Origin of the sequence: Streptomyces sp. NPDC018610 (assembly GCF_044391765.1) — a bacterium.
GTDB lineage: Bacteria > Actinomycetota > Actinomycetes > Streptomycetales > Streptomycetaceae > Streptomyces.
Genome location: NZ_JBISAL010000019.1, coordinates 1 through 89,946, shown reverse-complemented (window position 1 = coordinate 89,946; position 89,946 = coordinate 1). Strand labels below are relative to the sequence as shown.

Genomic DNA, 89,946 nt, shown 5'->3' with positions numbered 1-89,946 from the left:
ACCGGGATCCCGCCACCCGAGCCGGCCACCGGAGCGTCGGACGCGACGGTCGCCACCGCGGCGAGCCGCTGCGTGCCCTCCGGACCCGCCTCGGCCGGGGTGAACGTGTCGGACGCGGTCTCGACGACCACGGCCTGGGTCTGCGCCTCGGCGACCGCCGGAGCCGCGGCCGGGTCCACCGGGGCGGCCTCGGACTCGGCGCCCTGCGCCAGCGCGCCCTTGGTGCGCAGCGGCACCTCCTTGATGAACAGCGTGATCAGGAAGGCGATCGCCGCCATGGCGCCCGCGATCAGGAAGATGTCGGCGATGCCGTGCCCGTAGGCGCTCTCCATGACCGTGCGCAGCGGTGCGGGCAGCGCGTCCATGTCCGGGATGCTGCTGGTGCCGGAGCCGGAACCGCCGGCGAGCTGCGCGTACTTCGGGCCGAGGTCGGCGAGGCCGTCCTTGACGTAGTCGGTGATCCGGCTGGCCATCACCGCGCCCAGCGCGGAGACGCCGACCGCACCGCCCAGGGAGCGGAAGAAGGTGACCGTGGAGCTGGCGGAGCCGAGGTCGCTCGGGTCGACCTGGTTCTGCGTGCACAGCACCAGGTTCTGCATCATCATGCCGATGCCGAGACCCAGCAGGGCCATGAAGACGGCCATCTTCCAGTAGTCCGTGTCGTACCGGATGGTGCCGAGCAGGCCCAGGCCGGCCGTCACCAGGACGCCGCCGCTGACCAGCCAGGCCTTCCAGCGGCCGGTGCGGGTGATGAACTGTCCGGAGACGGTGGAGGAGACGAACAGACCGCCGATCATCGGGATGGTCAGCACGCCCGACATCGTCGGGGACTTGTCGCGGGCCAGCTGGAAGTACTGGCTGAAGAAGACGGTGCCGGTGAACATCGCGATGCCCACGAAGAGCGAGGCGAGCGACGCCAGCGTGATGGTGCGATTGCGGAACAGCCTGAGCGGGATGATCGGCTCGGAGGCCTTGGCCTCGGCCAGCACGAACAGCGCGCCGAGGGCGACGGAACCGGCGACCATCACGGCGGTCTGCCACGACATCCAGTCGTACTTGTCACCGGCGAAGGTGACCCAGATCAACAGCAGCGAGACGGCCGCCGAGATCAGGAACGCGCCGAGCCAGTCGACCTTCACCTGACGCTTCACGACGGGCAGGTGCAGGGTCTTCTGGAGCACGATCAGGGCGATCACCGCGAACGGGACGCCGACGTAGAAGCACCAGCGCCAGCCCAGCCAGGAGGTGTCGGTGATGACACCGCCGAGCAGCGGGCCGCCGACGGTGGCGACGGCGAACGTGGCGCCCAGGTAGCCGGAGTAGCGGCCGCGCTCACGCGGGGAGATCATCGCGGCCATGACGATCTGCGCCAGCGCGGACAGACCGCCGGTGCCGACGCCCTGGATCACGCGGCAGACGATCAGCATGCCGGGGTTCTGCGAGAGCCCGGCCGCCATCGACGCCACGACGTAGATGATCAGGGCTATCTGGACGAGCGCCTTCTTGCTGTACAGGTCGGCGAGCTTGCCCCACAGGGGAGTTGCCGCGGTCATCGACAGCAGGGCCGCCGTGACCACCCAGGTGTAGGCGGACTGGCCGCCACCGAGGTCGCCGATGATCTTCGGCAGGGCGTTGGAGACGATCGTGGACGACAGGATCGCCACGAACATGCCGAGCAGCAGCCCGGAGAGCGCCTCCATGATCTGCCGGTGCGACATCGGAGCGTTGCCCGGGGAGTCTCCCCCACGCTTGGCGTGAGCCCGCACACCGGCTGGTGTGGTCGTTGCCATGGGCTTCCTTTACTTACGTGCTTGCGGGTGTACGGGTGGTCTCTTGGACTACGGGCGCCGCGGTCGCGGGCTGCTCGGCCAGGGGGGCGGGGAGCCGGACCGGGGTGGACCGGCAGTCGCCGAAGCTGTCGCGCAGCCGGCCCATCAGCCGGATGAGCTGGCCGACCTCGTCGTCGGTCCAGTCGCTCAGCCGCTCCGCGAACAGGTGCGTGGTGCGCCGGGACAGTTCGTCGATCTGGTCCAGCCCGGCGGGCGTCAGGCGCAGGATGCGCGAGCGCTTGTCCGCGGGGTCCGGCAGCCGCTCGATCCAGCCGCGCGCGGCGACGTGCGCGACATGCCGGCTGGTGACCGACATGTCCACGGCGAGGAGCTCGCCGAGCTTGCTCATGCGCATGTCGCCGTGGCGGCCGAGCAGGGTCAGCACGGCGGCGGAGCCGGCCGGGCAGTCGGGCGGCAGGATCCGCCCCATGTCCCGTTTCACGGCGCCGACGGCACTGAGCTGACGCGCCAGTTCTTCGTACTGCGCCCGCTCGGCCATCACACCTCCCGTAATCGTTGCTTGGGGCAACCATACGATCGGTTGGTTGCTGCAGGCAAACAAATCGGGGATGACTGACGCAAAAACCTGGCAAAGACAAGTATTGCGAGTGTAAACCCGCAGGTGAAGGGAGGTGGGTCGTGATCACCGGCGCACCGTCGTCCGGAGCCGGCTTCACCCGGGGTGCCCACGGCCGGCCCGTCCGGCGTTCGAGGACCAGGCCGTTCAGGACGAAAGCGGTGCCGAGGGGCGCGGACCTCGGGGACGTCCGCCCCAACTCGGGTGGGAATCAAGCGAGGAGACGCACCCCCACTTGGGCAGCGGCCGTCGTCTTCGCTAGGGTCTCGGGCCATGGCTAACACCCAGGGCCCCCAGGGCAACTACGACCCCGCCGGCAGCACCCAGATGTTCCGCGCGTTCGTCGACGAGGCCGCTCCCCAGGGCGGCCCGCAGCCGCAGGCCGCCTCCTCCGGCCCGCGTATCGGCCTGATCGTCGGCGTCGTCGTCGCCGTGGTGATCGTCGCGGCCGTCGCCTGGCTGGCGCTCAAGTAGTTCGGGGCGGTCAGAACCCCCGTACAGACGTACGACGGCCGCCGACGTGCCCTGTCACGGGTGCGTCGGCGGCCATGAGTCGTGCGCGCCCGCGGTGCGTGCCGCGGGACCGGCCCGGCTCCGTTCGAAGCGGGGCCTCAGTCGGAGATGAGCCCTTCGCGCAGCTGCGCCAGGGTGCGGGTCAGCAGCCGGGAGACGTGCATCTGGGAGATGCCGACCTCCTCGCCGATCTGCGACTGGGTCATGTTGGCGAAGAAGCGCAGCATGATGATCCGCCGCTCGCGGGGCGGCAGCTTGGCGAGCAGCGGCTTGAGGGACTCGCGGTACTCCACGCCCTCCAGCGCCGTGTCCTCGTAGCCGAGGCGGTCCGCGAGCGAGCCCTCGCCGCCGTCGTCCTCGGGGGCCGGGGAGTCGAGGGACGAGGCGGTGTACGCGTTGCCGACCGCGAGGCCGTCGACGACGTCCTCCTCCGACACGCCCAGCACGGCGGCCAGTTCGGCGACGGTGGGCGAGCGGTCCAGCTTCTGCGACAGCTCGTCGCTGGCCTTGGTGAGGGCGAGCCGCAGCTCCTGCAGGCGCCTGGGCACCCGCACCGACCACGAGGTGTCGCGGAAGAAGCGCTTGATCTCGCCGACGACGGTCGGCATCGCGAACGTCGGGAACTCCACGCCGCGTTCGCAGTCGAAGCGGTCGATCGCCTTGATCAGGCCGATGGTGCCGACCTGGACGATGTCCTCCATCGGCTCGTTGCGCGAGCGGAAGCGGGCGGCGGCGTAGCGGACCAGGGGGAGGTTGAGCTCGATGAGGGTGTCCCGGACGTAGGCGCGCTCCGGGCTGTCCTCGTCGAGGGCGGCGAGCCGCAGGAACAGGGAGCGGGACAGGGTGCGGGTGTCGATGGCCTCCGGGGCGTCGAGCACCGGGGCCGGGTCCGGTGCGGCCTCGAGAGCCGCCACGTCGTCGAGGGCGTCGATCGGCTCGAGCGCCGGGGAAGGAGCCTCGCTCTTGGTGAGCGTCAGCACCTCGGAGCTGCCCTGTTCTGCGGACATGCCACCCCCTCTGGGTCGCGGGACGGTCGCGGCCGGGCTCTCTGACGAGGAGAACTCAGCCCTCACCTGAATACCGGAGCCGAAGCCACGGCAAACGCGCTTCCCGCAGAATGTCACATGTCGGCAACGCGCTGTAGTGACATGTCGACATCCGAAAGGCGAATCCGCCCTGGCAGAACGGGCTCTGACGGTGTTTCGGGCCCTGACTGTCGGGATCCGCCCTGGTGAGCGAATCGCCCGTGAAGGTTACGCCTCGATCCTGTTTGCGGATCGCAGTCGCTGGAAGCTACGCGCGAGTAGCCGGGATACGTGCATCTGCGAGACGCCGAGTTCCGCGCTGATCTGCGACTGGGTGAGATTGCTGTAATAGCGCAGCAGCAGGATCCGCTGTTCGCGTTCGGGGAGTTGGACCAGGAGATGGCGGACCAGGTCCCGGTGCTCGACGCCGTCGAGGGCGGGGTCCTCGTAGCCGAGCCGGTCCAGCAGCCCGGGCAGCCCGTCGCCCTCCTGCGCGGCCTCCAGCGAGGTCGCGTGGTACGACCGCCCCGCCTCGATGCAGGAGAGCACCTCCTCCTCGGTGATGCGCAGCCGCTCGGCGATCTCGGCGGTCGTGGGGGAGCGGCCGAAGGCGGTCGTCAGGTCCTCGGTGGCGCTGTTGACCTGCACCCACAGCTCGTGCAGCCGGCGCGGCACGTGGACGGTGCGGACGTTGTCGCGGAAGTACCGCTTGATCTCGCCGACGACGGTGGGCATCGCGAAGGTCGGGAACTGCACGCCCCGGTCGGGGTCGAAGCGGTCGATGGCGTTGATCAGCCCGATGGTGCCGACCTGGACGACGTCCTCCATCGGCTCGTTGCGGGAGCGGAAGCGGCCGGCCGCGTAGCGCACCAGGGGCAGGTTGGCCTCGATGAGCGCCCCGCGTACGCGGGTGTGCTCGGAGGTGCCCGGTTCGAGCTCCTTGAGCTGGGTGAAGAGCACCTGGGTGAGGGCCCGGGTGTCGGCGCCGCGCCGCTTCTCCGGCGCGGGGGCGGCCGCCGGCGTCCCGGCGGGCCCCTGGGCGGCGGCCGTGGCCGCGTCCGGGGCCGCGGCGGCTGTAGCGGCTGTGGTGGCTGGAGCGGAAGTGGAGGCCGGCACCGGGGCCGGCCCCGGGGGTGCGGCCTCGGCGGGAGCCTCTTCCTGGGGCGGCGCAGTACTGGCCGACACGGTCAACGCCACCTCTTCGTCGATCAACTCATCCGTCAAAAGCGGTCATAGCATCACAAGACAGGTGCAGAGTGTTCAAGCACCGCATATGCACGTGTTGAGGGAGGAAAAAGGTGTGAGACGTGGCGAAGCCCCGCACCGGGCGGGGACGCCTGGGGCGTCCTCCATGGTGCGGGGCCGGCCGTACGGTCCGGGGAAGCCGTACGGCTCAGAACTCGTAGTCCGCGATCACCCAGGTGGCGAACTCGCGCCACAGGGCCACCCCGGCCTGGTGCGCCGGGTGCTCCAGGTACCGCTTCAGCGCGTCGGCGTCCTCGACGGCCGAGTTGATCGCGAAGTCGTGGGCGATGGGCCGGTCGCTGATGTTCCAGCCGCATTCCCAGAAGCGCAGGTCGTCGATCTGGCCGCCGAGGGCCCGGAAGGCCTCGGCGCCGGCCACGACGCGCGGGTCGTCGCGCTCGACACCCTCGTTGAGCTTGAAGAGGACCAGATGGCGGATCATCACTTACCTCCGTTGGCGGCCCAGGTCATGAAGTCGCCGATGGCCCTGGCCGCGTCCGATATGCCCTCGAACCCTATCTGGACGTAGTCGGCGGCCTTGGCCGGGTCCGTGATGATCACGTAGAGCGCGAAGACCACGAGTGCGTAGACGACGATCTTCTTGGCGTTCACCGCCATCGCGGCCTCCCCCTGTCGCTGGTTGCCCTGTCGTCGGCCGCCCCGTCGTCATCGGCAGCGTGCCGCGCGCTGTCGATGATCGCAGATGATCGCAAGAAGGGCCCTGTCCGATCAGACAGGGCCCTTCTACAGCGGTAGCGGAGGGATTTGAACCCTCGGTGACGTGCGCCACACTCGCTTTCTAGGTCTGTTCGAGGCAATCGGGGCACGATCGGGCCCGTCCATCCCCGTTCATTCCCGGTACTCGCGCCCTCCCTGCGAACCGTCGTGAACGGGGCCGGGCGGCAGTGAACGAGACGGAGACTGAGACGGAGTGCGACGGAGCGGCCGTCACTGACCTGCGGCTGTCACCACTGGCAGAAGGCAACGGAAGCGTCATCGCCCGACTTGTGGCGTGACCACCGTCGGCCCGTCGGATCCGTGGCCTCCACCTTGCGGACGGTGTCGATCAGTTCGCGCGGCCCGCCTGTCCGGAGCGTTGGGGAGGACTTCGGCCCACGTCGCCATGGCGTACTCGGTGACGAGACGCCAAGCACCGTCGGACAATTTCGCCTGCACGTAGGCCTGTCGCGGACGCATCAGACCAAGCGGGGGCCGAACGCGCGGCGGCCCGCGCCGACTGGACGGACGAAGGGTGGCTGTTCGCTACGCCGGCCGGGCGGGGCACATCCCCCCGGCCGGATCACGACGACTGGAAGGAACTGCTTGACGAGGCCGAGGTCTGAGACGGCCGGTACACGACGCCCGGCACGCCGCGGCGGCTGTCCTGTCGATCCTCGGAGTCTCGCAGGCGCGCCGTCATGGGGCTCATGGGCTGGTCCACGACCGCCATGGCCGCGGTACCAGCACATGGTGGACTCCGTGCGCAGCGACGTCGCCCGACAGGTCGACGGGCTGATCCGGAGCGGCGGACGAGGGCGCATACCGGCGCGTGACACACCAGTGAGCTGCCCCTTCACAACCGTTCCTCGCGGTGACTAGGAGTAGCCGAAGGGTAGCCATGTGTTGCCCATCCGGCCCAAGTGATCAATTGAGGAGAGGCGCATGAGCGAACAGGAAGTCACCTTCTACGCCAGGCCCAGCTACACGGGGGACGGCCACACCTACACGGTGGGAGCCAACGAGAACCTGCACCCGGGCGAACTCAACGACAGGTTCAATTCCGTCAGGGTCGGCCGGAAGGCCAAGGTCCTGGCATGGCAGCACGCCAACCAGACCGGCAAGTACCGGGAGTGGGAGGTCGACCAGCCGGACATCTCCGACATCGGCGGGCTGACCCGGTTCAAGGTCGTCGAGAGCACCACGCTGCCCATCGCGGTCCGGCTCCAGGACCTCACCGGAGCTCAGCCCGGGCGGTACAGCCTGAAGGTCGCTTCCTACGACGTCGGGGACACCGTCGTCCGCTCCGGCGACCCGGAGTACGGACTCGTCGGCGTCATGCCCGAGGACGGCCCGCCGGTCACCAGTGCCATCTACGTCCGCAACGAGCTGTCCGGCGAATACGTTGCCCTCGGGGCCATCTACTTCGCCTGGAACTCGGGGACCAAGTCGATCGACGTCGCCGAAGCCTCGAACGTCCCCGAGAACCTGGACTACTCGCGGGACGGTCGCAACCAGTTCACCTTCAAGCTCACCGAGGTGTAGGGCCCGGAGCGTCCCCGGACCGGCCGGGCGTCGGCGTCTCGCACCGAACACGGCAACCGCGACGATCCACCTCGTCGTGTGGCCGCCACTCGGCTGAATGAGAGGGAAACGGAGACGGAAGACCACGAAGGGCCCGGTCCATCGGACCGGGCCCTTCGTCTACCTGCGGTAGCGGAGGGATTTGAACCCTCGGTGACTTGCGCCACACTCGCTTTCGAGGCGAGCTCCTTCGGCCGCTCGGACACGCTACCGAGGGAGACCTTACAGCACAGTGGGCCGTGGTCAGAAATCGATTCCCCGGCCGGGCCGCGGCGGGCGGAGCGGTGCATGGGGCGGTGGGCCGGACGGCGGGCGGGGGCCGCCGGAAGGGACGGAAGCGCGCTGGTGGACGGGGCGCGGGGCCGTGAGACTCAGCGGGCGCGGAAGAAGTCGGTGAGCAGGCCGGCGCAGTCCTCGGCGAGCACGCCCCCGATCACTTCGGGCCGGTGGTTGAGCCGCCGGTCCCGTACGACGTCCCAGAGCGAGCCCGCGGCGCCCGCCTTGTCGTCGCGGGCGCCGTAGACCACCCGGTCCACCCGGGACAGGACGATCGCCCCCGCGCACATCGTGCAGGGCTCCAGGGTGACGACCAGTGTGCAGCCGGACAGCCGCCACTCGCCGACCTCCGCGGCGGCCCGCCGGATGGCGAGGACCTCGGCGTGGGCGGTCGGGTCACCGGTCGCCTCGCGCTCGTTGTGCCCGGTCCCGAGCACCGTCCTGCCGTCGGCGGACAGCACCACGGCGCCGACGGGCACGTCCCCGCCCCCGACGGCCCGCCCGGCCTCGGCCAGGGCGAGCCGCATGGCGTCCCGCCAGGGGTCCCGGACGGGGTCCGGAGCGACGGGCGGGACCGGGGCGGAGGCGTGAGCGGGCGCGTCGGTCGTGTCGGGTTCGGCCCGGCCGGACGCGGTCGTTCCCGGAACGCCCGTTCCCCGCTCCGGCAACCAGGGGCCGGACGTCCGGTGGGCGGGCGTTCTCGGGGTCTTCGGACCGTCCGGGACGCCCGCCGTGTCGGGCGTGTCCGGGATGTCGGGCGTGTCCGGGGTCTCCTTCGGGGTCAGCGGACGGTCTCCAGGACCTCCGAGGCGCCCAGGGACTCGGCGATCGCGCTCAGCGCGTCCTCCGCGTCCAGGGTGCGCAGCTCCTTCTCGGTGACGCCGAGGTCGTCGAGGATCCGGCCGTCGCCCAGGGGGTTGTGCGTGATGGCCTCGGACGGACCGTTCTCCTCCTCGTCGTCCTCGGTGGACGCGGGCTCGCCGTCCTCCGTGCCGTCGAGGTCGAGGGCGTCCAGGTCGGGGCCGTCGTCACCGGGCTCCCGGCCGAGCAGTTCGTCGGTGAGCAGGATCTCGCCGTAGGAACTGCGGGCAGCGGCGGCGGCGTCCGACACGTAGATACGAGGGTCGTCCTCGCCGTCCACGCGTACGACGCCGAACCACGCGTCCTCCTGCTCGATGAGCACGAGCACGGTGTCGTCCTCGGACGAGGCCTCCCGGGCCAGGTCTGCCAGGTCGGACAGCGTCTCCACATCGTCGAGCTCTGTGTCGCTCGCTTCCCACCCGTCTTCGGTGCGCGCGAGCAGTGCGGCGAAGTACACCGTGACTCTCCCACTGGTCATAGGCGTGCCGGTTGGGGGTCCCCCCGGCGGAGGTTGTGGGCGAGAGGAGCTGGCTCCGAGCCCCGCCCACTCGGAATCGTGGCAGAAACAAGGCCTTCAGGGGACGTCTTCGGCACCCTGTGTCCGGCTGTTTTGCCGTGCGCCGGTAAAGGACTCACCAGCGCACTCGTTGCCGCCACCTGCGGATCGTACGCGGGTTTGCCCGGCCGTCACGCACGGCTGCCGCGTAACGTCCTTGCGGGTGTCGGCATTTCCCCGCGCGGCCTCGCGAAGGCGTCGGGGGCGTGCGTCGCCGGCGGAGCGGTCGGCCTACCAGCGGAACGTGCGCATCCGCATCGCGTGGCGCAGTCGGGCGGCCTTGGCGCGGCGGGGCTGGACGCGGTTGCGCAGCTCACGCGCCTCGGCGAGGTCGCGCAGGAACTGGGCGCGGCGCCGGCGGCGCTGGACGTCGGTCTCCTCGGCCTCCCCGGCCTCGGCCGGGCGCGGGGGCTCCGTCTCCGCGGGATGCGCGGGCTCCGCCGACCGCGTGACGTCCGGCTTCGTGGGGCGCGTCCTCGCGACGTCCGGCCTCGGGGGGTGCGCTTGTGCGACGTCCGGCTTCGGGGGGTGCGTCTGTGCGACGTCCGTCTGTGCGATGTCCGCTTGTGCGACGTCGGTCCGCGTGGGCTCCGTGCGGGTGAGGCCCGTCGGCCGTGCGCGGTTCGGCCGTGCGCGGTTCGTGCGCGCGGGGTCCGTGGTCCGCGCCCGGGCCGCCGACTTCGTCGTGTCCGCCGTCCCGGGCCGGTCGCGCGGCGACGGATCCTTGCGGGATTGCCGGTCAGGCATTGGCTCACCACCCCAGTCCGTCCCTCCCGCCTTCCCTCGGACAGCGGGTTTGATGCCAGGGAGCTGCGGGCCGGAAGGGATGGACGGAGCGCGAGGGGAGCGGGGCGACCGGAGGCGATGCGGCGTGGCGGGGGCGGCGTGGCGTGGCGTTCCGGGCGGGACGGTGGGCCGCGATGGCGGGCGGCGGGGGCGCTCGGGGCCCGGTTACTGTTGGAACATGCGTCTCCACGTCGTCGACCACCCCCTGGTCGCTCACAAGCTCACCACGCTGCGCGACCGCCGCACCGACTCCGCGACCTTCCGCAGGCTCGCCGACGAACTGGTCACCCTGCTCGCCTACGAGGCGACGCGGGACGTGCGGACCGAGCAGGTCGACATCTCCACCCCGGTCGCGCAGACCACCGGCGTCAAGCTCTCCCACCCGCGTCCGCTGGTGGTGCCGATCCTGCGGGCCGGGCTCGGCATGCTGGACGGCATGGTGCGGCTGCTGCCGACCGCCGAGGTGGGCTTCCTCGGCATGATCCGCAACGAGGAGACGCTGCAGGCCTCGACGTACGCCACGCGCATGCCGGAGGACCTCTCCGGCCGCCAGGTGTACGTCCTCGACCCGATGCTCGCCACCGGCGGCACGCTGGTCGCGGCGATCCAGGAGCTGATCAAGCGCGGCGCGGACGACGTGACCGCCGTGGTGCTGCTGGCCGCTCCCGAGGGCGTCGAGGTGATGGAACGCGACCTCGCGGGCACCCCGGTCACGGTCGTGACGGCGTCCGTCGACGAACGCCTGAACGAGCACGGCTACATCATCCCGGGCCTCGGCGACGCGGGCGACCGGATGTACGGCTCCGCCGAATAGCCGACCGGGCCGAACGGCCGTACCGGGCTGAACGGCCGGCCCTGCCGGGCCGAACGGCCGCACCGGCCCGAGCCCGACAACCGTGACCGGCGGCCTCGACACGGCCGCCGGAACGGGCGGCCGTGCGGCCGCTGCCGAAGTGTCGGCCCCGACCCGGGGCGTGGCCGGAGGCCGGTGGCCGCCGGTTCAGCAGCCCTTCTTCGGCGTGACCGGGGCCGGCGCGCTCAGCGCGGCCAGCGCCTTGTCGGCGGCCGGCTTCTGCGCCAGCTGCTGAAAGCCCGTGCCGATGATCAGATCGACGTCGGTCCCCTTGCGGGTGTCCGTACGGCTCTCCGCGCCCGGCAGCTGCGTCGCGAGCACCGGCAGCGAGGTGTTCAGGGCGGAGGCCGGTCCGAGCAGGACCCCCGCGCCCTTGACCTTCTTGTCGAACTCCTTGGGCGCGTTGCCCACCTGGCCGATCCTGAAGCCGCGCTTCTTGAGCTCGTCCGCGGTCTGCTTGGCCAGCCCGCCGCGGGGTGTCGCGTTGAGGACGTTGACGGTGATCGTGCCCGGCTTGGGCGGCACCCGCGGCGTACTCGCCCCGGAGGGGGCCGACTTGACCGACGCGTCGGTCGCGCAGTGCGCCTTGCCGCCGGCCGCCGAGGCCTTCTCACCGCCGGTGAAGACGTCGATGAGCTGCAGTGTGCCCCAGCCGATCACGCCGAGCACGACGACGGAGGCGGCGGCCAGGAACGCGAGCCTGCCGTGTCGTCGGGGCCTGCGCATCCGCGGGTACTTGTCACCCGTGATCCGGTACTTCCCGCCCATGCCGGGGGGAGTGAGCATGCTCATGGGCGCAGCGTAGTGCGCCCGGGCAGTGTTTCCTACTGGATGATCATCGGATACCGCTCAGCAGAACCCGAAAGGTCCAAACGGTCGCCCGACCGCCGGGTCCGGCGGACCCCTCAGTCCAGTTCGAGCACGCGTGCGTGCAGCACCTGTCGCTGCTGGAGCGCCGCCCGCACCGCTCGGTGGAGGCCGTCCTCCAGGTACAGGTCGCCCTGCCACTTCACCACGTGGGCGAAGAGGTCGCCGTAGAAGGTCGAGTCCTCCGCGAGCAGGGTCTCGAGGTCGAGCTGCTGCTTGGTGGTCACGAGCTGATCGAGGCGGACCGGGCGCGGCGCGACGTCCGCCCACTGCCGGGTGCTTTCCCGGCCGTGGTCGGGGTACGGCCGGCCGTTTCCGATGCGCTTGAAGATCACACGGAAAGCCTACCGGTCAAGAGCTTCCGGGCGCAGCCCAGGCGGCGCAGTGCGACGCTGGAAATGCCACGGCAAAACCGGGCGAACCCGTCCCCGCCCCTGGGCTCCCCGCCCTCCGCGAACGTTGTGCACAGGCTGTGGACCGAGAATCCGCGCACGGGAAGCCGATGCCGGCAGGGACCGCGCGGGCAGCACGGGGCGCCCAGAGCGCGGGGGCCGAGCGGGCCGCGCGGACGGCGGACGAGGACGCGCGGGAGACGGCGCCCCTGAGCCGCGCACACCGGACGCCGGCCCGCCCCCTCACTTCCCGGCGGACTTCGCGGCCTTGGCGGCGGCCTTCATCTCCTGCTTGTGCGCCCGCACCTTCGCCAGCGAGTCGGGGCCGGTGATGTCGGCGACGGACCGGAAGGACCCCGGCTCGCCGTACGCTCCGGCGGCCTCCCGCCACCCCTCGGGGCGCACGCCGAGCTGCTTGCCGAGCAACGCGAGGAAGATCTGCGCCTTCTGGCGGCCGAACCCGGGCAGCTCCTCCAGTCGGCGCAGCAGTTCCGGACCGCTGTCCACACCCCGCCACACGGCCTCGGGATCGCCGTCGTAGTGCTCGACGAGGTACTGGCACAACTGCCGGATCCGAGTAGCCATCGACCCCGGATACCGGTGCACGGCCGGTTTGTCCGACAGCAGCCGGGTGAAGGTGTCCGGATCGAACGCCGTGATCTCGTGGGCGTCCAGGTCGTCGGTGCCCATCCGCCGGGCGATCGTCGCCGGTCCCTTGAACGCCCACTCCATCGGAACCTGCTGGTCCAGCAGCATCCCGACCAGCGCGGCGAGCGGACTGCGGCCGAGCAGCGCGTCCGCGTCGGGGTCCTGGGCGAGGTGCAGGGTGACGTCCATGCCCCGATGATCGCCCGCCCGGCCCCGGAGCGCAGCCGGACCCGGCGCGGACGGCACCGCCTCGCGCCCCGACGGAGCGGGCCCCGCCAGGCGAAAGGGGTCCGGCGCCGATCTTGTCGCCGGCGCGGTGAGCACTACGCCGTCCGGGCCCGTACGTATCCGTGAACCGGCAAGTCCCCGGACGGAGAGGTGATGTGACCCGACGGCGGTGCGAAGGGCGCGGACAGCGCACGGGACGGGCGGGAGGCGGTGGCGCGCGCCGGCGGCTTCCGCGCCTGGCGCTGCTCTGCGCGGCGCTGGTGCTGCTCCTCCTCGGCGGCGCTGGCCCCGCGTCGGCCCATGCCGCCCTGCGGTCCGTCGACCCGGTCGACGGGAGCGTCCTGCGGCCGGCCCCCCGCGCGGTCACCCTGACCTTCAGTGAGTCCGTCGGCCTGCTCGACGACTCCTTCCGGCTGTTCGGCCCCGACGGGCGGCGCGTGCACACGGGTGAGCCCCGGCACGCGCCCGGCCGCTCCGACACGGCCCAGGTGGCCTTCCCTCCGGGGCTCGGCCAGGGCACGTTCACCGTGGCCTGGCGGGTGGTGTCGGCGGACAGCCACCCGGTCTCCGGCGCCTTCACCTTCTCCGTGGGCACGCCGTCCCCCGCGACCGCCGCGATCGACACCGGCCCGACCGAGGACCCGCTGACCGGCGGTCTTCACGACCTCGCCCGCTACGCCGCGTACGGCGCCGCCGCCCTGCTCATCGGCACCGCGGCCTTCGTACTGCTGTGCCGCCCGCCGGACGCGACCCCGCTGCGCCGGCCGTTGCTGGCCGGATGGTGGGCGCTGCTGGCGGCCACGCTCGCCCTGCTGGTCCTGCGGGCGCCCTACGAGACGGGAGCAGGCCCTGCCGCGGCCCTCGACCCCTCGGCCCTGTCCCGCACCCTCACCGGCCGCCCGGGCGTGGTCCTGCTGAGCCGCCTGGTCCTGCTCGCGCCGACGGCCCTGTTCCTCGTACGACTACGGCTTCTCCGGCGCGGATCGCAGACGGAGGCGCCGGGGGAGGGGCGGCCGGGGACCGCCTCGCTCGCGGTGGGCGCCGTGCTCGCCGTCGCCCTCGCCCTGACCTGGGCCGCCTCGGAACACGCCTCGGCCGGCATCCAGGTCCCCGTGGCGACGGTCTCCTCGGTACTGCACCTGCTGGCGATGGCGGTGTGGCTCGGCGGCCTGACGGCACTGCTCACCACACTGCAACGCGCGCCACTGCAAGGCGCGACAGCGGTCTCCGCCGACGGCAGGGCTACGTCGGCAAATCCGGCCGACCCGGTCAACGCCGGTTACTCGACCGACCCGGCAGTCTCGGCAGGCCCCACGGCCTCAACTGTCCCGACCACCTCGACTGGCCGGGCAGACCCGACTGCCTCAACTGACCCGGCAGTCCTGGCTGCTGTCACGTCTGACCCGGCGGGCTCGGCCGCCTCGACCCACCCGACGGACCCGTCGGCTCCGGCGGCCTCGGCGGAGTGGGCGGCGGCGGTCGCCCGCTTCTCCCGCATCGCCTTCCTGGCCGTCACCGTCCTCGTCGTCACCGGGATCTACCAGTCCTGGCGCGGCCTGGGCGCCTGGGCCGCGCTGACCGGCACGCCGTACGGCAGGCTGCTGCTGGTCAAGCTGACCGCCGTCGTCCTGCTGCTGGCCGCGGCGAGCCGCTCGCGGCGCTGGACGGCACGGCCGGCGACGACGGCCGCCACCTTGCGCGCGCTGCGCCGCTCGGTCCTCGCCGAGGTTGCCGTGGCGATCGCCGTGCTGGTGGTCTCCACGGTGCTGGCCGGCACGCTGCCGGGCCGCGCCGCGGCGGAAGCGGCCGAGACCGCGCCCACGGCCGGGGTGCCCGGAGCCTCCGTGACGGAGATCCCCTTCGACACCGGCTCCCCCGGCGGTCGCGGCACCGTCCAGATCACCCTGGAACCGGGCCGGGTCGGCCAGAACGCCGTGGAAGCCGTGGTGTTCGGCCCCGACGGCGGCCTGTCCGCCGTTCCCGAACTCCGTCTCGCCCTGTCCCTGCCCGGCCGCGACATCGGTCCCGTCGACGCCCGGCTCACCGACCGGGGCGGCTACTGGGGCACCGACTCCCTGAACCTGCCGTTCCCCGGAGCCTGGAGTGCGAAGGCGACGGTTCGGGTGTCGGAGCTGGACCAGGCGAGCGCGGAGCGAACGGTGCGGATCACGGGGTAGCGCGCCGAAGCGGGGCGGGATCACGGCCCTGAGGGAGCGGGAGGTCAAGGGAGTTCAGGGGAGTGGTGGCTCAGGAATCCGGAGCGTCCCGGCCGTCGAGCAGGGCGCGCATCCGTTCGGCGGCACGGACGGCTGCGTCGCCGCAGCAGTTGTTGAACAGCGCGTGCACCCGCTCCACCCGCCCGGCGAGCGAACGCAGCCGTGGCGCCCACTGCGCCAACTCCTCGTCGGCGTAGTCGTGGCGGAACCGGTCCTCCTTGCTCCCGGTGCCCCACGCGGCACTGCGCCCGTGGAAGCGGACGACGGACAGCCGGGGCGAGGTCACCGGGGTGACGGGCGGGATCGAGGAGGGCAGGTTCCGCGCCATGTCGACGGCGACGGCGGCGAATCCGTACCGGCGCAGCAGGGCGGCGGTGACGTCGGCCTGCTCCTCCCGCCACCACGCGGGATGGCGGAACTCCACGGACACGGGCCACTTGGCGGTCCGCTCGGCGCATCCGTCGAGGAACGCCTCCGCCCGCCGGCCCGGGCGGAACCACGGCGGGAACTGGAACAGCACACTGCCCAGCCGACCGGCGCGGCGCAACGGCGCGATCCCCTCGGCGAACCGTTCCCACACCGCGTCCAGCAGCGCCGGGTCCCGGGAGTCCCACGGATCGAACCGGGTCCCGGGGCCTCCGCGCAGGTCCGCCGGCAAGGCCTCGCGCCGGGTCGGGTGGCCGGTGAGCAGGGAGAACGCCTTCACGTCGAAGACGAAACCGTCCGGGGTCCGCTCGGTCCACAGACGGCTGTTGCGCTCGCCGGGAAGGGCGTAGTAGGCCGAGTCGACCTCGACGACCGGCAGCCGGGCCGCGTAGTGCCGCAGCCGCCCCTCGGCGCTCCGTGAGCCCACCGGGTACCAACCGCTGCGCACCAGCTGCGGGTCCGTCCACGAACACGCGCCGACCAGGATCTCGCCCATGGACGAGCGGTTACCCCGCACGGCGGCGAGCACGTCGGGCCGCGCCGCGGAGGCGGGGGGCGCGAGGGCCGTGGAAGCAGGGGCGCGAGGGCCGTGGAAGCAGGGGCGCGAGGGCCCTGGATGGGAGGGGGCGTGGACGTGAGGGGCCGTGGAGGGGAGAGGGGGACGGAAGATGCGATGGAACGCTCATCGGAACGTTGGCCCGACCGGGGGCCTTGCCGTGGAGTTCCGTTCCCGTTCCGTGACCTCACATATTCCGTTGCGTTATGTCTGTGACGGCGGCCATTTCGTCGGCTGGACGGATGAGACATCCGATCGCATATATAGGTCTAATCGGGGAATTCCTTCACCCGTTTGCCGCGCATCCGTGAAAGTCGGGTGGCGTTAGTTCGGATATGACTAAGGCAACCGGGGATGGGTACTGGGGACCGTTCGTGGGTCGGGGACGACGGGACCCGGGTGCCGGAGCGACCGAGCCGCTGCTGCGGGACTTCCTGCACGCGATGAGCGCGCTCGGGGCCGATCTCGCCCGGCGCTGGCCCCTCCCCGGAGGCCGGTCCCCGTTCTCGCGTCCCGAATAGCCGGGCCGCGTCATGTATGACGAACGTATCGACGGGCGTCCCGGGTATTCCACCGATTATCCTTACGCGTACACCTATCCGAATCCGTACGCGGACGGATTCGACGAGCAGGCCGCCACCGGAACCGGACGGCACCGGGCTCCGACCCAGTTCTTCTCCGGCCCGCTGATCCCGCCGGACTCGGCCTGGGACCCGGCCGAGGAGCTGGCGTTCATGCTCCAGGACGCCCTGACGCACCAGCAGTGGCCGAACATGCCCGACCCCCGGGACGAGGACCTCCGCGATCCGGCCGGGTACGCGAACGGCGAACCGAACCCGCAAGAGGCCTTCCAGAGCCCCCAAGGCTTCCACAGTCCGCAGGCGCGAGACCTCTACAGCCCGCAGGCGCAAGACCTCTACACCGCGCAGAGCCTCTACAGCCCGCAGAGCCTCTACAGCCCGCAGGGTCACCAGAGCCCGCATACCGGGCAGACCGCGCAGGAGGCGTACGACGCGCGGGAGACGCGGGACGCGCACGAGGCGTACGGCACGCACGGCACGTACGACCCGCAGGGCGCCCCGGACGCGGCGGACTTCACCCCCGACGAGGCCGAACACCCGGCCGTGCCGCCCGCGCCGGACGCGCCGGCCGCGACCGTCGAGGCGCCGCCCGCGACGGGCGCACCAGGCCCCCCGGACGTCGCGGTGACGCCCGAGGTCCCGGAGCGGCCGGCCGCGTCCGAGGCCCCGGCCGCCCCGAACTCGCCCCTGCGGAACCTCCAGGCGATCACCGAGGAACTGGCGTCGCTCAAGGACGTGTCCCGCGGCCACCGGAAGGTGCGCCGACGCACGCGCCCGGACGGCATCCGCACCGCCAGCCGGATCCTCGCCGCGATGGCCGCGGTGACCGCCTCGTCGGTGAGCTTCTTCAGCGGGATGGTCGCCTACGAGCCGCTGCGCGTCGTGGCGGTCGCCCGCATGGACGACGGCATCGCGTCCTGGTGGCCGCTGCTGGTGTACGGCCCCTGGCTGGCGGCGTCGCTGTCCGTCCTGCGCGCCGCACTGCACCGGCGCCGGGCCCTGCACTCCTGGTGCGTGGTGCTGCTGTTCTCGTCCATCGCCACGCTCCTGTGCGTGATCCAGGCGCCCAGGACGATCGTCGACATGGCGGCGGCCACGCTGCCGGGCCTGGCCTCCCTGGCCTGCTTCCAGCAGCTCGTCCGCCAGGTCACCCTGACCCGTCCGCCCCGCCGCCGGGCGCCCCGCCACCGCGTGCGCCGTGCCCCGCAGCCGGAGACGGCCGCGGTGCGTCGCTCCTCTCCGGCGCGCGCGTCCGGCGTCAAGACCCCTCGATCGGCCTGAGCCGAGGGGAACCCGGAGCGCCCCCGCCCACCGCGGGCCGGTGAGGGGACGGAACGACGAGACGAGGGGCGGAGCGGGCGGGAGCACCGGTGGTGAAGGCCCGGCGGGCAGCCGGCCCGGCCGCACTGGTCCCGCCCCGCCCCGCCCTAGGACCGCCGGCCCTTCGACCGCCCGCCTTTCGGCTGTCCGCCCTCCGGCCGCCGGCCTTTCGACCGTCCGCCTTCTGGCCACCAGCCTTCGGCCGCCGGCCCTTCGACCGTCCGCTCCTTGAACGCGGCCCGGCACGCCCCAGCGGGCCTACGACGCAACTTCGGGAACTTCCTGCCCGATCCCCGTGAGCCCGGGCCGGGCGGGTGTGAACCACGCCTGTGAGCGGTCGAGGGCGTGCCTGATGCGGAGCAGGCTGCGCTCCTCCAGCGCCGGCAGCTCGTCGGCGGCGAACCAGGCGACGTCGATCGACTCGTCGTCGTTGACGCGCGCCTGCCCGGACAGCGGCCGGCAGCGGAAGCAGATCTCCAGGTACTGGGCCCTGTCCCCGTTGGCGTGGGTGACCGGCGGGGAGACGGTGACGCTGGTGACGGCCTCCGGGAGCACATGGACCCCCGTCTCCTCCAGGACTTCGCGGACCACGCCGGCCGCCGGCTCCTCGCCCGGGTCGAGGATGCCGCTCAGCACCGACCAGGCACGGTCCTCGCTGCGGCGGTGCAGGAGCACCCGGTCGCTCTCGTCGACGACGACGGCGTTCACCCCCGGGATCCACAGCAGGGTCTCCGGGCCGACGAGCCGCCGTAGCTGTCGGATGTGGTCGGGAATGGCCATGTGTTCGCCTCGGTCTCGATACGTGCTGGGCGCGTGCGTTGCCGTCGGACGAGCGCGGACCGCCCGGTCCGCGTCTCGTTCGCCGGGTTCATCGTCCCGCGGCCACCAGGCCCCCCGTCTGGCGCCTCATGAGGGCCCGCCTTCCGTGGTACGAGGCGGACAGCCCGTCGGTGAGGTCGCGCCGGGGGCTGTGCCCGAGGGTGGCGTGGAACAGGCTCATGTCGGCGATGAACGAGAGGATCTCGTTGGGGCGGGAGGCGACGTACTCGATGCTGCCCCCGCCCGCGACGCCGATGATGTGCTCGGCGATCTCCCGCACCGAAGTCGCCTGGCCCGAACCGAGGTTGACGACCTCGGGAAGTTCCTCGGCGGCGAGCACGAGGGTGAGCATGGAGACCATGTCGTCGATGTGGGTCATGTCGCGGGCCTGGGCGCCGTCCCCTTCGACGCGGCAGAGCCCGGCGGTGTCGACCGCGTCGATGAAGGCGGGCACCACCGCGTCGGCGCCCTCGTCCGGTCCGTAGGTGTTGAAGAAGCGGGCCACGCCGATCTGCTTGCCGGGGGCGAGGCTGCGGTAGACGTGGGCCAGCATCTCGGAGGCGGCCTTGCCGACGGCGTACGGGGAACGTGGTCGGAGTGTGTCGGTCTCGCGGTTGTACCCGAGCCGCTCCCCGTAGACCTCGCACGTGCCGGCCATGAGGAGCCGGCGCGCGTCGGACCGGGCGAACGTCGCCAGGATGTGATGGTCGACGCCCAGGTTGTGCGTCAGGTTCGCGGGATCGTGGAAGGACCCGGGGACGCTCTTGAGCGCGGCCAGGTGCACGACGGTGTCGACGCCGGCGAGGTCGTCGGCGGTGAGTTCCCGGACGTCCCTGGTCTCCACCGGCACGGGGAGCGGGCCGGTGGGCGGGACGCGGAAGTTGTCGACGCAGCGTACGCGGTGGCCGTCGGCGGTGAGACGGGCGGCCAGGTTGCGGCCGATGAATCCGGCGGCGCCGGTGATCAGGACAGCGGTCATCTGCTCTTCTCCTGGAACGTGGAGCGTGGCTCTGGCATGGAGGCGTGACATGGCGTGATGTGACGTGGCGTGACCTGGGGGAGCGAACGGGGAGCGAGGCGTCGGTGCGCGGCGGCGGCACCCGTGCCGGTGCGCGGCGACGCCGTGCCGATCCCCCCGGCCGGGCGTCAGTTCCGGAGAGCGGCGTTCATGATCTCCTCGCGGCTCTCCCGCATGGGCGGTCGTTCGTGCATGAGGTGGACGAGCAGCCCCGGCGCCCGCTCGACCCGCGCGTGCCGTTCGAGCCGGTCGACGACGTCCCGGTCCTCGCCGCCCCACCCCTTGAACCGGGGGTCGAACCCCCCGACGCGGTCGAACGCGTCGCGCGTGACGGCGAGGCAGCCGCCCGGCGGCCGGCGGATGAGGTAGCCGGACCAGGGACCAGGGGCCCGCTCGGCCTCGGCGTCCATGAGACCGGTGAGGCGCTCGGAGGCCATGAGGACGGCGAGGCGCTCGGAGGAGTGGCCGTCCAGGCAGAAGGCGTCCTGGTACGGGAGGAGGGCGCCGTCCGCCGGGGTCGCCCGCGCGATCCTGGCGATGAAGCGGGCGTCCACGGCGATGTCGGCGTCGAGGACGCAGACGACGTCGTCGGGCCCGCCGTCGGCCGTGGCGGCGACGCCGGTGTTGACGGCCCGGGCCTTGTTGAACGGCCCGCCGTCCTCCTGGAAGACGTAGCGGTCCACGCGGCCCTCGACGGCGAGCCGGTGGCGCGGGACGGCGTCGCTCTCCACGACGGTGACCGTGAGATCGGCCCGGGGGCCGGTCTGCCGGGCCAGGCCGGCGAGGCAGGTCCGCAGATTGCGCGGTCGCAGCGAGTCCTCGGCGGTGCTCCGGAACGGGATGACCACGTGGACGCGCCGCCGGCCGCCCCCGCGCTCCGGCGCCCGCGGTCGGAGGAGCGCGGCGTCGGTGGCGTGGTAGAGCAGGCGTATGCCGTCGGCGATGTGCCGTCCCCGCTCGACGGCTGTCTCCCGCGGTCCTGTTCGCAGGGCGTGGAGGGCCGCGACGAGCGGGTGGAACATCTCGCGCGGGGCGGGACTTCGGGCGAGGTGGGCCGCTACGGAGCGGACGCCGGTGTCGGCCCGTGCCAGCGTCTCCAGCGTCTCGCGTGCCTGCTGGTACATCGGGCGGCTCGAGGACCAACAGGGCGCGTTGTACGAGCGTGCCTGTCGGTCGAAGGCCGCGACGGCCGCACCGGCGAGGCAGTGCAGCGGACTCGGTTCCATGTCGCATCTCCAGGAACGGCACCGGGGACGGTGCGCTGGACCCATCGGGCTGGCCGGCTGGCAAGGCGGCGGAGATGCGCGGCCCGCGTCGATCACGCGGGCCGGAAAGCAGCGCACCGATCATGAGCGGGCGGAAATCGTCGTGTCAATACCGACCGCCGGATCTTTCCTTTCTCTTACCCCGGTGGGTGAACCGCGGGGAGGGCGGTCGATTTTCCGCCGCCTGCTTCTCCGCTCCGGGTCCGCTTTGGCCGGGCATAGGGCAAGGGTCACCATGTGCCCGTCAATGCCGCCCAAGATTTCTGTGATCGGGGCCACAAATGCCCAGGTCGCCCCCGAGTCGGTTGCCGACCGTCATGGTCTAGACCTATAAGTGATCACGGCAAGGACAGCGGAATGCAAGGCAGAGTTCACTCTCCGTTCACCTGAGACGTGACGATCGTCGCGCTCATGCACGAATCGGCAGGAGCGTGGGGACACGACATGACGGCCAGAACGCCGCCGCGCCGGCAGGGCAGGCTCTTCCTGTCCGTGGGCATCGACACCGTGGGCGCCGGCGTCTTCATGCCTCTTTCACTTCTCTTCTTCGTCACCGTCCAGAATTTTTCGACGGCCGCCGCGGGTATCGCCATCACGGTGGGGTCGGTCGCGTCTTTCGCCGTCGTCCCCGTCTGCGGACGCTTAATCCAGAGCTTCGGTCCGAAATCCTGTCTGGTCGCCAGCAATGTGCTCACGGCATGCGGATACGCGCTCTATTTCGTGGCGGACAAGCAGTTCCTCGTGGTGGTGGCCTCTTTTGTCGTCATGGCCTCCGACCGCCTCTACGGTGCGGCCTGGCCGACGCTGGCCGCGCGGATCGTCGAACCGGAGGAGCTCACGCGGTGGTTCGCGTCGGTCAACGCCTTGAAGACGACCTGCCTCGGCGCCGGGACCCTCGGCGCGACCGGGCTGATGGCCGTTCTCGGGAACCCCGGCCTGGAGCTGGCCCTGGCGCTGAACAGCGTGAGCTCGCTGTCGGCCGCGGCGCTCCTGCTCGGGGTGGTCCTGCCGCAGAGCGGACGGCGTGACCCCCGCCGGGCGCGGGCGAGCATGCGCGGGGCCGTCGGCGACCGGCCGTTCCTGTCGCTGGTCGCCTCGCAGACGCTCCTGTCGGCCGCGTGGCTGATCCCGACGGTCGCGTTCCCTGTCTTCCTCGTGCAGACCCTGCACCAGCCCGCCTACTGGCCCACCGCGGTGGTCACCGCCCGCTACGTCACCATCGCGGCCCTTCAGATGCGCGTCAGCCGCGGTCTGGCCGGCTGGACCCGGTCACGGATCCTCCGGCTGTCGATCGGCGTGGCCGCCCTGGCCATCGCCCTCAGCGCGACCGTCTCGAGCGTCCCGCACGCCCTCCAGGGGCCCCTCGCGGTCCTGGTCGCCGTGGTGCTGTCCACGGCCGAACTGGCATCGAAGCCGACCGCCTCGGCGGCGGCGGTGGCGATGGCCCCCACCGGCGACGAGGGGCCGTACATGTCGTTGTTCCAGCTGTCGTGGACCGTGGCCTACGCGGTCGGGCCGGCCGCCATCGGGCTCGGCCTGAGCGATCCGCCCGAGCTGTGGGCGGGGATGGGGATCTGCGTGGCGGGCAGTGCGCTGGCCCACCGGCTGAGACATCCCCTGCGACAGCACAGTCCGGCCGCCACCTGAGTCCCAAGATCTGCGGAAGGAAGCCCATGTCCCTTGACTGGCACCATGTCCTCGCGGGAGCGGCCGTGGCCGGGACCGACCCCTCGGCCCGCTCGTACAGCCCCCCGTGCTGGAAGGCCAGCCGCCCGCGCTACGCGGAGACCCGCAAGCTCCTGGGCGCCGCGGCCGAGGAGAGCAAGCGCCTGCGCTACCTGATGAGCTGGCTCGACGACAGCCCGGACCGCGCGCTCGTCTACGGCCGACTCTGCCAGGCCCTCGCCGAGTTCGAGCAGCGTCATCCGGCGGCCGCGGCCAGGCTGCGCTCGGCGGGACTCGCCGTCGGCAAGCGCATCCGGCTGCTCTACCACGCGGCCGCCACCGGTCAGGAGACGGCCGCGCGGACGGCGCCGGACGACCAGGACTCCGACACCTTCGTCCACGTGGTCATCCCCTTCCGCGCCCGGGAGGCGGGCTCCCTGCGCGAACGGAACCTGCACGCCTGCATCAACGCGCTGGCGCGGCAGACGCTGCCGCGGGAGCGGTTCACCGTCACGCTGGTCGAGAGCGACGCCGTTCCCCGCCACCGCGCCGCCTACGCGAGCCGCGTGGACAACTACGTGTTCCACCGCGACGCCGGGGACTTCAACAAGGCCGCCGCGGTCAACCTGGGCACCACCCAGGAGGTCGACCGCAACCCCCTGCTGTGCCTGCTGGACGCCGACATCGTCCTGGACCGCGGCTTCCTGGCCCGCGCCGTCGCCTCGGCCGGCGCCTCCTGGGCGGCACTCCCCTACGAGGACGCGTTCTGCCTGGACTCCGCGTCGTCCGCGGCGGTCGCCGACCACCATCGCGCGGCCCGCCCCGAGCGCGCCCCGCAGCGGCTCGCCGGTTACCTCATCCGGCGCCCGCCGGGCGGCTGCGTCCTCGTGACCCACGACCGCTTCACCTCGGTCGGCGGTTTCGACGAACGGTTCGTCGGCTGGGGCGGCGAGGACCGCGACCTGATCAACCGCCTGGAACGGGCCGGCGGCGTCGAGCGGCAGCCCGGGAAACTCCTGCACCTGATGCACGAGCGGCCGCCCATGCGGGAGGACCACGAGACCATCATGCGGACCGGACTGATCCGTACGGCGGTGCCGGCATGAGCGGCGCACCACCGTCCGACCGGCTCCCGCCGACCGGCGCGGTCCCCCGCGCCCGTCCGCTCCCGCCGACCGGCGCGGTCCCCCGCGCTCGTCCGCTCCCGCCCACCGGAGCGGTCCTCCACGCCCACCCGCTCCCGCCGGGCCCCGGGCGCGGCGCCGGCCGCCCCCTGGTGGCGCTGCACGGCGTACGGGGCCACGGCCGGCGGTGGCCCTTCCTGGCCGGCCGAAGCGGCTACGGCCTCGACCTCCGGGGCCATGGGCGGTCGACGTACGAACCGCCCTGGACGCTGGAGCAGCACGCCGCGGACGTGATCGCGACCGTCGCGGACCTCGGCCTCACCGGCTTCGACCTCGTCGGCATCTCCTTCGGCGGGGCGGTCGCGCTCCACGTCGCCTCGGCCGCGCCCGAACTGGTCCACCGGCTCGTCCTGCTGGACCCGGTGGTGGCCGTCGACCCGGCGCTCGCGCTGGAACGCGCCCGTGCGGCCACCCCGGCCCCCGCCTTCGCCGACCGGGCGGAGGCCCGCGCCGTCCGCGCGCTGATCTGGGACGGAGCCGCCTCACAGGTCGTCGACGACGAGGTCGCCGCACATCTGGCCCGGTCACCGGACGGACTGTGGCGCTGGCGCTACGAGCCCGGCGCCGTGGTGGCCGCCTTCTCCGAGGCGGCACGACCGCTGCCCGACCCCCTGCCCCGCACACCGACGCTGGTCGTCGAAGCCGCCCACGGCAGCGTGCTCGGCCCGCCGGCGATCCGGGCGCTGCGGGACCACGGCTGCCGGACACAGGTGATCGACGCCGGGCACGGCATGGACATCGAAGCCCCGGACGCCGTCGCCGACCTGGTGACGCGCTTCCTCGAAGAGCGGACCGAAAGGCCCACCCCATGACACGCATGCTGATCGTCCTGGCAGTCGGCGAGGGCACCGGAACGCACCCCGAGCTGCCGAAGGCGCTGCAACCCCTGCTCGGCCTGCCCCTCCTGGACCACGTCCTGCACGCCGCCGAACCCCTCGCCGCCTCCCCGGTCCAGGTGGTCACCGATCACCGGCACCGCCTCGTCGAGACGTTCCTCGCCGAGCACGCCCCCCACGCCACGCCCGTCCGCCAGGACGACCGTCCCGGGACCGGCCGTGCCGTGCGCGCCGCCCTCGACGCGGCCGGGGAACGCACCGGCACCGTGGTCGTCCTTCCCGGCGACGCCCCGCTGCTGCGCACCGGGACCCTGTCGGCGCTGGTGGCCGCGCACGAGCGCGAGGGCTCCGCCGCGACCGTGCTCACCGCGGCGGTCACCGACCCCGCGGGACGGCGACGCGTCGTCCGCGGCGAGGACGGACGCGTGGAACTCGCCGAGGACGGGCTCATGGAGGGCGTCCAGGACGGCGACGCGGCCCCGCCCCGGCCGGACCTCACGGAGATCGACGGTGGCGTCTACGTGTTCGACGCGGACGCCCTGCGCATGGCCCTGGGCAAGCTCGCGGGCGACGACGACACGCGTGAGGCGCACCTGACGGACGTGCTCGGCGTCCTCCGCGGGGAGGAACTGCCCGTCCGCGCCCATCGGACCCCTGACGCGGCCGAGGTGATCGGATGCGGTGACCTCGCCCGGCTCGCCGACGCGCGGGCGGTCCTCCGGGACCGCATCAACCGGTTGTGGCTCGAACGCGGCGTCGCCATCACCGAGCCCGCCACCACCTGGATCGACGCCACCGTGGAACTCGCCGCCGGGACGGTCGTCGAACCGGGAGTGCATCTGCGCGGCACGACCAGGGTGGGGCCGGGCGCCACCGTCGGGCCGGACACGACCCTGGTGAACACGGAGGTCGGGGCCGACGCGCACGTCCTGCGCGCACACGCCGTGGACGCGCGCATCGGCGCCGAGGCGACCGTGGGCCCCTACGCCTACCTGCGCCCCGGCTCCGAGCTCGGCCCCCGGACCAAGGTGGGCACCTTCGTCGAGGTGAAGCAGTCCGTCCTCGGCGAGGGCACGCAGGTCGCCCACCTCGCCTACGTCGGCAACGCCACGCTCGGCGCCGACGTCAACATCGGCGCCGGCACGACGTTCTCCCTCTACGACGGCGTGGACAAGCACCCCACCCGGGTCGGGGACGCGGCCTTCATCGGCTGCAACACCAGCCTCGTCGCTCCCGTGGACGTCGGGGCAGGGGCCTTCGTGGCCGCCGGCAGCGTCATCACGGAGCGCGTGCCCGGCGGGAGCCTGGCGATCGCCAGGGCCCGCCAGAACAACGTCGCGGGCTGGGTCGAAAGACGCCGCCCCGGCACCGTCTGGGCCGCCGCCGCCCGCTCCACCGACGAATAGCCCGGAACCCGTCCCCGCCGACCCGGTTCGGAGGTTCGCGCGCGGCGGACGAGTCCTTCCGCTGCGCCGCGCGGCTCGAGGCGCTCCCGGCAGAAGTCAGCCGGGTACCGGCTCGCTCGGGTGCCGAGCGGCCGTCGCGTCGGGCCGACGGGGCTACCCGGGGAGGGGCGGCGACATCCTCTCCGCCCACCGCCTGCCCTCCGGGCCGACGGGACTACCCGGGGAGGGGACTGGGATCGACGCCGGTCAGAGCACGGCTCGCGTCCCACAGCCGCGCCGCGACGGAGGCATCGGCGAGGTGGTCCCACACCGGTTCGCATCGGGGTTCGCCGCGCAGGCCGAAGACGCGCGGTCCCCACAACTGGCCCCCGAGCACGGCCGGATCGAGCACCGCCCGGACCGCGGGCCACGCGCCGGCATGCTTGCCCTGGAGGAGGAGGGCTGCCGGGGCCGCGCCCAGCCGGGCGCCGGTCGTCCGTTCATGGACCGGTGGCCGCGAGGGGGTGAGGGAGTCCAGCGCTCCGCCGGGATGGACCACCACGCTCGCCACCGTACTGTCGACGGCGCGCAGGCGGCGGTCGAGTTCGAAGCCGAAGTGCATCTGCGCCAGCTTGGAGCGTCCGTAGCTGCGTTTGGGCCGGTAGTCCTCCCGGGACTGCAGGTCGTCCAGGTCGAGCCGCTCGGACTTCGCCGCGAAGCTGCCCATCGTCACGACGCGGGCCGCGGGAGCGGCCGACAGCAGCGGCATCAGCCACCGGGTCAGCGCGAAGTGCCCGAGGTGGTTCGTGCCGAACATCAGCTCGTGGCCGTCCGCGGTCTCCTCGCGCGGCGGTTCGTCGAGCGCCACGCCGGCGTTGTGGACCACCGCGTCGAGGTGATCCACCCCCAGTGATTCCGCAGCCGTTCGCAGCGACGTGAGGTCGGCGAGGTCGAGCTGTACGGCCCGCACCCGCGCACCGGGAACACGCGCCCGTATCGAGGCGACGGCGTCCTCGGCCTTCGCGGGATTGCGGCTGCCGAGCACGACGGTCGCTCCGGTCGCCGACAACTGCTCCGCGACGAAGTAGCCGATGCCGGCGTTGCCGCCGGTGACCAGGAAGAAGCTGCCATCGGCACGCGGTGGCCGTTGGACATTCCAGGGTGGGGCGGAGGACGCGGAGGACATGGCGCCGGGACTCCCTTGCCGGTGACGAAGGCCGCGGCTGCTTGCCGGGCCTCTCGACCCCTACGGTTACAGCGGTCACCGACATATCGCCGACAGGCCACCGGAAGCGCTGTCGGGCGGCCGACATCTCACCGGTACGGGGCAGGGGCGAGGGGCACCATGTCCACCTGGATACGGTGATCCGCCCCGGGAGAGGTGACTGGGACCACGCAACGTCGAAGGGCCCCCTGTTTCCAGGGGGCCCTTCGACATCGTGCCCGGTGAGGCACTGGCGGAGGATACGAGATTCGAACTCGTGAGGGGTTGCCCCCAACACGCTTTCCAAGCGTGCGCCCTAGGCCTCTAGGCGAATCCTCCGCTGGGAACATTACATGACCGAGAGGAGTGCTCGCGAACTCGTTCCGCGCCCCCGGCATCGGGTAGGCTTCTCGCAGCCCCTCACGCGGCGCTATCTGACTGAACTCCCCCAGGGCCGGAAGGCAGCAAGGGTAGGTCGGCTCTGGCGGGTGCGTGGGGGGCGCTTTCGTTCCGGGTGCATCCCGGGGGCGTGTCCCGGGACGGGTTCCGTAGGCGTCCGCGGCGGCGGTGCCCGTCCTCGTGGGGTGTCGGGTCCGGGGGCGCCGGTCTTCGCGGGGCGCTCGCGTCCGGGGGCGCCGGTTTTTGTGGGACTGCTCGCGTTCGCGGGCCGGGCCGGTTGTCAGTGGCCGCCTATAACCTCGTATGCGTGTCGTCTCTCGCGTTGTACCGCCGCTACCGCCCGGAGTCCTTCGCCGAGGTCATCGGGCAGGAGCATGTCACCGACCCGCTGCAGCAGGCGCTGCGGAACAACCGGGTCAATCACGCGTACCTGTTCAGCGGCCCGCGCGGATGCGGCAAGACGACCAGCGCGCGCATTCTCGCCCGCTGCCTGAACTGCGAGGAAGGCCCGACGCCCACCCCGTGCGGCGTGTGCGAGTCCTGCCGGGACCTCGCCCGCAACGGGCCGGGTTCCATCGACGTCATCGAGATCGACGCCGCTTCGCACGGTGGCGTGGACGACGCCCGTGACCTGCGGGAGAAGGCCTTCTTCGGGCCCGCCCGCAGCCGGTACAAGATCTACATCATCGACGAGGCCCACATGGTCACGTCGGCCGGTTTCAACGCGCTGCTCAAGGTCGTCGAGGAGCCCCCGGAGCACCTGAAGTTCATCTTCGCGACCACCGAGCCCGAGAAGGTCATCGGGACGATCCGGTCGCGCACCCACCACTACCCCTTCCGGCTGGTCCCACCGGGCACCCTGCGGGACTACCTCGGCGAGGTGTGCCAGAAGGAGGACATCCCCGTCGAGGAGGGCGTGCTCCCCCTGGTGGTGCGGGCCGGCGCGGGTTCCGTGCGTGACTCCATGTCCGTCATGGACCAGCTGCTCGCCGGAGCGGCGGCGGACGGTGTGACGTACACCATGGCCACCTCGCTCCTCGGCTACACCGACGGTTCGCTGCTCGACTCCGTCGTCGAGTCCTTCGCCTCCGGGGACGGCTCCGGCGCCTTCGAGATCGTCGACCGGGTCATCGAGGGGGGCAACGACCCCCGCCGCTTCGTGGCCGACCTGCTGGAGCGGCTGCGGGACCTGGTGATCCTCGCCGCCGTGCCCGACGCGGCCGAGAAGGGCCTCATCGACGCGCCCGCCGACGTGATCGAGCGCATGCAGGCCCAGGCCCGGTCCTTCGGCGCCGCCGAGCTGAGCCGCGCCGCGGACATCGTCAACGAGGGCCTGACCGAGATGCGCGGCGCGACCTCGCCCCGTCTCCAGCTCGAACTGATCTGCGCCCGCGTGCTGCTGCCCGCCGCCTACGGCGACGAGCGCTCCGTGATGGCCCGCCTCGACCGCCTGGAGCGGGGTGTGAGCTTCACCACGGGCGCGGGGGCGCCCGCGATGGGCTACGTGCCCGGGGCCGACGTCCACGGGGGAGGCGCCGGAGCCGGCGCTCCGGCGCCGTCCCTCGCGCCCGGGGCCGGCGTCGCGGCGGCACGGGCGGCGGTACGGGGCTCGGGCGCGCCCGCGGGGGCCTTCGAGGGCGGAGCGGGCGGTCAGGGGAGCCACGGGGCCCAGGGCGGCCCGAGCGCCCCTGCGCACGTGCCTGCCGCGCCCGCCGCCGGCGACCGCTTCCAGGAAGCGCCCGCGCCGGCTCCTCCGCCCGCGCCGGCTCCTCCCGCCGCGGTGGCCGCACCGGTCGCTCAGGCGGCGCCCGCCGCGTCCCCCGCTCCCGCGCCGACCGCCGCCGCTCCCGGAGCCTGGCCGACCGCGGCCGCCGCGGGCAGCGGTCGGCGCCCCGGTGGGTGGCCCACGGCGGCGGCCCCGGGCGGAGGGCAGCCCACCGCCGCACCCGCCGCCTCGCCCGCCTCCGCGGCTCCTCAGGCCGCGCCCGCCGGTGCGGCCGCAGGCGCCGGGTACGCCGCTCCCGCCGCCCCGGCGGCCGGCGGGCTCGACCCGCGCACGCTGTGGCCCGACATCCTCGAGGCGGTGAAGAACCGCCGCCGCTTCACCTGGATCCTGCTCAGCCAGAACGCCCAGGTCGGCAGCTTCGACGGCACCACCCTGCAGATCGCCTTCGTCAACTCCGGCGCCCGCGACAACTTCGCCGGCAGCGGCAGCGAGGACGTGCTGCGGCAGGCTCTGTCGGAGCAGTTCAACGTCCAGTGGAAGATCGAGGCGATCGTCGACCCGACCGGGGGCGGCTCCGCGCCCCCGCCCGTCGGCGGGTACGCGGGCGGCGGGTACGGCGGCGGCCAGGGCGGCGGCGCCCCGGTGGCGCAACGTACGGCGGCGGCCCCGACCGCCGCCCCGGCACCCGCGCCCACCGCCTCCCCGAACCGGCCGTCGCGACCGACGGCGGGAGCGGGAGCGGCGGGCGTGTCGGCCGCTCCCCAGGCGTCCCGTCCGCCCGCCCCGGACCCGGCCCCGGTCCCTGTCGCCCCCGAGGACGACATCCCCGAGGACGACGACCCCGACCTCAACGAGTCGGCCCTCTCGGGCCGCGAGCTGATCGTTCGGGAGCTGGGCGCGACTGTGGTGGAGGAGTACACCACGGAGTGACCCGGCCCACCGGCCGTACTCCACGCGTCCGGCGGCCCACCGCCCGCACTCCGCGCGTCCGGCGGTCTGCCGCCCGGCGCCCCGCCGTCCGGCGGAGGGTCCGGACGCGGCCAGCCACGGCGCGCCCGGGTGGCCGGCTGCGCGGCCCGCCCGGTGGCCCTGCTGCGGCGCGCCTGCCGTTCCACGCGCCTCCTGTCGCCCGGCTCTCCGCGTCCCGCGGCCCCCGCTCCGGGTGCCGCGGGAGCATCCGGGCCGTCCCCTCGGAGGAACGTACGAACGGCTCCGTCCCGGCTCCTCGGTGGCCCGCACAAAGGGCCGCGCGCCGCTGCGGTTAGGCTGACCCCGTGAAGGTCCTCGTCATCGGTAGCGGCGCCCGCGAGCACGCCCTGTGCCGTTCCCTGTCCCTCGACCCCGACGTCACCGCGCTGCACTGCGCGCCCGGCAACGCCGGCATCGCCGAGGTCGCCGAGCTGCACCCGGTCGACGCCCTGGACGGCGAGGCCGTCTCCGCGCTGGCCGCGGAGCTGGGCGCCGACCTCGTGATCGTCGGCCCGGAGGCCCCCTTGGTCGCCGGTGTCGCCGACGCCGTGCGCGAGGCGGGCGTCCCGGTCTTCGGCCCCTCCCAGGAGGCCGCGCGGCTGGAGGGCTCCAAGGCCTTCGCCAAGGACGTGATGGCCCGGGCGGGCGTCCCCACGGCCCGCTCGTACGTCTGCACGACGGCGGAGGAGGTCGCCGAGGCGCTCAACGCCTTCGGCGCCCCGTACGTCGTCAAGGACGACGGCCTGGCCGCCGGCAAGGGCGTCGTCGTCACCGAAGACATCGAGGCCGCCCGCGCCCACGCCGCCGCCTGCGAACGCGTGGTGATCGAGGAGTACCTCGACGGTCCCGAGGTGTCCCTCTTCGCCGTCACCGACGGCGTGACCGTCCTCCCGCTCCAGCCCGCGCAGGACTTCAAGCGCGCCCTGGACGGCGACGAGGGCCCGAACACCGGCGGCATGGGCGCGTACTCGCCCCTGCCCTGGGCCGACCCCGCGCTGGTGGACGAGGTCCTGCGCACCGTGCTGCAGCCCACCGTGGACGAGATGCGCCGCCGGGGCACCCCGTTCTCCGGGCTGCTCTACGCCGGTCTCGCGATCACCGGCCGCGGTGTCCGCGTGATCGAGTTCAACGCCCGTTTCGGCGACCCCGAGACCCAGGTGGTCCTCGCCCGGCTGCGGACCCCCCTCGCGGGCGTCCTGATGGCCGCGGCCACCGGCAACCTCGCCGATCTGGAGCCCCTGCGGTGGAGCGACGACGCGGCCGTCACCGTGGTCGTCGCCTCGCGCGACTACCCCGGCACCCCGCGCACCGGCGACCCGATCACCGGCCTGGACGAGGTGGCCGCGAAGGACGCCCCGCACGCGTACGTGCTGCACGCCGGCACCCGGAGCGACGGCGACGCCGTGCTGAGCGCGGGCGGGCGGGTCCTGTCCGTCACCGCGACCGGCGCGGACCTGACCGAGGCCCGCGAGCGCGCGTACGCCGCGGTCGCCCGCATCGGCCTGGACGGCTCCCAGCACCGCACGGACATCGCGGCGAAGGCCGCGGCGGACGCCTGACGGGCGACCCGGCCGACGAGCCACCGCACGGGGCCCCGCGCCGCGCCACGCCGTCTGCCGACGGCGTGAGGAGGCGGCCCCCGCCCCCCTCCCGGCGGCGCGCCCAGCGCCTCCCCCAGCCCTTCACCGACGGTCGGGCCCCGGACATGAGCCGGGGCCCGACCGTTGCTGTCCGTCGACCACCTCTGACCAAAGCCATTCCATCGAGTGAGCAATGCCCCATCCGGCTGACGCGGGCCGAGGCCCCAACTAGGGTGCGGCGCAAGCGTTCCGGCACTTGGCCCACCGGCATTGCGATGTCGGTGGCGGGTGCCACAGTGGGGGAGTGAGCAACACCAGGACAGTCGGGAGGGGGTGACGACCGGCCGTGAACGGTTCGGGTACCGAGGTCGGCGCGCAGTCCGCGCGCTCCAGGGCCCTCGCCGTGCTGCGCGTCCGCAGCCGTGCGCTGGCCGTCGCCCTGCTGCCCGCCGCCCTCGCCGTGATCCTGCTGGCCGGCGGCGCGACCGGGCACCTCGTGGGCCGGGGCTGGGACGTCGCCCGCTGGGCGGTGTGCGCCGTCGCGCTCGTCGTGCTGCTGGCCGCCGCCGGCGTCGCCCTGGTCGTCGCCCGCTCCCGCCCCGCCATGAGCCCCACGGTCCCGGTCCCCGAGAGGTCCGCCCCGGACCTGTACCGCCTGGTCCGCGACCTGGCCGACCGGCTCGACGTCCCCGCGCCGTCCGCCATAGCGCTCACCCCGGACTGCGACAGCTGGCTGGAGGACCGCACCCACCCGGCCCACGCCCCGCCCGAGCCGGACGTCCGCGACGAGCCGGACGGGCTGCGCGGACCGGCACCGGCCCGCCCGCGCCGGACGGCGGCGCCCGTCCTCGTCATCGGCTCCCCGTTCCTGTGGTGGATGCGCGTGGGGGAGCTGCGGGCCGTCCTCGCCCCGGTCGTCGCGGGCACAGGGCCCTCGGCGCACCCGGACATAGCCGCCGCCCGCCGCTTCGTGCGCGGTCTGGACGCGGCGGTGGGCGCCGCCGCGTCGCCCGGCCGCCGTCTGCCGTCCCGGGCGGTGTCCGCGGGCGTCGGCCGGGTGGCCCGGCTGCTGCTGCGCGGCTGCCGGGAGGACGCGGCCCAGATGGAGCGGGGCGTGGCCGCCGCCGCGGCCGAGCGTGCACAGGCTGTGGACTACGGCCTGAGGATCGTCGCCCAGGAGCAGGTCGGCCTGGCGTACGCGGGCTGGGACCGGCTGCTGACCCGGGTCGCGCTCCCCGCCTGGCGCATGGGCCGCTGGCCCTCCCGGCTGGACGTCGGCGTCGTCGCCGCCCTCACCGAGCTGTCCCGCCGCGACCGTCTGGCCGAGGGCTTCGCCTCCCGGCTCGGCGAGCGCCCCGCCTGCGATCTGCTGGAGGAGCCCGGAGCGGTGGACGAGGCGACCTCGCTGCTGGCGGCCCGGCTGTTCCACGGCGGGCCGGCCGAGCCGGGGCCGCAGTGGGCCCCGGTGGACTGGGGGGACTATCCGGACGAAGTCGTGGACCGCAAGTGGCGCACCGACGCCGCGCGCCTCCACCGCGTGCTGGACACCCTGGGCGTACGCCGTTGTCCGGACCCCCCGGCCGCCGATCCGCACGGCCCGACCCTGGCCCGGGTCCTGGATCACCTCTCCGCCCCGCCGCGCACCGCGGACGCCCCGGGACCGCCGGCCCGGCCGCCCGCCCCGGCCGACGGAGCGTTCGCGGCCCCGCCGGACGTGACGGAGTCGGACGCGGTGGAGACGGACGCGGCGGTGACGGCCGACGGGGCAGCCGGGCCCGAGGGCCGGGAGGAGGTCCTGCGGCGTGATCCGGAGGAAGGCCCGGCGGGCGGCCCGCACGCCGTCGACCTGGAGGAGGGCCTGTTGACGGCCATGGACCAGGACGAGGAGACCGGCCTGGCGAACGAGCGCAGCGCCGCGCTCGCGGCGGGCCTCAGCGCCGAGCTGGCCCGCGAGGAGGCGGCCGACCAGGCGGCCGGGACGTCGCCGCCGGGAGGCGCCGGACAGGCCCCGGGCGCACCCCCTTGGGACCAGGACTCGCTCCCGCTGTTCCCGCTCCAGCCGCCGCGCACCGGCCGCGAACTCCTCACGGACCACGTCACCGCGATGGTGTGCTGCGCCGCGATGGACACCGCGGGCGCCACGCCGGGACTCGACTGGCTCGACGGCCCCACCCTCCTGGTCGACGGCGTACGCGCCGCCGACCTGGGCGCCAAGGTCCTCGCCCTGGTCGAGGACGGTGATCCGGTGCCGTTGCGCACCTGGCTGATCGACTGGGGCATACGCCCGGAGAAGCCGGTGCGGCTGGGCTGACCGCCCCGGGACAGGGCCGCGACCCGCGCCGTCGCCGCACCCGACGCCGTCCTCACGACCGCCCTACCGGACCGCCCGCTTCCACTTTCGGCCAATTCGCAACGACTAGTGACAGCATGCGTGCGTAATGTGATGTGCTGGGACCGAACGCGCGCGTGGCAAACGCCCCCGACATACGACAGCCACCGACAACCGCACAGTGAGCCGGCCGACGGCCGCTCGAGGACGGACCCGCACCGCCGCGCGAGCCGCCACGGGGGCACGAGGGAGGGGATCGGGGATGGGACCGGAGCGCATCCGCCGCTGGGAGTCGGGAGCACTCGCGCACGCCGTGACGGACCCCTTCGGGCAGGGCCCCGTGCCCTGGCTGCGCGGCAGCGAGACGTACTTCGACGACACCGGCCACGTCGTCCCGTGGTACGTCGACCCGCCCGCGCACACCACGCCCGGCACGCCCCGCGTCCCGGCCCCCCGGGCCGCCGACGGCGGTCCGCGCTCGGCCGACGACGTGCACCGCCAGATCAAGGGTTTCGCCTCCACCGGAGCCGTGACGCCCGGCGAGGCGATCGACTTCCACATCACCGTCGACCCGCCCCAGCAGTTCGGCGTCGACGTCTACCGCATCGGCCACTACGGCGGCGATGGCGCCGCCAAGATCACCACCAGCCCGCGGCTGTCCGGGATCGTGCAGCCTCCGCCGCTGACCGCCGACCGCACCGTCTCCTGCCACCACTGGTGGCTGTCCTGGCGGCTCCAGGTCCCCTCGTACTGGAGCACCGGCGCCTACGTCGCCGTGCTGACCACCGCCGACGGCTACCGCTCCCACATCCCCTTCACCGTCCGCGACAACGATCCCGCGGACCTGCTCCTGCTGCTGCCCGACGTCACCTGGCAGGCCTACAACCTCTACCCGGAGGACGGCCACACCGGCGCCAGTCTCTATCACGCCTGGGACGAGGAGGGGCGGCTGCTGGGCGAGGCCGACGCGGCGACCACGGTCTCCTTCGACCGCCCGTACGCGGGCGCGGGCCTGCCCCTGCACGTCGGGCACGCCTACGACTTCATCCGCTGGGCCGAGCGCTACGGCTACGACCTCGCCTACGCCGACGCCCGCGACCTGCACTCCGGCCGCATCGACCCGACCCGCTACCGCGGCCTGGTCTTCCCGGGCCACGACGAGTACTGGTCGGCGCCGATGCGCCGCACCGTCGAACTCGCCCGCGAGACCGGCACGTCCCTGGTCTTCCTCTCCGCCAACACCATGTACTGGCAGGTGGAGCTGGGGCCGTCCCCGTCCGGCGTCCCCGACCGCCTGCTGACCTGCCGCAAACGCAAGGGCCCGGGCCGGCCGGCGCTGTGGCGGGAGATCGACCGTCCCGAGCAGCAGCTCATCGGCATCCAGTACGCCGGCCGTGTTCCCGAGCCGCACCCGCTGATCGTGCGCAACGCCGGCCACTGGCTGTGGGAGTCGACCGGGGCGCAGGAGGGCGAGGAGATCGAGGGCCTGGTCGCGGGCGAGGCCGACCGCTACTTCCCGCGCACGCCCCTGCCCGACCACCAGGACCGCATCCTGCTCGCGCACTCCCCCTACCCCGACGCCGACGGCGTCCGGCGCCACCAGGAGACATCCCTGTACCGGGCCCCGTCCGGCGCCCTGGTCTTCGCCTCCGGGACGTTCGCCTGGTCACCGGCGCTGGACCGGCCGGGCCACACCGACGCCCGTGTCCAGCGTGCCACCGCCAATCTCCTGGACCGCATCTGCAAGCGCGACTGACCCGCTGTCCGAGGCCGCCACCCCCATACGGGACAATCGAGCCATTGGACAGAACCACGGGGAGGAACCGTGTCCGGATTCGTCGAAAAGCCCGAGCCGATCCAGGTTCCGGGCCTGGTGCATCTGCACACCGGCAAGGTGCGCGAGCTGTACCGCAACGAGGCGGGCGACCTCGTGATGGTCGCCAGCGACCGCATGTCCGCCTACGACTGGGTGCTGCCCACCGAGATCCCCGACAAGGGCCGCATCCTCACGCAGCTGTCCCTGTGGTGGTTCGACCGGCTGGCCGACCTGGTCCCCCACCACGTGATCAGCACCGACCTGCCCGAGGGCGCCCCCGCCGACTGGGCCGGGCGCACCCTGGTCTGCAAGTCGCTGCGGATGGCCCCCGTGGAGTGCGTGGCCCGCGGCTACCTCACGGGCTCCGGCCTCGTCGAGTACGACGAGAGCCGCACGGTCTGCGGCCTCGCCCTGCCCGAGGGCCTGGTCGACGGCTCCGAGCTGCCCGCCCCGATCTTCACCCCGGCGACCAAGGCCGAGGTCGGCGAGCACGACGAGAACGTCTCCTACGAGGAGGTCGCCCGCCGGCTCGGCGCCGAGACGGCCGCCCAGCTGCGTCAGGCCACCCTCGCCGTCTACGGACGGGCCCGGGACATCGCCCGCGAACGGGGCATCATCCTGGCCGACACCAAGTTCGAGTTCGGCTTCGACGGGGAGACGCTCGTCCTGGCCGACGAGGTCCTCACCCCGGACTCCTCGCGCTTCTGGCCGGCCGACCTGTGGCAGCCGGGCCGCGCCCAGCCGTCGTTCGACAAGCAGTACGTCCGTGACTGGCTGACCTCCGCCGAGTCGGGCTGGGACCGCGGGAGCGAGCAGCCCCCGCCGCCGCTGCCCGAGAAGGTCGTGGAGGCGACCCGCGCCAAGTACGCGGAGGCCTACGAGCGCCTGACCGGTACGAGCTGGTCGTAGAAACGACCGAGCCCCCCGGTGGAAGCCGGGGGGCTCGGAACTGGAGCGGACGACGAGGCTCGAACTCGCGACCTCAACCTTGGCAAGGTTGCGCTCTACCAACTGAGCTACGTCCGCGTTGCGCCGTGGCGCGAGAGCAACTATACCCAACCTCGCTCCCGTGCGAGGCATATCGCCGCGTGCCGGTTTTCCGCGCCCAGTTTCGTCACGGCCGACGACAGGTAGTTCCGCACCGTTCCGGCGGACAGCGCGGCCCGCTCGGCGATCTCCGCGACGGGCGCCCCGTCGGCGGCGAGTTCCAGCACCTCGGCCTCGCGCGCGGTCAGCGGCGAGTCCCCGGCGGAGATCGCGTCGGCGGCCAACTCGGGGTCGACGTAGCGGTTTCCGGTGTTCACGGTGCGGATGATCTCGGCGAGGCGCTGGGCGCTGACGGTCTTCGGGACGAAGCCGCGCACCCCGGCCGCCAGTGCCCGCTTCAGGTGCCCGGGCCGTCCGTGGCTGGTCACGATCAGCACCCGGCAGCCGGGCAGCTCGGCGCGCAGGGTTGTGGCGACCTTCACACCGTCCGCGCCGGGCATCTGGAGATCCAGCACGGCGACGTCGGGAACGTGCGCCCGTGCCATGGCCAGCGCCTCGGGTCCGCTCGCCGCCTCGGCGACGACCAGCAGGTCGTCCTCGAGGGAGAGCAACGCGGCGAGCGCGCCCCGGATGAGGTGCTCGTCATCGGCCAGCAGCAGCCGGACGGGGGCGGAGGGTGTCGTCATGGGGTGACCTCGCTCATCGCACGGGTGTCTCGGTGGGGGCGGTCCGCAACGGCACCTCGACGGTCAGCCGGAACCGGCCGGGTCCGGCGGGCCCGGCCCGCAGCGTTCCGTCGAGTTCCGCCAGCCGTTCGCGCAGCCCCGCGAGTCCGGAGCCGGGTCGGTCGCGGGCGGGGGAGTCGGGCACCCCGTCGTTCTCCACGGACAGATCGGCCCGGCCGTCGTCGATCCTCAGGGTGATGGCGCACGACCGGGCGTCACCGTGCCGGAGCACGTTCGTCGCCGCCTCCCGGACCACCCAGCCCAGCGCGGACTGTACCGGGGCAGGCAGCCCGGCGGCCGATCCGGTGATCGAGCAGGCGATGCCGGCGGCCGCCAGCACGCCGTGAGCGCCGGCGAGCTCCGCTTCGAGATCGGCCTCCCGGTAGCCGCGCACCACCGCGCGCACCTCGCGCTGCGACTCCTGCGCCAGCCTCTGCACCTCGGTCATCTGGTCCACCGCCTCGGGCCGTCCCCGTCGGGCCAGCTGCACCGCCAGCTCGGCCTTCAGGGCGATCACCGCGAGGTTGCGCCCCAGCACGTCGTGCAGGTCGCGCCCGAAGCGCAGCCGCTCCTCGGCGACGGCGAGCCGGGCCTCGACCTCGCGGGCGCGTTCGGCCTCCCACAGCACCGACAGGGTCCAGGCGCCGCAGCGCGCGGCCAGCAGCGACACGGCCATCGCGAAGACGACCATGAGCCCGGTCATCAGCACATCGACGAGGGCTCGCAGGACGAGCGCGGAGGTCGCCATGAGGACGACCGCCAGTACGGTGGCCCGGCGCAGCAGCACGCGCACCGCCACCACCAGCCCGTACAGCAGGCCGAACGTCAGCAGGGCGGCGCCCATCGCCAGCCGCGCCGCCCAGGGGTCGAGACCGCCCGTCAGGACCAGGACCCAGATCAGGACCAGCGCGAGTGCCAGCAGGACCAGCGAGGGGCGCAGGGTCCGCGCGGTCAGGGCGCCCCGGCCCAGATAGTGGCCGAGCGCCGGCCGGGCGAGCCGGCCGGCGGCCAGGCACTGCAGGACGCCGACGACGAGCAGCAGGCCGCCGAGGACGAGTGGCAGCGGCCGGTGCCGGACGGCGCCGGCCACCGGCAGGGTGAGCCAGGTGAGTTCGAACACCCAGACCGCGGCGTACCAGGTGATCACCGTCTGCAGCTCGACCCGTTCGGCCTTGCTCCGGTCCCGCCAGTTGCGCCGTTGCCAGCCCCGTATCCCGCCGAGCACCGCGGCCTCCCCCCTTCGTCGTCCCCGCGCGGTCAGCGCCGCGGATCCCACCGGAACCACCGTCGCACAGCGAACACCGCCGCCGCCGACCAGGCCAGTACCACCGCCAGGGCCCGCAGGACCTCCGGTGCGCTCGGATCACCGGTCCAGCCACCGCGCACCAGCTCGATCACCGGGGTCAGGGGCAGCAGTTCGCAGATGCGGGCGAGCCGGTCGGGCATCAGCTCCAGCGGCACCACGACGCCCGAGCCCGTCATCGAGACCAGCACCAGCGGGATGGCCGTCACCTGGGCGCTCTCGGCGGTCCGGGTGAAGCTCGAGGTGACCGCCGCCAGCGTCCCGCACAGCACCAGGCCCAGCGACAGCCCGAGGGCGGCCAGTTGCGGTGCGCGCGGAGCGGGCAGGCCGAGGAACGCCGTGCACGCGGCCGCCAGGATCAGCGACTGCGCCAGTCCCGTGACGACGGCCGGCAGGGCGGCCCCGGCGAGGATCTCCGCGTCCCGCGGCTCGCCGGTGCGCAGCCGCTTCAGGACGAGCTGCTCGCGGCGGGCGACGAACACGCCGACGAGGGTGGAGTACACGGCGAACAGCAGTGAGAAGGCGATCGCGGCGGGCAGGACGACCAGTCCCACGGTGAGACCGGCGCCCTTCAGGTCCATCCCGCCGGTCGCCGACCGCACGGTGAACGGCAGCGCCAGCGGCACGAGCACGGCCGAGACCAGAGTGCTCCTGCTGCGTACGAACAGGGTCAGCTCGGCACGGGCGAGGGCTGCGACGCGGCCCATCGAAGTGGTGCGCGTGCCCTGGGCGTGGGCCGGCGACGGGGCGGTGACGGTGCCGCTCATGCGACGTACTCCTTGTCCCGGGGTGCGGCGGCCTCCCGGGCGATGCCGAGGAACGCCTCCTCCAATGAGGCCGACCGGGCGTCCAGCCCGTGCAGTGCGATCCCGGCCCGTCGTGCCCACAACAGCAGTTCCGTGGCGGTGTGCTGCAGTTCGTGTGTGCGCAGCCGAACGACGCCTCCGGTCGCCTCGTGGCCGCATACGCCCAGTTCGGCCAAGGGCGGAAGATCGCCGAGGAAATAGCCGTCAGGCAACTGGAAGGAGATATGAGAAGGCTGCGCGGCCGTCACCTCGGCAGGGGTGCCCGCCGCCGCGATGCGGCCCTCGTGCAGGATCGCGAGCCGGTCGGCGAGTCCCTCCGCCTCCTCCAAGTAGTGCGTGGTGAGCAGCACGGTCGTGCCGGCGTCCCGCAGCGCACCCACCAACTCCCAGGTGTCCCGACGCCCTTCGGCGTCCAGCCCGGTCGTCGGCTCGTCCAGGAACAGCACTTCGGGGTCGCCGAGCAGGGCGAGGGCCAGGTCCAGACGCCGTCGCTCACCACCCGACAGCTGCTTGACCCGGACGTCCGCGCGCCGCTCCAGCCCGACCAGCGCGAGCACTTCCCGCGGCGGTCGCGCCCCGCTCACGCACCCGGCCCACATCCGCGCGGTCTCGGCCACGGTCAGCTCGGAGGGGAAACCGCCCTCCTGGAGCATCACTCCGGTACGCGGCCGTACGGCGGCGCGTTCGGTGTACGGGTCGTGGCCCAGGACCCGCACCCGTCCCGCGGTCGGTGCGGCGAGGCCCTCCAGCAGTTCCACCGTGGACGTCTTTCCGGCGCCGTTGGTGCCCAGCAGCGCGAAGACCTCGCCGTGTTTCACGTGAAACGAGATGCCGCGCACCGCCTCGAACCCGCCCCCGTACACACGCCGCAGGTCGGTGACCTCAATCACGTGTTCGTGCTCGTTGATCTCCATGGCATCAGCGTCCCGCCCGCTCGGTGCGGACAGCAGTGCGCGATGTCATCGGTCGGTATGACAAATGTCAGGGCGAAACGCTCGGGGTTCCACGACCCGCGGCGCCGGAGCCCGGCGAACAGGCGCGGCGAACACGAAAAGAACCCGGTCCATTGGACCGGGTTCTTTTTCCCGAGCGGACGACGAGGCTCGAACTCGCGACCTCAACCTTGGCAAGGTTGCGCTCTACCAACTGAGCTACGTCCGCATTGCCTCCGACCGGCTCCCACCGATCGGCGCGAGCACCAGCCTACCTGATCCACATGAGTGGTCGGGACCGGCGGTGCAGAGCGGGTGACAGGAATCGCACACTGCGCCTTCCCCCTGGAAGGGGGATGTTCTACTACTGAACTACACCCGCATGTACTCCGTGGGCCTCGGCCTTTCGGCCTCGCCCCTCGGCGTGCTCCAGACATTAGCTGATCAGCAGGGGGGTTGCGCAAGTCGGCTGTTCCCAGGGCCCTCTGACGGGCCCGGGAGAACCCTCGCGAGCACCCCCGGTCCGCCCGTCGGCGCCCTCGGGCGTGGCCGGTCCCGTCACTGGGCCGCGCTGAACGCCTCGTAGACCTTCTTGGGGATCCGGCCGCGCGCCGGCACGTCCATCTTGTTGGCCTGCGCCCAGGCGCGGACGGCCGCCGGGTCGGGGGCCACCTCCGTCTGCCGGTAGGCCTTGCCCGACCGCGACCGCTTGCGGCCCGCCTCCACGTACGGCGCGAGCGCCTTGCGCAGTCGCTTGGCATTGGCTTGGTTCAGGTCGATCTCGTAGAACTTGCCGTCGAGTCCGAAGGCGATCGTCTCCGCCGCTTCCGAGCCGTCGATGTCGTCAAAGAGAGTGACCACGACACGCTGCGCCACGAATATCGGTCCCTTCGTGCGACACCTCGGCGCCCCGGCTGCTCCATCAGGACCTGCCGGACGTGCGGAGATGTTCGCCAGATGTCGGCTGTCCGCCTGTTATCGGGAAAAGTATCGGCTGTTGCCAATTCATTTGTACAGTGCCGGGCAATGCCAAGTGAAGCCCCGACTAAATCTGCCCGCGTGTCCCGGGGCAATAGGGCGTCCGGGGCAGAACACGAACTTTCCCAGAACTTTTCCCCAGGCCCTGGATCCGATACCGGACCGTGACCGCCATCACGTAGTTTCCTACCAATCTACTCGCGTAGAAATTTTGTGCGGGTAGTCTGAAGGGACCTGCTCAGCACCACACACCGGGAGTGCCAGTGGCACGCGTCGTAGTCGACGTCATGCTCAAGCCGGAGATCCTCGACCCCCAGGGCCAGGCGGTGCAGCGCGCACTGCCGCGCCTGGGTTTCGAAGGCATCTCCGACGTACGTCAGGGAAAGCGATTCGAACTGGAAGTGGACGGGCCCGTCGACGACGCCGCGCTCGCCCGCATTCACGATCTTGCCGAATCCTTCCTCGCCAACACCGTGATCGAGGACTTCACCGTCAAGGTGGAGGAAGTCGCGGAGGCCGCGAAGTGACCGCTCGTATTGGCGTCGTCACTTTCCCGGGCAGCCTCGACGACCGGGACACCCGGCGCGCGATCCGCCTCGCGGGCGCCGAGCCGGTCGCCCTGTGGCACAAGGACAAGGACCTCAAGCAGGTCGACGCGGTCGTTCTGTGCGGCGGTTTCTCCTACGGCGACTACCTGCGCGCCGGCGCGATCGCGCGCTTCTCGCCGGTGATGGACACCCTCGTCGACCAGGCGAAGGCCGGTCTCCCGGTGCTCGGCATCTGCAACGGCTTCCAGATCCTCACCGAGGCCCACCTCCTCCCGGGCGCGATGCTCGGCAACGACCACCTCCACTTCATCTGCCGCGACCAGAAGCTGCGGGTGGAGAACACGGAGACCGCCTGGACCAGCGACTACACCGCCGGCCAGGAGATCAGCATCCCGCTGAAGAACATGGACGGCCGGTACGTCGCCGACGCGTACACGCTCGACAAGCTGGAGGCGGAGGGGCGCGTCGCCTTCCGCTACCTCGTCCACGGCGAAGCCGCCGACGGATATGGAAACCCGAACGGCTCGCTCAACGACATCGCCGGCATCAGCAACGAGGCCGGGAACGTCGTCGGCCTGATGCCGCACCCCGAGCACGCCACCGAGCCGCTGATCGGCACCGGCCGCACCGACGGCCTGCCGTTCTTCACCTCGATCCTGAAGAAGCTGGTCACCGCATGAGCAGGACGCCTCTGGACACGGTCGAGCACGCGGCCGCGACCCCCGACGTCGAGCTGCCCTGGGCCGAACTCGGCCTGAAGAAGGACGAGTACGAGCGGGTGGTGGAGATCCTCGGCCGCCGCCCCACCGGCGCCGAGCTCGCCATGTACTCCGTGATGTGGTCCGAGCACTGCTCGTACAAGTCCTCCAAGGTCCACCTCCGCCAGTTCGGCGAGAAGGCCCCCGAGAACGACGCGATGCTCGTCGGCATCGGCGAGAACGCCGGTGTCGTGGACGTCGGCCAGGGCTACGCCGTCACCTTCAAGGTGGAGTCGCACAACCACCCCTCCTATGTGGAGCCCTACCAGGGCGCGGCCACCGGCGTGGGCGGCATCGTCCGCGACATCATCGCGATGGGCGCGCGCCCGGTCGCCGTCGTGGACCCGCTGCGCTTCGGCGCCGCCGACCACCCCGACACCAAGCGCGTCCTGCCGGGCGTCGTCGCGGGCATCGGCGGCTACGGCAACTGCCTGGGCCTGCCCAACATCGGCGGCGAGGTCGTCTTCGACGCCTGCTACCAGGGCAACCCGCTGGTCAACGCCGGCGCCATCGGCGTGATGCGGCACGAGGACATCCACCTCGCCAAGGCCTCCGGCGCCGGCAACAAGGTCATCCTGTACGGGGCCCGGACCGGCGGCGACGGCATCGGCGGCGCCTCGATCCTGGCCTCGGAGACCTTCGACGACGCCAAGCCCTCCAAGCGCCCCGCCGTCCAGGTCGGCGACCCCTTCCAGGAGAAGCTGCTCATCGAGTGCACCCTGGAGGCGTTCGCCGAGAAGCTGGTCGTCGGCATCCAGGACCTCGGCGCGGCCGGCCTGTCCTGCGCCACCAGCGAGCTGGCCTCCAACGGCTCCGGCGGCATGCGCGTCACCCTGGACGACGTCCCGCTGCGCGACTCCACGCTCTCGCCCGAGGAGATCCTCATGAGCGAGTCGCAGGAGCGCATGTGCGCGGTGGTCGAGCCGGAGAAGGTCGACCGCTTCCTGGAGATCTGCGAGAAGTGGGACGTCATCGCCACCGTCATCGGCGAGGTGACCGACGGCGACCGCCTGGAGATCTTCTGGCACGGCGGCAAGATCGTCGACGTCGACCCGCGCACGGTGGCGCACGAGGGGCCGGTCTACGAGCGCCCCTACGCCCGCCCCGAGTGGCAGGACGCCCTCCAGGCCGACGACGCGAACAAGCTGCCCCGGCCGCAGACGTCCGAGGAGCTGAAGGACCAGGTCCTGAAGCTGGTGGCGTCGCCGAACCAGGCGTCCAAGAAGTGGATCACCCAGCAGTACGACCACTTCGTGCAGGGCAACACCGTGCTGGCCATGCCCGAGGACTCCGGCATGATCCGCGTCGACGAGGAGACCGGCCTCGGCGTCGCCCTCGCCACCGACGGCAACGGCCGCTACGCCAAGCTCGACCCGTACACGGGCGCGCAGCTGGCGCTGGCGGAGGCCTACCGCAACGTCGCCACGACCGGTGCGAAGCCGCTGGCCGTCTCCGACTGCCTGAACTTCGGCTCGCCCGAGGACCCGGCGGTGATGTGGCAGTTCGCCGAGGCCGTACGGGGTCTCGCGGACGGCTGTCAGCAGCTCGGCACGCCGGTGACCGGCGGCAACGTCTCGCTCTACAACCAGACGGGCGAGGCCGCCATCCATCCGACGCCGGTCGTCGCCGTCCTCGGCGTGATCGACGACGTGGCCCGGCGCACCCCGGTCGCCTTCCAGGAGGAGGGCCAGCTGCTGTACCTCCTCGGCGACACCCGTGAGGAGTTCGGCGGTTCGGCCTGGTCGCAGGTGGTCCACGACCACCTCGGCGGTCTGCCCCCCAAGGTCGACCTGGAGCGCGAGCGCCTGCTGGCCGAGATCCTGATCTCCGCCTCCCGCGACGGCATGATCGACTCCGCGCACGACCTGTCGGACGGCGGTCTCGTCCAGGCGGTCGTGGAGTCCGCGCTGCTCGGCGGCAAGGGCGCCCGTCTGGTCGTGCCGGACGGGCTGGACGCGTTCACCTTCCTGCTGTCCGAGTCGGCCGGGCGCGCGGTCGTCGCGGTGCCGCGCTCGGAGGAGGTCCGCTTCAACGACATGTGCGGTGCGCGGGGTCTGCCCGTCACCCGCATCGGTGTCGTGGACGGAGACACGGTCGAGGTCCAGGGCGAGTTCGAACTGACCCTGGCCGAGCTGCGCGAGGCCCACGAGGCCACGATCCCGGCTCTGCTGGCGTAACACCCGCCCACGACCGGAAGAGGCCCGGCCGCCGCAGCGGCCGGGCCTCACGGGTGCGGCCGGAGCCCGCCGACGGCCGTCCCGGTGGCCGGCAGGCGGTCGGCAGGCGGTCGGTATGCGCCCGACGGGCCGGCTCACGCCGGGACGGTGTCCTCCCGGAGGGCGGGCGTGGGGGCCGGGCCGGCGCAGGGCCGGCAGGGCGGCGGCGGTCATCTGTGCCGCGCCGCCCCAGAACACCAGCCGGGTGGCGTCGACGAAGGCCCGCGACGCCCTCGTCGCGGCCGCCACCCTCAGCGCCGCCCTCGTCGAGGACCGCTACCGCCGCATCAGGGCGGGCGAGAGCCCCTTGGAGGGGGCCGCCACCGCCCCCGCACGGGCCCGGCGCGCCTTCGGCCCGGTCGAAAAGGGCCTGAGCGGATACGCCGTGAAGGCATAGGCTCGCCGTCATGCCCCCGGCCAGGAAGCGCGCCCGCGCCTACGACCCCCACAGGACCCGCACGGCGGTCCTCGCCCAGCTCGGCAACGTGCGGCAGGCCGTGCGCACGCTGACGCCCGAGCAGCTGGCCCTGCCCACGCGGCTGGACGGCTGGACGGTGCGGGAGCTGGCCCTCCACATCGGGATGGCCGTCACGGCCGTCGGCCGCGCCCTCGCCCTGCCCGAGCCCGCCCGGCAGGACGCCGTCCTCCTGGACTGGCCGTTCGCGACCTCCGCCAGCGCCGCCGCGATCGACGACTTCACCCGGCGGCTCGCCGAGCAGCACCCCGACCCCGCCGCCCACCTCGCGGACGTGGAGCAGGCCCTGGCCGCCCAGCTCGACGAGCACCCCGGCACCCGGCTGCTCGCCACCAACGCGGGCGCCCTGCCGCTCGCCGACTACCTCGTCACCCGCACCGTCGAACTCGTCGTCCACACCGATGACCTGAACGCCGCCGTGCCGGGCCTGGACGTGCCCTTCGACCGCCAGGCGCTCGCCGCCGCCACCCGGCTCCTGGCCGACGCGCTCGCCGTCCGGGCGCCCGGCGGATCGACCGAGGTGCGCGTCCCGCCGTACGCCGTCGTGCAGTGCGTGGAAGGGCCCCGGCACACCCGCGGCACCCCGCCCAACGTCGTCGAGACCGACCCGCTGACCTGGGTCCGGCTGGCCACCGGGCGGCTCACCTGGCAGGACGCCGTGGCGGACGCGAAGGTGAGCGCGAGCGGGGAGCGCGCGGACCTCGCCGGGCTGCTCCCGCTCATGGCCTGAGCCGCGGCGGTCCGGCGACGCGAGGCCGGACACAGGGGCGCCGGGATCGCGCGCGACCGCCGCCACGAGGCCGGACACGGCCGCCCCGGGATTCCGACGCGACCGCCGCCGCGAGGCCGGTCACAGGCGCCCCGGGGTCCGACGCGGATGCGGATGCCGTGAGGCCCGGCGCGGCCTCCGTCCGGTCCCGTCCGAAGGCCGGTCCGCGCCTGGGGCGCCGGCACCCGAAAGATGTGCTACACCTCACTTCGCGTCCGCCGCGAAGGGCCCCGCAGCGCCTTTGCGCGGCCCCTCCGCGCCCTCCGCGCCGTTCGCACATCACGCCGGTGACCTGCGGGAACAGTGACGGCAGTACAGCAGGGGCGGCCGTGCTGTCCAGGGCAGCCGCGCATCCCCAATTCGGACCAGTGGTCGACCTCGCTTAGACTCGATGGCGTGCCACGTGGTGACGGTCGACTCAATCACGATCTGCTCCCCGGCGAGAAAGGCCCCCAGGACGCATGCGGCGTCTTCGGTGTCTGGGCTCCGGGCGAAGAGGTCGCAAAGCTCACGTACTTCGGGCTCTACGCCCTCCAGCATCGGGGCCAGGAATCCGCGGGAATCGCGGTCAGCAACGGCTCCCAGATCCTCGTCTTCAAGGACATGGGCCTCGTGTCCCAGGTCTTCGACGAGACCTCGCTCGGTTCGCTCCAGGGTCATATCGCGGTCGGACACGCCCGCTACTCGACCACCGGCGCCTCCGTGTGGGAGAACGCCCAGCCGACGTTCCGGGCCACCGCGCACGGTTCCATCGCGCTCGGCCACAACGGAAACCTCGTCAACACCGCCCGGCTCGCCGAGATGGTCGCCGAGCTCCCCAAGGACACCAACGGCCGCTCCACCCGTGTCGCGGCCACCAACGACACCGACCTGCTGACGGCCCTGCTGGCCGCCCAGGTCGACGCCGACGGCAAGCCGCTGACCATCGAGCAGGCGGCCCACACCGTCCTCCCGCAGGTCAAGGGCGCCTTCAGCCTCGTCTTCATGGACGAGCACACGCTGTACGCGGCCCGCGACCCGCAGGGCATCCGCCCGCTGGTCCTCGGCCGCCTGGAGCGCGGCTGGGTGGTCGCCTCCGAGTCCGCCGCCCTCGACATCTGCGGCGCCAGCTACGTCCGCGAGATCGAGCCGGGCGAGTTCGTCGCCATCGACGAGAACGGCCTGCGCACCTCTCGATTCGCAGAAGCGAAGCCCAAGGGCTGTGTCTTCGAGTACGTCTACCTGGCCCGCCCCGACACCGACATCGCCGGCCGGAACGTCTACCTGTCCCGGGTCGAGATGGGCCGCCGCCTCGCCAAGGAGGCGCCGGCCGAGGCCGACCTGGTGATAGCGACCCCGGAGTCCGGCACCCCCGCCGCGATCGGCTACGCCGAGGCGTCCGGGATCCCGTTCGGCGCCGGCCTGGTGAAGAACGCGTACGTCGGCCGGACCTTCATCCAGCCCTCGCAGACCATCCGCCAGCTCGGCATCCGGCTCAAGCTGAACCCGCTGAAGGAAGTCATCAAGGGCAAGCGCCTGGTCGTCGTCGACGACTCGATCGTGCGCGGCAACACCCAGCGCGCGCTGGTGCGGATGCTGCGCGAGGCGGGCGCGGCCGAGGTCCACATCCGGATCTCCTCGCCGCCCGTGAAGTGGCCGTGCTTCTTCGGCATCGACTTCGCCACCCGCGCCGAGCTGATCGCCAACGGCATGAGCATCGACGAGATCGGCACCTCGCTGGGCGCCGACTCGCTGGCGTACATCTCCATCGACGGCATGATCGAGGCGACCACCATCGCCAAGCCGAACCTGTGCCGCGCCTGCTTCGACGGCGAGTACCCGATGGAGCTGCCCGACCCGGAGCTGCTCGGCAAGCAGCTGCTGGAGACCGAGCTGGCCGCCGGCCCCGCCGCCACGGCCGCCGCCGACGCGATCCGGCGCCCGTAGGCGCCCCGTCAGCCCCCTTTCACCAACCCGAAAGATCCCAGGCAATGTCTGAGACAACCACCGGCGCGTCCGGCACGTCCGGTGCTTCCTACGCGGCTGCCGGCGTCGACATCGAGGCGGGCGACCGCGCCGTCGAGCTGATGAAGGAATGGGTGAAGAAGACGCGGCGCCCCGAGGTGCTCGGCGGCCTCGGCGGCTTCGCCGGTCTCTTCGACGCCTCCGCGCTCAAGCGCTACGAGCGGCCGCTGCTCGCCTCCGCCACCGACGGCGTCGGCACCAAGGTCGACATCGCCCGGCAGCTCGGCGTGTACGACACGATCGGCCACGACCTGGTCGCCATGGTCATGGACGACATCGTCGTGTGCGGCGCCGAGCCGCTGTTCATGACCGACTACATCTGCGTCGGCAAGGTCCACCCCGAGCGGGTCGCCGCGATCGTCAAGGGCATCGCCGAGGGCTGTGTGCTGGCGGGTTGCGCCCTGGTCGGCGGCGAGACGGCCGAACACCCCGGACTGCTCGGTGCGGACGACTTCGACGTCGCCGGCGCCGGTACGGGCGTCGTGGAGGCCGACCGGCTGCTCGGTCCCGACCGCATCCGCACGGGGGACGCCGTGATCGCGATGGCGGCCTCCGGCCTTCACTCCAACGGGTACTCGCTGGTCCGGCACGTCCTGCTGAACCGGGCGGGCCTGTCGCTGGACGCGCACGTCGAGGAGTTCGGCCGCACCCTCGGCGAGGAGCTGCTGGAGCCGACCAAGATCTACTCGCTGGACTGCCTGGCGCTGACCCGCACCACCGACGTGCACGCCTTCAGCCACGTCACCGGCGGCGGGCTCGCCGCCAACCTGGCCCGGGTGATCCCGGACGGCCTGCACGCCGTGGTCGACCGCGCCACCTGGACCCCGGCCCCCGTCTTCGACCTCGTCGGCCGGACCGGTGACGTCGAACGGCTGGAGCTGGAGAAGACGCTCAACATGGGCGTGGGCATGATCGCGATCGTCCCCGAGGAGTCCACCGACGCGGCCCTGGCCACCCTGGCCGACCGCGGGGTCGACGCCTGGGTGGCCGGCGAGATCACCGACCGCGGCGAGCACCCCACGGGCGCCGCCCTGGTGGGCGACTACGCCGGCTGAATCCGGACAGCGGCCGTCGGCGCACCGGCGTCGGCGGCCGGGGCACGGTCAATGGGCGCGGACCCGGGCACGGACAGCACAGAACCCGGTCCGTGGGAAGCCCACGGACCGGGCTGTGGTCGATGCAAGGTCAAGCGCCGCGACGACGCTGGTGCGAGGAGTTGTCGTCCTCTTCCTCGTCGTCGTCCTCATAGAGGTCGGCGTACCGTGCGTACAGGTCGTCGTCTTGCTCATCTTCCTCGAAATGGCCGCCGTTGGTCGGCGGCGGATTCGACGTCGATGCGCCCAGCTCCTCGGCCAGGCGTGAGAGGTCAGTCCCACCGCTGTTGTACTTCAGCTGGCGGGCGACCTTCGTCTGCTTGGCCTTGGCCCGGCCGCGCCCCATGGCTCGACCCCCTCAACGACGGGGCTCGACGGCCCCAGAGTCTTGACACGCGTTCATGTTCCGGCACGGGCTCTCCGTGGAGAGACCGGTCCGTAGGGCTTCCACGGTACCTGAGCCCACGCCCATACGGTACGTCGCCCGCAGGACGCGCGTGTGCGCAGAACCATCGAGGCGCCCCGTCCTCGCTGGTCAGTGGCGATTTTAACCACTTATCGGCGAGCGACCCGCCGGTCGACGTGAGAGTTGTCTCCAACCGCCCACCGGCAGGTACCGGTCAAACATACGACGACACCGTGCGCGCGGGCGCTCACCGTCCGCGCGCGCCGGTGGTCACCTCCGCGCGTCCGCCATCCGCTGCTCGGCGATCCGGTCGGCCGCCGCGGCCGGCGGAATGCCGTCTTCCTTCGCACGTGCGAAGATCGCGAGCGTGGTGTCGAAGATCTTCGCGGCCTTCGCCTTGCACCGGTCGAAGTCGAAGCCGTGCAGCTCGTCGGCGACCTGGATGACACCGCCGGCGTTCACCACGTAGTCCGGCGCGTAGAGGATCCCGCGGTCGGCGAGGTCCTTCTCGACACCCGGGTGGGCGAGCTGGTTGTTGGCCGCGCCGCAGACCACCTTCGCGGTCAGAGTCGCCACGGAGTCGTCGTTCAGCGCGCCGCCGAGGGCGCAGGGCGCGTAGATGTCGAGGCCCTCCACCCGGATCAGCGCCTCGGTGTCGGCCACCTGGGCGACCGAGGGGTGCGCCTCGACGACCCGGCGCACGGCCTCGGGCCGCACGTCCGTGATCACGACCTCGGCGCCCTCGTCCAGCAGGTGCCGCACGAGGTGGTGCCCGACCTTGCCCACGCCCGCGACACCCACCTTGCGGCCGCGCAGCGTGGGGTCGCCCCACACGTGCTGCGCCGAGGCCCGCATGCCCTGGTACACACCGAAGGCGGTCAGCACGGAGGAGTCGCCCGCCCCGCCGTTCTCCGGGGAGCGGCCGGTGGTCCAGCGGCACTCGCGCGCCACGACGTCCATGTCGGCCACGTACGTGCCGACGTCGCAGGCGGTGACGTAGCGCCCGCCGAGCGAGGCCACCATCCGCCCGTAGGCGAGCAGCAGCTCCTCGGTCTTGACCTGCTCCGGGTCGCCGATGATCACGGCCTTGCCGCCGCCGTGGCCGAGCCCGGCCATGGCGTTCTTGTACGACATGCCGCGGGCGAGGTTGAGCGCGTCGGCGACGGCCTCCGCCTCGTTCGCGTACGGGTAGAAGCGGGTGCCGCCGAGGGCGGGGCCCAGTGCGGTGGAGTGGATGGCGATGACGGCCTTGAGGCCGCTGGCACGGTCCTGACAGAGCACGACCTGCTCATGGCCGCCCTGTTCGGAGCGGAACAGGGTCTGCAGTACGTCAGCAGATGCGCCGGTTACGTCGGTCACGGTGGTGACTCCCAGGTAAGTAGCGGCGAGTGGGACGGGCTTCCGTGAAGGTGGCGGAGGCCGTGCCAGGAGATTAGACCCTGACCCCCTCGGCCACGGCCGCAGTGGTCCGGATCACCCTCCCTAGGAGTACCTTCCCAGCCGGACGTGCGACGATTTGCCATGGTTTTCCGTCCGTCCGGGCGCGGGCCGGTCGGGTTTCGGCTCCGGACCGGTGGGGAGGGAGCAGGCGTGCCCAAGGTGTCCTCCGTGGTCGTCCCGTACGCCACCTACTTGCGCGTCTACGAGCCGCTGGCCGCCTTCCCGGAGCAGGAGCGCGGGTACTGGGCGCGTTACGCCCGCCGCCCCGACCGCCCCTCCTACCAGGACGAACTGCGCCGCTCGCTGGCCGACCTGCTGCCCACCCCGCCGGTGGCGGTGCCGGTGCACGAGAGCCGGGACGCCTTCGTGGCCGAGGTGGACGGCGTGGTCTGCGTCTGCCCGTGGCGCACCCGGCTGCGCGGCTGGCAGGCGCTCGGCGAACTCGCCGAAGAGCTGCCGGCGGTGGTCCTGGACGCGGTGCTGCCCCCGCTCGTGCGCCGTCAGGCCGCCCAGGACTACGAGCGCTGGCTCGCCCGTAACCCGGACGCCCGGCCGTGGATCCGCACCGCGACCTGGCAGGTGCCGCTCAACTGGTTCGTGCTGGTCGCCGACGAGGAGCGGGAGTACGTCAAGGGCACCGGGGCCGCGGCGGCCGGCGGCGGACCGGGCGCGGACGGGGACCACGAGGACTTCGGGGGCGGCGCGCCGTCGCTGCGCTACCGGACGCCGATGGTGCAGGCCCGGCGGCGGGTGGCGCGGGGCCTGCGGGCGCTGCGGGACGCGGTCGACGAGGGGCCGCTGATCGACGGCCTGGTGGACGTCGGGCGCTGGCTGGAGGAGTTCCACCCGCGCTCCCTGGTGGAGCTGGACTACGGCGGGCTGGTGCACGTGCTGCCGGCGGGCGACCTGGAGGGCGACCACTCGGCGGCGGACGTGGCCGAGGGGATCGAGGCGCTGCGCCGGGGCGACGGGGCCGCCGCGGGGGAGGCGTACGGGCGGCTCGTGGAGCGGTGGCGGGCGGTGCGCGACCGGAGGTCGGCGAACTGACGCGCAGCCATGTGACCTGGATCACGGCTCGAACGCGGTCGAACGACGTACCGTCAAGGGCCTTTAGCGGAGCTGACGGGGCGTAGGCAGCGATTGGCTGCGATCCGGGCTTTCGTTCCAAGGGTGATCTACCGCACTTACGAGGCCCTTGCCCTGCTTGCCCCTCCTCATGCCAAAATAGGACAAGGAGTCCGGGGAGGGCTCCTTCCGCCCAACTGTGCTCCGATCTGGGCGGAATCTCAGCATTGCACGCTTTGGGGGGTCTGGTGACTTCCTGATCACCCTGTGACTGATCGTCACAGTGGTGTGACTGTCCGCTATGGCATGGTCCATCGGCTTCCGTCGCTGATGAACACCTGGGAGGGCAATTCCATCGGTTTGGCCGACGCGGCTGGACAGATGGTGTAGTTGTAGTGCCGAGGACAAGCCGTTCGTCCTATAACCGACTCGACTCGCGTCCGCCATTTCGGGCAACGCGGGTCAAGGTGCAGAATTTAGAGGAAAGAACCGAGAAGGTTCGGTTCTCCCGAGGAGGCCGCTCATGACCGCTCGCACCCCTGATGCCGAGCCGCTGCTGACCCCGGCTGAGGTCGCCACCATGTTCCGCGTCGACCCCAAGACGGTCACGCGCTGGGCGAAGGCCGGCAAGCTCACGTCGATCCGCACGCTCGGCGGGCACCGCCGCTACCGCGAGGCCGAGGTCCGCGCTCTGCTCGCGGGCATCCCGCAGCAGCGCAGCGAGGCCTGAACAACTCCATAGCCGGGCAATCCGGTCGGTCCCCCAACCGGCTGTCATGTCCGGGCCCATAGCTCCAAGCGACGCGGGTCCTGCCCCAACAGGCCCCACGCCCAAGCCGTCAGAGCTTTTCAGGCATGTGAACAGGGTGCGTCGTCGGTCGCGCTGGACTCCGCCGGGTCCAGCGCGATCTTTTTTGTGCGTGTGGGGAGGCTGTGGGGCGGCTCTGTGAGCGGCCTTGTCGGAGCCTGGGGAGGGCTGTCGGATCCTCTGTGGAGACCCTCCGGGGGAAGTGCAATTGCACATATTAAATTGACCCCTTGTAGGAGGGGTGTAAGTGCCGGGCTTTCAAAAACTCCTACGGTGACACCCGTCACATGGCCGGGTGCTTGTTGCCCACCGCCCCGGTGCGCTAGTGGAGGTTCCGGTTCCATCAGCCCACGCCCGCACGGGAGTTCGGCTCCGAGTCGGCCGGGCGCGGGGGACGGATCACGCGGTGGAGGGGTGCTGCTCGCCCTCCAAGGCCTCCAGGGCCTCCAGCGTCTCCAACGCCGTCTCAGGGGCGTCGGGGGCCGTCCGGGGCGCGCTGTCCATCGCGAGACGCAGCAGGTGGTGGCAGACGGGGCAGCGGCGCGTGAAGTGGCGGTACGACGAGGCGGCCGCGAGGTGCGCGCGGAGCAGGGCCCGTGTCTCGTGCCTGGCCGATGCCGCCATACGCCACCTCCAGCGGGGGGGCCGTACCCGAACGTGCCCTGCTTTCTGGGTACCGAGGGAATGTGACTCCGTCAAGACACCGGGCGCCCGCGGTACGGCCCGCCTTCCCGGAGGGGCCGCCGCGCCGGCGCGGGGGACGGGGGGCGGTCTTGACGGGACGCGGATTCGCGGGAACGGACCGAGCACGACGACCGCGAGCAGGTCCGGACCAGGGGTGGACGTGCCGAAGGCCCCGCGTCCGTTCCTGGACGTGGGGCCTTCGCCGGGTGCGGTCCTGACGGGGTGTGCTGTGCGAGATTGCTGCTCTGTCGCGGGCGTGGTCTGCCGGGTGGGGCGGAGGGCCCGGCGAAGGCCCGCGTCCGTGCCTGGATGTGGGGGCCTTCGCGGGTGCGGTCCTGACGGGATGTGCCGTGCCGGATTGCGGCTCCGCCGCGGGCGCGGCCTGCTGGGCGGGGTCGGGATACAGCGAAGGCCCGCGTCCGTTTCCGGAAGCGGGCCTTCGTTACTGCGGTCCTGACGGGATTTGAACCCGCGGCCTCCACCTTGACAGGGTGGCGAGCACTCCAAACTGCTCCACAGGACCAGGTTTTGCGGCGCTGATCTCTCGTTGCGCTGCGAGATGAGACTCTACAGGAGGCGGGCCGCCTGGTCGAACTCACTCACTGTGCCGGTGCCGTCACGGCGCCGCCGCGTCGATCGCCTTCACGATCCGCTTGTCGGAGACGGGGTAGGCCGTGCCCAGCGCGTGGGCGAAGTAGCTGACCCTGAGCTCCTCGATCATCCAGCGGATGTCCCGCACCTGCTGGGGCACCGGGCGCCCCTGCGGCAGCTGTTCGAGCAGCCAGGCGTACTCGTCCCGCATCTCCTGGACCTTCTCCATGCGGGTGGTGTCGCGCTGGAGGTTCGTCGGCATCTGCTGGAGCCGGCGGTCCGCGGCGACCAGATAGCGCATCAGGTCGGGCAGTCGGCGTATCCCCGCCTCGGTCACGAAGCCGGGCTTCACGAGGGCGTCCAACTGCGCCCGTACGTCCGCCAGGTTCGGCAGCAGCGCGGGGCTGCGCACGGCCTTCAGACGGCGCTCGCAGGCCTGCCAGGCGGCCAGCACCTGCTGCACCTGGCCCACCGTCCGCACGGTCACGTCGACGATCTCGGCGCGCACCTTGTCGTACAGCTTGCGGTACGACTCCTCGTCCCACGCCGGCCCGCCGAACTCCGCGATCAGCCGGTCCGCCGCCGCCATGGCGCAGTCGTCGAACAGCGCCTGGATCGAACCGTGCGGATTCGCCGACAGCGCCAGCTTCTGCTGGTTCGTCAGCTTCTCGAACGCGAACTTCGCGGGGTTGACCGGGATGTTGCGCAGGATCAGCCGGCGGGTGCCCTTCCACATCGCCTCGGCCTGCTCGGCCTCGGTGTCGAAGAGGCGGACGGAGACCGTGTCGCCGTCGTCCACCAGCGCCGGGTACGCCTTGACCGGCTGGCCTGCCCGGCGGGTTTCGAAGATCCGGGTGAGGGCGCCGATCGTCCAGTCGGTCAGCCCCGCACGCTCCAGCGACTCACCGCCGGTGCGCTCGGCCGTCGCCGCCGCGGCCTGGGACAGCGCCTTGCGCGCCTTCGGCTTGAGCCGCACCTTCAGGACTTCGAGGTCCTTGTCCTCGGCCAGCTTGCGGCGCCGCTCGTCGACGATCCGGAAGGTGATCTTCAGGTGTTCGGGGACCTTCGACCAGTCGAAGTCCTCGGCGTCGAACGGCACGCCGACCATGCGCTTGAGCTCGCGCGCCATGGTGGTGGTCAGGGGCTCCTGGAGCGGGACGGCGGCGGCCAGGAAGCGCTGGGCGAAGTTCGGCGCGGGCACGTAGTTGCGGCGGATCGGCTTGGGCAGTGAGCGGATCAGCTCGGTGACGACGTCCTCGCGCAGTCCCGGGATCTGCCAGTCGAAGCCCTCGTCGGTGACCTGGTTGAGGACCTGGAGCGGGATGTGCACGGTCACGCCGTCCGCGTCCGCGCCCGGCTCGAACTGGTACGTCACCCGGAACTTCAGGTTCCCCTGCCGCCAGGAGTCCGGATAGTCGGCCTTGGTGACCGCCTCCGCCGACTCCCGGATGAGCATCTCCCGCTCGAAGTCCAGGAAGTCGGGCTGCTCCTGGCGCTTGCGCTTCCACCAGGAGTCGAAGTGCGCGCCGGAGACGACGTGCTCGGGCACCCGCTGGTCGTAGAAGTCGAACAGCGTCTCGTCGTCGACGACGATGTCCCGGCGCCGGGCCCGGTGCTCCAGCTCCTCGACCTCGCTGAGCAGTTTGCGGTTGTCGGAGAAGAACTTGTGGTGGGTGCGCCAGTCGCCCTCCACCAGGGCGTTGCGGATGAACAGCTCCCGGCTGACCTCGGGGTCGATCCGCCCGTAGTTCACCTTCCGCTGGGCGACGATCGGCACGCCGTACAGCGTCACCTTCTCGTACGCCATCACCGCGGCCTGGTCCTTCTCCCAGTGCGGTTCGCTGTACGTCCGCTTCAGCAGGTGGCCGGCGAGCGGCTCGACCCACTCGGGCTCGATCTTGGCGTTGACCCGCGCCCACAGCCGCGAGGTCTCCACCAGCTCCGCCGACATCACGAACCGCGGCGGCTTCCTGAACAGCGCCGAGCCGGGGAAGATCGCGAACTTGGCGTTGCGGGCGCCCAGGTACTCGTTCCGGCCGCCGTCCTTGCGGGCGCCCGGTGCGGCGTCCTTGGACTCCTTCACGTCCTTCATGCCGATGTGCGAGAGCAGACCGGCCAGGAGCGAGACGTGGACGCGGTCGGCGGGGGCGTCGTCCTCGTTGAGGTGGATGCCCATCTGCTTGGCGACCGTGCGCAGCTGGGTGTAGATGTCCTGCCACTCGCGGATGCGCAGGAAGTTGAGGAACTCCTGCTTGCACATGCGCCGGAAGGACGACGAGCCGCGCTCCTTCTGCTGCTCGCGGACGTAGCGCCACAGGTTGAGGAAGGCGAGGAAGTCGCTGGTCTCGTCCCGGAAGCGGGCGTGCTGCTGGTCGGCCTGGGTCTGCTTGTCCGAGGGGCGCTCGCGCGGGTCCTGGATGGACAGGGCCGCGGCGATGACCATGACCTCGCGCGCGCAGCCGTTGCGGTCCGCCTCCAGGACCATGCGGGCCAGCCGCGGATCCACGGGCAGCTGGGCGAGCTTGCGGCCGGTCTGGGTGAGCCGCTTGCGCGGGTCCTTCTGCTCGGGGTCGAGCGCGCCCAGCTCCTGGAGCAGCTGCACGCCGTCGCGGATGTTGCGGTGGTCCGGCGGGTCGATGAAGGGGAACTTCTCGATGTCGCCGAGGCCGGCCGCCGTCATCTGCAGGATCACGGAGGCGAGGTTGGTGCGCAGGATCTCCGCGTCGGTGAACTCCGGCCGGGCGAGGAAGTCGTCCTCGGAGTACAGCCGGACGCAGATGCCGTCGGAGGTACGGCCGCAGCGGCCCTTGCGCTGGTTGGCGCTGGCCTGCGAGACCGGCTCGATGGGCAGCCGCTGCACTTTGGTGCGGTGGCTGTAGCGGGAGATCCGGGCGAAGCCGGGGTCGATGACGTACTTGATGCCGGGGACGGTCAGGGACGTCTCGGCGACGTTGGTGGCCAGCACGATCCGGCGGCCGGTGTGCTGCTGGAAGACGCGGTGCTGCTCGGCGTGGGACAGCCGCGCGTACAGCGGCAGGACTTCCACGAACCGGTACCGCTTCTTGTTGAGCGCGTCCGCGGTGTCGCGGATCTCCCGCTCCCCGGAGAGGAAGACCAGGATGTCCCCGGACCCCTCCGCCATCAGCTCCTCGACGGCGTCCGTGATCGCGGTGATCTGATCCCGGTCGGCGTCGTCGGAGTCCTCCTCCAGCAGCGGCCGGTAGCGCACCTCCACCGGATACGTCCGCCCGCTCACCTCGACGATCGGCGCGTCGCCGAAGTGCCGGGAGAAACGCTCGGGGTCGATGGTGGCCGAGGTGATGACGACCTTGAGGTCCGGCCGCTTGGGCAGCAGCTGGGCCAGGTAGCCGAGCAGGAAGTCGATGTTGAGGGACCGCTCGTGGGCCTCGTCGATGATGATCGTGTCGTAGGCGCGCAGCTCGCGGTCGGTCTGGATCTCGGCGAGCAGGATGCCGTCCGTCATCAGCTTGACGAAGGTGGCCTCCGGGTCGACCTGGTCGGTGAAGCGCACCTTCCAGCCGACGGCCCCGCCCAGTGGTGTGTCCAGCTCCTCCGCCACCCGCTCGGCGACGGTGCGGGCCGCGATCCGGCGGGGCTGGGTGTGGCCGATCATGCCGCGCACGCCCCGGCCCAGCTCCATGCAGATCTTCGGGATCTGCGTGGTCTTGCCGGACCCGGTCTCACCGGCGACGATGACGACCTGGTGATCGCGGATGGCCGCCGCGATCTCGTCCTTCTTCTGGCTGACCGGCAGCTGCTCGGGGTAGCTGACGGCGGGCACGCGGGAGCGCCGCGCGGCCATGCGTTCCTCGGCCTTGGCGACGTCGCCCTCGATCTCGGCCAGGACGGAGGCGCGCGCCTCCGGCTTGCGGATCTTGCGCGCGCCTTCGAGCCGGCGCCCGATGCGGTGCGCGTCGCGCAGCGAGAGCTCGGTCAGACGGGAGGCGAGAGTGCCCAGCGCGGGGGCGGGATGCGTAGACATACGCGATCCAGGATCTCACCTCGGGGAAATCACGCGCGAATGAATTGACGGCGCGTGGCGGCGAGGGGCCGTACGGGCCTCGGTGACGTGGCCGGCGGTGTCCGCGAGGGCTCCGTCCCGGTGCACGGCCCTCGCGGGGAACGGGACATGGCCGGCGTGCTGCCTGCCGGGTCGCGGCCTGGCGCGACTCGGCCCGCTCCGGCCCGGTGTGGTCGGTGTCTCACCCGTCTCTCACGCTTCGCTCCAGTCACCCGACCGGGTGGCGGAACCGCGTGAGGAGCGGACGACCGCACACGAAGAAGCCCCTCTCCGTTGACGCCGGAGAGGGGCTTCTGCCCTGAAGAGGGCTGTTGTGGCTGGGGCCGGGGTCGAACCGGCGACCTATCGCTTTTCAGGCGATCGCTCGTACCAACTGAGCTACCCAGCCACGAGGTTTCACGTGAAACCTCAGCGGTCCTGACGGGATTTGAACCCGCGGCCTCCACCTTGACAGGGTGGCGAGCACTCCAAACTGCTCCACAGGACCTTGTGGTGGTGCGCTTACCTACCGGAGTAGTGTCGCACACCGTACTGCGTGCCCCCAACGGGATTCGAACCCGTGCTACCGCCTTGAAAGGGCGGCGTCCTAGGCCGCTAGACGATGAGGGCTATCGGCCCGCCTGGGCGCTTCTCAGCGCGTCGGGGACGTGAGAAGCATATGGGATGGCAGGGGGTATCGCCAAAACCGTTTACGGCCCGGCGGGGGACGGCGAGGCCGGGGTCCTGGTGGCGGGCGGGGACGCGGGCTGCGTCGCGCCCGGCTGGTTCTCCTTCGGGAGGTGGCGGCTGACCTCGGCGGTGGTGAGTCCGAGGCCGCCGAGCCTGATCTCGTCCCAGGCCTGGAGGCGGCGGTTGTCCCGGTCGAAGTAGAGGATCGAGGCCTCGATCGGGGCCGGGTACTCGCGTTCGAGCGCGCGCAGACCGCTGCCGCCCGTGGAGCCCTCCATGCGCAGCCGGGTGCCGTACTCGAGGATCTGGGTGCCCTCGTGGTGCAGGTGGCCGCACAGGACCAGCGGCACGGTGCCGTCCGTCTCCCGGGCCGCCGACGGCTCGTGGGCGATCGCGACGTCGACGGGAGTTCCCGCGGCCCGCTGGTCGCGCAGGGCCGAGGCCAGCCGGGCGCCCGCCAGCTCCTCGGAGGCCTGCTCGCCGACCGGGGAGGAGCGGTCGGGGGTGAACTGGGGGTCGCCGATGCCGGCGAAGCGCAGGCCCGCGACCGTCTCGGCGCGCCCGTCGTCCAGGACGTGCACGTTCTTCATGCGCTCCAGGTAGCGCTGGGTGGTGTGCGAGTCGTGGTTGCCGCGCACCCAGACGTAGGGGACGCCCAGGTCCGCGACCGGATCCAGGAAGCCGTTCTCGGCGGCCGTGCCGTGATCCATCGTGTCGCCCGAGTCGACGACCACGTCCACCTTGTACTGCCGCACCAGCGAGTCGATGATCTTCCAGCTCGCCGGGTTGAGGTGGATGTCGGAGACGTGCAGGACCCGGATCGTCGTCGGGTCCGGCTGGTAGGCGGGGAGCGTCGAGGTGACGTCGTAGAGCTTGGTCACGTTGGTGACCAGGCGCGCGAGCTCCCGCTGGTAGACGTCGAACTCGGTGACGATGCTGCGCGCGTCGCCCACCAGGGAGGGCGCCGAGGAGAGCAGTCCGGAGAACCTCGGCTCCAGTACCGACTCCGGGTTCCAGGTCGCGTACGCCGTCGCGCCCGACGCGGTGAGCAGGGTCAGCGCCAGGCCGCCGGCCGCCAGGGCGCGGCGCGGACGGCGGTAGACGGCCAGGCCGAGCGCGGTCGCGCCGAAGACCACGGCCGCGCAGGAGCGCAGGGCCAGGTCGAGGGTGCCGTGCTCGACGTCGTGCACCACCTCGTCCTGGAGGCCGGAGAGCCGCTCGGGATGGTCGACCAGGGACTGGGAGCGCTCGGGGTCGAGCCGGTCGACGTTCACGTCCAGGCTGACCGGGGCGATGTGGCTGCGCAGTTCCAGGGAGCCGAGCGGCGAGACGTTGATCCGGGTGCCGCCGGTGAGGGAGGGGCGCAGGGCCATCGTGGTGTTCATGGGGCCGACCGGCACCCGGGTGGCGCCGGCGATCAGCAGGCCCAGCCAGGCCCCGGCGACGACGACGGCGACCAGGCCCAGGGCGCGCGGCCAGGGGCGCGGTTCGGGGGTGAGGGAGAGGACGGCGGGGGAGTCGGGGGCGGAGGAGCCGGGGGCGCGCACCGCCCTGCGTATGCGGTGTCGTACGCCCCGTATGCGGGAGGGGCGGTTCAGGTCGGCGGCGGGGACGCGGGCCATTGGTCGCGTATGCCCATGTGCGACACCGGATATGCGGGCAGCGGGCAGTGGGGCGGGCGCGGGGTCGTGCCGGACAATGGCCCTTGTGCTGGAGATGACGCGCGAGCAGTTCGAGGAACTGGTGGCCGAGGCCCTCGACCGGATCCCGCCGGAGCTGACACGGCTGATGGACAACGTCGCGGTGTTCGTCGAGGACGAGCCGCCCGCGGACGACCCGGAACTGCTCGGGCTGTACGAGGGCACCCCGCTGACGGAGCGCGGCGAGTGGTACGCCGGTGTGCTGCCCGACCGGATCACGGTCTACCGGGGGCCGACGCTGCGCATGTGCGAGACCCGCGAGGACGTCGTCGCCGAGACCGAGGTGACCGTGGTGCACGAGATCGCCCACCACTTCGGCATCGACGACGCGCGGCTGCACGCGCTGGGGTACGGCTGAGCGACCCGCTCCCGGATCCTCGTTCCCGGGTCTCCGCTTCTCGGGTCCCCGCTTCTCGGCGCCCGGTCTCGGGCCCCCGGGTCTCCGGTCTCGGACCTTCGGCCTCGGCCCCTGGGTCTCCGCTGCCCGATTTCCGGTCGCTGCCGCTCGCCTCACGGTCGCCGGGGCCGGTGGGGCCGGTGGGAACTCGGCCGGAGCCAGGCGGATGGTCCGGCCCGGCGGGGGCCCCGCGGGCCGGCGCGGCGCGGGCGTCCGCGCGGCCGGTGGCGATGTCCGCGGATCCGGGGCGGGGCGGGCGTGTCTTCTTGCGGGCGTGGGGAGTTGGGCACGGAGACTTCTTCACCCCGGAGGTGGCTTTCCCGTGCGCCCCTTGTCTGTTTCCGTCCGGCTCACCGCCGTGGCCGCCGCCCTCACCGCCGCCACCGGCTGTGTGAGCGTGGCGGAGCACCCGGGCGACGGCTCCCGGCCGTCGCACTCCGCGGGGCGGCGCGGCGATGCGTTCCCGCAGGACGCGGCGGCGGTGTCCGGCGGGGGTGCGGGGCGGGCCGGCGGTCCCGTCGACGGCACGCGCGGACACGGCGGGAAGGCCGCCTCGAAGAGCGATGCGTCACCGTCCGCGCGGGCGGCCTCGCCGTCGGCCCCGGGCAGCGCTGCGGCGACCGCGCCGAAGGAGCCCGGGACGCCGCCGAAGGCGGGTGATCCGACGCCCACCGAGGCGGTGCCGCCACCGCCGCGGACGTCGGCCGCTCCGGAGCCGCCGCCGGCGTCGTCGCCCGCCCCGCCGCCCACGTCGGAGCCGCCGCCGGCGGAGCCGTCGTCGTCGGCGCACGAGGGTCCGGGACCGCAGCTGGGCAGGCGTGAGCCGGCGCCGCGGCCGGGGCGCCGGGTGGCATGACCGCCTGACCTGCACCTATGGCACCGGTTTGCCTTTGGGGGTGGAGGGTGCGTATGGTGGTAGATCGTTTGATCCCATTTGCCCGGCGCCCACGCAGAGCGCGCCGTGTGGCGCGTACTCTCCCTTGCCGTGGCGGACCGCATCGAGGCGGTCGTGGTGCGAAACACGGAGTTGACGGGCGCGTGCCGACGAGACTCCGGAAGGTTTCGCATTCGCATGTCCATTGCCAGTACTGATCACGTCGTCGTGCCCGAGAGCACCGAGGACGCCCTGGAGACCCAGGACACCCAGGCTCCCGAGAACGTCGAGGACCAGGCCTCCGAGGACCAGGAGAGCCAGGCCCCCGAGATCACCTTCGCCGACCTCGGTCTGCCCGAGGGCGTCGTGCGCAAGCTCGCGCAGAACGGCGTGACCACCCCCTTCCCGATCCAGGCCGCGACCATCCCGGACGCCCTGGCCGGCAAGGACATCCTGGGCCGTGGCCGCACCGGCTCCGGCAAGACCCTCTCCTTCGGTCTGCCGACCCTGGCCACGCTGGCCGGCGGCCGCACCCAGAAGCACAAGCCGCGCGCGGTCATCCTCACCCCGACCCGTGAGCTCGCCATGCAGGTCGCGGACGCGCTCCAGCCCTACGGCGACGTCGTGGGCCTGAAGATGAAGGTCGTCTGCGGCGGCACCTCCATGGGCAACCAGATCTACGCCCTGGAGAAGGGCGTCGACATCCTGGTCGCCACCCCGGGCCGGCTGCGCGACATCATCAACCGCGGCGCCTGCTCGCTGGAGGACGTGAAGATCGCCGTCCTCGACGAGGCCGACCAGATGTCCGACCTGGGCTTCCTGCCCGAGGTCACCGAGCTGCTCGACCAGGTCCCCGCGGGCGGTCAGCGGATGCTCTTCTCCGCGACGATGGAGAACGAGATCAAGACCCTCGTCGACCGTTACCTCACCGACCCGGTGAGCCACGAGGTGGACGCGGCGCAGGGCGCGGTGACGACCATGTCGCACCACATCCTGATCGTGAAGCCCAAGGACAAGGCGCCGGTCACCTCGGCCATCGCCTCCCGCAAGGGCCGCACCATCATCTTCGTGCGCACCCAGCTCGGCGCCGACCGCGTGGCCGAGCAGCTGCGCGACGCCGGTGTGAAGGCGGACGCGCTGCACGGCGGCATGACCCAGGGCGCCCGTACCCGAACCCTGGCCGACTTCAAGGACGGCTACGTCAACGTCCTGGTCGCCACCGACGTCGCCGCGCGCGGCATCCACGTCGACGGCATCGACCTCGTGCTGAACGTCGACCCGGCCGGCGACCACAAGGACTACCTGCACCGCGCCGGCCGCACCGCCCGCGCCGGCCGCACCGGCACGGTGGTCTCCCTGTCCCTGCCGCACCAGCGGCGTCAGATCTTCCGCCTGATGGAGGACGCGGGCGTCGACGCCTCGCGCCACATCATCCAGGGCGGCGCGGCCTTCGACCCGGAGGTCGCCGAGATCACCGGCGCCCGCTCGATGACCGAGGTCCAGGCCGAGTCCGCGGGCAACGCGGCGCAGCAGGCCGAGCGCGAGGTCTCCCACCTCGCCAAGCAGCTGGAGCGGGCGCAGCGGCGCGCGACCGAGCTGCGCGAGGAGGCGGACCGCCTGGTCGCCCGGGTCGCCCGCGAGCGCGGCGAGGACCCGGAGGCCGCGGTGGCCGAGGCGCAGGCCGCGGCCGAACGGACCGCCGAGGTGTCGGTGCCGGAGCAGCCGGCGGCGCAGGACGTCGACCGGGCGGACCGCGCCGAGCGCGAGGAGCGTGCGGCGGCCTCGTCGTCGTACGACCGTCGTGACCGTCGTGACGACCGGGGTGGCTTCAACCGGGACCGCAACGACCGTGGTGACCGTGGCTTCGACCGTGACCGCGCGCCGCGTTCCTTCGACCGCCGTGACGACCGGGGCGGTTTCAACCGGGACCGCAACGACCGTGGTGACCGTGGCTTCGACCGTGACCGCGCGCCGCGTTCCTTCGACCGTCGTGACGACCGGGGCGGTTTCAACCGGGACCGCAACGACCGCGGTGACCGCGGCTTCGACCGCGGTGGCGACCGTGGCGGCTTCCGCCGTGACGACCGGGCCGACCGCGGCGACCGCGGTGGTCGTTCCTTCGACCGTCGTGACGACCGGGGTGGCTTCAACCGGGACCGCAACGACCGTGGTGACCGTGGCTTCGACCGTGACCGCGCGCCGCGTTCCTTCGACCGTCGTGACGACCGCCGTGACGACCGGGGCGGTTTCCGCCGTGACGACCGTCCGGCGCGTCGTGACGAGCGCGGCGGCCACCGCGGCAGCGACCGTCCGTTCAACCGCGACCGCCAGGGCGACCGTCCCGGCTTCCGCACCGGCGGCCACGAGCGTCCCTACGGCCGCCGTGACGACCACCGCGGCGGCGGCTCCTTCGGCCGACGCGACGACAAGCCGCGCTGGAAGCGCAACGGCTGACGCCCCCTGAGGTGAGCGCCGGAAGGGCCCGTACGACTCCGCTCGTACGGGCCCTTCCGCATCCCGGGCCGCCACTCGGACGCCACACTTCCCGGTCGGCTCCCCGATACCCGATCGGAGACGCGGCGTCCTACGGCTATGCTCAGGGAGGCGACATCGCCTGGGCCCTTAGCTCAATTGGCAGAGCAGTGGACTTTTAATCCATTGGTTGTGGGTTCGAGTCCCACAGGGCCTACCGGACCCCTCGGGGTCGGAACCCCCGTCGGCCCGCGCCGACGGGGGTTCCGTCGTTTCCGGGGTCTGCCCGGCGGCCGGACGTCGGGCCGAGCCGGTCACCACGTGGTCGCGCCGGCCCGCTGCCGGCCCGAGCGGCGCGGGGCTCACTCCGACGCCGTGGCCACCTTCAGGCCGAAGCCGATCAGCACGAACCCCGTGACGCGGTCCATGGCCCGGCGTACGGCGGGGCGTTCGAAGAAGCCGCGGGCCTTGGCCAGCAGCAGCACATAGCCGCCGAGCCACAGCAGGGTGAGGGCCGCGTGCAGGAGGACCAGCAGGGCCATCCCGGTGTGCGGCGAGAGACCGGACGGCGCGAGGGTGGGCAGCAGGCCGGTGTAGAAGACGGCGATCTTCCGGTTGAAGACGTTGCTCACCAGCCCGGTGCGCCACGGGCTGCCCGCCGGCTCCGCGCCGCGCGCCGCCGCAGCCGACGACCCGTCGCGACGGCTGTGCCACAGGGCCTGGATGCCGAGGAGGACCAGATACGCGGCGCCGGCCAGTTTGACGACCGTGTACGCCGTCGCGGACGCCGCGAGGACGGCGGCCAGGCCCACGACGGTGAGCACGCCCCACACGAGCAGCCCCGCGGTGATGCCGCCCACGGTGCGCAGACCGTCCCGCCGGCCGGAGGCCATCGACCGCTTCGTCACCACGGCCATGTCCGGACCGGGGACCACGGTCAGCAGGCCGAGGACGCCGGCCGCGGCGAGGAACTGTACGAACATGAGGCCAGTCTGGCATTCCCGGCACGCGCCGCCGCCCGGGCCGGGACACCCGACCGGACGATGTGCGTGACCTGAATCACACGCCCGAAGTGCATAGAACCGAGGACATCACCGTCTTTCCCTGGGTGCGGGCAAACGGAGAGAGCGAGGACGGCGGGATGCAGCAGGTTCGGGCGGGTGAGTTCGACGCGTTCGTGGCGGCCCGCTGGCCGTCGCTGCTCCACCTCGCCCGGCTGCTCACCGGCGGCGACCGGCACCGGGCGGAGGACCTCGTGCAGGAGTCCCTGGTCAAGCTCTGGTTCCGGTGGCCGAAGATCGCCCACGAGGCCCCGGAGGCGTATGTGCGCAAGGTGATGGCGCGGGCCGCGGCGCGCTCGGCCCGGCGGCGCTGGTGGGGCGAGCGTCCCGTCGAGCAGGTGCCCGAGACCCCGGCGGCGGGCGACGTGTCCGCGACCGTGGCCGAGCGCTCGCGCATCGAGGCCGCGCTCGCCCAGCTGCCCGCCTGGCAGCGGACCGTGGTCGTGCTCCGCTACTACCAGGACCTCTCCGAGCGGCAGGTGGCCGAGGCGCTGGGCTGTCCGGTGGGCACCGCGCGGTCGCACGCCGCACGCGGACTGGCACGCCTGCGACAGCTCCTGACCGACGTCACCGAGCCGGTGGGGTGAAGGAGACACCCATGGAGCACATGGACGGCACGGACCACTTCGAGCGGCGGCTGACCCGGCTGATGCGCGAGAGCGAGCAGTACGCCCCCTTCGAGCCGAGGCACCGGCAACGCCTCCGGGCCGGCGTACGGGCCCGCCGGAGGGTGCGGGCGGCTCAACGGACCGCCGGCTCCGCCCTGGTGGTCGCCACGCTCGGCCTCGGACTGCTGTTCCTGCCCGGCCGGCACGTGAGGAACGAACCCGGCGCGCCCGTCCCGCGGCCCGACTCGGTCCCCTCGCCCTCGGTCCCCTCGCCCTCGTTCTCCTCGCCCCCCGGGGCCACGCCGTCGGCGGCCCCGTCCACGAGGGGAGCGCCCACCTCGGACGCGGACCCCGCGACCGTTCCGCCCCTCACCACGACCGTTCCGCCCGCCGCCACGACGAGGTGGCCGTCGTCCTCGATCCCCACCACGTCCCCGGTATCACAGAGCCCGCCGGGGACGAGCGCGACGCCGACCGCACCGCCGCCCACCGAAACCTCCCGCACCGGGCCGACCGGCCACCTCGTCCACAACGCAGAAAAGGACCGCACGTGACAGAGACCGGCCTCGACGCCTCGCCGGGCACCGGCCGCCCGCCCCGCCGCGCTCCGGCGCCGATACCCCGCCACGCGCCGATACCGGCGCCCCGGCACGCGCCGGAACCGGCACACCGCACGGAGCCCGTACTCGACGTCGTCGTACCGGTGTTCAACGAGGAGACCGACCTGGAGCCCGGCGTACGGCGGCTCCACGCGCACCTGCGCGAGACCTTCCCCTACCCGTTCCGCATCACCGTCGCCGACAACGCCAGCACCGACGACACGCCTCGGATCGCCGCCCGGCTGGCCGACGAGCTCCCCGAGGCGGAGTGGCTGCGACTGCCCGAGAAGGGGCGTGGCCGGGCGCTGCACGCCGCGTGGTCGCGGTCGCGGGCCCCGGTGCTGGCCTACCTGGACGTGGACCTGTCCACCGAACTGAACGCGCTGCTGCCGCTCGTCGCCCCGCTCCTGTCCGGGCACTCCGACATCGCCATCGGCACCCGGCTGGCGCCCGGCGCGCGGGTGGTGCGCGGGCCCAAACGGGAGGTCATCTCCCGCTGCTACAACACCATTCTGCGCACCACCCTCGGCGTGGGCTTCTCCGACGCCCAGTGCGGGTTCAAGGCGGTGCGCCGCGAGGCCGCCGAGCGGCTGCTGCCGCTGGTGCGGGACACGGAGTGGTTCTTCGACACCGAACTGCTGGTGCTCGCCGAGCGGGCGGGGCTGCGGATCCACGAGGTGCCGGTGGACTGGGTGGACGACCCCGACAGCCGCGTCGACCTCCTGCCCACCGCGCTGGCCGACCTCCGCGGCATCGCCAGGATCGCCCGGCGACCCCGGCCGGCCCGCACCGCCGCCATCCCGCTGCGCGCCACCACGTCCCCGCCCCACGGCGATCCGTCCCACGGCGCCCCACCACCCGACGACGCCTTCCCGCCGGACCGCGGCCTCCCGCCGGGCGTCGCCCCCCTCGCCCATGCCGATCCGCGTCCGGACGGCGACGGCGACCCCTGGCCCCAACCGGTCGCCCGCGCCCGGAACTTCGCCGCGGCGGCCGCCCTGGCCGTCCTCGCGCACCTGCTGCTGTACGCGCTCCTGCGCCCGGTCACCGGGGCGCAGAGCGCCAACGCCCTGGCCGTCCTCGTCTGCGCCCTCGCCGGACCGGCGACCGGCCGCCGACTCGCCCTGCCGGCCGCCCTCCTGCTCACCGGCGGATCGCTGGCCGCCCTGCACCAGGCCGCGCCGGCGGCCGCGCACCGCACCGAACTCGCCGTCCTGGCCGCCGCCGACCTGGCCCTGGCGCTGCTGCGGTTCACCGCCCGGCGCGTCCGGGCGTCGCGCGCCGGATCCGGCGGCCACCGCACAGGAGCCGTGGCCTCATGAACCGAGAGAACACCGCCGGCCACGCGTACGGCGCCGACCCCGCGCACCCGGGAAGCCCGACCGCCGGCGCCCCCGCCGGAGCCCCCGGTCCCGCTGAAGCCCTCGACCCCACCGGGACCCGCCACCCCACCGAAGCGCCCGGCCTCACCGAAGCGCCCGGCCCCACCGAAGCCCCCGGCGGCGCCGAAGACCCGGGAGACGGCACTCCGGGCACCGCCCCCGACCAGCCTCCACCCCTCCTGCCGCTACGTCCGTCGCTGCGCCGCGCCGCACGCCACCACGGCCCCGTCCTCGCCGTCTACGGCGGGCTGAAGCTGGCCGGCTTCGCCGTCTTCATGTACCTGCTCAGCTCAGCGGGGGACTACCGGAACAAGAACCCCCGCTTCGGCGGCGGCGCCCACGCCTGGGACGTACTGGCCACCTGGGACGGCTGGTGGTATCGGCAGATCGCCGAGCACGGGTACCACCCGACGCTGGAGGTGATCCCCGGAGCGACCGGCCTGATCACCGTCAAGGAGAACTCTGCGGCGTTCTTCCCGCTGTACCCGGCGCTGATCCGCCTGGTCTCCGAGCTCACCGGACTCGGCTCCTACGGCGCGGGCCTGCTGGTCTCCGTCATCGCGTCGTTCGCCGCCGCCCTCGGGATCTACGCGCTCACCGAGCGGTTCGGCGGCCGGCGGGCCGGGCTCGCCGCGGCCGGGCTGTGGGCGGTGTGGCCCGGTTCCGGCGTGGAGTGGGCCGTCTACTCCGACTCGCTCTACGTCGCCCTCGCCGTCTGGGCCTGCCACGCCGTCCTGACCCGTCGCTGGCTCACCGCCGGGCTGCTCACCTGTCTCGCCGGGCTCAACCGTCCCACCGCCGCCGCGCTGATCGCCGCCCTCGCCGTGGCCGGGCTGCTCGCGCTGTACCGGCGCGAGGACGGCGCACGCCCGCTGGCCGCGCTGATCGTCGCACCGCTCGGCCTGGTCGGCTACGTCGGCTGGGTGGGCCACCGCATGGGCGACTACAGCGGCTATTTCAAGCTGCAGAGCGGCGCCTGGGCCCACTCGTTCGACTACGGCAAGCACACGCTGCACGTGCTCACCGCGCTCCCGGTGGGCCACTACGACTACATCTTCGCGTACCCCTTCGAGGACCAGATCGGCGTCGCCGTCGTCCTGCTGGCACTCGCGCTGCTCCTGCTGCTGATCCGGCTGCGCCCGCCGGCCGCCCTGGTGGTCTACACGGTCCTGACCATGGCGCTGGTCCTCGGCAGCCAGCAGATCTTCGGCAACGTCTCGCGCTATCTGCTGCCCGCCTTCCCCCTCTTCCTCCCCCTCGCCCTGGCCCTGCGCCGGCTCAGTACGCCCCTGCTGCTCACCCTGCTCGGCATCGCGGCGCTTGCCTCCGGCTCGTACGCGGGCTACGCCCTCTTCGAGCTCGGCATCCCGTGACCACGGGCGCCGCGGGTCCTCCGCCAGACTGGGACCACGTCCCGGCCGTCCGGCCCCGGCCGCCCACCGTCCCGCTTCCCTGGAGATCGCGTCGATGCCCCTCCCGTACGTCCTGCTGTCCGCCGCCGTCTCCCTCGACGGCTACCTGGACGACACCGGCCCGGACCGCCTCCTGCTGTCCGGTCCCGCCGACTTCGACCGGGTCGACGAGGTACGGGCGTCCGTGGACGCGATCCTCGTCGGGGCCGGCACCCTGCGCGCCGACAACCCGCGGTTGCTGGTCAACTCGACCGAGCGGCGCGCCGCCCGGGCCGCCGCCGGGCGGCCGGAGTATCCGCTGAAGGTCACGGTCAGCGCGTCCGGCGAGCTGGACCCGGGGGCGCGTTTCTGGCACACGGGCGGCGCGAAGGCCGTCTACACCACCGACGAGGGCGCCCGGCGGCTGCGGGCCTCCGGCGTCGCCTCCGAGGACGTCCAGGTGGTCGCGCTGGGCGCCGAGCTCGACTGGCGCGGGCTGCTCGAGCACCTGCATGACGTGCTCGGCGTGCGCCGGCTCATGGTCGAGGGCGGCGGCACGATCCACACGCAGCTGCTCCAGCTCCAGCTGGTCGACGAGGTGCAGCTCGTGCTCGCCCCGCTCTTCGTGGGCGACCCCGCGGCGCCGCGGCTGTTCGGCCCGGGGCGGTACCAGGGCGGGCGGCTGCGGCTGGTGGAGACCCGGGCGATCGAGGACGTGGTGCTCATGCGGTACGAACCCACCGCCCCCGGCACGGGGGGCCGGGCCGTGCCCGCGGACCGGCACTGGCTGCGGACCGCCTGCGAGCTGGCGCTGCTGTGCCCGCCCTCGGCGACCGCGTTCAGCGTGGGCGCGGTGGTGGTGGCCGCCGACGGCACCGAGCTCGCGCGGGGCCACTCGCGGGAGGGCGGCGACCCGGTCGTGCACGCGGAGGAGGCGGCGCTCGCCAAGATCGACCCGGCGGACCCGCGGCTCGCCCGGGCCACGGTGTACAGCAGCCTGGAGCCGTGCGCCCGACGCGCCTCCCGGCCGCGCCCGTGCGCCCGGCGGATTCTGGACGCGGGAGTGCGGCGGGTGGTCACCGCCTGGCGGGAGCCGGACACGTTCGTCGAGGCGGCGGACGGGGCCGGGATCCTGGCGGGCGGCGGCGCGCGGGTCGTCGTCCTGCCGGAGCTGGAGACGGCGGCCAAGGAGCCGAACCGGCACCTGGAGGCGGGGGCCAGGGAACCGGACCGGCACCTGGAGGCGGGGGCCCAGGAGTCGGACCGGCATCCGGAGGCGGGGCGCGAGTGAACTCGTGTGCAACCTGCCCCGAACATGGGATACACTGGTTTCACCGACGCGGGGTGGAGCAGCTCGGTAGCTCGCTGGGCTCATAACCCAGAGGTCGCAGGTTCAAATCCTGTCCCCGCTACTGAAGACTCAGGGCCGGAATCCGATCAACGGATTCCGGCCCTGAGTGTTTTCCCGCCCCCTGGTCGACGATCGACGGTCGTCGACCGGCGGCCGGCGCCAGTCCCTGATCGATGTCACGTCACGTGAGCGGCCGACCTCCGTCCGCATAACAACTGACACACCATCAGCCCTGGCTTCAGGGCGTCCCGGGCCGTCAGGAGCGGCCGACTGGCCTGATCCTTTGTCAACTCGCCCGAGTTTCCTCCGCGCCGGTCGATATGTCTTGGCCAAAAAGGTTTAATGATCAAGCCATACGGCTTGGAATCAAACGCTCGCGTCTATTAACGTTCGATAACGCAGCGCGGTCGTCCCAGCCGTCACAGAGGCGGCTCCGTGCGCGCACGCGCCGAATCCCGCGAGGGAACCGGGGAACCACCAACTTGGGGTGAATCGCACGTCGTCCGCCGTGTCGCCACGGCCGGTTGACGCGCGTAGGAGACCTTCCCGTTCCGAACCCGTCAGCTAACCCGGTAGGCGACGCGGAAGGAAAGGAGCACGCCCGCGTGGCGTCCAACCGGCCTGCCTCTGAAGCCCCGTTCATGCCGAGCCAGCGCACCGAGTCCTTCGGCTACGGCGAGCGGCGCACCGACGAGGGCCCCTGGGAGGAGTGGAACCCCACCGAGGATTCCGTCCGTCCCGTACGCGGCCGGCATCGCGTCGCCAAGCAGCGCGGCGGCGGACTCGCGCGCAGCTCCACCGTGCTCGGCGTCGGCGTGATCGCCGCGGTCGGCGCGGGCGGCATGGCCAGTGCCAACACCGGCAAGCCGCCGGTCTCCATCTCGCTGCCCGACCTGCCCTCCGTGGAGCACCTGCCCTCCGTCGGCTCGCTCTTCGACGACTCGGCCCAGGAGACCCACCAGGGCTCGGCGACCGCGCTCAGCGACGTCGCCACGGCCGCCCCCGAGGCGGTGCACGACACCGCCGACGCGGGCGAGGCGCTGCGCAACCGCATCATGGCCCAGGCCGAGCAGCAGCAGTCCCAGGTCGAGGCGAAGGCCCGGGCCGCCACCGAGGCCGCCGCCGTGAAGAAGGCGCAGGCGGACGCCGCCGAGGCGAAGAAGGAGGCCGAGGCCAAGGCCGCCGCCGCGAAGAAGAAGGCGGACGAGGAGGCCAAGAAGAAGGCCGAGGAGGCGCGACTGGCCGAGCTGGCCAAGCAGTACACGCTGCCGACCTCCTCCTACACGATCACCTCCACCTTCGGCCAGGCCGGTTCCATGTGGTCCTCCGGCTACCACACGGGCCTCGACTTCGCCGCGCCCACCGGCACCCTGATCAAGGCGATCCACAGCGGCACCATCACGGAGGCCGGCTGGGCCGGCGCCTACGGCTATCGCACGATCCTCACCCTCGACGACGGCACCGAGCTGTGGTTCTGCCACCAGTCGTCGATCAGCGTCTCGGCCGGCCAGAAGGTCAGCACCGGAGAGGTCATAGGCCGGGTCGGCGCCACCGGCAACGTCACCGGGCCCCACCTGCACCTGGAGGTGCACCCGGACGGGCAGCCCACCGGCATCGACCCGATGGCGTGGCTGAACGGCAAGGGCCTCACCCCCTGACCCGCCTCCGCGCCGCGGCCTCGCCGTCCGCTCCTGACCCGTCCGCGCCGCGCCCGGCCGGCCCCCCTGGCCCGTCTCCGCGCCGCGGCCCGGCCGACCCGCCCCTGGCCGGCGCCCGTGCGACGGCCTCGCCCGCCCGTGTTTGCGTGATCTTTGCGCCCTGATCCGGCGGGGCACGGAATGGCCCGCTCGCGCGTGACCGTTGATGTCCTACATGACTTCTCTCCGCAAGCTCGGCCAGTCCGATCTCGAGGTCTTCCCGCTCGCCCTGGGCGGCAACGTCTTCGGCTGGACCGCCGACCAGCAGCAGTCCTTCGCCGTCCTCGACGCGTACGCGGAGGCCGGCGGCAACTTCGTCGACACCGCCGACTCCTACTCCGCGTGGATCGAGGGCAACCACGGCGGCGAGTCCGAGACGATCATCGGCCGGTGGATCGCGGAGCGCGGCAACCGCTCCGACGTCGTGATCGCCACCAAGGTCAGCCAGCACCCCGACTACCAGGGGCTGTCCGCCGCCAACATCAAGGCGGCGGCCGACGCCTCCCTCGAGCGTCTGGGCACCGACCACATCGACCTGTACTACACCCACTTCGACAAGCCGGAGGTGCCCGTCGAGGAGATCATCGGCGCGCTCGACGAGCTGGTGAAGGCGGGCAAGGTGCGGCACATCGCCGCCTCCAACATCTCCGCCGAGCGCCTGAAGGCGTCCCTGGAGTTCTCCGAGCGCGAGGGCCTGGCCCGGTACGTGGCGCTGCAGCCGCACTACAACCTCGTCTCGCGCGACACCTACGAGGGCGAGCTGCAGAACCTCGCCGAGCGCACCGGCCTGTCCGCGGTGCCGTACTTCTCGCTGGCCTCCGGCTTCCTGACCGGCAAGTACCGGCCCGGGGCCACGGTCGACAGCGCGCGGGCCGAGGGCGCCGCCAAGCACCTGGCCACCGAGCGCGGCCAGAAGGTGCTCGCCGCCCTCGACGAGGTCGCCCGGGCCCATGACGCGGAGGCCGCCACGGTGGCCCTGGCCTGGCTCGCGGCCCAGCCGACGGTGACCGCCCCGATCGCCTCGGCGCGGACCGTGGAGCAGCTGCCGGCCCTGCTCGGCGTCGCGGACCTGAGGCTGACCGAGGACGACCTCACGAAGCTGACCGAGGCCTCCGCCTGAGCCCGGCGGTCCCGGTCGCACGCGTCGCGACCGTACACGTCATGGCCGTACGCGTCGCGGCCGTGGCCGCGGCAGCCAGCCACCACGGTCACGCCGGGGGCGCTACGACCGTGCCCGGTACGGGTCGTAGGCGGGATACGGCGCGGCCGACGGCCCGTGGGCGCCCTGGACGCCGTGGGAGCCGTGGGGACCGGACGACCCGTAGGTCCCGTAGCCCTGGGGATGCCCGTAGGCCCCGTAGCCCTGAGCCTGCCCGGGGGCTCCGGGGCCCTGGGGATGCCCGTAGGCCCCGGGCCCCAGGGGCTGTCCGTACGAGTTGGGGCCGGGGCCGGGGCCCGGGGTGAAGCCGTAGGGGTGGGCGGCCGCCGCCCCGTACCGCTGGGACTGCCCGTACACGCCCATGACCGGCCACGGCGGGGCCATCACCCGGACGGGCGGAGCGGTCATCCGCGCCGCGTGGTCGAGTGCGGGCTGCGCGACCTCGCGCCCGCGCCACATCTCGTGCAGCAGTTCCTGCTCCCGTACGACGAAGTCGGCGCCGGCCCGGCCGAGGCGTCCCCGGCGGCGCAGGAACGCCAGCGAGGTCGCGCAGGCCTCGTACTGGGCGACGGTCCGCGCCGCGGGTTTGCCGAGGTGCCGGCCGGCGTACTCCCGGGCCAGGCGGCGGGCCCGCATGGACCCGAGGGCGAACGGCTCGGCGGGGGTCAGCCACCCGGCGGCGGCGTACGCCGGCAGCTCCTCGCGGACGGTGCGCAGCTCGCGCTGGCGGGTCCAGACGACCAGCCAGGTCAGCAGTCCGAAGGCGGGGACCATGAAGGCGCCGTAGACCGCGAAGAAGCCGTACTCGCCGAAGGTCGAGGAGCTGTTCCAGAAGGCGTGCATGCCCATGGCGAGCAGCAGACCGGCCGGCGGCAGCAGGACGCGGCGCAGCCGCCGGCGCTCACCGGACAGGGAGGCGGCGATGCCGAAGCCGATGCCGGTCAGGACGGTGAAGAGGGGGTGTGCGAAGGGCGACATCACCACGCGCACGAAGAAGGTCGCCGCGGTGACGGAGGCGATGCCCCGGCCGCCGGTCATCTGGTCGGCGCCGAAGGCGGTGCCGAGGTAGAGGATGTTCTCGGTGAACGCGAAGCCGGTCGCGGTCACCCCGGCTATCACGACGCCGTCGACGATGCCGGTGAAGTCGCGTCTGCGGAAGAGGAAGACCAGCAGCACCGCGGCGGCCTTCGCGGACTCCTCCACGATCGGGGCTATCACCGTCGCGCCGAGGGTGTCCGCCCCGGCCGGATCGGCGGTCGCCGTGGCTATCCACTTCGTGGCGAAGCTGTTCGCGACGATCGCGATGAGCGCCGCCGCGCAGGCGCCCCAGGCGAAGGCGAACACCATGTTGCGCCACGGCCCGGGGTCGACCCGGTCCAGCCAGCGGAAGGCGGCCGTCAGCAGCGGCACCGGCAGCACGGCCAGGCCCAGTCCGACGAGGAAGCCCTCGGTGCCGGTCTGCCGCCGCACGAGGGCGAGGATGACGAGCCCGGACAGGGCCAGCAGGCCGGCCAGAGCGCCGTACCGCACCCACCGTTTCTGCCACCAGTGGGCGTGTCGCGGCCGGCCGCCCGCGGGGGCGGGGCCGCTGGGATGCGTCGGGTACGGGGGACAGGTGGCCACGTGATTGACCCTAACGAGGGAGGGGACCGCCCGCGACGGTGCCTCGCGGGCCAGGGGCGGGCGGTGCGGACCTGTGCAGTCCTGGGCTATTCGTGCTGGTCGTCGTGGGGTACGCGACGGAAGAGCAGGTCGTTCACCACATGCCCCTTGTCCAGGCCCTGGCCCTCGAAACGCGTCAGGGGGCGGAAGTCGGGGCGGGGTGCGAAGCCGCCGTCGGCCCGGGTGTTCTCGAAGTCCGGGTGGGCGGTCAGCACCTCGAGCATCTGCTCGGCATAGGGTTCCCAGTCGGTCGCGCAGTGCACGATCGCGCCGGGCCGCAGCCGGGCGGCGGCCAGCGTCAGGAACTCGGGCTGGATCAGCCGCCGCTTGTGGTGCCGCTTCTTGGGCCAGGGGTCGGGGAAGTAGACGCGCAGGCCGTCGAGGGAGTCGGGGACGAGCATCTCGCGCAGCAGGATGATCGCGTCGCCGTTGGCGACCCGGACGTTCTTCAGCCCGCTCCGCTCGGCGAGGGCGAGCAGATTGCCCTGGCCGGGCGTGTGGACGTCGACGGCGAGGACGTTGGTGTCCGGGTCCGCCGCCGCCATCAGCGCGGTGGCCTCGCCCATCCCGAACCCGATCTCCAGCACGACGGGACGGTCGTCGCCGAACAACTCGGTGAGATCGAGGACCCGCTGACCGTCGATGTCCAGCCCCCACTGGGACCACAGCCGCTGCAGCGCGTCCGCCTGCCCCGTGGTCACCCGGCTCCGCCGGGGCTGGAAGCTGCGGATCCGCCGCTCGAAGTGCGACCCGGCCGGATCGGCCGCGGGCCCGTCGGGGAACCGGGGTTCTCCCTTGGTCCGGACACGTGCGACGGCCTCGCCGTCGGCATCCGACGGCGACGGGGACACAGGGGAAAGCTTCAAGGACTCAGACACAGTGCCCCCGATTTTACGTTCCCCCAGCCCCTCCTGAAGAGCCCCGCCGCCAGGAGCGGTCGCGGCCGCCACCCACCCCGATCCTTCAGCCCGTCCGGCGTCTGAGGACGAGGCCGCCCGGGCCGACAACGGGGGCCGGGCGGCGCAGCCCCCAGGGACGACGGGGGTCCTCCCTGGTCGAGCGGAGTCGAGAGCAGGGGAGGAAGGGGCGGCGGGGGTGCGGAACCCACCGCCCGCGCACCGCACCGCGGCCTCACCCCTCCGCCAGGGCCGCCAGCGCCCTCCGGGCCACCTCCCGCCCGATCGGCAGCGAAGCCGTCGCCGCGGGCGACGGCGCGTTCAGCACGTGCACGGCCCGCACTCCCTCCCGGATCAGGAAGTCGTCCACCAGCGTCCCGTCCCGCAGCACGGCCTGCGCCCGCACCCCGGAAGGAGCCGCCACGAGATCCCCCTCCTCGACCACCGGCAGGAGCCTGCGCACCGCCTGTGTGAAGGCCGCCTTGGACACCGACCGGCGCAGCTCCCCCGCCCCGTACCGCCAGTGCCGCCGGGCGATCCGCCACGAGCCGGGCCAGCCGAGCGTCCCGGCCAGCTCCCGGGGCCGTACGACCCCCCACCCGTACCCCTCGCGGGCCAGCGCCGGCACCGCGTTGGGGCCGATGTGCACCCCGCCGTCGATCCCGCGCGTGAGGTGCACGCCGAGGAACGGGAACGCCGGGTCCGGCACCGGATACACCAGGCCCCGCACCAGCTCCGGCCGCGCCAGCTCGTAGTACTCCCCGCGGAACGGCACGATCCGCATCCCCGGGTCGTCCCCGGTCAGCCGGGCCACCTCGTCGCAGTGCAGTCCCGCACAGTTGACCAGCACGCGCGCGCGGACGACGTCCCCGTGCCCGGTGCGGACGGCCACGCCCAGCTCCGGCCGGCGGTCCACCCGCACCACGTGCGCCCCGTAGCGGATCTCGGCCCCCGAGGCCTCGGCCAGCCGCCGGGCCACGCCGGTGAAGTCGCAGATCCCGGTCGAGCCCACGTGGATCGCGGCCGGCCCGCGCACCTCGGGCTCGTACTCCTCGATCTGGGCGGCGCCCAGCTCGCGCACCGGAATGCCGTTCTCCCGGCCGCGCTGCACCAGGGCGTGCAGCCGGGGCAGCTCGTCCCGGGAGGTCGCGACGATCAGCTTGCCGGTGACGGCGTGGTCGACGCCGTACTCGGCGCAGAACTTGACCATCTCGGCGGCGCCCCGCACCGCGTACCGCGCCTTCAGGGAGCCCGGCCGGTAGTAGATCCCGCTGTGGATCACCCCGCTGTTGCGTCCCGTCTGGTGCCGGGCCGGACCCGGCTCCTTCTCCAGCACGGTCACCCGCGTGCCCGGCGCGGCGCGCGTGATCGCGTACGCCGTCGACAGCCCGACGATTCCGCCGCCGACCACCAGCACGTCGCAGTCGTGAGCGATCCTCGGCCGCATCCGCTCCACCTCCCGCCTCGATAGTGCACTGTGCCACTGACAACGCCCCCGAACCCGGGTGGTGGAAGCCCTCCGGCCGCCCGGCCGGCGGTCGTGCCGGTCGGCCCGTAGCCGTGCGGGCCGGGCGGGGGCCGCCGGTCAGGCGGGAGTCACCAGCAGGGGTCGGGCCCGCTCGCGCAGCTCGGCGACCCGGGGCTCGTCGCCGTAGGGCTCCAGCCGGTGCAGGAGGTCCTTGACGTACTCGGTGGTGCGCGCCGAGGAGATGCGCCCGGCGACCTCCACCGCCCGCACGCCCTGCTCGCAGGCCGCGTCCAGGTTGCCCGACTCCAGCTCGGCGACGGCGGAGACGACGAGCCGGAGGCCGTGCGAGCGCACGAACTCCTCCGTCGGCTTGGACAGCGCCTGCTCGGTGAAGCGGCGCACCTGCCGGGGCGCCTTCAGGTCGCGGTAGCACTCGGCGGCGTCGGCGGCGAACCGGTCGTAGCCGTAGAAGCCCAGCCAGGTGGGGTCGTTGTCGCCCTCCCGGGACCGCTCGAGCCAGCCCTCGGCCGCCTTCAGGGCCGCGCCGGCCGCCTGGGCGTCTCCCGCGCGGGCGTGGGCGCGCGCCTCCACGAGGCGGAAGAAGCTCATGGTGCGGGCCGTCGCGAGGCCGCGGTTGCGCTCCAGGGCGGCCTGCGCGAGGTCGACGCCCTCGTCGCCGAAGCCGCGGTAGGTCGCCTGGAGGGACATCGACGCCAGGACGTAGCCCCCCAAGGGCACGTCGGCCGCCGCGCGGGCCAGCCGCAGCGCCTGGATGTAGTACCGCTGCGCGGCCTCCTGCTGGCCGGTGTCGAAGGCCATCCAGCCGGCCAGCCGGGTCAGTTCGGCGGACGCGCCGAACAGCGCCCTGCCGACCTCGTCGGAGTACGAGCCGAGCAGCAGCGGCGCCGCCTCGACCCGCAGGCACTCGGGGACCATCGACGAACGCCAGTCGCCGCCCCCGTACTTGGAGTCCCAGCGTCTGGCGTCCTCGGCGGCCTCCCGCAGCTTCTGCACATCGCTGTGGCCGACTTTGATCGGCGCGCCCGAGGCCTCCGCCGTGTTCGCCTCGCGCGCCACCGAGCTGTCGGCCGGGGTTATCAGCCAGCGGGAGGCGGGCGTCGCGTAGGCGGTCACGGCGAACGAGCCGGCGAGCGACTGCCAGATGCCGCCGGAACCGGCCCGGCGGCCGGCCAGGTCCAGCCGGTACAGCTCGGTCGCCGACTTCACCGCCTGACCGACGTCCCGGGGGAAGGCGAGGCCCACTTCGGGCGCGGGGTCCGCGTCGGCCAGGCCGATCTCGTGGAGCGGCACCGGGCGGCCGAGCTTCTGGCCGATGGCGGCGGCGATGAGGTGCGGCGCCGCGCCCTGCGGGACCATCCCCTTCGAGACCCAGCGCGCCACCGACGTCTTGTCGTAGCGAAGGGTCAACCCGCGCTGGGCGCCGAGGTCGTTGACGCGCCGTGCGAGCCCCGCGTTGCTGATTCCCGCGAGGGCGAGAACGGCGCCGAGCTTTTCGTTCGGCCCGCGTTGCTCCCTGGACATGCGCCACCCCTCGACACAGACGGCTGCCGCTTCTGGCATAACCACGCGGCATTCGTAAACCCAGCGTAGTTCCCCGCATCCCAAGCGTTAAGGGGCATTCTTCCGGTTGGCGGGATTGTGGTCCGCACGGGAGTACGGGCCCTGCACGCAGGGTGGCGGCGTGCCCCTGATGTGTGGCCGTGCGCCTGCGCGTGCGCTCTACTCCGGCCATCGGGGCGGCGGTTGCATGGTCCCGCGTGGGTCGGCCCGCTGTACTGGATCCAGTGGGCTGGGGGACACCGCCGCCTTCATCCCCGCGGGCGGCGGACCGGTCCGGGGGGCGAACTCCGCCTCCCGGACCGCGCGTTGTCCATACCGTGCGCAGACGTGTACGGAGCGTGCGCACGCCTGTTCCTCGAACCCGGATTTGGCCGAAAATCGCTCCATCGTCCTGTCGCCGATTTCCGTCTCTACCACGGCACTTGACGGCGCGCGGGGTATCGCGGGGAGCGCATCAGGGGGCGCATTCAGGTCGCAGCGACCTTGCCCGCTACGGACGTTCGCCACTGACGAGACAGGCGCGCGGGGGCGCGCACCGTGTGCCCGAGGCGGCTCCGCCTCCCCTCCGGCGCGCCTCCTTCGTGGCAGCATGGTGACCGGTTCGTACGGTGCACCTGGTTGTCCGCGGTCCGTGGAGGCGTCGATGCGGTGGTTGGTGGGTTGGAGCATGGCCGCCGCGGGTGCCGATCCGGTCGGCTCGGCCGGCGCCACCGGTTACGACGGCGAGACCGTGCAGCCGGTGGGTTCCCAGCTCCTGTGGGGTGATCCCGACCCGCTGTGGGCGGTCGGCGACTGGCGGCCCGACGAGGTCCGCCTGGTGCAGGCCGACGCGCGGACCAGGATCGCGGTGCTCGGCACCTGCGGCGCCTCCGACGAGCAGCTGCGGGTCGGCCTGTTCGCGGCGCGCGGGGGCGCGCTGCGGCACCTGACCGCCTGGCCCGGCAGCTACACGGCCGTCGTCCAGGTCGGCCGCCGCATCACCGTCTGCGGCGACCTCGCGGGCGCGCGCCCGGTGTTCCACACCCCCTGGGCCGGCGGCACGGCCTACGCGACGGCCGCGCTGCCGCTGGCCGACCTCGTCGAGGCCAACCTCGACTTCGGCCACCTCGCCGCCCTGCTCGCCGCCCCCGACGTACCGGCCGCGCTGCACGACTCCACGCCCTACGACGGCGTACGGCGCATCCCTCCGGGACACGCCCTGATCCTGCGCGCGGGCGCCCGGGAGATCGCCGGGTACGAGCCGGTCGCCTCGCTCGCCGTGGCGGCGCCCCCGGCCGACCCCGACAGCGCGGTAGACGCGGTGCGCGACGCCCTGGTCGAGGCCGTCCGGGCGCGTCTGTCCGCGCCCCGGCACGTGCCCGACATCGATCCCGGCCCGGTGCCCGGCATGGGTCCGGCCGAGCGCCGGGCGGCCCGCGGGATGCCGGTGCCCGGGATCGGCTCGGACCTGTCCGGCGGCCCGGCCTCGGGCACGCTGGCGCTGCTGGCGGCGGGCCTGCCGGGCAACCCCGGCACGCTGCTCGGCCACGGCACGGGCGCCGGCGAGCGCCTGCTGGCCGTCACCTTCAACGACCTGGCCGTCGGCGGCCGCGAGGCCGAACTCGAACGGGCCGGGACCCTCGCCGCCGACCCGCGCCTGCACCACGTGGTCGTCACGGGCGGCGAGGACGTACTGCCGTACGCCGACCTGGACGGGCCGCTCACGGACGAGCCCGGCCCGTCCCTGGTCACGGCGGCCCGGCACCGCGCCCGCCTGGCCTCGGGCAGCGCCGACCACTTCACCGGCTACGGCGCGCGCCAGGTGCTCGACGCGCACCCCGCGCGCCTGGCCGACCTCCTGATGGACCGCAAGCGGCGCCACCTGGTCCGGCCGGTCGCCGCGCTCACCCGGGCCGACGGATCGGTGATGGTCCCCGCGCGCGTGTACGGCGCGGCCCGCCGACTGGCGCGGACGCCGTACCGGGCGGGCCTGGAGGGCCTCGCCGAGCGGCTGCTGCACCGGCGCTTCGACGAGCCCGCGGGCGCCGTAGGGGCGTCGCTGGCCGCGCTCACCTGGGCCGGGCCCGGCCCCGCCGCCCGTTGGCTGACCGGCGAGGCGCTGGCCGAAGTATCGGTTCGCCTGCAGGGGGCGACGAGCCGCCCCGGCATCGGTCCGGGCCAGCGGCCGGGCGACCACCGCGCGCGCGCCGCTCTGGCGAGATGCGCGGCCGACGTGCGCGTCCTGGAGCAGGCCGCGGAGATCCGCTCCCAGCGGCTGCACACCCCGTTCCTCGACAACCAGGTCGTCCGCGCCTGCCGCGCCCTGCCGGAGGCGCTGCGCGTGCAGCCGGGAGCGCGCGCGGCCATCCTGCGCACGGTCCTGGAGGGCGCCGGGGTCGGTGAACTGCCGCCCGGCTGGGGCGCCCCCTCGCACGCGCCCGCGGCCGTCGCCGCCCGCGCGGGCCTGCGCGTGGCCGTGGACGGACTGATCGACCTGTTCGCCACGCCGCTGCTCGCCGAGGCGGGCCTCGTGGAGGCGCGGGTGGTCCGCAAGGCCCTGCGCGCGGCGGCCCAGGGCGAGCCGCTGCCCCTGGACGGTCTGGCGGACCTGATCTCCCTGGAGATGTGGCTGCGCCGCCTGCTGTCCCGCAGGGGCACCTGCTGGACCGGAACCCCCGCACGCGCGCGTGCGGTACCGGCGGGCATCGCCCCCCAGAGGGGCGCACTGGCCTCCGGCGCCTGAACGAGGGCCCTTCGACCGCGCGGCAGGCCCTCCCGCGGCGCGGGCAGACCGGCCGACGGCCGGAGCCGCCGCCGGGCAACGCCGTCAACCGCCAAGCGGCACCGTCCCCCGTCGGGAGGACCGTGCCGGACGGTGCCGCTCGTCCGGCCCGCCCGGCCCGGCCGTTCACCCGGCCGACGTACCGCCAGGCGCCGATGTCGGACACCACGGCCCGGCCCGGCCGAATCCTCGACCGGCCGGCCCACCGCCGACCGAAGCCGGCCCGAGCGGGCCGAACCGCCACCGACGCGGGCCGGCCGGCCCGGCGTCGACCGAGGCCGGCCGGCTCACCGCGGACCGAGGCCCACCGTCACCCGCCGCCGTCCGCTCACGCGGGACGGGACCGCAGCCCCTCCAGCAGGATGTCCAGCAGCCGGGCCGAGGCGGCCGCCTGCTGGGCCGCGTCCGGGAGCGAGGGCGCCGCCGTCGCGATGACCAGCAGCACGTCCGACACCGACACGTCCGGCCGCAGCTCGCCCGCGGCGCGCGCCCGCTCCACGAGCCGCCCCACGACGTCGAGCAGGGCCGTCACGCCCGCGCCCTCGACGGCGGGGTCCGGCACCAACGCCGCTCCCGCACTCTCGGGCACGAGCCGCAGCTCACCCGAGCCGGGCTGTGTCCGCTGCTGAGGCAGCCGCGTCCTGTCCGGCCCGGCCGCGCCGTCCTCCGCGACGCCGACCCGCAGCACCTGCGGCGGCAGCAGCCGCCCGGCGCCGGAAGCCACCGACGTGCGCAGGAAACGCGAGAGCGCCGCCCACGCGTCGTCCTCCTGCCCGAGCGCGGTCCGCGCCTGGTCGGTCAACCGGGAGGTCTCCTCCTCGGCTATCCGCCGCACCAGGACGTCCTTGCTCGGGAACCGCCGGTACACCGTGCCGACGCCGACCCGCGCGCGCCGCGCCACGTCCTCCATCGGCGCCCCGTAACCCAGCTCGCCGAAGACCTCGCGCGCCGCCCGCAGCACATGTTCGAGGTTGCGCTGCGCGTCCACGCGCAACGGCGCCGTACGCGCCGCCCGGGACTCGTCCCCGCGCCCGCCGGCCGTCGTGCCCAGCCCACCGCCACCGGTCGCGACGGCTGACGCGGTCGACCAATGAGTGTTCTGAATGTGCATGACTGATCCCCCGGTAATGACGTCTCCCCCCGGAGACACTCCCCGCCACTGAACGCGAGATGCCCGAAACGGGAATCGCGTACGACCGAGCCGTTCCCGAGATCCGGTGAGACCCCGCGGACTCGCTCGCCCCCCATCCCCTACACCCCGCCGACACGAACATAGTTGAGAGGGAGTCAATTCAGAAGGGGCAGGTTCCGCACAGTGCGCCCCCCGATCGGAGTACGGGTCGCAAACGTCCGGATTGCAGCCGCCCACGAGCGCCCGCACACCCTCGCTGACCTGCGTTCCTTTCCCGTACTTCACTGATTCGGCCAACCCCGGCGCGCCCTGCCGCGCTGTCACACAAATCGCCGGGCCTGTGGACAAACGAGAGTCACGGGTGCGTCATGGGATGGTGAAGGAACGTGCGCGCATTCTCGTTGTCGGCGGCGGCTACGTCGGGATGTACACGGCCCTGCGCCTGCAGCAGCGGATGAAGCCGGAGCTCAGGCGGGGCGAGGTGGAGATCACGGTCGTCACGCCCGACCCCTATATGACGTACCAGCCCTTCCTGCCCGAAGCGGCCGCCGGGGCGATCTCCCCCCGGCACGTCGTCGTACCGCTGCGCCGGGTCCTCGACCAGTGCCGTGTCGTCGTCGGCGAGGCCACCGCCGTCGACCACGCGCACCGCACCGTCACCCTCACCACCCTCGCCACCGAGGAGAGCGGCGGCACCGAGGAACTGGCCTACGACGAACTCGTCCTCGCCCCGGGCTCCGTCTCGCGCACCCTGCCCATCCCCGGCCTCGTCGACTACGGCATCGGCTTCAAGACCGTCGAGGAGGCCATCGGCCTGCGCAACCACGTCATCGAGCAGATGGACATCGCCTCCTCCACCCGCGACCCCGAGATCCGCGACGCCGCCCTCACCTTCGTCTTCGTCGGCGGCGGCTACGCCGGCGTGGAAGCGCTCGGCGAACTGGAGGACATGGCCCGCTACGCCACGCGCTACTACCACAACATCCGGCCCGCCGACATGAAGTGGATCCTGGTCGAGGCCTCGGACCGCATCCTGCCCGAGGTCGGCGAGGAGATGGGCCGCTACACCGTCACCGAGCTGCGCCGCCGCAACATCCAGGTCCTCCTGCACACCCGTCTGGAGTCCTGCGCCGACCGCGTCGCCGTCCTCAGCGACGGGCAGCGCTTCCCGACCCGGACGCTCGTGTGGACCGCCGGCGTCAAGCCGCACCCGGTCCTCGCCGCCACCGACCTGCCCCGCGACGAACGCGGCCGGCTCAGGTGCACCGCCCGGCTCACCGTCGACGGCGTCGAACACGCCTGGGCCGCGGGCGACGCCGCCGCCGTCCCCGACGTCACCGCCGCCGAACCCGGCCGCGACACGGCGCCCAACGCCCAGCACGCCGTCCGCCAGGCCAAGGCCCTCGCCGACAACATCGCCCACTCCCTGCGCGGCGAACCCCTGGAGACGTACGCCCACAAGTACGCGGGCTCGGTCGCCTCCCTCGGACTGCACAAGGGTGTCGCACAGGTGTACGGACGCAAGCTGAAGGGCTACCCCGCCTGGTTCATGCACCGCGCCTACCACCTCAGCAGGGTGCCCACCGTCAACCGCAAGGCCCGGGTCCTCGCGGAATGGACGCTGGCGGGACTCTTCAAACGGGAGATCGTCTCCCTCGGCTCACTGGAACACCCCCGCGCGGAGTTCGAACTGGCGGCCGGTGGAAAACATCCACTCGACCCGAACATCAACCCGAAAGGGTCGTCCTGAGCGAACCCAGGAACTCCGTGGCGCGCCCCGGCGTCCAACGGATGTCGGCGCGAGGCGGCCACACTGCCACACTGGCCCACGACCGCGGAGCGGCAGCCGCCGCGCCCGGTCACCCGTGACGCACGACCCGACGCATGACCGCTGTGCCGCACCGACCGGGGCGGCAGAAAAGTGCGCTCCCGCCGCGCGGCCCGACACCCCCCGGCCGGGCCCCGGAGCCGGCCCGAGACGACAGACACGAGGCAAGGATTCGTGAACTTCACGCGCTGGAGCGCCCGGCTCCCCGGCATCCCCGGATCGCAGCGCCGCGCCGCAGCGCGGACCGACCTCGCCACCGCCCCGGGGCGGGCCGACGGCTCCGTGCCCGCCGCCCGCGCCGGACAGCCGGGCGACCAGGCGGCGCCCGTGCCCGCCGTCGACGGGCTCCCCGCACGCGAGGTCCTCGACCGCGTCCCGGCCCTCGTCGCCGTCGTCCACGGCACCGACCACCGCCTCGCCTACGTCAACGGCGCCTACACGGCCGCCTTCGGCGCCCGCCCCCTCGGCGAACCCGCCCGCGACGCCCTGCCCGAACTGCGCGAACTGGGCCTGCTCCCGCTCCTCGACCAGGTCCTGCGCAGCGGCAGACCCCGCACCCTCAAGTCCCGCAAGGCCACCGACGGCCGCTCCTACACCTTCACCTGCACCCCGGCCGGCGAAGCCGGCGGCGACGCCCGCGCCACCGGCCCCGGGGTGCTGGTCTTCGCCACCGACGTCACCGACCACGCGGAAGCCGCCGAACGCCTGCGGGCCAGCGAGCGACGCCAGCGCGAGACCGCCGTCACCCTCCAGCGCTCCCTGCTGCCCCAGGTGCTGGAGCAGCCCGACGACCTGCGCATCGCCGCCACCTACCAACCCGGCGGCACGGAAGCCGCCGTCGGCGGCGACTGGTACGACGTCATCACCCTCGGCGGCGGCCGCACCGCCCTCGTCATCGGCGACGTCATGGGCAGAGGCGTGCGCGCCGCGGCCGTCATGGGCCAGCTCCGCACCGCCGTCCGCGCCTACGCCCGCATGGACCTGCCCCCGCACGAGATCCTCCAGCTGCTCGACGGCCTCGCCGCCGAGATCGACGCCAACCAGATCGCGACCTGCGTGTACGCCGTCCACGACCCCAACGAGGGCCGGCTGCTGTACTCCTCGGCGGGACACCTGCCGATCCTCGTCCGCGACGAGGACGGCACGGTCGTACGTGCCGACGAACCCACCGGCCCGCCGCTCGGCACCGGCGGCTGGATGCACGCCTCCGGCTCGGTCCCGCTCGGCCCCGGCTCCACCGCCGTCCTCTACACCGACGGCCTGGTCGAACGCCGGGACCGGGACCTCGACGAGGGCATCAGCGCCCTGGAACGCGCCCTGGCCGGAGCCACCGGCACCCCCCAGGTCGTCTGCGACCGCCTGGTCCGCTCGGCCGGCGTACAGGCCGACCACGACGACGACGTCGCCGTCCTCGTCCTCCAGCATCCCGCCCGCACCGGCCCGGACGGCGAACTCTTCCGCAACGCCGCCCTCGAACTGCTCGGCGGCGTCGAAGCGGCCCCCCGCGCGCGTGCCTTCGCCTCCGGCGTCCTGGCCAGCTGGCGCTTCCCGCCCGAACTGCACGACCTCGGGGTCCTGGCGGCCAGCGAACTCGTCGCCAACTCCCTCCAGCACGGCACGCCGCCCATGCGGCTGCGGCTGCGCCGCACCGACCGCCGCCTCATCATCGAGGTCACCGACGGCGACGACCACCTCCCCAGGCGCCGTCGCGCCGAACCGGCCGACGAGTCCGGCCGCGGCATCGCCATCGTCGCCACCATCGCCTCCAGCTGGGGCTCCCGCCGCACACCGGGCGGCGGAAAGGCGGTGTGGTGCGAGTTCACCCTGCCGGGGAAGCAGCCGTAGCCGCACGGCTCAGGCGGCCATGACCGCGGGAACGCGAACGGCGGCCGTCACCCGCAGATGACGACCGCCGTCAGCAGTCCGGCAGCAGGGCCGGCGTCAGCAGCCCGGAAGGACCGCGTCGCGAGCGCCCACCGCACACGGGGCGAAAGGCGTCACGCCTCCGCGGCCACCGTCTCCGCGGCAGCCCCTCCGCGCGCCACCACCCGGCTCCGCGCGGCCCACGGATGGTCCTGCACCGCCGTGAGCCCCCGACCCAGCCGCAGCGCGAGGACGCTGACCCCCAGCGCGAACAGCAGGAACGTCACCACGTACGGCCCCGGCAGCGAGGCCGCCAGCGGACCGCCCACCGCCGGGCCGACCGCCAGCGCGAGCTGCTTCACCAGGGCGAAGGCCGAGTTGTACTGCCCGGCCATCCCGGTCGGCGCCAGATCGGCCACCAGCGGGGCCAGCGTCGGCGACAGCATCGCCTCCCCCAGCCCGAACAGCGCGTACGTGGACACGAACGCGGCCGTCGCCATCGCGGGGCTGCCGTGCCCGAGGCCCGCGTAGGCCGCCGCGGCCCAGGCCACCGCCCAGATCACGCCCACCGCCGCGATCACCCGCGTACGCCGCCGGCGCTCCACGAACTTCAGCACGGCGAACTGCGCCACCACGATCATCAGCGTGTTCGCCGCCAGCGCCGTCCCCAGCGTCGACGTCGATATCCCGGCGGCCTCCACGCCGTACGCGCTCAGGCCCGACTCGAACTGCCCGTAGCAGGCGAAGAAGAGCACGAAGCCCAGCACGCACAGCTGCACCATGGCCCGGTTGCCGAACAGCTGCCGCCGGGCGTCGCGCCCGGTCGAGCCCGCCGGGGCGCCCTCGACCCGCGGCGCGTGCGGCATCCGCACCGTCGACATCAGCACGACCAGCAGCGCGAACACCGCCGCCTCGATCGCGAACAGCAGCGTGAACGACGACACCCGGGAGGTGTCGACGAGGTGACCGCCGATGAGGCCGCCGACACCGAGTCCCAGGTTCTGCAGGAAGAACTGCATCGCGAAGGCCCGCGACCGCGTCTCGGTCGACGAACAGTCCACGATCATCGTCGCCAGCGCCGGCTGCATGACCGCCTGGCCGGCGCCCAGCGCCGCCGCCGACAGCAGCACGGTCACCGCACCGCCCGCCAGCCCCAGGCTCAGCGCGCCGAGCGCGGCGAGGACCAGGGCGGCGAGCAGGACCGGCAGGGGGCCGCGCCGCACGATCGCCCGGCCGGCGAACGGCAGCACGATCAGCGCGGCCACGGCGAAGACGGCGAGCACCGTGCCCGCCGTCATGGCCCCCAGCCCCCGCACCTGCGCCACATAGACGTACAGGTAGGGGACGGTGAAGCCGAGCCCGAACGCGCTGAGTGCGTTGCCCACGTGGATCCGGCGCATCGCTGCGCCCATCGCCCTGGTCACGTTCACCTCTCTCGAGAACGTAGGTACTTGGTCTCGCTTCAGTAGTTAGAACTGAAGACTTCGAAGCTAAACTTCGAAGCTAAACAGTACACCCGGAAGGACTTCGACGCCAAGCGGCCCATGCCATACTGCGGACATGGGCGACACCCCCGGCATCGGCAGCGAACCGACACTCGAAGAGCAGATCGCCGCCTACCAGCGCGAGTTCCAGGACCTCGACCCCCAGGTCGAGAAGATCGTCTCGGCACTGTCCCGGCTGAACCGCCGGATGAACGTCGCCTACGGCCGGCAGACCGCCGCGCTCGGCATCAGCAACGCCGAGTGGGAGGTGCTCAAGGCACTCGTCCTGTCCGGGGTCCCCTATCGGATGGGGCCCAGCGAACTCGCCAAGCGCCTCGGTCTGACCCCCGCGGCGATGACGCACCGCATCGACCGCATGGTCGGCGAGGGTCTGGTCACCCGGGAGCGCGACGAGAACAACCGGGTCCGCGTGATCGTGGAGCTGACCCCCGAGGGCCGGGAGAAGTGGCTGGAGGCCATGCGCCTGGCCACGGTCTTCGAGGGCGACCTCCTCCAGGACCTGTCCCCGGCCGAGCGCACGGTCCTCGGCGAGGTGCTGACCAGGCTGCTGCGCAGGGTCGAGGACGCCCAGCCGGACGCCGGCGGCCGGCTCAGCGACCTCGACTAAAAGCTCTTGACAGGGGCCCTTGACAGCCCCCTGTCCGATCCGTAAGGTTCTTCGGGTTGCCAGCGAGCCGTAACGGTTCTCCGGTGACACCTCCCGCCGCACCTGCGGCAACCAAACCACCAGCACGATCTCCCAGCCGGGTTGTATTCGGCGTGCCCGAATTCAATTCGAAAGGGACTCGTCGGCCTCGAACGGATCCGCAAGGGCCCGATTGGGAATCGCCGGGAAGATCCGCTAAGGTTTGAGACGTCGGAACGGCCCAACGGACCGGGAAGACAACCCCGCTGACCGGGGATCAGGTCGAGAAAAGATCTGATAGAGTCGGAACCGCCGGAAAGGGAAACGCGAAAGCGGGAACCTGGAAAGCACCGAGGAAATCGGATCGGAAAGATCTGATAGAG

The 89,946-nt window shown here is 72.9% G+C and carries 69 protein-coding genes, 11 tRNA genes, 1 other RNA gene, 2 pseudogenes and 1 riboswitch; of the genes and pseudogenes, 40 read left to right on the top strand and 43 right to left on the bottom strand.

What is annotated here, in order from left to right; all coding sequences use genetic code 11:
* A partial coding sequence (locus tag ACH5A8_RS34005) for an MDR family MFS transporter (RefSeq protein ID WP_399007847.1) occupies positions 1–1,790 on the bottom strand: 1,790 nt, incomplete at its 3' end.
* A gap of 13 nt (positions 1,791–1,803) precedes the next feature.
* On the bottom strand, positions 1,804–2,328 hold the full coding sequence (locus ACH5A8_RS34000; protein WP_399007846.1) for a MarR family winged helix-turn-helix transcriptional regulator: 525 nt from the start codon (positions 2,326–2,328) through the stop codon (positions 1,804–1,806).
* A 351-nt stretch (positions 2,329–2,679) separates the two neighbouring features.
* On the opposite strand from ACH5A8_RS34000, the gene ACH5A8_RS33995 reads away from it, so the two are divergent.
* Positions 2,680–2,880 (top strand): hypothetical protein, encoded by a 201-nt coding sequence (locus ACH5A8_RS33995; protein WP_399007845.1) that lies wholly within the window; start codon positions 2,680–2,682, stop codon positions 2,878–2,880.
* 137 nt (positions 2,881–3,017) lie between these two features.
* On the opposite strand, the gene ACH5A8_RS33990 is transcribed toward ACH5A8_RS33995, so the two are convergent.
* The 4 genes from ACH5A8_RS33990 to ACH5A8_RS33975 form a co-directional block, all read right to left on the bottom strand.
* The gene (locus ACH5A8_RS33990) at positions 3,018–3,926 is read right to left on the bottom strand and encodes an RNA polymerase sigma factor SigF (RefSeq protein WP_399007844.1); all 909 of its coding nucleotides are present in this window, start codon (positions 3,924–3,926) and stop codon (positions 3,018–3,020) included.
* Positions 3,927–4,172: 246 nt separating this feature from the next.
* A complete protein-coding gene (locus ACH5A8_RS33985; RefSeq protein ID WP_399007851.1) occupies positions 4,173–5,129 on the bottom strand; it encodes an RNA polymerase sigma factor SigF in 957 nt (318 codons plus the stop codon).
* A gap of 208 nt (positions 5,130–5,337) precedes the next feature.
* The gene (locus ACH5A8_RS33980) at positions 5,338–5,631 is read right to left on the bottom strand and encodes a Dabb family protein (RefSeq protein WP_399007843.1); all 294 of its coding nucleotides are present in this window, start codon (positions 5,629–5,631) and stop codon (positions 5,338–5,340) included.
* Positions 5,631–5,807 (bottom strand): hypothetical protein, encoded by a 177-nt coding sequence (locus tag ACH5A8_RS33975; protein WP_396318994.1) that lies wholly within the window; start codon positions 5,805–5,807, stop codon positions 5,631–5,633. The genes ACH5A8_RS33980 and ACH5A8_RS33975 overlap by 1 nt, the downstream gene beginning before the upstream one ends.
* A gap of 593 nt (positions 5,808–6,400) precedes the next feature.
* On the opposite strand from ACH5A8_RS33975, the pseudogene ACH5A8_RS33970 reads away from it, so the two are divergent.
* Together ACH5A8_RS33970 and ACH5A8_RS33965 are read left to right on the top strand one after the other, a co-directional pair.
* Positions 6,401–6,788: pseudogene (locus tag ACH5A8_RS33970) on the top strand (tyrosine-type recombinase/integrase); the annotation flags it as partial.
* 63 nt (positions 6,789–6,851) lie between these two features.
* Entirely contained in the window at positions 6,852–7,451 is a 600-nt protein-coding gene (locus ACH5A8_RS33965) for a beta/gamma crystallin domain-containing protein (RefSeq protein ID WP_399007842.1), read from the top strand.
* Between the two features lie 166 nt (positions 7,452–7,617).
* Here the strand turns inward: ACH5A8_RS33965 and ACH5A8_RS33960 are convergent.
* The 4 genes and pseudogenes from ACH5A8_RS33960 to ACH5A8_RS33945 form a co-directional block, all read right to left on the bottom strand.
* A tRNA-Ser gene (locus tag ACH5A8_RS33960) sits at positions 7,618–7,702 on the bottom strand.
* A gap of 159 nt (positions 7,703–7,861) precedes the next feature.
* Positions 7,862–8,293, bottom strand: a complete 432-nt coding sequence (gene tadA / locus ACH5A8_RS33955; RefSeq protein WP_399007841.1) for a tRNA adenosine(34) deaminase TadA — start codon at positions 8,291–8,293, stop codon at positions 7,862–7,864.
* Positions 8,294–8,547: 254 nt separating this feature from the next.
* A complete protein-coding gene (locus tag ACH5A8_RS33950; protein ID WP_396318874.1) occupies positions 8,548–9,084 on the bottom strand; it encodes a hypothetical protein in 537 nt (178 codons plus the stop codon).
* A gap of 330 nt (positions 9,085–9,414) precedes the next feature.
* A pseudogene (locus ACH5A8_RS33945) lies at positions 9,415–9,570 on the bottom strand (response regulator); the annotation flags it as partial.
* Positions 9,571–10,147: 577 nt separating this feature from the next.
* Between ACH5A8_RS33945 and upp the strand changes: the two are divergent.
* The gene (gene upp / locus ACH5A8_RS33940) at positions 10,148–10,783 is read left to right on the top strand and encodes a uracil phosphoribosyltransferase (RefSeq protein ID WP_009189458.1); all 636 of its coding nucleotides are present in this window, start codon (positions 10,148–10,150) and stop codon (positions 10,781–10,783) included.
* A 186-nt stretch (positions 10,784–10,969) separates the two neighbouring features.
* Here upp and ACH5A8_RS33935 read toward each other — a convergent pair whose 3' ends face one another.
* From ACH5A8_RS33935 to ACH5A8_RS33925, 3 genes are all read right to left on the bottom strand, one after another.
* Positions 10,970–11,590 carry a LytR C-terminal domain-containing protein gene (locus ACH5A8_RS33935; protein WP_399007850.1) on the bottom strand — a complete coding sequence of 207 codons (621 nt, stop codon included), beginning with the start codon at positions 11,588–11,590 and terminating at the stop codon, positions 10,970–10,972.
* Between the two features lie 137 nt (positions 11,591–11,727).
* The gene (locus ACH5A8_RS33930) at positions 11,728–12,024 is read right to left on the bottom strand and encodes a type II toxin-antitoxin system VapB family antitoxin (protein ID WP_004943146.1); all 297 of its coding nucleotides are present in this window, start codon (positions 12,022–12,024) and stop codon (positions 11,728–11,730) included.
* Between the two features lie 300 nt (positions 12,025–12,324).
* Entirely contained in the window at positions 12,325–12,918 is a 594-nt protein-coding gene (locus ACH5A8_RS33925; RefSeq protein WP_399007840.1) for an HhH-GPD-type base excision DNA repair protein, read from the bottom strand.
* 281 nt (positions 12,919–13,199) lie between these two features.
* Here ACH5A8_RS33925 and ACH5A8_RS33920 point away from each other — a divergent pair, with 281 nt between their 5' ends.
* A complete protein-coding gene (locus tag ACH5A8_RS33920; RefSeq protein WP_399007849.1) occupies positions 13,200–15,134 on the top strand; it encodes a copper resistance CopC/CopD family protein in 1,935 nt (644 codons plus the stop codon).
* A 70-nt stretch (positions 15,135–15,204) separates the two neighbouring features.
* Here ACH5A8_RS33920 and ACH5A8_RS33915 read toward each other — a convergent pair whose 3' ends face one another.
* Complete coding sequence (locus ACH5A8_RS33915; RefSeq protein ID WP_399007839.1) at positions 15,205–16,095, bottom strand: DUF72 domain-containing protein; 891 nt, start codon at positions 16,093–16,095, stop codon at positions 15,205–15,207.
* Positions 16,096–16,688: 593 nt separating this feature from the next.
* Between ACH5A8_RS33915 and ACH5A8_RS33910 the strand changes: the two genes are divergently transcribed.
* A complete protein-coding gene (locus ACH5A8_RS33910; RefSeq protein ID WP_399007838.1) occupies positions 16,689–18,017 on the top strand; it encodes a DUF2637 domain-containing protein in 1,329 nt (442 codons plus the stop codon).
* Positions 18,018–18,314: 297 nt separating this feature from the next.
* On the opposite strand, the gene ACH5A8_RS33905 is transcribed toward ACH5A8_RS33910, so the two are convergent.
* From ACH5A8_RS33905 to ACH5A8_RS33895, 3 genes are all read right to left on the bottom strand, one after another.
* A complete protein-coding gene (locus tag ACH5A8_RS33905; protein ID WP_399007837.1) occupies positions 18,315–18,836 on the bottom strand; it encodes an NUDIX hydrolase in 522 nt (173 codons plus the stop codon).
* Positions 18,837–18,924: 88 nt separating this feature from the next.
* The gene (locus ACH5A8_RS33900; protein WP_399007836.1) at positions 18,925–19,854 is read right to left on the bottom strand and encodes an NAD-dependent epimerase/dehydratase family protein; all 930 of its coding nucleotides are present in this window, start codon (positions 19,852–19,854) and stop codon (positions 18,925–18,927) included.
* Between the two features lie 167 nt (positions 19,855–20,021).
* The gene (locus tag ACH5A8_RS33895) at positions 20,022–21,119 is read right to left on the bottom strand and encodes a glycosyltransferase (RefSeq protein WP_399007835.1); all 1,098 of its coding nucleotides are present in this window, start codon (positions 21,117–21,119) and stop codon (positions 20,022–20,024) included.
* A 483-nt stretch (positions 21,120–21,602) separates the two neighbouring features.
* Here ACH5A8_RS33895 and ACH5A8_RS33890 point away from each other — a divergent pair, with 483 nt between their 5' ends.
* Genes ACH5A8_RS33890 through glmU form a run of 4 tightly spaced genes read left to right on the top strand, consistent with a single transcriptional unit; the run spans position 21,603 to position 26,249 of the window.
* Positions 21,603–22,805 carry an MFS transporter gene (locus tag ACH5A8_RS33890; protein ID WP_399007834.1) on the top strand — a complete coding sequence of 401 codons (1,203 nt, stop codon included), beginning with the start codon at positions 21,603–21,605 and terminating at the stop codon, positions 22,803–22,805.
* A gap of 26 nt (positions 22,806–22,831) precedes the next feature.
* The gene (locus ACH5A8_RS33885; protein WP_399007833.1) at positions 22,832–23,929 is read left to right on the top strand and encodes a glycosyltransferase; all 1,098 of its coding nucleotides are present in this window, start codon (positions 22,832–22,834) and stop codon (positions 23,927–23,929) included.
* On the top strand, positions 23,926–24,819 hold the full coding sequence (locus tag ACH5A8_RS33880) for an alpha/beta fold hydrolase (protein WP_399007832.1): 894 nt from the start codon (positions 23,926–23,928) through the stop codon (positions 24,817–24,819). Before ACH5A8_RS33885 ends, ACH5A8_RS33880 begins: the two co-directional genes overlap by 4 nt.
* Positions 24,816–26,249: a bifunctional UDP-N-acetylglucosamine diphosphorylase/glucosamine-1-phosphate N-acetyltransferase GlmU gene (gene glmU / locus ACH5A8_RS33875; RefSeq protein WP_399007831.1), complete on the top strand. Its 1,434-nt coding sequence runs from the start codon at positions 24,816–24,818 to the stop codon at positions 26,247–26,249. Before ACH5A8_RS33880 ends, glmU begins: the two co-directional genes overlap by 4 nt.
* A gap of 214 nt (positions 26,250–26,463) precedes the next feature.
* Here the strand turns inward: glmU and ACH5A8_RS33870 are convergent, their stop codons facing one another.
* Positions 26,464–27,414, bottom strand: coding sequence for an SDR family NAD(P)-dependent oxidoreductase (locus ACH5A8_RS33870; protein WP_399007830.1), 951 nt, complete (start codon positions 27,412–27,414; stop codon positions 26,464–26,466).
* 269 nt (positions 27,415–27,683) lie between these two features.
* Positions 27,684–27,771 (bottom strand) — tRNA-Ser (locus ACH5A8_RS33865).
* 72 nt (positions 27,772–27,843) lie between these two features.
* Here ACH5A8_RS33865 and ffs point away from each other — a divergent pair.
* The 6 genes from ffs (at position 27,844) to ACH5A8_RS33835 (ending at position 37,160) form a co-directional block, all read left to right on the top strand.
* Positions 27,844–27,942: signal recognition particle sRNA small type (gene ffs, locus ACH5A8_RS33860), an RNA gene on the top strand.
* 196 nt (positions 27,943–28,138) lie between these two features.
* On the top strand, positions 28,139–30,487 hold the full coding sequence (locus ACH5A8_RS33855) for a DNA polymerase III subunit gamma and tau (protein WP_399007829.1): 2,349 nt from the start codon (positions 28,139–28,141) through the stop codon (positions 30,485–30,487).
* 344 nt (positions 30,488–30,831) lie between these two features.
* On the top strand, positions 30,832–32,085 hold the full coding sequence (purD, locus tag ACH5A8_RS33850; protein WP_399007828.1) for a phosphoribosylamine--glycine ligase: 1,254 nt from the start codon (positions 30,832–30,834) through the stop codon (positions 32,083–32,085).
* Positions 32,086–32,452: 367 nt separating this feature from the next.
* Positions 32,453–34,417, top strand: a complete 1,965-nt coding sequence (locus ACH5A8_RS33845) for a hypothetical protein (protein ID WP_399007827.1) — start codon at positions 32,453–32,455, stop codon at positions 34,415–34,417.
* A gap of 280 nt (positions 34,418–34,697) precedes the next feature.
* The gene (locus ACH5A8_RS33840; protein WP_399007826.1) at positions 34,698–36,191 is read left to right on the top strand and encodes a N,N-dimethylformamidase beta subunit family domain-containing protein; all 1,494 of its coding nucleotides are present in this window, start codon (positions 34,698–34,700) and stop codon (positions 36,189–36,191) included.
* 69 nt (positions 36,192–36,260) lie between these two features.
* Positions 36,261–37,160 (top strand): phosphoribosylaminoimidazolesuccinocarboxamide synthase, encoded by a 900-nt coding sequence (locus ACH5A8_RS33835; protein WP_399007825.1) that lies wholly within the window; start codon positions 36,261–36,263, stop codon positions 37,158–37,160.
* 41 nt (positions 37,161–37,201) lie between these two features.
* Here the strand turns inward: ACH5A8_RS33835 and ACH5A8_RS33830 are convergent.
* The 8 genes from ACH5A8_RS33830 to ACH5A8_RS33795 all read right to left on the bottom strand — a co-directional run bounded on the left by ACH5A8_RS33830 (position 37,202) and on the right by ACH5A8_RS33795 (position 41,880).
* Positions 37,202–37,277, bottom strand: a tRNA-Gly gene (locus ACH5A8_RS33830).
* 23 nt (positions 37,278–37,300) lie between these two features.
* Complete coding sequence (locus tag ACH5A8_RS33825; RefSeq protein WP_399007824.1) at positions 37,301–37,924, bottom strand: response regulator; 624 nt, start codon at positions 37,922–37,924, stop codon at positions 37,301–37,303.
* Between the two features lie 13 nt (positions 37,925–37,937).
* Positions 37,938–39,188, bottom strand: a complete 1,251-nt coding sequence (locus ACH5A8_RS33820) for a sensor histidine kinase (protein ID WP_399007823.1) — start codon at positions 39,186–39,188, stop codon at positions 37,938–37,940.
* A 32-nt stretch (positions 39,189–39,220) separates the two neighbouring features.
* Positions 39,221–40,033, bottom strand: coding sequence for an ABC transporter permease (locus ACH5A8_RS33815; protein ID WP_399007822.1), 813 nt, complete (start codon positions 40,031–40,033; stop codon positions 39,221–39,223).
* On the bottom strand, positions 40,030–40,986 hold the full coding sequence (locus ACH5A8_RS33810; RefSeq protein ID WP_399007821.1) for an ABC transporter ATP-binding protein: 957 nt from the start codon (positions 40,984–40,986) through the stop codon (positions 40,030–40,032). The genes ACH5A8_RS33815 and ACH5A8_RS33810 overlap by 4 nt, the downstream gene beginning before the upstream one ends.
* A gap of 174 nt (positions 40,987–41,160) precedes the next feature.
* Positions 41,161–41,233 (bottom strand) — tRNA-Gly (locus tag ACH5A8_RS33805).
* A gap of 81 nt (positions 41,234–41,314) precedes the next feature.
* Positions 41,315–41,386 (bottom strand) — tRNA-Gly (locus ACH5A8_RS33800).
* Positions 41,387–41,562: 176 nt separating this feature from the next.
* Positions 41,563–41,880 (bottom strand): Lsr2 family protein, encoded by a 318-nt coding sequence (locus ACH5A8_RS33795; protein ID WP_009189439.1) that lies wholly within the window; start codon positions 41,878–41,880, stop codon positions 41,563–41,565.
* 365 nt (positions 41,881–42,245) lie between these two features.
* On the opposite strand from ACH5A8_RS33795, the gene purS reads away from it, so the two are divergent.
* The 7 genes from purS (at position 42,246) to purM (ending at position 49,807) form a co-directional block, all read left to right on the top strand.
* Positions 42,246–42,509: a phosphoribosylformylglycinamidine synthase subunit PurS gene (gene purS, locus ACH5A8_RS33790; RefSeq protein WP_019982969.1), complete on the top strand. Its 264-nt coding sequence runs from the start codon at positions 42,246–42,248 to the stop codon at positions 42,507–42,509.
* Positions 42,506–43,210, top strand: a complete 705-nt coding sequence (gene purQ / locus ACH5A8_RS33785; RefSeq protein ID WP_399007820.1) for a phosphoribosylformylglycinamidine synthase subunit PurQ — start codon at positions 42,506–42,508, stop codon at positions 43,208–43,210. Before purS ends, purQ begins: the two co-directional genes overlap by 4 nt.
* Positions 43,207–45,465: a phosphoribosylformylglycinamidine synthase subunit PurL gene (gene purL, locus ACH5A8_RS33780; protein WP_399007819.1), complete on the top strand. Its 2,259-nt coding sequence runs from the start codon at positions 43,207–43,209 to the stop codon at positions 45,463–45,465. Before purQ ends, purL begins: the two co-directional genes overlap by 4 nt.
* 244 nt (positions 45,466–45,709) lie before the next feature.
* A complete protein-coding gene (locus ACH5A8_RS33775) occupies positions 45,710–45,901 on the top strand; it encodes a hypothetical protein (RefSeq protein ID WP_399007818.1) in 192 nt (63 codons plus the stop codon).
* A gap of 10 nt (positions 45,902–45,911) precedes the next feature.
* Positions 45,912–46,709 (top strand): sterol carrier family protein, encoded by a 798-nt coding sequence (locus ACH5A8_RS33770; protein ID WP_399007817.1) that lies wholly within the window; start codon positions 45,912–45,914, stop codon positions 46,707–46,709.
* Between the two features lie 435 nt (positions 46,710–47,144).
* Positions 47,145–48,674 carry an amidophosphoribosyltransferase gene (gene purF, locus ACH5A8_RS33765; protein ID WP_399007816.1) on the top strand — a complete coding sequence of 510 codons (1,530 nt, stop codon included), beginning with the start codon at positions 47,145–47,147 and terminating at the stop codon, positions 48,672–48,674.
* A 44-nt stretch (positions 48,675–48,718) separates the two neighbouring features.
* Positions 48,719–49,807 carry a phosphoribosylformylglycinamidine cyclo-ligase gene (gene purM / locus ACH5A8_RS33760; RefSeq protein ID WP_399007815.1) on the top strand — a complete coding sequence of 363 codons (1,089 nt, stop codon included), beginning with the start codon at positions 48,719–48,721 and terminating at the stop codon, positions 49,805–49,807.
* Between the two features lie 130 nt (positions 49,808–49,937).
* Here purM and ACH5A8_RS33755 read toward each other — a convergent pair whose 3' ends face one another.
* Positions 49,938–50,192: a DUF3073 domain-containing protein gene (locus ACH5A8_RS33755; protein ID WP_365535371.1), complete on the bottom strand. Its 255-nt coding sequence runs from the start codon at positions 50,190–50,192 to the stop codon at positions 49,938–49,940.
* Positions 50,193–50,522: 330 nt separating this feature from the next.
* Positions 50,523–51,611 (bottom strand): Leu/Phe/Val dehydrogenase, encoded by a 1,089-nt coding sequence (locus tag ACH5A8_RS33750; protein WP_399007814.1) that lies wholly within the window; start codon positions 51,609–51,611, stop codon positions 50,523–50,525.
* Between the two features lie 231 nt (positions 51,612–51,842).
* Between ACH5A8_RS33750 and ACH5A8_RS33745 the strand changes: the two genes are divergently transcribed.
* Entirely contained in the window at positions 51,843–52,739 is an 897-nt protein-coding gene (locus ACH5A8_RS33745; RefSeq protein ID WP_399007813.1) for a hypothetical protein, read from the top strand.
* A gap of 541 nt (positions 52,740–53,280) precedes the next feature.
* A complete protein-coding gene (gene bldC / locus ACH5A8_RS33740; protein WP_003949541.1) occupies positions 53,281–53,487 on the top strand; it encodes a developmental transcriptional regulator BldC in 207 nt (68 codons plus the stop codon).
* A gap of 477 nt (positions 53,488–53,964) precedes the next feature.
* Here the strand turns inward: bldC and ACH5A8_RS33735 are convergent, their stop codons facing one another.
* From ACH5A8_RS33735 to ACH5A8_RS33705, 7 genes are all read right to left on the bottom strand, one after another.
* Positions 53,965–54,189 carry a DUF6274 family protein gene (locus tag ACH5A8_RS33735; protein ID WP_399007812.1) on the bottom strand — a complete coding sequence of 75 codons (225 nt, stop codon included), beginning with the start codon at positions 54,187–54,189 and terminating at the stop codon, positions 53,965–53,967.
* A gap of 508 nt (positions 54,190–54,697) precedes the next feature.
* Positions 54,698–54,772 (bottom strand) — tRNA-Asp (locus ACH5A8_RS33730).
* Between the two features lie 93 nt (positions 54,773–54,865).
* Positions 54,866–58,843: an ATP-dependent RNA helicase HrpA gene (gene hrpA, locus ACH5A8_RS33725; protein ID WP_399007811.1), complete on the bottom strand. Its 3,978-nt coding sequence runs from the start codon at positions 58,841–58,843 to the stop codon at positions 54,866–54,868.
* Positions 58,844–59,196: 353 nt separating this feature from the next.
* Positions 59,197–59,270, bottom strand: a tRNA-Phe gene (locus ACH5A8_RS33720).
* 24 nt (positions 59,271–59,294) lie between these two features.
* Positions 59,295–59,369, bottom strand: a tRNA-Asp gene (locus tag ACH5A8_RS33715).
* A gap of 49 nt (positions 59,370–59,418) precedes the next feature.
* A tRNA-Glu gene (locus ACH5A8_RS33710) sits at positions 59,419–59,491 on the bottom strand.
* Between the two features lie 80 nt (positions 59,492–59,571).
* A complete protein-coding gene (locus ACH5A8_RS33705; protein ID WP_399007810.1) occupies positions 59,572–61,173 on the bottom strand; it encodes a metallophosphoesterase in 1,602 nt (533 codons plus the stop codon).
* An 85-nt stretch (positions 61,174–61,258) separates the two neighbouring features.
* Between ACH5A8_RS33705 and ACH5A8_RS33700 the strand changes: the two genes are divergently transcribed.
* From ACH5A8_RS33700 to ACH5A8_RS33690, 3 genes are all read left to right on the top strand, one after another.
* The gene (locus tag ACH5A8_RS33700) at positions 61,259–61,609 is read left to right on the top strand and encodes a metallopeptidase family protein (RefSeq protein ID WP_164589629.1); all 351 of its coding nucleotides are present in this window, start codon (positions 61,259–61,261) and stop codon (positions 61,607–61,609) included.
* A gap of 1,111 nt (positions 61,610–62,720) precedes the next feature.
* Positions 62,721–64,976, top strand: a complete 2,256-nt coding sequence (locus ACH5A8_RS33695) for a DEAD/DEAH box helicase (protein ID WP_399007809.1) — start codon at positions 62,721–62,723, stop codon at positions 64,974–64,976.
* A gap of 162 nt (positions 64,977–65,138) precedes the next feature.
* Positions 65,139–65,211 (top strand) — tRNA-Lys (locus tag ACH5A8_RS33690).
* Positions 65,212–65,356: 145 nt separating this feature from the next.
* On the opposite strand, the gene ACH5A8_RS33685 is transcribed toward ACH5A8_RS33690, so the two are convergent.
* Entirely contained in the window at positions 65,357–65,977 is a 621-nt protein-coding gene (locus ACH5A8_RS33685) for a LysE family translocator (RefSeq protein WP_399007808.1), read from the bottom strand.
* Positions 65,978–66,135: 158 nt separating this feature from the next.
* On the opposite strand from ACH5A8_RS33685, the gene ACH5A8_RS33680 reads away from it, so the two are divergent.
* From ACH5A8_RS33680 to ACH5A8_RS33645, 8 genes are all read left to right on the top strand, one after another.
* Entirely contained in the window at positions 66,136–66,642 is a 507-nt protein-coding gene (locus ACH5A8_RS33680; protein WP_399007807.1) for a SigE family RNA polymerase sigma factor, read from the top strand.
* 11 nt (positions 66,643–66,653) lie between these two features.
* Positions 66,654–67,217 carry a hypothetical protein gene (locus ACH5A8_RS33675; RefSeq protein ID WP_399007806.1) on the top strand — a complete coding sequence of 188 codons (564 nt, stop codon included), beginning with the start codon at positions 66,654–66,656 and terminating at the stop codon, positions 67,215–67,217.
* Positions 67,214–68,584, top strand: a complete 1,371-nt coding sequence (locus ACH5A8_RS33670; protein WP_399007805.1) for a dolichyl-phosphate beta-glucosyltransferase — start codon at positions 67,214–67,216, stop codon at positions 68,582–68,584. The genes ACH5A8_RS33675 and ACH5A8_RS33670 overlap by 4 nt, the downstream gene beginning before the upstream one ends.
* Positions 68,581–70,017, top strand: coding sequence for a glycosyltransferase family 39 protein (locus tag ACH5A8_RS33665; RefSeq protein ID WP_399007804.1), 1,437 nt, complete (start codon positions 68,581–68,583; stop codon positions 70,015–70,017). Before ACH5A8_RS33670 ends, ACH5A8_RS33665 begins: the two co-directional genes overlap by 4 nt.
* 94 nt (positions 70,018–70,111) lie before the next feature.
* Positions 70,112–71,326 (top strand): dihydrofolate reductase family protein, encoded by a 1,215-nt coding sequence (locus ACH5A8_RS33660; RefSeq protein WP_399007803.1) that lies wholly within the window; start codon positions 70,112–70,114, stop codon positions 71,324–71,326.
* A gap of 47 nt (positions 71,327–71,373) precedes the next feature.
* Positions 71,374–71,447, top strand: a tRNA-Met gene (locus ACH5A8_RS33655).
* Positions 71,448–71,822: 375 nt separating this feature from the next.
* Positions 71,823–71,980, top strand: a riboswitch (cyclic di-AMP (ydaO/yuaA leader).
* Positions 71,981–71,991: 11 nt separating this feature from the next.
* Positions 71,992–73,044, top strand: a complete 1,053-nt coding sequence (locus ACH5A8_RS33650) for a M23 family metallopeptidase (RefSeq protein ID WP_399007802.1) — start codon at positions 71,992–71,994, stop codon at positions 73,042–73,044.
* Positions 73,045–73,258: 214 nt separating this feature from the next.
* Positions 73,259–74,203, top strand: a complete 945-nt coding sequence (locus ACH5A8_RS33645; protein WP_399007801.1) for an aldo/keto reductase — start codon at positions 73,259–73,261, stop codon at positions 74,201–74,203.
* A 102-nt stretch (positions 74,204–74,305) separates the two neighbouring features.
* Here the strand turns inward: ACH5A8_RS33645 and ACH5A8_RS33640 are convergent, their stop codons facing one another.
* The 4 genes from ACH5A8_RS33640 to ACH5A8_RS33625 all read right to left on the bottom strand — a co-directional run bounded on the left by ACH5A8_RS33640 (position 74,306) and on the right by ACH5A8_RS33625 (position 79,810).
* On the bottom strand, positions 74,306–75,865 hold the full coding sequence (locus ACH5A8_RS33640) for a PrsW family intramembrane metalloprotease (RefSeq protein ID WP_399007800.1): 1,560 nt from the start codon (positions 75,863–75,865) through the stop codon (positions 74,306–74,308).
* Positions 75,866–75,951: 86 nt separating this feature from the next.
* Entirely contained in the window at positions 75,952–76,755 is an 804-nt protein-coding gene (trmB, locus tag ACH5A8_RS33635) for a tRNA (guanosine(46)-N7)-methyltransferase TrmB (RefSeq protein WP_399007799.1), read from the bottom strand.
* A gap of 280 nt (positions 76,756–77,035) precedes the next feature.
* The gene (lhgO, locus tag ACH5A8_RS33630) at positions 77,036–78,247 is read right to left on the bottom strand and encodes an L-2-hydroxyglutarate oxidase (protein ID WP_399007798.1); all 1,212 of its coding nucleotides are present in this window, start codon (positions 78,245–78,247) and stop codon (positions 77,036–77,038) included.
* A 138-nt stretch (positions 78,248–78,385) separates the two neighbouring features.
* Complete coding sequence (locus tag ACH5A8_RS33625; protein WP_399007797.1) at positions 78,386–79,810, bottom strand: MFS transporter; 1,425 nt, start codon at positions 79,808–79,810, stop codon at positions 78,386–78,388.
* Between the two features lie 682 nt (positions 79,811–80,492).
* On the opposite strand from ACH5A8_RS33625, the gene ACH5A8_RS33620 reads away from it, so the two are divergent.
* Positions 80,493–82,571 (top strand): asparagine synthase-related protein, encoded by a 2,079-nt coding sequence (locus ACH5A8_RS33620; RefSeq protein ID WP_399007796.1) that lies wholly within the window; start codon positions 80,493–80,495, stop codon positions 82,569–82,571.
* 367 nt (positions 82,572–82,938) lie between these two features.
* Here the strand turns inward: ACH5A8_RS33620 and ACH5A8_RS33615 are convergent, their stop codons facing one another.
* Positions 82,939–83,721 carry a TetR/AcrR family transcriptional regulator gene (locus ACH5A8_RS33615; protein WP_399007795.1) on the bottom strand — a complete coding sequence of 261 codons (783 nt, stop codon included), beginning with the start codon at positions 83,719–83,721 and terminating at the stop codon, positions 82,939–82,941.
* 394 nt (positions 83,722–84,115) lie between these two features.
* Between ACH5A8_RS33615 and ACH5A8_RS33610 the strand changes: the two genes are divergently transcribed.
* Positions 84,116–85,492, top strand: a complete 1,377-nt coding sequence (locus tag ACH5A8_RS33610) for an NAD(P)/FAD-dependent oxidoreductase (protein WP_399007794.1) — start codon at positions 84,116–84,118, stop codon at positions 85,490–85,492.
* 252 nt (positions 85,493–85,744) lie between these two features.
* Positions 85,745–87,415, top strand: a complete 1,671-nt coding sequence (locus tag ACH5A8_RS33605; protein WP_399007793.1) for a SpoIIE family protein phosphatase — start codon at positions 85,745–85,747, stop codon at positions 87,413–87,415.
* 152 nt (positions 87,416–87,567) lie between these two features.
* Here the strand turns inward: ACH5A8_RS33605 and ACH5A8_RS33600 are convergent, their stop codons facing one another.
* Positions 87,568–88,833 carry an MFS transporter gene (locus tag ACH5A8_RS33600; RefSeq protein ID WP_399007848.1) on the bottom strand — a complete coding sequence of 422 codons (1,266 nt, stop codon included), beginning with the start codon at positions 88,831–88,833 and terminating at the stop codon, positions 87,568–87,570.
* A 160-nt stretch (positions 88,834–88,993) separates the two neighbouring features.
* Here ACH5A8_RS33600 and ACH5A8_RS33595 point away from each other — a divergent pair, with 160 nt between their 5' ends.
* Positions 88,994–89,545: a MarR family winged helix-turn-helix transcriptional regulator gene (locus ACH5A8_RS33595; protein ID WP_399007792.1), complete on the top strand. Its 552-nt coding sequence runs from the start codon at positions 88,994–88,996 to the stop codon at positions 89,543–89,545.
* Positions 89,546–89,946: the final 401 nt, after the last annotated feature.

Coding starts and splice junctions, on each gene's coding strand:
- ACH5A8_RS34000 (WP_399007846.1), bottom strand. CDS start 2,328: ATGGCCGAGCGGGCGCAGTACGAAGAACTGGCGCGTCAGCTCAGTGCC.
- ACH5A8_RS33995 (WP_399007845.1), top strand. CDS start 2,680: ATGGCTAACACCCAGGGCCCCCAGGGCAACTACGACCCCGCCGGCAGC.
- ACH5A8_RS33990 (WP_399007844.1), bottom strand. CDS start 3,926: ATGTCCGCAGAACAGGGCAGCTCCGAGGTGCTGACGCTCACCAAGAGC.
- ACH5A8_RS33980 (WP_399007843.1), bottom strand. CDS start 5,631: ATGATCCGCCATCTGGTCCTCTTCAAGCTCAACGAGGGTGTCGAGCGC.
- ACH5A8_RS33975 (WP_396318994.1), bottom strand. CDS start 5,807: ATGGCGGTGAACGCCAAGAAGATCGTCGTCTACGCACTCGTGGTCTTC.
- ACH5A8_RS33965 (WP_399007842.1), top strand. CDS start 6,852: ATGAGCGAACAGGAAGTCACCTTCTACGCCAGGCCCAGCTACACGGGG.
- tadA (WP_399007841.1), bottom strand. CDS start 8,293: ATGCGGCTCGCCCTGGCCGAGGCCGGGCGGGCCGTCGGGGGCGGGGAC.
- upp (WP_009189458.1), top strand. CDS start 10,148: ATGCGTCTCCACGTCGTCGACCACCCCCTGGTCGCTCACAAGCTCACC.
- ACH5A8_RS33935 (WP_399007850.1), bottom strand. CDS start 11,590: ATGGGCGGGAAGTACCGGATCACGGGTGACAAGTACCCGCGGATGCGC.
- ACH5A8_RS33925 (WP_399007840.1), bottom strand. CDS start 12,918: ATGGACGTCACCCTGCACCTCGCCCAGGACCCCGACGCGGACGCGCTG.
- ACH5A8_RS33915 (WP_399007839.1), bottom strand. CDS start 16,095: ATGGGCGAGATCCTGGTCGGCGCGTGTTCGTGGACGGACCCGCAGCTG.
- ACH5A8_RS33910 (WP_399007838.1), top strand. CDS start 16,689: ATGTATGACGAACGTATCGACGGGCGTCCCGGGTATTCCACCGATTAT.
- ACH5A8_RS33905 (WP_399007837.1), bottom strand. CDS start 18,836: ATGGCCATTCCCGACCACATCCGACAGCTACGGCGGCTCGTCGGCCCG.
- ACH5A8_RS33900 (WP_399007836.1), bottom strand. CDS start 19,854: ATGACCGCTGTCCTGATCACCGGCGCCGCCGGATTCATCGGCCGCAAC.
- ACH5A8_RS33895 (WP_399007835.1), bottom strand. CDS start 21,119: ATGGAACCGAGTCCGCTGCACTGCCTCGCCGGTGCGGCCGTCGCGGCC.
- ACH5A8_RS33890 (WP_399007834.1), top strand. CDS start 21,603: ATGACGGCCAGAACGCCGCCGCGCCGGCAGGGCAGGCTCTTCCTGTCC.
- ACH5A8_RS33885 (WP_399007833.1), top strand. CDS start 22,832: ATGTCCCTTGACTGGCACCATGTCCTCGCGGGAGCGGCCGTGGCCGGG.
- ACH5A8_RS33880 (WP_399007832.1), top strand. CDS start 23,926: ATGAGCGGCGCACCACCGTCCGACCGGCTCCCGCCGACCGGCGCGGTC.
- glmU (WP_399007831.1), top strand. CDS start 24,816: ATGACACGCATGCTGATCGTCCTGGCAGTCGGCGAGGGCACCGGAACG.
- ACH5A8_RS33870 (WP_399007830.1), bottom strand. CDS start 27,414: ATGTCCTCCGCGTCCTCCGCCCCACCCTGGAATGTCCAACGGCCACCG.
- ACH5A8_RS33840 (WP_399007826.1), top strand. CDS start 34,698: ATGGGACCGGAGCGCATCCGCCGCTGGGAGTCGGGAGCACTCGCGCAC.
- ACH5A8_RS33825 (WP_399007824.1), bottom strand. CDS start 37,924: ATGACGACACCCTCCGCCCCCGTCCGGCTGCTGCTGGCCGATGACGAG.
- ACH5A8_RS33815 (WP_399007822.1), bottom strand. CDS start 40,033: ATGAGCGGCACCGTCACCGCCCCGTCGCCGGCCCACGCCCAGGGCACG.
- ACH5A8_RS33810 (WP_399007821.1), bottom strand. CDS start 40,986: ATGGAGATCAACGAGCACGAACACGTGATTGAGGTCACCGACCTGCGG.
- purL (WP_399007819.1), top strand. CDS start 43,207: ATGAGCAGGACGCCTCTGGACACGGTCGAGCACGCGGCCGCGACCCCC.
- ACH5A8_RS33770 (WP_399007817.1), top strand. CDS start 45,912: ATGCCCCCGGCCAGGAAGCGCGCCCGCGCCTACGACCCCCACAGGACC.
- purM (WP_399007815.1), top strand. CDS start 48,719: ATGTCTGAGACAACCACCGGCGCGTCCGGCACGTCCGGTGCTTCCTAC.
- ACH5A8_RS33755 (WP_365535371.1), bottom strand. CDS start 50,192: ATGGGGCGCGGCCGGGCCAAGGCCAAGCAGACGAAGGTCGCCCGCCAG.
- bldC (WP_003949541.1), top strand. CDS start 53,281: ATGACCGCTCGCACCCCTGATGCCGAGCCGCTGCTGACCCCGGCTGAG.
- ACH5A8_RS33735 (WP_399007812.1), bottom strand. CDS start 54,189: ATGGCGGCATCGGCCAGGCACGAGACACGGGCCCTGCTCCGCGCGCAC.
- hrpA (WP_399007811.1), bottom strand. CDS start 58,843: ATGTCTACGCATCCCGCCCCCGCGCTGGGCACTCTCGCCTCCCGTCTG.
- ACH5A8_RS33705 (WP_399007810.1), bottom strand. CDS start 61,173: ATGGCCCGCGTCCCCGCCGCCGACCTGAACCGCCCCTCCCGCATACGG.
- ACH5A8_RS33695 (WP_399007809.1), top strand. CDS start 62,721: ATGTCCATTGCCAGTACTGATCACGTCGTCGTGCCCGAGAGCACCGAG.
- ACH5A8_RS33685 (WP_399007808.1), bottom strand. CDS start 65,977: ATGTTCGTACAGTTCCTCGCCGCGGCCGGCGTCCTCGGCCTGCTGACC.
- ACH5A8_RS33680 (WP_399007807.1), top strand. CDS start 66,136: ATGCAGCAGGTTCGGGCGGGTGAGTTCGACGCGTTCGTGGCGGCCCGC.
- ACH5A8_RS33675 (WP_399007806.1), top strand. CDS start 66,654: ATGGAGCACATGGACGGCACGGACCACTTCGAGCGGCGGCTGACCCGG.
- ACH5A8_RS33665 (WP_399007804.1), top strand. CDS start 68,581: ATGAACCGAGAGAACACCGCCGGCCACGCGTACGGCGCCGACCCCGCG.
- ACH5A8_RS33660 (WP_399007803.1), top strand. CDS start 70,112: ATGCCCCTCCCGTACGTCCTGCTGTCCGCCGCCGTCTCCCTCGACGGC.
- ACH5A8_RS33645 (WP_399007801.1), top strand. CDS start 73,259: ATGACTTCTCTCCGCAAGCTCGGCCAGTCCGATCTCGAGGTCTTCCCG.
- lhgO (WP_399007798.1), bottom strand. CDS start 78,247: ATGCGGCCGAGGATCGCTCACGACTGCGACGTGCTGGTGGTCGGCGGC.
- ACH5A8_RS33625 (WP_399007797.1), bottom strand. CDS start 79,810: ATGTCCAGGGAGCAACGCGGGCCGAACGAAAAGCTCGGCGCCGTTCTC.
- ACH5A8_RS33620 (WP_399007796.1), top strand. CDS start 80,493: ATGCGGTGGTTGGTGGGTTGGAGCATGGCCGCCGCGGGTGCCGATCCG.
- ACH5A8_RS33615 (WP_399007795.1), bottom strand. CDS start 83,721: ATGCACATTCAGAACACTCATTGGTCGACCGCGTCAGCCGTCGCGACC.
- ACH5A8_RS33610 (WP_399007794.1), top strand. CDS start 84,116: ATGGTGAAGGAACGTGCGCGCATTCTCGTTGTCGGCGGCGGCTACGTC.
- ACH5A8_RS33600 (WP_399007848.1), bottom strand. CDS start 88,833: ATGCGCCGGATCCACGTGGGCAACGCACTCAGCGCGTTCGGGCTCGGC.
- ACH5A8_RS33595 (WP_399007792.1), top strand. CDS start 88,994: ATGGGCGACACCCCCGGCATCGGCAGCGAACCGACACTCGAAGAGCAG.